Source organism: Agrobacterium sp. Ap1 (assembly GCF_017313375.1).
Classification (GTDB): Bacteria; Pseudomonadota; Alphaproteobacteria; order Rhizobiales; family Rhizobiaceae; genus Neorhizobium; species Neorhizobium cellulosilyticum.
The window spans coordinates 280993-393492 of the sequence record NZ_JAFLMY010000003.1 but is presented as its reverse complement, the minus strand read 5'-3'; the positions used below and the strand labels follow the sequence as shown (position 1 = coordinate 393492).

The window sequence follows — 112500 nt, the reverse complement described above, 5'->3', positions numbered from 1 at the left end:
GCCGACACGTTTGCGGGTGCGATTGCCGGTGCGCTGCATGCAACCCGCCTGCTCTTCCTGACCGACGTTCCCGGTGTGCTCGACAAGGACAAGAACCTGATCAAGGAACTGACCGTCGCGCAGGCACAGGCGCTGATCAAGGACGGCACCATTTCGGGTGGGATGATCCCGAAGGTCGAGACCTGCATCGACGCGATCCGCTCCGGCGTACAGGGCGTCGTCATCCTCAACGGCAAGACCGCCCATTCGGTGCTGCTCGAGATCTTCACCGAACGCGGCGCGGGCACACTGATCGTGCCCTGATCTCTCCACGACATCGAATGATGAAGGCGCCGCAAGGCGCCTTTTTTCGTTTCAGCCTGCCAGAAGCCCGAGAATGCCCGCCACGATCAGCAGGCAACCGATCACTTCCATACGGTTGATCCGCTCGTGGAAGAGGAAATACGAGGCCATGAAGGTGAAGACGAGTTCGATCTGGCCGAGCGCACGGACATAGGCCACCTGCTGCAGTGTCATGGCGGTGAACCAGCAGGCCGAACCAAAGACGCTGGCAAGGCCGACCAGCGAGGACGAACGCCAAGTCTTCAGCACCGTGACGATCTCGCCCTTGTCCTTCCATGCCATCCAGACCAGCATGAAGATCGTCTGGAAGGTCGTGACGCAGGCAAGCGTCATGGCCGCCTGCATGATCGAATTGGGGCCATCGAGCGACAGGGACGCGCTGCGATAGGCGACGGCAGAAATGCCGAAGACGGCACCGGAAGCGATGCCGACCAGTGCCGTACGGCTGGCCAGCGCCGTGACGGTATTTTTCCATGACAGGGGCATGCGCGCCATCGAGATCAGCATCACGCCGATGACGCCGGTGATGATTGCGCCGATTGCGCCAACCGTCAGCTTTTCGCCGAGCAGGATGAAGCCGAAGATCGCCGCCTGAACGGGCTCCGTCTTCGAATAGGCGGTGCCGACGGCGAAATTTCTGAGCGAGAAAAGATGGACCAGCATGATGGTGGCAAAGATCTGCGCCAAGCCGCCGATCACCACCCAGATTGCAAAGGTCCAGTTGATCTGAGGGACCGCAAAACCTGCGAGCTGGTGGAGCAGCACGACATAGAGGATCGCTACCGGAAAACCGTAGCCGAAACGGACGAAGCTCGCGCCACGGGTGCCGAGCCTGCCCTGAAGATGCTTCTGCAATGCCGATCGCAGGTTCTGCAGGAAGGCGGCAGCAATGGTGATGGGGATCCAGAGTTCCATGTTTCAGCCGGTATCATGCAGGCGGATTTGTCGCCAAGCCGCAAGCGGCGGCGAGCCGTCGCCTTTTCGATTTTCTTTATCAGCAAGGCAGTGCATAAGCGGGATATGGACAAGAAACCCAAGATCTCAGCCGACGCCACAGATTTTTCAAAGATCCGCGATTGGGTCTTCGATCTCGACAACACGCTCTACCCGCATGACATCAATCTCTTCGCCCAGATCGATGTGAACATGACGGCCTATGTGCAGGAACTGCTGCAGCTTGAGCGAGACGAAGCACGCGCATTGCAAAAGCGCTATTACCACGAGCACGGCACGACGCTTCAGGGCCTGATGCTGAACCATAGCATTGATCCGGACGGATTTCTGGAAAGGGCGCATGCGATCGATTATTCGATACTGGTCCCGAACCCGGATCTGGGAGATGCGATCAAGGCGCTGCCCGGCCGAAAGTTCATCTTCACCAACGGCAGTGTTCCGCATGCCGAAGCGACAGCCCGCGCGCTCGGCATCCTCGACAATTTCGACGATATTTTCGATATCGTCGCGGCGGGTTACGTCCCAAAGCCGGCGGGTGAGACCTATGACAAGTTCGCCAGCCTTCATCGGGTCGATACGGCCAATGCCGCCATGTTCGAAGATCTGCCGCGTAACCTCACCGTTCCGAAAGCGCTCGGCATGCGGACCGTTCTGCTCACGCCGCGCAATCTCGACGACGTGCTGATCGAGCGCTGGGAGACGTTTTCCGACGAGGACGATCACATCGATTACGTGACCGATGATCTCGCCACATTCCTGAAGGGGATCGTGCAGGGCTGAGGCTTGAAGTCCTGGCCCAGCATTACAAAGAATTCATCCACATTACGGGAGTTTAAGTGGTCGCCGGGGCTTGGCGGCCATAGCTTGAGGTCATCGAAATAAAAGGGAAGGAAACTCTCGATGACCGCCAAGAAGATCGTTATTGCGACGCTCGGAGCCGTATTGGTCGCAGGAGCCGCAATCCCGGCATTCGCCGCACCCGAACGGCCTGACCGCGGACCAGGCGGCCGGCATGGCTCTCACGCCATGATGCGTGGCGCGATGATGAAGGACGTGACCTTCGTTCGCCTTTTGAAGAGCGCCGATACCAACAAGGACGGCAAGATCTCCAAGGAGGAAATGGCCGCCAGCCAGGAGGCCCTGTTCAACCAGATCGACGCCAACAAGGATGGCAACATCACGCGCGGCGAGCTTGTCGACTATCGCATCGCCAAACGGGAAGAGTTCGCCAAGAACAATCCGCGCCCCGAAATGGCTGAAAATACCGAGCGCAAGGACGGCGATGGTCCACGGCATGAACATGCCGACCGCGACGATCGACGCCATGACGGCCGACACGGTGAATTCCGAAAGGCCCGCTTCGAGCACCATGGCGGCATGGGCGGCGGTCGCTTCTTCCGGATGATCGACGAAGACCGTGACAACCAGATCACCAAGACCGAGGCTTCAGCTGCCAGCGACAAGCTGTTTGCCCGCATGGACACCAACAAGGACGGCGTAATTTCCATCGACGACCTGCCGGACCGCCCCCTCTAGTTCCCCGCCCCCCGCATAACGGAACTAGCCGTCAGTTGTCGACAAAGGCCCGCCTCTCCCCCGAGGGGCGGGTCTTCTATTTTTATTTCTCGTAGAAATCCTGGATAACTTTCCAGGCTTCGTCGGCGGTCTCGACGAAATTGATCAGCTCGATATCTTCCGGCGCGATCGTGCCGAAATCGGCCAGCGCTTCGAAATTGATGATGCTGCGCCAGAATTTTTCAGCAAACAGGATGAGCGGAATGCGCTCCATGCGCTTGGTCTGGATCAGCGTCAGGGCCTCGAACATTTCGTCTAGCGTGCCGAAGCCGCCGGGGAAGACCGCAACCGCTTTTGCCCGCATCATGAAATGCATCTTGCGAATGGCGAAATAGTGGAAGTTGAAGGAGAGTTCAGGCGTCACATATGGGTTCGGCGCCTGCTCGTGCGGCAGCATGATATTGAGACCGATCGTCGGCGCGCCGGCTTCCGTCGCACCGCGGTTGCCCGCCTCCATGACGCCGGGACCGCCACCGGTGACGACGACGAATTCCTTGTGGTCGAACTTCGCCGAATATTCTCCACAAAGCGCGGCAAATTTTCGCGCCTCATCATAATAGACGGAAGCCGCCTGGAGATTGTTGTGCTGGGTCTCGTTATGGGCGGCCCAGGGCTTTTGGCCAGGCGCCGGAATACGCGCGCCGCCAAACAGGACGACGGTCGATGCGATGCCCTTTTCGCTGAGGATCATTTCCGCCTTGGCGAGTTCAAGCTGCAGCCGCACAGGACGCAGCTCCTTGCTGCAAAGGAACTCTTCGTCGGCAAAAGCAAGACGATAGGAGGGCGACTGCGTCTGCGGCGTCTTGGGCTGGGCGGCGGCGGCATGCTTGTCGGCCGTGCTGTCCTTCAGCGGTTCCCATACCTTGTCTTCACTTCCCCGCGCTTCCGACCTTCTCTTTGCCATGCTCTCGCTTCCTTCCCGCGCCAACCGTGGTTGACGCCAATTCACATTGACGCTTGAGTGGCGGTCGCTTAGAGCAAATGGGACCAAATGACCACCTTCCCAGCCATCACGATACCGCGTGACGTTTAAGGATCTTCCATGAGCAGCTTTGACTTCGCCGCCCTCGAAAAGACAATCGAGACCGCTTTCGACAACCGCGACAGCGTCACCGTCTCGACCAAAGGCGAAGTGCGCGATGCCGTAGAAACCTCGCTCAACCTGCTCGACGCCGGCCAGGCCCGCGTCGCTGTTCGCGGCGAAGATGGCACCTGGACCGTCAACCAGTGGCTCAAGAAGGCCGTTCTCCTCTCCTTCCGCCTGAACGATATGGAAGTCGTCAAGGGCGGCCCAGGCGCTTCCACCTGGTGGGACAAGGTTCCGTCCAAGTTCGAAGGCTGGGGTGAAAACCAGTTCCGTTCCGCCGGTTTCCGCGCCGTGCCGAATGCAGTGGTACGCCGTTCGGCCTATATCGCCAAGAACGTCGTGCTGATGCCGTCCTTCGTCAATCTCGGCGCTTTCGTCGATGAAGGCACGATGGTCGATACCTGGGCAACCGTCGGCTCCTGCGCGCAGATCGGCAAGCATGTGCATCTTTCGGGCGGCGTCGGTATCGGCGGCGTGCTCGAGCCGATGCAGGCCGGTCCGACGATCATCGAAGACAATTGCTTCATCGGCGCCCGTTCGGAAGTCGTCGAAGGCTGCATCATCCGCGAGGGCTCGGTTCTCGGAATGGGCGTCTACATCGGCAAGTCGACCAAGATCGTCAATCGCGCCACCGGCGAAGTGACCTATGGCGAAGTCCCGCCCTATTCCGTCGTCGTCGCCGGCTCGATGCCGTCGGGCAATGCAACGATGCCCAACGGCCTCGCGGCTCCGCATCTCTACTGTGCCGTCATCGTCAAGACCGTCGATGAGAAGACCCGTTCCAAGACGGGTATCAACGAGCTGCTGCGCGACTAATAGAGACCCATCCGATGTCTGTTTCCGATCCGATTGCAAACCTGCAAACGCTGATCCGTTGCCCTTCCGTCACCCCGGCGGAAGGCGGCGCGCTTTCGGCACTCGAAGCGATGCTTGCGCCTCTCGGCTTTACCGTTGAGCGGATGATCGCGACTGAGCCGGGTCTTCCCGACGTCGAAAACCTCTATGCCCGGCTCGGAACAGACGGGCCGCACCTGATGTTCGCCGGTCATACGGATGTCGTGCCGGTCGGCGACGAAGCCTCCTGGAGCCATCCTCCCTTTGGGGCCGAGATCGCCGATGGCGAGATGTTCGGCCGCGGAGCGGTCGACATGAAGGGCGGCATCGCCTGCTTCATCGCAGCTGTCGCCCGTCATATCGAGAAGCATGGCGCACCAAAAGGATCGATCTCCTTCCTGATTACCGGCGACGAGGAAGGTCCTTCCGTCAATGGCACGGAAAAACTGCTGAAATGGACTGCCGAAAAAGGCGAGCGCTGGGATGCCTGTCTCGTCGGCGAGCCGACCAATCCGGACGTGCTCGGCGACATGATCAAGATCGGTCGGCGCGGCTCCGTTTCCGGCAAGGTCATGGTGTTCGGCGTGCAGGGCCATGCGGCCTATCCGCATCTGGCAGACAATGCCGTTCGCGGTCTTCTGCCGCTTGCTTCGGCGCTGATGGACCCGCCCTTCGACGCCGGCACGCCAGAGTTCCCGGCTTCCAATCTGGAAGTCACGACGGTCGATGTCGGCAATCCTGCCACCAATGTCGTGCCGGCCAAGGCAAGCTTCGCCTTCAACATTCGCTTCAACGACACCTGGACTGCCGACACGGTGAAGGCCGAAATCCTGCGCCGGCTGGACGAGGCTGCCTCCGACCAGACGCTGCGTCCGAATCGCCAGCCGACCAGATACGAGATCGTCTGGGCCGAACGCCCGAGCCATGTGTTCCTGACCCGCAACAATGCGCTGATCGGCTCGCTTTCGGCTGCGGTCGAAGCCGTAACCGGCAAGCAGCCGGCGCTATCGACCACCGGCGGCACTTCGGATGCGCGGTTCATCAAGGATTATTGCCCGGTCGTCGAATTCGGCCTTGTCGGACAGACCATGCATATGGTGGACGAACGCGTCGCCCTTGCCGATCTCGAGACGCTGACCCAGATCTACGGAACCTTCCTCTCCCGCTGGTTCGGCGATGCCTCCATTTCCTGAAGTCAAATTCTACATCAGCGGCCTCTGGCTGCTTTTCAAAGGTGATGCGCAGGGCCTGAAGCGGCTCGACATGACCGATCGCGGCATGATGCGGTCGTTCTGGGCCTTCGTCTGGTGCCTGCCGGCCATGTTCGTCTATTGGACTGGGATGCGGTTCGCCTTCCTCTCTGCGAGCACGGAAGGAACCAAGGCAGGTCTCGGTTTTTATCTGAGGCTCTTTATGGTCGAGGCGATCAACTGGATCCTGCCGCTTACGCTGCTCGGCATTCTTTGCCTGCTGCTGAAGACCGAACGCAAGTTCATCGCCATCGTGGTGGCGACCAACTGGCTTTCGGTTCCGATATCCTATGCCTATGCGGTGCTGACGCTGCTGCTGTTTCTCGTGCCGTTTGCAGCTGGCCTCATCGCACTCGTGCAACTCGCCTTGCTGATCGCGACGATCTTCGCCATTTCCCGCTTCGTGCGGCAGATTTGTGGACCGGAGCCGCTTGTGGTCGCAACAACCATGCTTGTGCTGCTGGTGCCGGGCCTCATCGTCGCCGACCTGCTGCAATCCTATCTCGGCGTCTCGCCCTACTGATTTATGCCAACGCAATTCCGGACGAAACCAGTTCCCACTTTTGCTGGAATTGCTTCAAGTGTCGCCGGGATAATCGACCTTCATGAAATAGAGGCCTTCTGGTGGCGCAACCGGGCCGCATTCCTTGCGATCGCGCGCTTCAAGCGCTCTTCGCACATCGTCGGGTGACATCTTCGCCTCGCCGGCGAGCTTCAGCGTCCCGGCGAAGGAGCGGATCTGATTGTGCAGAAAGCTCTGGGCACTCGCGCGGATCTCGATCAGATCGCCTGAGCGCGTCACATCTAGCCGGTCCAGCGTCCTCACCGGGCTTTTCGCCTGGCAATGGGCAGACCGGAAGGTGGTGAAGTCATGATGGCCGACGAGCATCTGGGCGGCGGCGTGCATCGCCTCGTGGTCGAGTTCCTTCGGGACCCACCAGGCCTGGCCAGCCTCGATTGCGAGCGGCGAAGGGCGGGTGATGATGCGGTAGAGATAATGCCGCTTCACCGCCGAAAATCGCGCATCGAAGTCATCAGAGACCTGCTGCACGTCGATGATCGAGACACGCTCGCTCGCCATCATCAGATGGGCGTTGAGCGCATTGCGCAGCTTGAATGGTTTCCACTCGCGAGAAAGGTCGGCATGGACAACCTGCCCCCTCGCATGAACCCCCGAATCCGTGCGTCCTGCACCGCGAACAGAGACGGTTTCGCCGGTCAGCGACAGGATGCCGTTCTGCAGGGCAGCCTGTACGGAATGGCCGTTTTCCTGCATCTGCCAGCCGACATAGGATGTGCCGTCATATTCGACGGTCATGCGGAACCGCGGCATCAGGCAGCCCCAACCGGAAGCGTAGTGCCCTTGGGCAAATGCGTGCCGCGCAGAAAATCATCCGCATCCAGCGGCTTGCCGCCTGCCTTCTGCAGGCGCGTCAGCCGGACGGCGTCTTCGCCGCAGGCAACGGTCAGCGCGTCGTCAAGAATCTGACCGGCGGCACCGCTTCCTTCTCCGATGGCGGACGCGATCACCTTGATGCGCTCCGGCTTGCCGTTGATTTCGGCTTGGAACCATGCACCCGGGAACGGCGAAAGACCGCGAATATGGTTATGCACGTCGCGCGCCGATCTGGAAAAATCGATACGGGTCTCGCCCTTGTCGATCTTGGCGGCGTAAAGCACGCCCTCTTCCGGCTGCGGCGTCAGCGGCAGGTCGTCGGCTTCCAGTTTCGCCATCGCCTCGACCATGGCGCGGGCACCGACGAGCATGAGCTTGTCATGCAGTTCGCCGGCCGTCATCGCTTGCGTGATCTCGACTTCTCTCGTCAGCGCCATCGGGCCGGTATCAAGTCCCTTTTCCATCTTCATCACGATCATGCCGGTCTTCTCGTCGCCGGCCATGATGGCGCGCTGTATCGGCGCTGCACCGCGCCAGCGCGGCAGGAGCGAAGCGTGGCCATTGTAGCAACCGAGCTTCGTGCCTTCGAGGATCGCCACCGGCAGAAGCAGGCCATAGGCCACAACGACCGCGACATCCGCGTCGAAATCGCGAAATGTCTGGCGATCTTCTTCCGTCTTGAAATTCAACGGTGTGAGAACCGGAATACCGAGCAGTTCGGCGGCCTGATGCACCGGCGATTTGGTCAGATCAAGCCCGCGGCGACCGGCCGGCCGAGGCGGCTGGGTGTAGACCGCGACGATCTCGTGGCCGGCCTGCTTGAGGTTCTGCAATGTCGGCACGGAAAAATCCGGCGTGCCCATGAAGATGATGCGAAGTGACATGGGACTTCTCGCGCCTCGCGGACGCGCCTTCCGTTTTCAGTCAGGTAGACCGAGACCTAAACAGCCTTGCCCTTGGCAAGCTTGGTGAACCTCTTGATTACCATGTCACGCTTCAGCCGCGAGATGTGGTCGATGAAAAGCACGCCGTTCAGATGGTCAATCTCATGCTGCAGGCAGGTGGCAAGCAAGCCGTCCGCTTCGAGCATATGTTCCTTGCCGTCGCGCCCGACATATTTCACGCCGATCGTAGCCGGTCGCTCGACCTCGGCATAATAATCCGGGATCGAAAGGCAGCCTTCTTCGTAAACCGAGAGCTCATCCGAAGATTTGACGATCTGCGGGTTGATGAAGACCTGCGGGTTCTTCTCTTCGTCCTCGCGCGACACGTCGATGACGAGCATTTGCTTCGGCACGCCGATCTGGATCGCGGCAAGACCGATGCCCGGCGCGTCATACATGGTTTCGAGCATGTCATCGGCGAGCTTGAGAAGCTCGGCGTTAACGGTTTCGATGGGCGCCGAAACCTGCCTAAGAAGCGGATCGGGAAGGATGATGAGCGGCTTGATTGTCATGCCGCCCCCATAGCGCATCTTTTGCGCCGATGGAACAGGTATGCAGCATGCTTCTTGGCATATGTTCACGTTTTGATCTTTCGTTGCTAATGCAATCTGCTAGAGTGGCGCCATGAGAGAGATCCTTGCCCATATCCTGCCGCCTGATTCTGCACTACCAATCCTACTCATAGGAGCAGTTCTCGCCGTTCTGGCGGTCATCATCGCGCTTTTCGCCGTCCTTCGCGGCGGTCGCCAGCGCGAAGAGATGACGCAGCGGACAGTTGATGCGGAGGCGCGGCTGGCCGAACTGGTGCGGATGCAAGGCGAGATGCACGGGCGTCTCGCCGCCATGGCCGAGACGATCACCAGCCGTCAGGCCGAACTCAATCATGCGGTCAACCAGCGGCTCGATGGCATGACCCACAGGCTGGGCTCGACGATTACCGAACAGACCAAATCGACGCATGAAAACCTGCGTAAGCTGCAGGAGCGGCTGGCCGTCATCGATACGGCACAGAACAATATCCAGACGCTGGCCAAGGATGTCGTTGGTCTGCAGGCGATCCTTTCCAACAAGCAGACGCGCGGGGCATTCGGCCAGGGCCGGATGGAGACGATCGTGGCCGACGGCCTGCCGCACGGGGCTTATTCCTTCCAGTCGCCGCTTTCCAACGGAACGCGACCGGATTGCGTGATCCGCATGCCGAACGGCGCACCACCGCTGGTGATCGACGCCAAATTCCCGCTCGAAGCGTGGACTGCGTTTCGCGAGGCCGCCTCGCCCGACGCACGGCGTGCTGCGGCCCAGCAGTTCCGGCGAGATATGGACGTTCATATCAGGGACGTCTCGGAAAAATACCTGATTGCCGGCGAAACACAGGATACCGTGCTTCTTTTCGTGCCGTCGGAATCGATCTTTGCCGAGATCCACGAGCATTTCGATGCGGTGGTGCAGAAGGCTCAGCGCTCCCGCGTGGTGATCGTCTCGCCCTCCCTGCTGCTTCTGTCGATCCAGGTCATCCAGGCGGTGCTGAGAGACCAGCGGATGCGCGAGCAGGCGCATCTGATTCAGGGCGAAGTCGGCCTGCTGATGGAGGATTTGACGCGGCTAGATGACAGGACGCGCAAGCTGCAGTCGCATTTCCTTGCCGCGGAAAAGGATGTCGAGCAGATCCTCACCTCCACCGAGAAGCTGACCCGCCGCGGCAACCGGATTACTTCGCTGGAGCTGGAAGCGCCCGCGAAAGCCGAGCAATCGGCAGATGCACCGCCGCCGAAATCGGTCGAGAGCCGTACAGGTCTTCTGCGGCTTCGGGTAGTTGACGAGGACTAGTGCCGTCGGGCAGTGTCCGCGCATATCAACACGCATGGCAGGGCACTTCATGATCACCGTCTTCGGCTCCATCAATATGGATCTTATCGCCACAACGGCAGAATTGCCCAAGCCGGGCGAGACGGTTCCAGGTCAGACATTCTCGACGGCCGCTGGTGGCAAAGGCGCCAATCAGGCACTCGCGGCACGGCGGGCTGGCAGCCGCGTAAAAATGTCGGGTGCAGTCGGGAGCGATACATTCGCAGACCCGGCACTGGAACTTCTGAAGGCTGCCGGTACGGACCTTTCTTCAGTTCTGAAGGCTCATGAACCGACGGGAACGGCACTCGTCCTTGTCGGCGGCGATGGCGAGAACATGATTGTCGTCGTTCCCGGTGCCAACGGCACGATCACCGCTGATGAAGCCGTCAAGACGGTCGATGCAATGACCGCGGGCGACATCCTGATGCTGCAGCTCGAAATTCCGCCAGCTGCCGTCGAGGCCGTGTTCAAGGCCGCGCGGGAAAAAGGCGTTACCACTATCCTTAATACCGCACCATTCACGAAAGATGCGATCCGGCTGTCCTCTTTGGCCGATATCGTCGTCGCCAACGAAACGGAATTCGATCTGGTATCAGGCGAACCTGCGGCCAGTGCCGAAGCCCGCATAGCGGCCCTGAATAAGCTGCATTCGGAAAGCGGTCAGACATTCGTCGTGACGCTCGGTGGCGATGGTGTGATCGCCATTCGCGATGGCGAGATCCTGACGGCCAAGGGACTTGTCATCGAGCCCGTCGACACGGTGGGAGCCGGCGATACGTTCTGCGGCTACCTTGCTGCCAGCCTCGACCAAGGCCTGACCTTCGCGCAGGCCCTTCGTCGGGCAGCGGTCGCCGGGTCGCTCGCCTGCCTTTCGCGTGGCGCCCAGCCTTCGATCCCGCTTGCCGAAGCTGTGGATCAGAAGCTGTAAAAACCTCTCATCGGCCTGGAAAACCGGGTCGATGCCTTGTTGCAATTTCAGTCAAATTTAACAGATGCCAGGTAGCGTCGCTGCGGCATCTTCTTCTTAAGGCGTCAGCCGAGCAGAACGCCCCATGACGGGGCCTTTCACTTGCCATGTCAGCGATCTCCGCCCCACGGATCCACGAGGCAAGTCATGTCCTTCCTGCGCCTGAATTCCCTTTCGAAAAAACTGATCGTCGTCACCAGCATTGCCATCGCGCTACTGCTCGTCGTCTCGAACTTCTTCATGATCTCCCAGACAAGCGACAGGGTGACCACGCTTACGCTGGAGCAGGCCAATGCCGAAGCGCGTTCCATCGGCAACGAAGTTGCGGCCGAAATCGGCCAGCTTGCGGGTGCGGCGCGCGCGATGGCCGGCGTTGTCGGCCGCGGCCACGAGGCCGGCTATCTCGATCGCAAGAATGTCATCGATGCGCTGAAGGCCAATCTCGAACAGAACACCTTTGCCTATGGCAGCTGGTTTGCCGAAGTGCCCGGCGCGTTCGACGGCCGGAACGCCGAGTTCATCGGCAATGGGGAGTTCGGCGGCAACAAGAAGGGCGAACTTGCTCCCTACTGGACCAAAAACAAGGCCGGCAACATCGCCTATAGCGTCTTCGAGGTCGACACCCAGGCGGAATGGTATGCCCTGCCGGCAGCATCAAAAAAAGGCGCGCTGACCCAGCCCTATATCGAAAGCTCGACCGGCGACAAGACCGCCATGAGCTCGATCGCCTACCCCGTCATGTCCGGCGACAAGCTCATCGGCATTGCCGGCGTCGATGTCTCGATGGCAACGCTTTCGAAGACCCTGCAGGCGATGCGCCCCTTCGGTTCCGGCCGGGTTTTGCTCGTCTCTCAGGGCGGCAAGTGGATCGTTCCGGATATCGCCGACAATCTGATGAAGCCGGTCGAGGGCCAGGGCACGGACGTCCTGCTTTCGACGCTAAAATCCGGCAAGCCGGCAACGATCGACAATCTGGCCGGTCCTGATGGTGAACTTTACGAGCGGGTCGTCTATCCCTTCACCGTTCCCGACCTTAACACCAGCTGGGCTGTCGTCGTCGATGTGCCGATGAGCGTGATCATGGCGCCGGTCACCGACCAGACCTTCATGATGATCGTCAGTGGCATCCTCCTGCTCGGCGCCGTCATCATCACCCTCTCGGTTGCCAGCGGCTCGCTGCTACGCCGCCCGCTGAACGCCCTGCTTGCCAGCGTCGGCCAGCTTGGCGAAGGCAGGTACAACGAGGCCGTACAGGGTCAGGACCGAAATGACGAAGTCGGCGCGCTGGCGAGATCGCTGGAAGGTTTCCGCCACACGCTGGCCGATGGCAAGCGGCTCGCTTCGGAAGCAGAAACTCAGCGCAGTGCCGCCGAAGACCTGCGTCATCGCTCGGCGGCCGAGCGTGAAGCCACTGCCCGTCAGCAGGCGCATGTGGTGGAGCTTCTCGCTTCAGGCCTTGCGGAACTTTCCAACGGCAACCTGCAGCATCGCCTGACGGGTGAATTCCCAGGTGACTACGAGAAGCTGAAGCACGACTTCAACAGCGCTGTCGAGAGCATCGAAAACACCGTGATCTCGGTCGCCTCATCGGTGCAGAATATCGGTAACGGCACACGTGAAATCACGGCCAGCTCGGGTGACCTCTCTCACCGCACCGAGCAGCAGGCGGCAAGCCTTGAACAGACCGCCGCAGCGCTGAACGAGTTGACCGAACAGGTCAACTCCAGTGCCGAAAACGCCGGCACGGCGGCCTCAACGGTCAATCTTGCCTGTGAAGATGCCGAAAAGTCCGGCGAAGTGGTACAGAAGGCCGTCGCTTCCATGCAGGCCATCGCGCATTCCTCGCAGGAAATTTCTCGCATCATCAGCGTTATCGACGAGATCGCCTTCCAGACCAATCTTCTGGCGCTGAATGCCGGCGTCGAGGCGGCCCGCGCTGGTGAAGCCGGCAAGGGATTTGCCGTCGTCGCGCAGGAAGTGCGGGAGCTGGCGCAGCGTTCTGCGACCGCGGCAAAGGAAATCAAGACCCTTATCAATGCCTCTACGACGCAGGTCAACGAGGGTGTGGACCTTGTCGGCAAGGCTGGCGATGCGCTGCAGAAGATCGCAATCCAGGTCATGCAGATCAACGGACTGATCCGCCAGATTTCCTCTTCCGCCGGCGAGCAAGCGGTGGGGCTGAAGGAGATCAACTCGGCCGTCAACCAGATGGATCAGGTGACGCAGCAGAACGCCGCCATGGTGGAAGAGACGACCGCTGCCAGCGCCGTGCTGAATGGCGAGGCGGAAACGCTGCGGGATCTCGTCCAACGCTTCCGCACCTCGGCTCCAAGCGTCGGTTCAGCGCAGCCGCTTCGTCAGATGGCGCAGAGAATGCAGTCTGCGGCTCCGCGCCGAACTGAGGCGCCCGTCTATGCACCGCGTAAGGTCGCAGGCGTTTCCCATGGCTCGGCAGCCGTTGCGGAAAGCTGGGAAGAGTTCTGAGAAACACGATGGGGTGCCGCCCGTGAAGGGCGGCACCTTGAACTTCAGAGGCGCGCGACGCGTTCGGTCAGCAGCGCGAAGAAACCGCCGGCATCGACATTGCGCATGAAGGTCGCGTTGCGCCTGCGGTCGGTCACATGCCACCAGTCGACCACGGTCATACCGACCGTCAGTTCTGACTCGACCTCGATCTCCACATTGCAAAGACGACCAGAGAAGAGTTCCGGCGTCAGCAGATAGGCAATCACGCTCGGATCATGCAGCGGCCCGCCATCGGAACCGTATTTCTCGATGTCGAAGCGCTCGAAAAACGCCAGCCATTCGACCAGAACCTGAGCCGGACGCGTGCCGATAGCTGCGATCTTGGCAACACGGTCCCTGGTCGTCAGAAGCTGATGCGTCACATCCAGCGGCATGATAACGGTCGGGATGCCGGCTTCGAAAACGATCTTGGCCGCTTCGGGATCGACATAGATGTTGAATTCGGCCGCCGGCGTGATGTTGCCGCCTTCGAAGCAGCCACCGCCCATCATAACCAGTTCCTGGATACGGCTGGCAATGTCCGGTGCCTTCTGCAGTGCCAGCGCGAGGTTGGTCAGCGGGCCGAGCGTGCAGATTGTTACCGTTCCGGAAGGCTCGCGACGCAGCGTCTCGATGATGAAATCGATGGCATTCTGAGCCTGCGCCTGCATGGTCGGTTCAGGCAAATCAGCTCCGTCAAGCCCGGTCTTGCCATGCACATGCTCGGCGGTCACCTGTGGCCGATTGAGCGGCTTCAATGCCCCCTCGTACACCTTGGCATCCGGCTTGCCGCAGAGTTCGCAGACGATGCGCAGGTTACGGCTGGTAAACGAGAGGGGAACATTTCCGGCGACGGCACAGAGGCCGAGAATTTCAAGCTCCTCCGGGCTTGCGAAAGCCAGCATCAGCGCTGCGGCATCGTCCTGGCCCGGGTCGGTATCGATAATGATCTTACGTGGCGACATTGTTCATCCCCTGAATTCGAGGGGGATTGGTGGAGGCCTGCGCAGGCTTTGTCAAGCACGGCAGGAGCAGCTTTCGCGCGGCAGATCATCTGCCGCAACTTGCGCTTCGGATGTCGGCAACCCATATGAATCACAGCTCCGGCGTGCCTTCTGAGCGTCGGCATGGTCGCTTGATGCAAGGACTGAACGATGACCCGGATGACACCCTTCGCAAGCCCGCTGCTACTGGGCTTCGATGCGATGGAAAAAACACTCGAACGCCTCGCCAAGGCGAATGAAGGCTACCCGCCATACAATATCGAGCGAATCAGGTCGGGCATTGCCGATGGCCATGAAAAACTGCGCATCACGCTTGCCGTCGCCGGCTTTTCGGAAGAAGAACTCGACGTTACAACCGAAGAAAATCAGCTGGTGATCCGCGGTCGCCAGATCGAGCAGCCCGAGCGCGATTACCTCCACAGAGGCATTGCCGCACGCCAGTTTCAAAGGGTTTTCATGCTGGCGGACGGGATGGAAGTCTCCTCCGCCCTCTTGAAGAACGGCCTTCTCTCGGTCGATCTGGTGCGCCCGGAACCGCAACGCGTAGTGAGAAAAATTAACATTTCCGTCTCAGACTAGAACGTGTCGGCATCAAGGCCGACGCCCTCAAGCGGAGGCTGGAATGCTTTTGAAAGAAGCGAACACGCATTTGTCGCAATCCGAACTCGCCCATCTCGGTGCCGGTGAAGTCGGGTACATTCGCAGGATGCGGTCTGAAGAAGTCTCCCGCTGCTTTCCCGAAGCTCCCGATATGGATCCAAGCTTGGACCTCTGGGCTTTGTTCGGCGCGGACGGCACGCCGATCCTGTTGACCGACAACCGGTCCAGCACCTTTTTCAAGGCAGCAGAAGACGACCTGAAGACGGTCAGCCTGCACTGACCGCCTTTCTCTTAAAGGCCGTTCTCAGACCCTGATAAAGGTCAGATAGGCTGAGGAGCGCCCTTCCCTGCGGGCCTTGTTCTCGTAGCGCGTTCCCGGCCAGCCGGCATAAGGCGTCAGCCAGTCGGAAGACTGCTCCGCCTGCCAGGCAAAACCGCCGTGGTCACGGCAATGCATCAGCGTATGATTGATATAGGTATCGATATCCGACGCGAAGCAGAACGTGCCGCCGGGTTTCAGCACGCGATGGAAACGCTCTAGATTCACCTGTGAGACGAAGCGACGCTTCCAGTGCTTCCGCTTCGGCCAGGGATCGGCATAGAGAAGATCGATCTGATCGATCGAGCCTGTCGGCAGCCAGTCCAGCACCTGCGTTGCATCATCGTCATAGACGCGCACGTTCTTCAGATCATGGATCTCGACCTGCGACAGCAGCTTCGCCATCGAGTTGACGAAGGGCTCGACACCGATGAAACCGGTCGGTTCGTTTTCCCGGGCGCGATGAACCAGATGTTCGCCGCCGCCGAAGCCGATTTCAAGCCGCATACGCTCGACCGGAGCCGGATAAAGCGTGCGCAGGTCGTCCGGGGCCGGTGATGCGAGATCGAGCTTGAGGGCAGGCAACAACGTCGCCATGCCTTCGGCCTGACGCTCGCGGAGAGGCTTGCCCTTCCGGCGGCCGTAAAACGCTTCCGTTGCCCGCGTCGGGTGCTGCTGCTCGTCAGTCATGATCTCATCGTCCAAAAACAAAGAAGCGGATGCCCGCAGAAGGCACCCGCTTTAACGTGTGATTACCAGATCGGTAAAGCCCCGATCGGAAAAGCCTTATTCGGCCGCGACCAGAAGATCTTCCTTCAGAGCATCCTTGAGCGGCTTCACGAGATCGGTCTTCTCCCAGGAGAAGGAGCCGTCACGGCCAGACTTGCGGCCGAAGTGGCCATAAGCAGAGGTCTTGGCATAGATCGGCTTGTTGAGGTCGAGATGGCGGCGGATGCCGGTCGGCGACAGGTCCATCACCTTGCGGATCGCGTTTTCGATCTGGTCTTCGGTGACGTTCTTGCCGGTCTGGTGCAGGTCGACATAGATCGACAACGGCTGGGCAATACCGATCGCGTAGGAGATCTGGATCGTGCAGCGATCGGCAAAGCCTGCTGCGACAACGTTCTTGGCGAGGTAACGGGCGGCATAAGCTGCCGAACGGTCGACCTTGGTCGTGTCCTTGCCGGAGAATGCGCCGCCTCCGTGAGGGGCCGCGCCGCCATAGGTGTCGACGATGATCTTGCGACCGGTCAGGCCTGCATCACCATCCGGACCGCCGATGACGAACTTGCCGGTGGGGTTGATGTACCACTTGCAATCGGCAGCGATCGGGAGATCGCCGAGCGCTTCGCGGATATAGGGCTCTACGACCTGGCGAACCTTCTTCGAATCCCAGCTGGCATCGATATGCTGCGTGGAGAGAACAATCGAGTCGACTTCTGTCGGCTTGCCGTTTTCGTAACGTACCGTCACCTGGCTCTTGGCATCGGGACCGAGCTTGCCTGCATCGCCTTCGCCCTTCTTGCGGGCAGTCGCGAGCAGCTGCAGGATCTTGTGCGAATAATAGATCGGGGCCGGCATGAGATCCGGCGTTTCCTTGCAGGCGTAACCGAACATGATGCCCTGGTCGCCGGCACCTTCGTCGCCCTGCTTGTCGGCTGCGCTATCGACGCCCTGCGCGATATCGGCAGACTGGGAATGCAGGAGAACGTCGATCTTCGCCGTCTTCCAGTGGAAACCGTCCTGTTCGTAGCCGATGTCGCGGATGGCCTTGCGGGCTGCCGACTTGAACTTCGACGGGTTGATGACGTCGTTGCCGTTCTTGTCCTTCTTCATCAGGCTTGGCGGCAGGCGCACTTCACCGGCAATTATTACGCGGTTCGTAGTGGCGAGCGTTTCGCAGGCAATGCGAACCTTCCACGGATCAACACCCGTCTTTGCAGCTTCGCGGTACACGAGGTCCACGATTTCATCGGAAATGCGGTCACAAACCTTGTCCGGGTGGCCTTCTGCCACGGACTCGCTGGTGAACAGATAATTGGCGTGCATGCGGGGAACCCCTCAAAGAATGGACAGTAAAATGTTTAGTGAGTTCAACTGATAAAAACAAGAACACAACGACATAAATATATCTTTATGCCTAAAATTGCCTCTTAACTGAAATGAGGACAAAAAAAAGCGGCTGTAAAAGCCGCTTTCTCCTCCCCGTCTCTTGAAGAGAGACTATTCCTCCGCCTCCGCTGCGAGAGCCTTGACGAGATCGACGAGCCTGCGGCGAACCTTGGGATCGGCAATCTTCACGAACGCACGGTTGAGCTGGAGACCTTCCGAGGACGACAGAAAGTCAACGACGTAGTTGGAGCTGGATGCTTCGGCCATGCCGGTTGCACCGCCGGACTGCTCGCCCGGCGCGTCTTCGAAGAAGAAGGACACCGGAACATTGAGAATGCTCGAGATGTTCTGCAGACGGCTCGCGCCGACGCGGTTCGTCCCTTTTTCGTATTTCTGGATCTGCTGAAAAGTAATGCCAAGGCTTTCGCCCAGCTTTTCCTGACTCATGCCCAGCATCGTTCTGCGCAGGCGGATCCGGCTCCCGACGTGAATGTCGATCGGGTTCGGCTTTTTCTTGTTTTCAATCATAATGGGGGTCCTGGTGAAGTTGCAGTTAGGTTTTCAACCCGGTCCGCGTATGGAGAATACACCTCACGATTGGGACGACAGAACCAATGCGCGAAGCATATGACGAGACGGTAGGCATTCTCACTATGCAATTTTGGGGGTTTTTGGTCAATTCGCGCGGGAATTAAAACTTAGACGCGAGGACACTGCAATCAAAGACATCAATGCCACAACCAACCAGAAGTACCATCGCCGACTGCTATTACTCCAATATAGGATATATTTACCACCTATAGATGCGTCAATCACACCCTTTTGATTGTATCCAAGACCCTGCACTACACGGCCAAATGGATCCACGACCGCCGAAATGCCGGTATTTGCTCCGCGAATCAGGAACATACCGTTCTCGACGGCCCTCAGACGGGCCTGCTGGAAATGCTGGTAAGGACCGGGCGTTGCACCAAACCAGCCATCATTCGTCACGTTCAATATGGCCGACGTCCGCTCGACATCCGGACCGATCTCTCCAGGGAAGATCGCCTCGTAGCAGATCAACGGATAGAGAAGCGCACCGCCTGGCAAGGTGAGAAGGCTGCGGGAGGACGCGGCCGTAAAGCCGCCCGGCATGGCGATCGCTTCGGTAATCCCAAGCGACGCGAGGATGCTTTCGTAGGGCACATATTCGCCATAGGGAACAAGATGCACCTTGTCTGCCGCTGATGTTATTTGCCCATCACCATCAATAACATAGATGGAATTATAATATCGCGGCGCGACGCCGGCGCCGGCGTTTTCGGAGCGTACGGCGCCGGTGACGAGCACCTGTCCGTCTTCAAGAACCTCGGCGATCCGAGCCAGCGCGTCCGGATTTTCGGTCAGGATGAACGGCACCGAAGTCTCAGGCCAGACCACGATATCCGGGCGGGTTTCACCGTCCTTTAGCGGCGCTGCCGTGAGGCGCAAATGCTCCTCGAAGATCTCCGTGCGGTTCGTATCGTCCAGTTTCTGGGCCTGATCAATCATCGGCTGAACAATACGTATGGTTGTTTTTTTGCCGTCTCCCGAGGCGAGTTTTTCGTCTGCGACATTTAGTCGCCACGCACCAAAGCCTACATGCGCCGCCGCCAGAAGGACAGCAACGGCAAGACCGATAATCTTGCCCTTCCCCGTGCCGAACAGCGCAGGAGCCGAGAAAACGAAGACCGCAAGTACCGTGACGCCGAAAATCCCAAGAACCGCGTTCGACTGCATCATCAGCGGAACCGGCATGGCGCCATAAGCGATGGCATTCCAAGGAAAGCCGGTCAGCACAAAGCTGCGCAACCATTCCGCCACCCCGAAGGCTGCGGCGAGTGCTGCCAGACGCCCGATGCCATCGGACCAGAAGGCACGGGCAAGCGCCGTCGCCAAGCCGTAGAAGATTGCGAGATAGGCGGGCAGCCCGAAGACGGCGAGAGGCAGCGCCCAGGCAAATTCCTCGGCATCGACCAGCAGGGCGTTGCCGAGCCACCAGAGGTTAGCAACGAAATAGCCGAATCCGAACAGCCAGCCGATCACGAAGGCCGCGCGCAAGCGGCTGGCTGCCCCGCCGCCGGGATTGCCCGTCGATCCGTCGATGAGCCAGACGAGAAGCGTGAACGATATGAAAAGCGTGGCAAAGATACCGAAGGGGGGAAGTGCCAGCGCACCAATGGCACCCGCAAATACTGCGAGTGCAATCCGGGACCACCCCGAAAGAAGCATGACCTTGCCCGCCAGCCGCTCCATACAAGTCCCCTTTTCGCGAATCAGGGGCGCAGTGTTTCAAAAAAACTGCGCCCTGTCGCGGGTCGGACGGTGGATCAGGCTTCGGGACGCGCGGCGCCGTTTTCGGCGGGAGCCGGCAGCAGCGCGGCCGGTTGCGGCGGCGCGGTAATCAGCGCCTCGCTCTCGCCTTTCACCTGTCGGCGACGGGCAAGAGCGCGCTTGCGCAGGATCTTGACGCGCTTGATGCGACGCGGATCGGCATCGAGGATCTGGAATTCAAAGCCGGGAACGGCCTGAACGACCTCGCCGCGAACCGGAATACGGCCAAGCGCCGAGAAGATCAGGCCACCAAGCGTATCGACATCCTCGATGCGGTCGCGGACATCGAAATCGGGACCGATGGCCTTAGAAATCTCTTCAAGCTCGATACGGGCATCGGCGATGAAGACATCCTCACCGGCCTTGGAGAGCATGACTTCCTGATCGTCATGTTCGTCCTCGACATCACCGATGACCATTTCGACGATATCCTCATGACTGACGAGGCCGTCGGTGCCGCCATATTCGTCGATGACCAGAGCCATCTGTGTGCGGGCAGCCTGCATCGAGCGCAACAGGTCGGAAGCCAGCATAGAGGGTGGTACGAAAAGCAGTTTGCGGACAAGGCCTGCCTCGGCAACAGTCTGTTCGAGGTTGACGCGGCCGAGATCGAAGGCAGCCTTGGGTGCCGCGCGGGTCGGCTTTTCGGTGCCATTGACTGCTGCGGAGATCTGCACCGTCGAGGCCTTCGAGCTGACGCGGCGCTTATTGCGCGCCTGCTTGGCCAGATAGGAGAGGAGATCGCGAATGTGGACGAAGCCGCGGGCATCGTCGAGATTGTCGCTATAGACCGGCATGCGAGAGCGGCCGGTTTCCTCGAAATGGATCATCAGCTCGCCGATGGTCATGTTCATATCCACCGCCTCGATATCGGCGCGCGGCACCATGATGTCCTCGACGCGGACTTCGCGGAAACGGAGGATGTTGTGCAGCATCGCCCGCTCGTCAGGCGAAAAGGCGTTGCTGACATTCGTATCCGTCATCAACGCGTCGGCGAGATCCTCGCGGAGCTGTTCGCCCTGCGATGGCCGAAGCAGGCGCACGGCCCTCGACCAGAAGGAATTGTGGGATTTGGGATGATGTTCGGACCTCGCCGAACTACTGCCCTCGTCCGACGAGGCAGAGTCCGAACTGTCCTTGCCCTCTCGGGCGACATTGCTCGAATAATCGTTCATTGTTCCAAACTTATATCAACGGGTCCTGCCCCGCATAGGGGTCAGATAGGCCGAGACCGGCCAAAATGCGAGTCTCCACTGCTTCCATCTCTTCCGCTTCGTCCTTTTCCATGTGGTCGTAACCGAACAAATGGAGGAAACCGTGGACGAGCAGATGGGTCAGATGATCGTCGAAAGTCTTGTCGAGATCAACCGCCTCGCGCTCGACAGTTTCCCTCGCAACCACGATATCGCCCAGCATGGGGCCGGGCATGCCGCCCGGTTCGAGCGGAAAAGCCGGGAAAGACAAGACGTTGGTCGGTTTGTCCTGATCCCGCCACTCGGCGTTAATTTCCTGGATGGAATCGTCATTGGTGAAGACCAGAGACAGTTCCGGCGCCATTTTTGGGAAGGGCTGGTCTTCTTCGCGGACAAGATAATCCGCGGCAGCGCCAAGCACGCGGCTTGCCAGAGACGCCAAAACGGCCTCGTCCGGCCAGCCGCCATCTTCCACGCTGATCTGTATGTCTAGTTCGGGCATGAATGGTGAGCCCGACCGGTATTACCGGTCGAGAGCTTCCTCGCTTTCCTCGTGGACTGCGTATTGCGCGTCATAGGCCCTGACGATGCGACCGACCAGCGGATGGCGGACGACATCGGTATCCTTGAAGCGGACGACCGAGATGCCCTCGACCCCTTTGAGGATCTGCAGCGCCTCGACAAGACCGGATTTGACGCCACGCGGCAGGTCCACCTGGCTCGGGTCGCCGGTGATGATCATGCGCCCGTTTTCGCCAAGGCGGGTCAGGAACATCTTCATCTGCATCGATGTCGTGTTCTGTGCCTCGTCGAGGATGATCGCGGCATTCTGCAGCGTGCGCCCGCGCATGAAGGCGAGCGGCGCGATTTCGATGACGCCGGCGGTGATGGCGCGGTCGACCTTGTCGGCCGGGATCATGTCGTAAAGCGCATCATAAAGCGGGCGCAGATAGGGATCGACCTTTTCCTTCATGTCACCCGGCAAGAAGCCCAGGCGCTCGCCCGCCTCTACGGCCGGTCGTGTCAGGATGATCTTGTCGACGGCGCCGCGTTCCAGAAGCTGGGCTGCGTGGGCGCAGGCGAGATAAGTCTTGCCGGTACCGGCCGGACCGACACCGAAGACGAGCTCGGCGCGTTCCAGCGCCCGCATATAGGCGTCCTGGGTAGGCGTGCGGGCCTGAATGGTCTTCTTGCGGGTGGAAATCTGCGCCATGGAGAGCTTTGCCTTGCGTTCCAGCGTCGGCAGGCTCAACTGGTCATCGGCGGCCTGCGCCATGCGGATCGCACCTTCGACATCTGACGCTTCCACGGAGCCGCCTTTCTGCAGACGTTCATAGAGGGAATCGAGGGCTCGGCGCGCCTGATTCGTGGCAACGACATCTCCTGAAATGGAGACCGAATTGCCACGCGGTCGGGCATCGATATTGAGACGCTGTTCGAGAAGCTTGAGGTTCTGGTCGAACTGACCGAAAAGTTCGCTTGCTAATCGGTTATTCTCGAACGTCAGGACGAAGTGGTTGGCGTCGGTCGCTGCGGATCGGGGCTGGCGCGCTGTCGAAGAAACCAATTCTGATGCGTTCAAGTAAGCAAGCTCCTCAACTTGAATTAGACCTCAATTAAACTCTCAACCGGCTCGGCAAACAAGCTGTTCGGACCGGTGCCGATGATTCGTACACTGATAATCTCACCGATTTGCGATGTTTTTGCATCAACATTCACAGACTGCAGCCAAGGCGAACGTCCGATGACCTGGCCCGGCATGCGGCCCGGCTTTTCCAGCAGCAAATCGATGGTCTTTCCGACACAGAATGTGGCGAAGTCAGCCTGCTGTTTCAAGAGCAGCGCCTGCAGCCGCTCCAGCCGCTCGGTCTTTACATCCTCGGCCACATGGTCGGGCAGATCCGCGCCGGGCGTGCCGGGACGGCTCGAATATTTGAAAGAGAAGGCCGAGGCGTAATTGACCTCTTCGACCATTCTCAGCGTGTCCTCGAAATCCTGATCCGTTTCGCCGGGGAACCCGACAATGAAATCGCCCGACATGGCGATATCGGGACGGGCGGCGCGGATACGCTCGATCAGTGCCAAATATTCCGCACCCGTGTGGCGGCGGTTCATCGCTTTCAGGATACGGTCGGAGCCTGCCTGAACCGGAAGATGCAGATAGGGCATAAGGATGCTCAGGTCGCGGTGCGCCTCGATCAGGCGGTCGTCCATGTCGCGCGGATGGCTTGTCGTATAGCGCAGGCGGGCAAGGCCCGGAACATCGGCCAGCCGATAGAGAAGATCGGCAAGGCCGATTGCATTCCCCTTGCCGTCTTCTGAAGCCCAGGCGTTGACGTTCTGGCCGAGCAGCGTGATTTCGCGCACCCCGGCATCCACCAGCCGCTTTGCCTCGTCGATGATCTGGCCGATGGGACGGGAAACCTCGGAGCCACGCGTGTAAGGCACGACGCAGAAGGTGCAGAACTTGTCGCAACCTTCCTGCACGGTGAGGAAGGAGGTAACACCGCGCGAGCGAATAACCTTCTTCTCGGTTGCCGGCAGGTGCTCGAACTTGTCCTCGACGGCATATTCCGTATCGACGACACGCTCGCCACCGCGAGCCTTTCTCAAGGCATCCGGCAGGCGGTGATAGGTCTGCGGGCCGATGACCACATCGACGGCCGGCGCGCGGCGGATGATCTCCTCGCCTTCCGCCTGGGCGACGCAACCGGCAACGCCGATCATGAATTCGCGGCCTTCGGCGGCACGTTCCTTTTTCATGTCACGCAGGCGACCGAGAGCGGAATAAACCTTTTCCGCCGCCTTCTCGCGGATGTGACAGGTATTGAGGAGAACGAGATCCGCCTCCCCCATGTCTTCCGTCGTCACATATCCCTCGCCCGCCAGCGCATCGCCCATGCGGGTGGAATCGTAAACATTCATCTGACAGCCGTAGGTCTTGATGAAGACCTTGCGGGTGTTGGGACGGCTGTCCGGACAGTGAGCAGCCTCATCGGCCGGCGCGGGAATGGAGACATGTTCGTTCATGCCGCTTCCATACCGCAAGAAAGGGCGGAATTGAAGCGGCACATAAACCGTCCGCTCAATCCGCATCATACTCCCTTTGCCGCAGATGCCTTATCAACATGCGACGGAGCTGGGCGGTGATGTTCTGGCTCAGGTGCTTGCGATTGTCACCGGTGCGAAAATCGACCGTATCGCCGAAAGCGACCTCCACATCGAGCGCGCCTTCCTTCAGCACGCCGATCAGATGCGGCATCAGCTCTATATCGCCCGGCCAGGCGGCAAGCGGGCGATGGAAACGCCCCATCGCCATGCCGTGAACGCGGGTATAGGCGATCGCGACCGGCTGGACGTGCACGACACCATCGGGGGTGTGAGGCACTGCTGCTGCAGCAGCTCCGAAAAGCGAGGATTTCACCTCCAGCAGACGGTTGCCGTCCGAGGTGGTGCCTTCGGGAAAAAGCACGACGATCTCGCCGGCATTCATGCGCGCGGCAATCTCGTTGACCTGCTCGCCGGTGCGGCGTTTTTCTTCGCGCACGACAAAGATCGTCTTCTGCAGCTTTGCGAGAATGCCGAAGACCGGCCAGTTGGCTACTTCCGACTTGGCAATATAGACGACATCGGCAACCGCGCCGAGAACGAGGATGTCCTTCCACGAGGCATGATTTGCCGCGAGCATCAGCGGCCGGCGGCGTTCGATGTGGCCATGGACCCGGATACGGATACCCAAAAGCCAACAGGCGGAACGATGCCAAAGACGCGGAACGTAACGGCGGATCTTCAAGTCAAAGGCGAGGCCGAAAAGCTGAAACGGCAGGAGCGCCAGTGTCACGATCACGAGACAGACGACAACAAGGCCGATCCGGATGGATGTGATCACTTGTCTTGTCCCTACCGGTTCCGCTCAATCATCGTTCTTGTCGAGGGGAATGCCGTAAAGCTCGAGCCGGTGGCCGACCAGCCGAAAGCCGAGCTCACGGGCGATGCGCTCCTGCAGCGCTTCGATCTCGGCCGACTGAAACTCGATGACGTTGCCGGTATTGAGGTCGATCATGTGATCGTGATGTTCTTCCGGCACGGTCTCGTAACGGGAGCGGCCGTCGAGAAAGTCATGTTTCTCGATAATCCCCTCGTCCTCGAACAGTTTCACTGTCCGATAGACCGTCGAAATCGAGATGCGCGGATCAACCTTGGACGAGCGGCGATAAAGCTCCTCGACATCCGGATGATCGTCGGAATCCTGCAAAATCCGGGCGATGACCCGGCGCTGATCGGTCATGCGCATGCCCTTTTCGGCACACAACTCTTCCAGGGTCTTGGAAAGGTCTGTCATGACGTTCTGGCCTTCGAAATATTCACGTATGCAGGGACTAGCGAAGATCACGGCTCATGACAAGCGCTGCGGTCCGTCGACCATCCGCTCCCAGATAATAAGCCGGTCTCTCGGCCACCTTGGCAAAACCGAGTTTGCCGTAAAGCCCGACGGCAGGCCTGTTTTCGGCCTCGACTTCAAGAAACATGCTGTCGGCGCCGCGGGAGATTGCCTCACGCACCGCTGCCTGCATCAGGCGCCAGCCGAGCCCCTGGCGACCGAACTTTTCGGCGACCGCAACCGTCAGGATTTCCGCCTCGCCGCCGGCCTCGCGACTGAGCACGAAGCCGCCGAGCGGCTTTGAAAAGAATGCATTCGTCTGGCGTGCAATGAAGCCGAAGACATTTTTCTGCGAAAGAAGGTCCTGAAACTCAGCTTCGCTCCACTGGCGCGGAAAACGCAGGCCGTGCAGTTCGGAAATCTCGTGGCAATCGACATCCTCGATCGGCACGACTTCGAAAAACGGCTTCCAGGTCAGATAGTCGTCAAACATGGGCTACACCCGCGCCAGAGCAAAACCCGTCTGGGGTTTTGCATCGGGTCCACGCAAATAAAGCGGCTTCGGCCGTGCTCCGGTGGCATCCTTTGCAGCACCTATACGCGCGACAGTTCCGATATCGAAGCGATCACCCGTCTTGGAAATCCACGAGCCGGTAGGCTCGGCAGAGAGGGATTTGACAAGATTGTCGACGTCTTCTGCCGAAAGCGCTGCCGGTTCGTTCAGCGCAGCGCCATCGACGGCGAAAGCCTGCGCATAGATTTCCTCGCGCTTGGCATCCATGGCGACGAGAACCGGCATGTCGGAACCGCTGGTTGCCCGATACGATGCCGCGAGCGTTTCCAGCGTCGAGACGCCGACACAATCGATCCCGAGAGAGAGAGCCAGACCGCGAGCAGCCGCGACGCCGACACGAATGCCGGTGAAGGAACCTGGGCCGATGACGACGGCGATGCGGCCGACCGCATGGAGATCGACTTGGGCTTCATCCAGAGCCTGATCGATGACCGCCATCAGGCGTTCCGCATGCCCCTTGCCGATTTCTTCCGAGACGGCAGACAAAAGCCTGCTGGCGGAACTGTCAAATACCGCCGCAGAACAATCGATGCCTGCAGTGTCTATAGCGAGAACGATCATGAACAGGTCTTGCGGGTATCAGAGGGCCTCAACCGCCTGCACTTCGGGAACGAAGTGCTTGAGCAGGTTCTGCACACCATGCTTGAGCGTTGCAGTGGAAGACGGGCAGCCGGAGCATGCGCCCTTCATGTTGAGATAGACGGTGCCGTCCTTGAAACCCTTGAAGGTGATGTCGCCGCCATCCTGCGCAACTGCCGGGCGGACACGCGTCTCGAGCAGTTCCTTGATCGTGGCAACCAGCGTCTCGTCGCCTTCATCGAAAAACTCGCCTTCCTCGTCGGAAGCCTCGGCAAGGGACGAACCGCCGCCCATGACCGGCTGGCCGGACATGAAATGCTCCATGATCGAGCCGAGAATGGCGGGCTTCAGGTGCTGCCATTCGGAATCAGACTTGGTAACGGTGATGAAATCGTAGCCGAAATAAACGCCCGTGACGCCGGGAACGTTAAAAAGGCGCAGGGCCAGCGGAGAGGCTGCAGCTTCTGCTTCATTGCGAAACTCGGCCGTGCCTTTTTCCATGACAACCTTGCCGGGAAGAAACTTCAGGGTCGCCGGGTTCGGCGTGGCTTCGGTCTGGATGAACATGGGCTTGCTCCTGGCCGCGAGCGGCACTCAGTTTAGAACTCTTCCAAATAAGATAACCGTTCTCATCTTTGGGTTCAAGTGCGCCTTTGTCCGCTCATGGTCAATAGTGAGATCACGCCAGCGAGTCGATTTCCTCGTCCGAGAGCGTATCGGGAAGAACCGTGACCGGAATCGGGAAGGCTGCACCGCGACCGGCGACTGCGGAGACCAGCGGTCCCGGGCCTTCCTTCGCCGAACCTGCTGCGAGCACGAGGATCGCGATATCGCGGTCTTCCTCGACCAGTCCGTTGATCTGTTCGGGAGCGCTGCCCTCGCGGATGACGATTTCCGGGTCGATGCCGATTGTTTCACGCACCCGGTGGGCGGCCTTCGCCATTACCGCTTCGGCCTCTTCCATCGCTTCGGCGCGCATGATCTGCTCGACACCCAGCCATTGCTGGAAATCGCCTTCGGGAATGACATAGAGGAGAACCAGACCGCCATTGGTATTCTTGGCGCGGCGGCCGGCATAATGGACCGCTTTTTCGCATTCCGGCGTGCCGTCGATGACCGCCATGAACTTGCGCCTGTGGCCTTCAAGCCGCGAAAGTCTCTTGGAAACCATAACGCCCCCTGTGTTGCCGAAGCAGTCTCGCCGCGGACCTTATACCAACGTGTAAAAATGAAAACCCGCCGCTTCACGCGACGGGTTTGCCTGTTCATGCCGCCTCAAAAATCAGCGCAGGAAGCCGATGATGTCGAAGACTTCGTCCATGACCTTTTGTGCACGTGCCCCGGCGCGCTCGCCGCCATCCTTGAGGATTGCGTCGATATGCGTGGCGTCGTCGAGCAGGCGGCGCATCTCGGCGCCGATCGGAGCCAGAACCTCGACCGCCAGTTCGGCAAGCGCCGGTTTGAAGACGGAGAACTGTTGGCCGCCGAATTCGACCAAGACGTCAGCCTTGGTGCGATCGGCAAGGGCAGCATAGATGCCGACGAGATTGTCGGCTTCCGGGCGGCCGGCCAGGCCTTCAATTTCGCTCGGCAGGCCTTCCGGGTCGGTCTTGGCCTTGCGGATCTTCTTGGCGATATCGTCGGCATCGTCCATCAGGTTGATGCGCGACAGATCCGACGGATCGGACTTCGACATCTTCTTGGTGCCGTCACGCAGCGACATGACGCGCGGGGCCGGACCATCGATCAGCGGCTCTACCAACGGGAAATAACCATGGATGGGCTCTTCGCCGACGACCATGTCGACGCCGGTTCCCGTCGCACGGATCTTGTCCTGGAAGTCGATGTTGAACTTCTGGGCAATATCGCGGGCGAGTTCCAGGTGCTGCTTCTGGTCGTCGCCGACCGGAACATGGGTGGCGCGGTAAACGAGAATGTCGGCCGCCATCAGGCTCGGATAGGCGAGCAGGCCGAGCGAGGCGTTTTCGCGGTCCTTGCCGGCCTTGTCCTTGAACTGCGTCATGCGGTTCATCCAGCCGATACGCGCAACGCAGTTGAACACCCAGGCTAACTCTGCATGCTGCGGCACGGCCGACTGGTTGAAGACGATGTGCTTCACCGGATCGATACCGGAAGCGATGAAGGCTGCGGCGATCGAGCGGATCTGGCCGCGCAGGTCGTCATGCACAAGTTGCGCAGTGATCGCATGCAGGTCGACGACACAATAGATGCAGTCGTTGTTTTCCTGCAGCGCCACGAATTTGCGGATCGCGCCGAGATAATTGCCGAGATGGAGATTGCCGGTCGGCTGAACGCCGGAGAAAACGAGCGGCTTGAAGGTGTTCATGATGTCCTCGAATAGGCGGTTGGAAGGCCTCAGGCCTCAAGGTTACGCGCTCCCGGCAGGTTTGAACGTCTCCGGCAATCGCGCCCCGCGGGCCATGTAGCTAACGCCGCGCTCTAAGCACGTCGGGCGGGGCAAAATCAAGGCCTCAGCGCGGGGCATGCTCAATCAAATCCCAGGTGTTGCCATAGGGATCGGCAAACACGGCTACCGTGCCGTAAACCTCACGGCGCGGTTCCTCCATGAATTTGACGCCGCGGGCACGCATTGCCGCGTGGTCGCGGGCAAAGTCATCGGTTTTCAGGAAGAAGCCGACCCGCCCTCCGGCCTGGTTGCCGATCGCGGCCAGTTGCCTGTCATCCGCGGCCTGAGCGAGAAGGAGAGCCGCACCTTCATCGCCCTTCGGCTTTACCACAAGCCAGCGCTTACCATCGGCAAGGGACGTATCCTCCACGCAGTCAAAGCCAAGGTCATCACAGTAGAAAGACCTCGCCCGATCGAAGTCATCGACCACCAAGGTCACGAGAAAAAGTGATCTGACTGGCATACGCGGCTCCTGAGTTTCGCGTAGTGATCTGGCTAAAATCATGGGCCTTGGCAACCATTAAGGGAATTTTTCGCAATTTTACGCCTCAGACCCCAATTTTTTTGGGGGTTTTGACAATCAACTTCGAGGACGTTGCTACAGAAGCTCGGAGCGCCGCTATGTAACAGTTTTATAACGAAGTTTTGGCGCTCCCCGACCAACTATAACCAGCATCAAGACTGCAATTGATTAACGAATATTAAGATTCATGACCTATTAATCTCAATTCGAGGTAAATCCCACCTTATTCACGTCACTTTTCAGAATGAAATACCCCGCTACGACGAAGTCGATCGTCATGACGACTGGTCTTTTCTTAGGGGACAACCATGCGCATCTTTTCTCGCGTCGCGCTGGCCTGCCTATTGGCATTCAGTATGAACGTAAACGCCGAGGCAGCAGGCAAGAACGACAAACGCCGCAGCACAGCAATTCAGCACGATTACTCCGCTTTCTACACGGTACAACGTGTCAGTGTCCGTACCGGCTGTTTTCCCGACAAGCTGGAAGCGATCCTTGCCCATATCGCCAAGCAGACCGGCAAGAAGCCGATGGTCACGTCAGGTCATCGCCCGCGTTCGGGCAAGTCGCAACATAGCCGCTGTTTCGCCGCTGACATCCGCGTCCCGGGTATCTCTGAAAAGCGCATCCTTGCAGCGGCCCGCACTGCGCCGGGCATTGGTGGCATCGGTCGCTACTGCAATGGCATCGTGCATGTCGATATCGGCCCAAGCCGTACTTGGGCGCACTGTGGCAAGAAAGGCAAGGGCAGCCTTGCCAACCTGAAGCCGAAGTCGAAGAGCCGCGATACCTGATCGCGGCATTCTTTTAAGACGACGCCTTTGGCTTGCGCTTCAAGTTCCGGCGGATCATGCCGAGGTCGGCACCGCCGATGAGGAAGGCGACGCCGAAATAGACGACCATTGCCAGCGCAATCAAAGCGCCAAGGGCCGTGACCTGGCTTAGCAGATGAGCGCCCGGCGCCAACCATGATCCGGCATAGGGCAAGGCGTAGATAAGCGCTGCCGCCATCACGCCTGCCGAGACGATCAACAGAACCGTGCGCCTGGCGAGCTGCCATTCCCAGACGAGATCGCCGCGCCAGACCAGGATCGTGAACAACAGCACGGTGTTAAGCCAGCCGGCTGCCGCTTCCGCTGTGGCGATGCCGCGCTCGGCAAGGATCGGGAAAAGCGAAATCGCCAGCGCTGAATTCACCACGACGGCAAGCATAGTGATGCGCATCGGCGTCTTGGTATCCTCGCGTGCATAAAAGCCGGGCTGCAGCGCCTTGATGAGCACGAAACCCGGAAGGCCGAGGCCATAGATCGCCAGAATGCCGGCAACGACCGAAGTATTTTCGGTGGAGAAGGCCCCGCGTTCGTAGAGTACGCGGATGATCGCATCCGACAGGACCCAGAGACCGACGGCAGCGGGGAGCGTCAAGAAGAGGACGAATTCGATGGAGCGGTTCTGGATGCCGGCCGCTTCCTTCATCTTGCCGCCTTTGAGCGCTCGCGACAGTTCCGGCAAAAGAACGACACCAACAGCTACGCCCACCACGCCGAGTGGCAGTTGGTAGATACGGTCGGCATATTGAAGAGCCGCGATCGCGCCTTCCTTGCCGGAGGCGATCGCCTGACCAATGATCTGGTTGATCTGGGTAACGCCACCGGTAATCGCAGCCGGAACCGCCAGCCATAAAAGCCGCTTGACGTTCGGCGTCATGCGCGGGCGGCGAAAGCCGATATTGATGCCCGCATGGCGCACACCGATATAAACCACAGCAAGCTGCAGAACGCCCGCAACCAGCACGCTCCAGGAGAGATACCAGGCGATCAGCTGGGGCTCGGCACCGATCCACAGGCCGTAGACCAGAGCGGCGATCATCACCACGTTCAGAAAAACGGGCGCAATTGCCGCTGCGAAGAAATGATGCAGCGAATTCAGCATGCCGCTCATCATCGCCGTCAGCGACATGCACATCAGATAGGGGAACATGACCGCCGCCATGCGGATGGTCAGCGACATCTTTTCGGCGTCGTCGGCAAAACCCGGCGCGATGATGAAACGCACCAGCCATGGCATGGCGAGTTCCATGACAATGGTGATGAGGAGGAGCGCCGAAAAGAGCACCCCGAAGACCTCTTCCGAAAAGCGCTTGGCGCCCTCGACACCGTTGGCCTCGATTTCTTTCGAAAACAGCGGCACGAAGGCGGCGTTGAAGGCGCCTTCGGCAAACAGCCGGCGAAACAGGTTCGGAAAACGGAAGGCGGCATAGAAGACGTCCGCCATCGGCCCTGTGCCGAGCGCTGCCGCCATCGCCGTCTCACGGGCGAAGCCGAAGATGCGGCTGCCGAGCGTCGCGCCGCCGACGGTTGCGAATTTCTTGACGAGGCTCATGGTCGAATATCCGTCACGCGCGCGCCTTGCTCTTGCGCGGCGGCTGTTCTTCTGTGGCCGGTGCCGGTGTCGGGTTCTTCTTCGCCTCTTCTTCCTGGTCGGTCATGACCGACTTCAGCCGCGCGGAAATGGTATTCTGGCGGTTATCATTGGTGACTTTCTGACCGACCAGATCGGTGACGTAGAAGGTATCGATGACCTTTTCGCCGAATGTGGTGATGCGGGCCGACTGGATGTCCAGCGACAGGTCGGCAAGGCCGGCAGTGATATCCGCCAGAAGACCTGTACGGTCGAGGCACTCGATCTCGATGACGGTGAACTTGTTAGAGAGGCCGTTCGAAATGGTGACCGAAGGCGGGATGTCGAAGGCCTTGGTCTTCTTGCGGGTCTTGGCGCGGGTGGCGATGACTTCCGGCAGGCGGCGTTTGCCCGAAAGCACATCCTCGATCATCCGGCCGATCGTGCCAGCACGGCGGAGTTCATCCTCGTCCACCGCGAATTCGCGGTTGATCATGATCGTATCGAGGGCACGCCCGTCCGTCGTTGTGAAGATCTGCGCGTCGACGATATTGGCGCCGGCAGCAGCACAAGCGCCTGCAATGATCGACAGAAGGCGCGGATGGTCGGGCGCGAGTACGGTGATCTCGGTGATCGCCCGGAAGGCATCGGTGCGGACCATGGTTGCAAGCGCATGGCCGGCGCGATCGGTATCGCGGATGAAGGTCGCGTGGCGAACCTGATCGTTCAGCGAAACGGCCAAGAGATAGGGCTGATAATGGAGCGACGAATAGGTCTTCCGCTCCTTCCCGTCCCAGGACGACAGCGCATCGAAAAGCGCCTCTTCGGCGACAGTCGCGCGCTCGCGGCGCGGCAGGTCGGAAAAGCCGCCGGAGAGCAGGATCTCGGTTTCGTAATAAAGGGTGCGCAGAAGCTGGCCCTTCCAGCCGTTCCATACGCCGGGACCAACGGCGCGCGTGTCGCAGATCGTCAGGACGAGCAGCAGTTTAAGCCGGTCCATGGACTGCACGACAGCGGCAAAATCGCTGATCGTCTTGCGGTCATGCAGGTCGCGGGTCTGAGCGGTCATCGACATGACCAAGTGCTGCTCGATCAGCCAGACGACGATTTCGGTCTGCTTGTGGTTCAGGCCGAGTCTCGGGCAAAGTTTGCGGGCCATGCGGGCACCGGCGATCGAATGATCCTCCTGGCGGCCCTTGGCGACATCATGGAAAAGCACGGCAACATAAAGGGCCTCGCGCTCTTCGATGCCGGGCATGATCTTGGTGGCAAGCGGATGCGCTTCCTGCATCTCGCCCTTGTCAATCTCCGAGAGAGCTTCAACAGAACGGATCAGATGCTCATCAACCGTATAGTGGTGATACATGTTGAACTGCATCATCGCCACGACCTTGCCGAATTCGGGGATGAAGCGGCCGAGTACACCGGCCTCGTTCATGCGGCGCAGCATCAACGCCGGATCGCGGCGCGAGGTCAGGATCGAGAGAAACAGCCGGTTGGCTTCCTCGTTTTCACGCAGGCTGTTGTCGATCAGCGTCAGCGAACGGGTCATGCGCTTCAGCGCATCCGGATGCAGTTCGAGCTGATGGATATCCGCAACATGGAAGAAGCGGATGATGTTGACCGGATCGCGGGTGAAGACATCCGGCGAAGCGAGCGTGATGCGGCCACGGTCGGTGACGAAATCCGTGGTGCCGGGGATCTTGTGCAAACGATGGGTGAAACGCGAGATGACGCGATTGGCAAGCCCCGGTGCTGCCTTGGCCTGCTGTTCTTCCAGTGCCGCGCAGAAGATGCGTGTAAGATCGCCGACATCCTTGGCGACCAGAAAATAGTGCTTCATGAAACGCTCGACGGCGGAAAGGCCGGGACGCGTATGATAACCGAGGGCCGAGGCGATATCGCGCTGGATATCGAAGGACAGGCGCTCCTCCGATTTTCCGGTCAGGAAGTGCATGTGGCAGCGAACCGCCCAGAGAAAATCGTCCGCTTTTTCGAACAGCCGGAATTCGCCACGAGAGAACACGCCGAGCTTGACCAGTTCGGCGGCATCCTTGACGCGGTAGTAATATTTGGCGATCCAGAATAGCGTATGGAGGTCGCGCAGGCCGCCCTTGCCTTCCTTGACGTTCGGTTCAACCAGATAACGGGTGTCGCCGGACTTCTGGTGGCGCTGGTCGCGCTCGGCAAGCTTGGCGCTGACGAATTCGGCACCGGTATCAGCCACGACCTCATGGTCGAAACGGGTCTCCAGATCTGCAAACAGGGTTGCGCAACCGCAGATCAGGCGGCTTTCGAGGATTGCGGTGCGGATGGTCATGTCGGTCTTGGAAAGGCGGATGCACTCCTCGACCGTGCGGGTCGCGTGGCCGACCTTGAAGCCCATGTCCCAGAGAATATAGAGCAGGAATTCGACGGCCTTGCGCATCTCCTCGGAGTTCTTCGTCGGCAGAAGGAACAGAAGATCGATATCCGATCCAGGTGCAAGCGTTCCTCGGCCATAACCGCCGACTGCCGCAATCGTGATGTCCTTGCCTTCCGGATGTACGGCGGCGGCGACGATGTCATGCAGGACGCAGATGATTTGATCCTGAACCCAGGAAATACGCTCGGCGCAATTGAGCCCGCTGCCGTCTTTTTCGAGCAGTTCACGCGCCTTCTGGCGGCCCTCGTTGCTGGCACGGCGCATGATAGGCAGAAGCGCCGACCTCAGCTCCAGAAGCGGACGATCCGTCTTCATCACCGCGCAGCATTCGGCCTTCAAGGCATCTACATCGAGAAGTTCGGAGAAATTGATTTCTTGTCTGGCCATATCATTCCTGCCGATGCCAGTTTGCCGGTCGGCTCCAGAGCATTTCCGGGCGCAAAACCGGTTCCCAATTTTGCTGGAGTTGCTCTAACGAATTCTGGTCACCTTGACCACCAATTATGGCAGCAGGTCGTTTCCAAGTTGTTGCCTTGCAGCATGAAGTTCAACAGCCGGTGGTTTCGGCTTTCGACCTCGACCGCCACTGGCGCGGGCTCATGCCCGTTGCGCGACGAAACTCCCGGTTAAAGTTCGATTTTGTCGAGAATCCGACGTCGAGCATGATTGCCGTCGCCGATTGTTTTGTTTCATCCAGAAGGCGGCAGGCTTCGCCGACACGACGGTTGTTGACGAACTGGGAGACGTTGAGACCTGTGGCACGGTTAATGGCGGAAGACAGGTCGCGCGCCGGAATTTTCGCCTTGCGGGAGATTTTCGCGAGGCTGAGATTTTCATCCCTGTAGAGTTCGCCTTCGCCAAGAGCCGCTGTGACGCGCTCGACGATTGCTGCATCTGCCGGATCGGGCAAAGCCGATGCTTTGGGAGAAACCGCGGTGCGGTCCGGATCGGGCAGGAGGTAATAAATACCTGTTGCCGCAAGCGCGACGATGTTCATGATCGCCACCGCAAACGGAACTCCTTCTGCACCGGCGACACCCGCATAGATGGCCACGGCGACATCGCTCAGGGCGAAGAAGAACATCAGGATCGCGGTCAGACGCGCGGCGCGCAAAGCCGGACGCATGCGCTGAAGGCTCGCCTCCGCCATCACCTCGTCATCGCTGGTTCGCGTCAGACGCCAGATGGCAGTGCCGTAAACGAGGAAGATCACAAGCAGCAGCGGATCGACCAGCACCTGCAGAAAGGCGACCGAAAGCGCGATTGAAGCCGGTGCCCATAGATGGATCCAGGGTTTGGGTATCGTCTCATCCGTCAGGCCGCGAAATGCCAGGAAGGCGAGTGGCGGCATCACGGAGGCGGTAATCGGCTGGATCGGCGCAAGCGCCTTGACGCCGTAGCCGAAATGCAGGCCGACGACCACGCCCTGCAACGCATAAAGGATCAGGAAAGCCACGAAATACCGGCGACTTCCAGGCGCTTCCACGCCCTTGAGGCTGTGATGAAGAACCAGCGCGAAGATCAATCCGGCAATGAAGGGTAACGGTATGGCGAGCAATGGACGATCCCGATGGCGCTCAGAAAAGCCTGAAGAAAATTCTACGACAACCTATATCATCTTCGGACCCGAAAGGGAGATCGCGCTACCCGCACTAGCAGGCAGCCCGAACCCGGCTTCGCCAGTCTTGGCGGTTCAGGCCGATGCCAAGGCTTCCTTTACGGCAATCTCCGCCATGGCAAGGGCTGCCTCGCGGCTGGTGGCTGCTGCGATGAAGCGACCGTTATGGCAGAAAGTGGCGCCCTTGACGCCGGAAGCGGCTTCGAGATCACCGTTCGTCAGGCCCGCCCAGGATTTCGGCAGATCGGCGCGCAGTTCGAACCCGTCATCCGCCTTGCGGATGCCGGTAACGCACCAGTCCTTGCCGTCGCGCGGATGGACGACGAAAAGAAGGTGATCGGCACCGGCCTTCACGATTGCCGGGCGGAAGGGCATGCCCATGGGAAGCTCGAGCACGCGGCCCTCGCCAGCCTCGGCGATCGCTTCAAGAACGAGCGTTTCGGCGCGCAACTTGGCGGCGCGCTTGCCGATACCCGCCTCGACAAAGGCACGGGCGATGGCGAGCGCTGCATGAAAAGCGCGATCATCTGCACCCTGCTCCTTATCGTCGAAGTTGGGTTTGAGCGTTTCGAGCAGGCTCGACAGGGTGAGGCCGGCAAGAGGACCGGCGCTGGACGGGCTGAGCGCACCATTGTCCATCAGGTCTATCGGCAGGACGAAACTCTTGTCGAAGGAGGCGTGCAGGGCATCGATATGGGCGGTCGGGATATTCACGGCGGCAAGATAGTCGCGACCATAATGCTTCCAGATCAGGCCGAAGGAGCTGTAGGGCGCCTCGTCCTCGCGCAGCGGCGCGCCGCGCTGGTGGTGATCGAAGATCTGTTTTTCGGCATCATAAGCGCCGCCGACATCATAGATGATGCGATCGCTGCCGGGCGTGATCCACTCCGGCGCGCGGCTGCGGACGATTTTTGCCTCGGGAAAAAGCCGGGTCAGGATGACGCTGGAGAGGAGTTCATCGGCATGGAAGCCACCGGAATGGGTGACGAGATAATCTGGTTTCATGCCGGAATGCGCCTTTGTTGGTTTGTTTCATCGCAATTCCGGACGCAAAACCGGTTCCCATTTCTGCTGGAATTGCTCTAGGAGACGCACCAGATAGCCGCAGTCGCAGGTCTTCACAAGCACGGCAGCGCCATGATTGGCAAAGCTGATTACGAAATCGCGATGATTTCGAGTTCCTGATGACCGACCGTCACCAGATCGCCTAAGGACTTGCCGTTGAGCGCGCGTGCGACCGGCGACACATAGGAGATCGTTCCAGCCTTGGGATCGGCCTCGTCTTCGCCGACGATGCGGTAGGTCTGCTCGCGGCCATCATCGCGGCTGAATGTGACCGTGCTGCCGAAAGAGACTGTAGCATTCGATGCAGACGCCGGGACGAGTTGGGCCGTGTGGACCCGTTCGGCGAAATACCGGATGTCGCGCGCCGGACCCGCCGCCTGGCGTCGCCGCTCATTGATGTCATCCAACCCGTTCGTCGCCTCATAGGCATCGCGGGCGGCCTGCAGCTGATGCTCAAGTGCCTTCAGCCCGGTTTCCGTGACGAGGTTCGTATGGGTTGATATCGGCCGGTCAGGCAGCACCGTTTCGGCGGCCGTCTCGGCACTTTCTTCCTTCATGAAGGCAACGCTCACGCGTGAACTCCTCTGCACCCGTATCAGCCACCGCCTGACAGTGGCTTCAGCGTTTTTCACAGCCACTACACAATAGATGAGAGTATCTGCAAGTACCATCTCATTCGGAAAAACCCACTCGTCGGCGAGACCTCATCTCATGAGGGGGCAAACCGGACGATTGACAGCAGCGCGGAAAAGCAGGTTTCGTCGTCACAGGGCATGCTCGCCGGGACATTTATGTCCTTTGCTGTCGACAGAAGCGAATGAATGAGAACCTCCCTGATCGCGAGTTTGGTCAAAGGCCTACCTTCCACGAACAGAAGCATTCGCCAGGCGCTCCGACCGACGATAACGACAGTCAGTTCAACGTTGACATCCTTCAACTTCGGCTCAATGCCGGTGACGCGTGCTGCATCGAAACCATTCAGCTTGAACGGTTCCCATTTGCCGTTGACGGAAATGTCTTCGGCAATCACGCTTTGCAGCGCCTCACCGTAAGCAACCGCATCGACCGATGGCTGATCCATCGGCTCATAACCAAACAGAATTTCGGACGTCAGTTTGTCAGATGTGAAGTGATAGAGCTTGCCGCTGTCGGCTTTGATTTCTCCAAAGACCCAAGTGGACCAGAGATCCGCCTTTTTGCCCGTGGCGGGATTTTCCCAATACCGATAACTGGAGGCCATGCGCTCTTCTGCGCGCAGCATGTTCATGTAGCCGATCGCCATTACGGTCAGCATGAATGTGACTGCAGCAGTTGCGGCTGCGGCAGCAGAGCGAGAGAGCCTGCCTTTTCCTCGGACAATGGCTGCGCCTTCGTCATACCAGGCAGGTCTTCCCTTGGCGACGCGACGGTATTGCAGGATGCAGGGAATGATTGAAAGATAAGGAACGCCGACGGTGTTGACAAAGAACCAGATCCTGAATTCCCGCGTCATATAGAACTGCCAATCCGGCATGCCGGATCTGTTTTCCACCCTGAGCCCCGCAACCAGTTTGCCGGGGGTAGTGCCAAACAATGTCATCGCCCCCCACAAAACGATGCTGGTGATGGCAGCAAGCATCACGATGGTTAGAAGGTTGTCGGCTGCCGGGAAATTTACGCCAATCTCAGGCAGGTGTGGCCGGATTAAATAGCCGAAAGGCAATCCTACTACCGCCCCGATTATCATTTCGTCCGCAAGGCGCGCCCAAAAGCGCGGCCATGGCCCTGCAATCGTCGGATCGGGCAAGGGATCTGATTCCTTGTCCGACATGTCGCTCTCAAAACAAAGGCTCAGTTCGGAGGCTTCCGAGGCATTGACCCAATCTGCAAGACCGGGGTGCCAGAGTAGTGTTTCCGGCTTTATCGTGCCTTTGCGGGCGAGCACGCCGAGGTCTTCGGCGGAAACAGGACCACCCTGTTTCCGGCCAAGCTTATAATGCCAATAGGTCATTTAAATCAGTCATATCCCGTTTCCCCGCGGGCGAGGCTACAGGAGCAGATGAACACGATGCAAATGCCAAGTTGTATCAGGGGTGACCGAACAAACGCTTTTTGCCATCCTGCAGCGGTGCGAAAACCAAATCAGGTTTTCGCACCGGCTTGCTTCTTGAGCGCATAAAGCGCTTCGAGCGCCTCACGCGGGCTCATGTCATCCGGGTTGATGGCCTTCAATGCTTCCTCGACCTTGGAAGATCCACCGCGCTTTTCTTCCTTGCGCACCGCGACCTGGAAAAGCGGCAGATCGTCGATCAGCTGGCTTGCCGGGTTCTTGCGGTCGGAATCTTCCAGCTTAGTCAGCACGTCCCGGGCGCGGCTCACCACGCTATCGGGAAGGCCGGCAAGGCGGGCGACCTGGATGCCGTAGGAACGATCGGCAGCACCTGGGCCGACCTCGTGCAGGAAGATTACCTCGCCATCCCATTCCTTCACCTTCATCGTGGCGTTGGACAGGCGGCCAAGCTTTTCCGACAGAACGGTCAGTTCGTGGAAATGGGTGGCGAACAGGCCGCGGCAGCGATTGCCTTCGTGCAGGTGCTCAACCGATGCCCACGCGATCGACAGACCGTCGAACGTCGCGGTACCGCGGCCGATCTCATCGAGGATGACCAGCGAGCGATCGGTCGCTTGGTTGAGGATGGCCGCCGTCTCCACCATCTCGACCATGAAGGTGGAGCGGCCGCGGGCAAGATCATCAGACGCGCCGACGCGCGAGAACAACCGGTCGACCACGCCTATATGGGCGGCGGAAGCCGGGACGAAGGAACCCATCTGGGCAAGAATGGCGATCAGCGCATTCTGGCGGAGGAAGGTCGATTTACCCCCCATGTTTGGGCCGGTGAGCAGCCAGAGCGCGCCAAATTCGCCACCATTTTTCGGTGACAGATCGCATTCGTTGGCGATGAACGGGCCCGACGACTGGCGGCGGAGCGCCTGTTCGACAACCGGATGGCGGCCCCCCTCGATCGCAAACATTCGGCTGTCATCAACGATCGGGCGGCGGTAATTCCATTCCTCGGCGAGCATGGCAAGACCGCCGGCGACATCGATGATCGACAGCGCGCGGGCACCGGCCTTGATCGCGTCTGCTTCCGTGGTAACGGCGGCGACCATGCGGTCGAAGGCTTCGAGTTCGATCGTCAGCGCCTTGTCGGCGGCGTTGGCAATGCGGCTTTCGAGATCGGCAAGCTCGGTCGTGGTGAAACGCATCGCATTCGCCATGGTCTGGCGATGGATGAAACGGGCCTTTGCTTCCGGCGTATCGGTCATCGGGCCGGCATTGCCGGCAGTGACCTCGATGAAATAACCGAGCACGTTGTTGTGCTTGATCTTCAGCGACTTGATACCGGTTTCATCGGCATATTGCAGCTGCAGGCCGGCAATCACCTTGCGAGACTGGTCGCGCAGGGCACGAACCTCATCCAGTTCGGCATTGGCGCCATCAGCCAGGAATCCCCCGTCACGCTTCAGAAGCGGCAGGTCTTCGGCCAGCATATTGCCGAGCAGGGATTGAACCGTAACCGGCAACGCCTTCAGATCGACGAGCGCATCGGACAGTTCTTCCGGAAGCATTGATCCATCAAGGAAGGCCGCCACACCGCGCGCGGCTTCCAGACCGGTCAGGATTGCGCCGAGATCACGCGGGCCGCCACGGTCGAGCGCAAGACGCGAGAGCGCGCGGGGCATATCCGGCACGTGCTTCAGCGATGTGCGCAGGTCGGAGCAGAGCGACGGCTCTTCCAGCAGAAAGGAGATGGAATCGAGCCGGAGATTGATGCGCTCCGGATCGGTCAGCGGCGACATCAGCCGCTCGGCAAGAAGCCGGGCTCCGCCGCCGGTAACGGTGCGGTCGATAGCCTTGAGCAGGGTTCCCTCGCGCTCACCCGAAAGCGTCTTCGTCAGCTCGAGATTGCCGCGGGTGGCGGGATCGATGAACAGCGTCGATGCGCCGCTTTCGCGTTCCGGCCGCCCGAGCGGCGGGCGCTCGGAAATCTGGGTCTTTTCGACATAAGCGATGGCGGCGGCGGCGGCGGCGAATTCGGTACGGGAAAAAGTGCCAAAACCATCGAGCGTCGTGACACCGAAATAACGGGCGATGCGGCCTTCGGACGTGGCGCTGTCGAACAGAACCGAAGGCTGCGGCACGGCGACGCGGCCGAGCACATCAAAGACCGGCTTCAGCTCCGGATCGTGAAACATCGTATCCGGCATGATCAGTTCGCGCGGCTCGATGCGCAGGATATCGGCAAGCAGGCGCGACGGCTCTGTTTCCGCAATGCGGAAGACACCGGTGGAGATGTCGATCCAGGCGAGTGCCATCGCCGGCTCGGCGCCGCCCTTGATACGGGCAAGCGTCATCAGATAGTTCGATTCCGAGGCGACAAGCAGCTTTTCTTCCGTGATCGTGCCCGGCGTGACGAGGCGCACGACATCGCGTTTTACAACCGATTTCGAGCCGCGCTTCTTCGCCTCCGCCGGATCTTCCACCTGCTCGCAGACGGCGACGCGGAAACCGAGCGAAATCAGTTTCTGCAGATAGTCATCGGCCGCATGGACCGGCACACCGCACATGGGGATATCCTGGCCCATGTGCTGGCCACGCCTGGTAAGCGTGATGCCGAGCGCACGGGATGCGTCAATCGCATCCTGGAAAAACAGTTCGTAGAAATCGCCCATGCGATAGAAGAGCAGCGAACCGGGATTGTTCGCCTTGATCTCGATGAACTGCTCCATCATCGGGGTGGCCGTGGCACGGCTTTCCTCCGAGGCGAGCTGGTCGGTGGTCAGGGCGTCGATGGACAAACGTTCAAACTGGGTCACTGGGCCGATTTTCATTGCGCATGGAAAGTCGCGACACTATCGGTGAAGCCCCTTGGAAGACAACATTTGCAGCAGCTTCAGGCGAAGCTGCCCACAGGAAGCTGGAGGATATGGTCGTGAACGAGAAGACAGCAAGCACGCGAACATCGGTAACCGAGCAGGAAGCACTCGATTTTCACTCTGATGGCCGCCCCGGCAAGCTCGAAATCACACCGACCAAGCCGATGGCCACGCAACGCGACCTGTCACTCGCCTACTCGCCGGGTGTCGCGGTTCCGGTATTGGCGATCGCTGCCGATCCTGCCAAGGCCTATGACTACACGACCCGCGGCAACATGGTGGCCGTCATCTCCAATGGCACGGCAATCCTCGGCCTCGGCAATCTAGGTGCGCTGGCATCCAAGCCGGTCATGGAAGGCAAGTCGGTTCTGTTCAAGCGCTTTGCCGATGTCGATTCCATCGATCTTGAGGTGGACACCGAGAATGTCGACGAGTTCATCAACTGCGTGCGTTATCTCGGCCCGTCCTTCGGCGGCATCAATCTCGAAGACATCAAGGCGCCAGAATGTTTCATCATCGAAAGCCGGTTGCGCGAGCTGATGGATATCCCGGTTTTCCATGACGACCAGCACGGCACGGCAATAATCGCCGCCGCAGGCCTGATCAACGCGCTGGAGCTGACCGGTCGTGATCTAAAGACCACCAAACTCGTCTGCAACGGCGCGGGCGCAGCCGCAATCGCCTGTATCGAGCTTATCAAGGCGATGGGGTTTGCGCCGGAAAACATCATTCTATGCGACACCAAGGGCGTGATCTACCAGGGTCGCACCGAGGGCATGAACCAGTGGAAATCGGCGCATGCGGCCAAGACGGACCGCCGCAGCCTGGAAGAAGCGATGAACGGTGCCGACGTGGTCTTCGGCCTGTCGCAGAAGGGAGCCTTCACCGAAGAGATGATCCGCTCGATGGCGCCTAAGCCGATCATCTTCGCCATGGCCAATCCGGATCCGGAAATCACGCCTGAGGAAGTGGCGCGCATCCGTGACGACGCGATCATGGCGACCGGCCGCTCGGACTATCCGAACCAGGTCAACAATGTGCTTGGCTTCCCCTATATCTTCCGCGGCGCGCTCGATGTTCGCGCCCGCCAGATCAACGACGCGATGAAGATCGCCGCAGCGCAGGCGCTTGCGAATCTCGCTCGCGAAGCCGTGCCGGACGATGTGGCCGCTGCCTATCAGGGCGTGCGTCCGCGTTTCGGCGCACAGTATATCATTCCCGTCCCGTTCGACCCGCGCCTGATCTCGGCCATTCCGATGGCGGTTGCGCAAGCTGCGATGGAGAGCGGCGTGGCGCGTCGCGAGATAACCGACATTGCTGCTTATGGGCGCGAGCTTGCTGCGCGGCGCGATCCGATAGCGGCCACGACACAGAGCATCTATGACCGGGTACGGCGCTTCCCGAAGCGGGTCGTCTTTGCCGAAGCGGAAGAAGAGCAGGTGATGCGGGCGGCGATTTCCTTCTGCAACCAGGAGCTTGGCACGGCCATCCTGCTCGGACGAGATGACGTGATCCGCGCCACGGCGGAGAAGGCGGGGATCGATCTCGACCAACCCGGCATCGAAATCGTCAACGCCCGTATTTCGAAGCGGACCGAAGCCTATACCGATCACCTCTATGCCAAGCTTCAGCGTCAGGGCTACCTGCTGCGTGACGTGCAGCGCCTGATCAACAATGACCGCAATCATTTTGCGGCAACGATGGTCGCCGTCGGCGATGCGGATGCAATGGTGACGGGCACGACCCGCAACTATGCCTCTGCACTTGCCGACGTGCGGCGCTGCATCGCCACCAAGCCCGGCCACCGGGTGATCGGCGTCTCGCTCGTTGTTGCGCGTGGACGGACGATCTTCGTTGCCGACACGGCAGTTCATGACCAACCGAATGCGGAGGATCTTGCCGATATCGCCACCGAGGCCGCACGGGTTGCCCGGCGCATGGGGTACGAACCACGGGTGGCGATGCTTGCCTATTCCAACTTCGGCCAGTCGGTGGGTGAACGCTCCGAGCGTGTGCGCGAGGCTATAAAAATCCTCGATAGCCGCCGGGTCGATTTCGAATATGACGGCGAGATTGCTGCGGATGTGGCGCTCAATGCAACGCGCATGGAGCAGTACCCGTTCTGCAGGCTTTCAGGCACGGCAAATGTGCTGGTCATGCCGGCGATCCATTCGGCTTCGATTGCAACGCGCATGCTGCAGGAACTGGGTGGATCAACCCTGATCGGACCGCTTCTCGTCGGTCTCGACAAGTCGGTGCAGATCACCCAAATGGGTGCCAAGGACAGCGAGATCGTCAACATGGCGGCGATCGCCGCCTACAACGCAGGGTCGTAAGCATTTCTTGGTACGCCCGTTCGAGCGGACTAAGTTCAGTGAACTAAGTCCGCTCGAGGCACCCGCCATGAAAACGATCAATATTCACGAAGCAAAGACACACCTTTCGCGCCTGGTCGAAGAGGCTGCGAATGGTGAAGGGTTCGTCATCGCCAAGGCAGGCAAGCCGATGGTGAAGGTCGTTCCACTGGAGGACGCTCCCGCAGGCGCCTCAAATAAGAAACGCCGCATAGGCTTTCTCAATGGCCAGTTTTCCGTGCCGGATGATTTCGACACCCTGTTCGCCAAAGACATTGAAGACATGTTCTGCGGCGAAGATAAATGAAACTGTTGCTGGAATCTCATATTCTGGTCTGGCTTGCGGCGATGAGTGCGAAACTTGCCGCACAGGCCAGACCCTTTGTCGAAAATACCGACAACACGCTTTTTTCAGTGCAGCCAGCATATGGGAACTAACCATTAAGCATGCACTCGGCCGGGAAAATATTCCGGTTCATCCACGTGTACTGCATAGCGCTTTGTTAGATAACGGTTTTCAAGAATTGCCGGTAAACGGTGACCACGCCTTCGGGCTTGAAACGCTTCCGCACCTCCACAAGGATCCGTTCGATCGGATCCTGATCGCGCAAGCCAAATGCGAAGGCGTGCTTCTGCTCACCTCCGACGAGACGATCGCCCGTTACAACGGGCCGATACGGCTCGTTGTATAACACTCAGCTGGCGAAGCGGCCGGCGTCGGCGCCGAAATGGTTGATATAGCGGCCGGAAATGACGGCGATCGGCAGGACGATCAGGACGTCGGTCGTGTTGAAGGCCTGGTCGACCACTGCACCGTCACCGATCATTGCGCCGAGACGCAGATAACCCTTGACCAGCGGTGGCATGGCCGACAGGGCCTGGCGCGGATTGATCTCGTCGGCGGGGATCATGTCCATCTTGCGATAGAGATCCGATTTGGCCGACACCATCCATTCATCCTTCACCAGTGAGTTCTGGTGCAGGAAGGAAAGAGCGAGTGCATGTTCCTGCGGATCGACACCGGGGAAGGATGCGCAGCCGAACATGGCACCCATGCCGTGCCTCAGTGCGTAAGCCCAGTTGCCCTGCCAGAGCAGTTCCACGGTCCGCTTCGTGCGGTAATCGGGCAGGACGCAAGAACGGCCGAGCTCCATGAACTGCTTGTCGGGATGGCGCTTCAGGAGCGGCTCGATATCGAATTCCGAGGCGGAATAGAAACCACCATTGGCCATTGCGACTTCCTGGCGCAACAGGCGGTAGGTGCCAACGATCTGATCTTCGATTTCGCCATCAATCGCATTATCGACCACTAGAAGATGATCGCAGATATCGTCATAGCTATCGAAATCGCGCCTGAGATGCATCGCCTCGGGAGGCAGCATCGCATTCATCTCTTCAACGAAAACGCGATAGCGAACCGACTGTGCCGCATCGATCTCCCGGCTGTTGCGCGCAAGCCGTGTTTCCAACGAGCCTATGCGGCCGAATACATCGCTCTTCTCGATGGAAGGCGCCGGTGTCGAGGGATGATCGAGGGTCAATTCGCGGTTCAGGAGTTCGATTGCCATGGTGAGTCACCCGTACCGGTTGGATCACCGCCATTAATCACGTCTCTGCAACAGGAACGTGACATCGATTGTCACAATAGGCTGCGGCTAAGAATCCGTCAACGGAGACGCTGACGCGCACTATTCTCCGAGAGAAGATGACCAATGTCAGCGAGTAAACGGGCTGGCTCTACGGGCTTTTGCAGGACCCTTTGTGCACCTGCAGTCAACGCGTTTTGCAGAGCCTCGTCGCGATCTTCGCCGGTCAAGACGATCACCGGAACTGCGAGACTATTCATTGTTTTTTCGGCCTCGCGCAGATCGGTGACAACATCCAACGGATCCCCACCCGGCATGTTCAGGTCGGTGATGATCAGGTCAGGCGGCGCGCCGGGGGCGCGAACAAGATTGTAGAAACTTGGGACATCCGTGACCCATCGAACCTTGTGCCCATTCTTCTGCAGCATGGTACGCAGCAGCATGGCACTGACCGGATCATCTTCGGCAAGAACGATATCCAACTCGCTTTGGATATCGAAAGGCACAAATGCTTCGATCCCATCCGTATGGGACGGCACGCTCTGCGACTGATTGTCGATACGGCTGAAACCACGCATGCGGCCACTCAACACGTCGACCAGCGACCGCTCTCGCAGGGGGCGGATCAGCCAGGCATCGAACAGATCCTGCGGCTGCGAGGCCCGCTCCTCCGGATTGACGAGGAGAATGCGATGCAGAGGTTTGTGAAGCGGCTCGCAGGCATAATCCGATGCCAGCCGGTGATCGACGATCAGATCCGTGAAAGACGCCTGCCCTTCCGACGCCCGGTCGATCAGCATCGACACGTCCTGCGTTCTGGAAAGGTGGCGGCAACGGCCGCCAAGCGCCTCGATCGTTGCAACGGTAGCCTGAGCCGTTGGCCCTTGCGGTGCAAGCAAGATCACCCGAGACCGCGCCAGCATGCCGCTTCTATCGGTTTCGCCCGCGGCCACATCTTCGGCAAGGCGAACAGGGAATCGAATTGTGAAGGTACTGCCCTCACCCTTACGGCTCTTGACCGAAAGAGAACCGTCGAACTCCGCCAGAATGCGCGACGCGATGCCGAGGCCTAGGCCTGTCCCTCCACTGCGAGCCTCCACCGATCCGACCTGTTCGAACTCACCGAAGATTCTCGCCTGCTCTTGGGGTGTCATTCCCGGACCGGTATCGATGACAGCGATTTCGACGTTAGCCTCAGCAAGGGTCACTCGAACGAGCACACCACCGCTGGAGGTGAATTTTACCGCGTTGCCCATCACATTGAATAGAACCTGGCGAAGGCGGGCGGGATCGAAATCCAGCAATTCGGGAAGATCGGCGGCAAAGGTCGCGGCGATCTCGATGCGTTTTTCGTGGGCGCGTGGGGAGAGCATTTCCACTACGCTTTCCAGCAACTGGCGGAGATTTTCCGCCCTCGTGTTCAGCCGGAAACGGCCTGCCTCCATGGTGGAGAGATCGAGGATATCATCGACCAGCTGGGCCAGGAGATGGCCGGACTGGCGAATGCCGCTGAGATAGTTCTGCTGTTCCGCGGTCAGCTTCGTCTGGCTGAGCAGATGTGTCATGCCGAGAATGCCATTCAGTGGCGTTCGGATCTCATGCACGACAGTCGAAAGGCGGCGCGATTTTGCCTCGCTAGCGGCTTCGGATTCTTTCAGGCGGTTCTTCAGCGAGTGCCGGCCGGGCGACAAACGTTTCAACTGGAAAATAAGGTTCTGCAGTGGGCTCAGGTGCCGCGGGGTTACAGCAGCGAAGAAATCCATTTCTGCGGGCGGCTCGACGATGAGTTCAGACAATTGCTCCGCCTGCCCTTCAGCAGAATGGGGCTGGGAGAAGGCCTTGGTCAATCTGTCTTGCAACTCGGCGAGGGTGCGCATGGATTAAGCCTACACGGGCTTTCCTTCGCAATCCTTAGGCCGACGGCTTAACAGGGACTTAATCGCCCGATTTCGATCCGATAAGCTCATCCAGAATAACCAAGCCGGCTCCGATAGTTATGAAGCTGTCGGCCAGATTGAAGACGGCAAACGACCACGTCTCTGTATGAAACAGGATGTAATCTATGACGTGACCATAGACCAAACCGTCGATCAGATTACCGACGGCGCCGGCGATAATCAGGGTGAAACCTGCATGCGCAAATGTTCTCGAAACCGGGGTGCGGCGCCAAAGCCAGAGAACGACACCAACGATGACAATGCGCATGCCAATAATGAATTCGCGCTCCATGCCGGATAGAAGCGAGAAGGCAACACCGAGATTATACGTTCGGAAGAGCGCCAGGAACGGGATGACCGGCACTGCTTCGTGCATAGGCAGCCAAGCTTCCACCGCAAGCTTAATGGCCTGATCGAGAATGACCGCAATTACGATGACGATGCCTGCAATCAGTGGCCGAGACAGAGGTGTTACGCCTTGCGTCATGTTCTGTCTTCCAACGTCAAGAGGTGGCGGCGCGCTTCGAAAAGCATGACGGCGGTTGCGACGGCCAGATTGAGGCTATCGGCAAGGCCCTGCTGCGGTATGCGCACGGTACGATTGGCGGCCTTGGCAAGATTATCCGGCAGGCCGGACTGCTCATTGCCCATCAGGATGACGACCGGTTTGCTCTTGTAGTCGGCCGTACGATAATCGACGGCACCGGCAAGATGGGTTGCGACGACATTGACGCCTGAACGCTTATGCCAGCCAAGAAACTCGTCCACCGAGCATTTCACCACGGGAAGTGCGAAGACCGAGCCCATCGTGGCACGGACGGTTTCAAGCGAGAACGGATCAGTGCAATCGCCAACGAGGATGACGGCGGAAGCACCGGCAGCATCTGCCGTGCGTATGATCGTGCCGAGATTGCCGGGATCGCGGACGCGATCGAGCGCCACCAAGGTTTCATCCCTGCCAGGTGCAAGGTCTTCCAGACGCTTCCAGCGTTGTTCGAAAATGCCGACAACCATTTGCGGATTGTCCCGGCGGGTAACCGACGAAAGGACCTTTTCGGAAACTTCCAGAACAAGGCCACCATTTGCCACCGTGCGGGTGGCGGCCTGCTCGACCAGTGGCTTGCCCTTGGCGGCCTTGGCATAAATGAGAGTGCGGATTTCCCAGCCGAGTTCCAGCGCGTCTATGACGAGCTTCAGGCCTTCGGCCATGAAGATCCCGGCCGCTTCGCGGTCCTTCTTGTTGGAAAGCGCCTTGATATCCTTGATAATCGGGTTGGCGAGCGAGGTAACTTCCTTCACCTGCCCGACCTTGCGGGCACCCGGCTTTCTGAATTCGTCTGTCATTGGGAAACCCAGCGGCTGAAGAGTGAGGTGGATAGGGCACGGCCACGGGCCTTGCCGTCGATACCCGTCTCACGAATGACGAGTTCACCCGATTCCACCGTGCCACCGGCACCGCGCATTGTCTCGCGCATCAGCTCGTGGATGGAATAGAAGCTTGCCCGGATGGAATAGGCAGTGAGGACCAGCCCGACGGAATTCTTCGACAGAAGTTCACGGCAGACGTCCAGCATGACGGGTAGGTGCTCGAAAAGCTCCCAGACCTCGCCGTTCGGGCCACGGCCGAATTTCGGCGGGTCGGTGAGAATGATATCGTAAGTGCTGCCCCGGCGCTCCTCGCGCAGGATAAATTTCATCGCATCCTCGCAGATCCAGCGGATCGGAGCCTTGTCGAGACGCGAAAGAGCCTGGTTTTCTCGCGCCCAGCCGATGGCCTTTTTAGAGGCGTCGACATGGGTCACCTCTGCGCCGGCAGCAGCTGCCACCAGCGACGCCACTCCGGTATAACCAAATAGGTTGAGCACCTTGAGCGTGCGGCCCTTTGCCTTCGCCTCTTCGACCCGATCCCGGACCCAGGTCCAGTGGACGATCTGCTCGGGGAAAAAGCCCATATGGCGGAATGCGGTAAAGCGGCCTTGAAAATCGATGTCCAGCAGCGAAAGTGGCCAGGTCTCGCCGAGCGCTTCACGCGGAAACTTCCAGCGGCCCATGCCGTCTTCATCGGTGTTGCCGGTGAAGACGGCATCGGCCCTGTTCCAGACGTCCGCTGACAGAGATGGCTGCCAGAGCGCCTGCGCCTCGGGCCTGACGACAAAATACGGACCGTATTTTTCGAGCTTGAGACCCTTGCCGCTGTCGACCAGATGGAAATCGCCGGCATTCTGCGACTCAAGAATAATCGGAACATTTTCTCTCGGCAGATCGCCCTCGCGTACCATAAGCGGTCGCGTTTGCGCTGCAGACTGGCTGATGACGGGCTTGACCTCGCTCGCCTTGTCGCTTGCTTTCGGACGCGATGCGGCAACGGGAGACTTCGGCTTGCCGGTGACGCTATGCCGGTCCTGCGCATTGCCGCCCCGAGAAGGAGCCTTCTGCCCCATCCGCTTGTCTCTGCTCTTCAACGGTTGATCCTTCGCTTTCATTTTCGTGCAGATAGCATCTGCAGCGCATTCGGCAAAGCCCATGCGATCATACGCGACGAAAGCAAATGCGGGGAGCAGGATGGGGCTATTTCAGGTCTGCGGGCCGAAAAAATAGCCCTCGATGTCAGGAGGATTTCATCACAGCGGTTACGCGAGACTGGGAAGGAACCGGGGCCGGTTCGCCATCTGTCAGCCCCGTCGAGCGGCGATCGCCTTATGCTCTTTCTGCCATTTCACCGCTTCCTTGGCTTCGACGCGAGCCTGGCGGCGATAGTGGCCTTGTTTCCACCACGTCACAGAAGCGCCGATCACCATGCCCACCAAGAGCGCCAGGAAAACGAAAACAAAGAACGGCGCCGAAACGGACAATATGCTGTCTTGTGGACGGAACGGGTTTAGCGCCAGTGTGACCACCTGCCTGTTCGCCACCGCCAAGACAATCAGGACGATGCCAATCGGCACGAAAACGACAAGCGAAACAATACGCTTAAGCTTCGTCATAGGTCACTCCGGCAATTTCTCATTCAGCCATAGCAGATTGGCCCGGACGCCACAGTTTCAAGACCCTGCGGCGATATCCGCGCTCAATCGTCCTCGTCGGCCATGCCCGGGTTGAGGCGCTCACGCAACTCTTTACCGGTTTTGAAAAACGGCACCCATTTTTCCTCGACAAAGACGCTCTCACCCGTACGCGGGTTGCGCCCGGAACGCGACGGACGGTTCTTTACCGAGAAAGCGCCGAAACCACGCAGCTCAACCCGGTTACCGCCAGCAAGCGCATCCGTGATTTCATCGAGCACGGCATTGACGATGTTCTCGACGTCGCGATGGTAGAGATGCGGATTGCGTGCCGCAACGATCTGTACCAATTCAGACTTAATCACGGTTGCCCCCTGAAAAAATTAGATTTTCAACCTTTGCCAACCTGCCAAACCGAGACAAGACCGTCAAGGAACAACTTGCCGGAACCCCAACCATCGATCGCATCCGGCGTGATCGGCAGAGTGACACCGAGATAACGGAAAAGCCCCGTCAGCGCATGGGCAAACCAGAAGGACGACGAGGAATCGCTCTTTTTCCACTCGACAATCGGCAGATCGCGGGAAACGTCGCGCGTATCAAGATAATCCAGAATGTCGTCGTCGCCGCCGAGCTTGTCGATGAGCTTGACGTTCAAAGCCTGCCTTCCGGTGAAGATCGTGCCGTCAGCAAGTTTCAAAACCTCGTCGCGCGGTAGCTTTCTGCGTTCGGCCACAAGGTCCACAAACCAGCCATAGCTATCCATGATCATGTTGCGGATCATGCCCTTGGCTTCCTCGCTGGCCGGATGGAAAGGCGACGGCTCGGCCTTAAGCGGTGAGGACTTTATTTCCTCGAGCGATACACCGATCTTCTTCATCAGCTCATCGGCCTGCGGATACTGGAAAATGACGCCGATCGACCCGGTGATCGAGCTTTCGCCGGCAATAATCGTGTCTCCGGCCGTAGCGATCATGTAACCGGCAGATGCCGCCAAGGTGCGAATGTCGGAAACGACCGGCTTCTTTTCGGCCACCTTGCGGATGGCCTGATAGAGGCGCTCGCCACCATAGGTGGTTCCGCCGGGTGAGGAAATAGAGACGATCAAGGCCTTGGCCTGGCTACTTTCCGCAACACGATCAAGACGCTCGATCAGCTCACGGTCATCCGTGATCATTCCGGAGATATTCACGCGAGCGATATGGGGGACGGCAGAACCGGATTGCTCACCGGCGATTGCCCAATAGGATACGAAGCCAATGGCCGCCAAAAAGATCAATGCCGCGACGCGCCAGAAGCTGAGCTTGCGGCGCAACTGGCGCCGATCCGCGATTGCCATTTGGTCCATAAAATTTCCCTTAATGCCTAAAGCGCTTTACATAGGTCCCAATTTGCCCGATTGCAGCGGTTCGTATCACGTTTTTATGTTCTCCATTATTGTTTGTTGAAGAATAAAAACCATATTGGCGGTCGACGATTGATCGCCCTGCCCTATCGGCTAGCGAAGAGATCGCCGGAAACGACGAAATGGAGCTTCATGCTGCAGCATATACGAAAGACAGGAAGCATACTCGCATCGATACAGGCGCCGACAAGCGCTTACGATGCTGCGCTGTCCCATTCTTCGCGCGTCAGCCGGCTGAAAATTCTCCTACCTGTGGCTGCGGGCCTAATTTCGCTTGGCTTTATTGGCGTTGCCATTGTCCGGACCTATCTGCCAGAAAATCTGTCAATCGAGAGCGCCAAGATAGAAGACGGAAAGATTGTCATGGAGCGGCCCGCCATATCCGGCCGCAACAGTGACGGGATCAGCTACTCTATGCTGGCCAACAAAGCTCTTCAGGACATCCAAAACCCTAATAAAATCACGCTCAAGGACGTCAAAGCGGCAGTGCCGATCAATGACGACCTGATCGCGCGCGTAACCGCAACAAGTGCAGATTTCGACCGTGGTGCCGACATCCTGGATCTGACTGCACCATTCGACGTCAATCTGAGCAACGGGATCACCGCCCACTTCCAATCTGCTCATCTCGATATTCCCGGCGGGACGATGAACACGCCCGATGCGGTTAATATCTCGATGAGCCAAGGCTCTATTGTTGCAGATTCCATGAAGATCACCGATAAGGGGCATACCCTCAACTTCACCGGTAAGGTTCGGGTCCATCTCGATCCCGCAGCCATCCGCAACAAAGGCAAATAGAGCCCGGCCGCCATGATGCATCGTTGTTTTTCACTCAGCATTCCTGCCGCGACCGCGGTGGCCATGTTTTCCTGCCTCAGTGTTTCCGCCTTTGCTCAGTCTACAACGAGCAACATGAGCGGTCTCAAGCTGTCGAACGATCAGCCTATCCAGATCCAGAGCGACCAGCTGGAGATCAAGGATCAGGAAAAAAAGGCTTATTTCACCGGTAATGTGAATGTTGTGCAGGGCACAACCACACTGAAGGCCGGCAAGATGACCGTTCAGTACAAAGAGAAAGCCAATGGCGACGGCGGTGCGGCGTCGATTTCCAGCGGCAACGCCGACATCGACAAGATTTTTCTCGATGATACGGTTTTCCTGAGTTCGGGTACACAGCAAGCGACAGCCGAAGCTGGCCAGTTCGACATGGCGAGCCAGACGTTTGTGCTAACCGGCAAGCAGGTTGTGCTTTCCGATGGACCGAATGTGTTCAAAGGCTGCAAGCTGACTGTGCAGATGGCGAGCGGCCAAGCCAAGCTCGACAGCTGCGGTGGTCGCGTTGAAATCATGCTCGACCCAAAGTCGCGGCCTAAACAATAGACTCATAACGTGAAACTTCCTTTTCTCCCCCAGTTGACGGCAAGGAAAACGCCTTCGCCCGAACCCTTTATCGCACGCGACAAGGCGCGCTATGAGGGGACCCTCGTCGCGCATGGACTTTCCAAGACCTATGACACAAGACGCGTTGTGAACGGCGTATCGCTGGTCGTGCGCCGTGGGGAGGCCGTTGGCCTGCTCGGGCCGAATGGCGCGGGCAAAACAACCTGCTTCTACATGATCACCGGCCTTGTTCCGGTCGATGAGGGAATGATCGCGATCAACGGCAATGAAGTAACGCGCATGCCGATGTATCGCCGGGCGCGGCTTGGTGTCGGCTACCTGCCGCAAGAGGCTTCGATCTTTCGCGGGCTGTCGGTGGAAGACAATATCCGTGCCGTGCTCGAGGTCCACGAACCCAACCGGGACAAGCGAGAAGCGAAGCTCGACGAATTGCTGGAAGAATTTCACATCAGCCAGCTCCGCAAGTCTGCAGCCGTGGCCTTATCGGGCGGCGAACGACGCCGCCTGGAAATTGCCCGGGCACTGGCAACAGACCCGTCGTTCATGCTGCTCGACGAACCTTTTGCAGGTGTCGATCCAATTTCCGTATCGGATATCCAGAATCTTGTCCGACACTTGACGGCACGCGGCATTGGCGTACTGATAACCGATCACAACGTGCGTGAGACGCTCGGCCTTATCGATAGAGCCTATATCATCCATGCGGGTGAAGTGCTGACCCACGGCCGGGCTTCTGACATCGTTAATAACCAGGATGTCCGTCGACTTTACCTTGGCGACAAGTTCAGCCTTTAAAATAGCGTCACAATTCCGCCACCTCGGCGCTTGACCAAATCTCTCAAAAAAGCAATTCTTGTGCCAGATGCGCATGACGGCCACGCAATGAGTGCGCGGCCGGGTGTTTTGGGAGTTTAGCGTCCACCATGGGTTTAACCGCCAGCCTTTTCCTGCGACAGACCCAATCGCTTGTGATGACTCCGCAGCTGATGCAGTCGATTCAGCTGCTGCAGATGACGCATTTCGAACTGAACCAGTTCATCGCGCAGGAAATAGAAAAGAACCCACTGCTCGAAATTTCGCCATCGGACGGCGAAAGTGGCGCAGAATTGGGCTATGGCGACACAACGGATCACATTGCCGCAGAAGCCGATGTCGATGCGGGAGCATGGCGGGACGAGCAGGGTATCGTCATTACAGAAACGTTTGGCGAAGGCCTGGACGGCGGCACTGAAAACGTCTTTCCCGACGACCCGCCCGAGCGGCGAGGAGATGCGCCCGAGCTAATGGGCCAATGGAAATCGATGCCAGCGGGTGATGCCGGCGATGATTACGATATCAACGATTTCATTGCCAGCGAAGTCGGCCTACGGGAGCACATCAGCCAGCAAATCCCGCTGCTGCTCAAACAGTCGCAGGATCGCCTTATTGCCCAGCAGCTAAATGAAGAACTGGACGATGCAGGATATCTTCAGGCCGACCTCGACGAGATCGCTGCCAGGCTCGGCATAACGACCGAGTACGCCGAGCAAGTACTGGTGCGCCTGCAGACACTTGATCCACCCGGCATATTTGCCCGTTCACTCGGCGAATGCCTGGCGATCCAGCTTAAACAAAGGGATCGGCTCGATCCCGCCATGGATACCCTGGTCCGCCACCTGGACCTCTTGGCGAAGCGTGATTTCGCAAATCTCAGAAAGTTATGCGGCGTCGATGACGAGGACCTCATCGACATGTTTGCTGAAATTCGCCAACTGAACCCGAAGCCGGGTGCAGATTTCGCAACTCAGGTCGCTGATGTTATTTCGCCGGACATCGTCGTCCGTCCTGCCAATATCGGCGGCTGGGCGGTGGAACTTAATCCGGAAACCCTGCCACGCGTTCTGGTCAACCAGACCTATTTTCAACAGGTATCGAAGAACTGCCCGAAAAACAGCGGAGATTACGCATTTCTTTCCGATTGCCTGCAGAACGGCAACTGGCTGACCCGCAGCCTGGACCAGCGCGCCAAGACGATCATGAAGGTCGCAACAGAGATCGTCCGCCAGCAGGACGCTTTTCTCATGCACGGTGTCGATCACCTGCGCCCGCTCAATTTGAAGACCGTCGCAGAAGCCATCAAGATGCACGAGTCCACGGTAAGCCGCGTTACTTCGAACAAATACATGCTGACGCCGCGGGGCATGTTCGAGCTCAAATACTTCTTCACGGTTTCGATCGGATCGGCCGATGAAGGTGGCGACAGCCACTCCGCCGAGGCCGTTCGCCACAAAATCAAGATGCTGATAACACAGGAAGCTGCTGACGCCGTTCTTTCCGATGACGACATCGTGACCAGCCTCAAGCAGGCAGGAGTAGACCTAGCCCGCCGCACGGTCGCCAAGTATCGGGAAGCCATGAACATTCCCTCGTCGGTTCAGCGCCGGCGAGAGAAGCGCGCTGCGGCCAGAGTAGCCACGTTGTGACCAGCGTGCGATGCATCCATAGGTCGAGACGTTGACTTCCTTTCCAACGAAGGCTAGAAGCGCCGCCGCCAGCGGGGCTTCCCCACAATTCCGCGCAAGGCAGGACAGGTAGCGCTATTTTGCTGCAATCGGTTCGGACGGCTTGGATGAGAGAGCGGCTTGGCGTAGACTGGAACACGCAAGTCACGACAAGAAGGAATAATTCCATGAGTGTGCGTGTTTCCGGTAAGCATATGGAAATCGGTGATTCTTTCCGCCAAAAGATCGAGGACCATATCGGGGAGGCCATAACCAAATACTTCGATGGAGGCTATTCAAGCCAGGTTATCGTAGAGAAATCCGGCCCACGTTTTTCTGCCGATTGCAAAGTGCATCTCGATACGGGGATCGTGCTTCACGCCGCAGGCGAAGCCAATGATCCGCAGGGCAGTTTCGATGCTGCCGCCGAGCGTATAGAGAAGCGTCTGCGTCGCTATAAGCGCCGTCTAAAGGATCATCACGCTGGCACCAACCAGCAGAACGGCTTTGCCGAAGTGGCTTACACGGTCATGGACCGGGTGCCTGAAGAGGCAGACGATGTGCCGGACGATTTTGCTCCGACGATCGTTGCCGAAACTACCAAGCAGCTGAGAACGATGTCAGTTGCGACGGCCGTCATGGCATTGGATATGACGGATGAACCCGTGCTTCTTTTCCGTAGCCCCGGTGACGAGAAGCTGAACATCGTTTACAGGCGCCACGACGGCAATATTGGCTGGATCGACTCCACCAATATCAAGAACTAACGAAACTCGGGAGGCGTCGGCAACGACGCTTCCCCTGCCTTCGCGGCACAAAGGAAGAAACGAATGGCATTGGCAGATCTGCTGCATCAAGATGCGATTATCCCTGCCTTAAAAGCGACCTCCAAGAAACAGCTCCTGCAGGAATTGGCGACTAAGGCCGCCAAGCTGACGGGCGTTTCCGAACGGGAAATCTTTGACGTCATCCTGCAGCGCGAGCGGCTGGGATCGACGGGTGTGGGACATGGCATCGCCATTCCGCATGGGAAGCTTAACGGTATTTCATCGATCAGCGGCATTTTTGCGCGGTTGGAGAGCCCTGTCGATTTCGAGGCACTGGATGACGAACCGGTGGATCTCGTATTCCTTCTTCTTGCTCCGGAAGGCGCTGGCGCCGACCATCTCAAGGCGCTTTCGCGCATTGCACGCGTGCTGCGTGACCAGGATCTTGCCGCGAAACTGAGGCAGACCGATTCCGCCTCCGCGATCTATGCCTTCCTCAATGAAGAGCAGACTAATAACGCGGCTTGAATGCCGCTTTCCTTTTCATGAAAATCGATTGATCAGATCATTTCCGCGTTTCTTCGAAACGCGAAACAGGCCTGTCTATTTTTACCGCGATTCCTGACGGAAAACCGGTTTCCACTCTTGCCGATATTGCTTTTAGCAGGCGAGATCAGCAACGACCGCGTCTAGGATAAGCATCCCCTTTGGCGTGCAGCGCAGACGCGAATTGCCGAGACGCTCGATAAACCCGTGTTCCAGTAAAGTCTGCTCCCGGACAGGATCCGGATCGCGGCCGGAGAGTTCCTGCCAGCGGGCGAGATCGACGCCTTCGGTGAGGCGCAGCCCCATCAGCAGCAGTTCGTCTGCCTGCTCATCGTAGCCGAGAACTTCCTGATCGTTCATCCCGTGGCCTTCGGCTTCTACACGCTCAAGCCAGGTTTCGGGACGGCGCTCGGTGGCGGTGGCAATCTTGTTACGGCCACGGGTAAGACGACCATGTGCACCCGGCCCGATACCGGCATAATCGCCGTAACGCCAATAGGTCAGGTTATGGCGGCTCTCGGCGCCGGGCTTTGCGTGATTGGACACTTCATAAGCCGGCATGCCGTGACGTGCGGTGATTTCCTGCGTTGCCTCGTAAAGCAAGGCGGATTGATCGTCGTCCGGCACGATGAGCTTGCCTGCCTTGTGCAATCCGTAAAAGGGCGTGCCTTCCTCGATCGTCAGCTGGTAGAGGGACAAATGGTCAACCGCATAGGAAATTGCCTGCTTAAGCTCGGCTTCCCACGCTTCAACCGTCTGCCTAGGCCGGGCATAGATAAGGTCGAAGGACATGCGCGGAAAAATCTCACGCGCCAGCCGTATCGCTTTCAAAGCATCCGCCACATCATGCAGCCGGCCGAGAAATTTGAGATCGGCATCGTTGAGGGCCTGCACGCCCATGGATACACGATTGACACCGGCTGCCCGATAACCACGAAATCGCTCCGCCTCGACACTGGAGGGGTTGGCTTCCATGGTAATCTCGATGCCATCCGGAACGTTCCAGTGACGGGCAATGCCGTTGAGGATCGCCTCGACGGTTGAAGGATCCATCAGCGACGGCGTACCGCCGCCAAGAAAAATGCTGGTCACGACTTTCGGGCCGCTCATCTTCCGCATCGTTTCCATCTCCTTGAGGAAAGCGGCGGTGAAACGGGCCTGATCCACCGGCTGATGGCGGACATGGCTGTTGAAGTCGCAATAGGGACACTTGGCAGCACAAAACGGCCAATGGACGTATACGCCGAAGCCCGGCTCACCCGTGTCGGGAAGCAGCGTATTGGGCAGGTTGGAGGCTACGGCGTTCACGAAGGATCAGGCCCCAGGCAGGTTTCGACGAAGAGTTTGAAAGCGCGGGCACGGTGCGACAGGGCATGCTCGTCGCCCGGCTTCCAGCCATGCTTTTCTTCACTGGTCATCTCGCCGAAGGTCGTTTCAAAGCCTTCAGGCTGGAAAAGCGGATCGTAACCGAAGCCCGCGGTGCCACGCGGCGGCCAAGCGACCACACCTTCGACCTCGCCGCGGAACAGCTCGGTATGGCCATCCGGCCAGGCGAGGCAGAGCACGCTGACGAAACGGCAGGTGCGCTTGTCGGGCGTATCAGCGCCCTTTTCCTGCAGCGCTTTCTCGACCTTTTCCATCGCCATCTGAAAATCGCGGCTGCCATCCTCGCGCTCGGCCCAGTTGGCCGTATAGACGCCCGGTGCGCCGCCGAGAGCATCAATCACGATGCCGCTGTCATCCGACAACGCCGGAAGGCCCGAAGCCTTGGCCGATGCGAGCGCCTTGATCGTGGCGTTTTCCTCGAATGTCGTGCCGGTTTCGTCCGGCTCCTCGAACTTCAGTTCCGCGGCAGACTTTGCCGAAAAACCGAATGGTCCGATCAACTCGGCGATCTCCCTGATCTTGCCGGCGTTGTGGCTTGCGACAACGATCGTCTTGGTCTCGAGCTTACGCATGAAAATTCCTACTTCAGGTTCCAGAGCATGGGCTCTGCACATTCCAGGCTGTTGCCGGCGGGATCACGGAAATAGATCGAGCGGGCGCCGTTGGGCCAGCGGAAATCGCTTTCGATCACAATGCCTGCCTTGTTGAGCTTTTCGACCATCCTGTCAATCGCCTCCGCACGCATACGGAAACAGAGGTGACCGGGGCCGGTTGCGCCGTGCGGCGGAACAGGGAGCGCGTCAGAAGACGGCGGCTTTACCGTCTCCTTCGGATCAAAGATCAGCAGGATCATCTCTCCGCAGCGAAAGAAGAGGTGGCGGTTGCCGGCGCGCAGGACTTTTTCAAGCCCCAGCACACCGCCATAAAAAGCCTCCGCCGCGTCGAGATCGTCGGTGTAAAGTGCGGTTTCGAGTATGCCTTCGATCACCGCTCCACCTTTCAGGCGCCGATGGCGGCCTTCTGCATGGCAACCAGTTCCTGCGTGCCGGCTTCGGCGAGCGTCAGAAGCTGCAGGAATTCCTCGCGGCTGAACGGCTTGCCTTCGGCTGTGCCCTGCACTTCGACGATGCCGCCCGCGCCGGTCATGACGAAGTTCGCATCGGTCTCCGCAGCGGAGTCTTCGAGGTAATCCAAGTCGATCACCGGCTGGTTGGCGAAGATACCGCAGGAGATTGCCGCGACGTGACCCTTCAGGACCTTGTCGAGCTTGATCATCGAGCGGGTTTCCATCCACTTGAGGCAATCGTGAAGCGCGATCCAGCCGCCGGTGATGGACGCCGTACGGGTACCGCCATCGGCCTGGATGACGTCGCAGTCGATGGTGATCTGCTTTTCACCGAGCGCCTCGAGATCGACGACCGCACGCAGCGAACGGCCGATCAGACGCTGGATCTCGAGCGTGCGACCGCCCTGCTTACCGGACGTGGCTTCCCGCTTCATGCGGTCGCCGGTGGCGCGCGGCAGCATGCCGTATTCGGCGGTTACCCAACCCTTGCCAGTGTTGCGCAGCCACGGCGGGGTCTTTTCTTCAAGGCTTGCGGTGCACAGCACATGCGTGTCGCCGAACTTCACCAGACAGGAGCCTTCGGCATGTTTGGAGAAGTTGCGCTCGAAAGACACTTTGCGCATCTGGTTTACTGGTCTGCCTGAAGGCCGCATTGATCACTCCCTATATCAGCGCATCGCATCTTCAGGCGAGACGCCCAAGCATGCGATGATCCTTTGATTTTCCGCATTGGATGACAGGCGAATTGTTGCCGTTTTCATCTGTTGCAGCGTTTCCCGCCTTCTAAGGTGCGCGGGCTTCATTTGCAAAGAAAAAGCCTTGGCCGCGCCTTATCGTGACAATTGGCACGACATCTGCGATTTCCCTTTTGAGGCCTCCGCTGCAATAACTATATTTCGGAGGCGAACAAATCGAGGTTACTTAAGGATATGAGCTTTTCTGCGGGTAGAGGCATGGATGTCGGATCGATGCTCGACGAGCGCTCACGCGAGATCTTTCGTCGTATCGTGGAGAGCTATCTGGAAAATGGCGAGCCTCTCGGCTCCCGCAATTTGTCGCGCCTGCTACCTATGTCGCTGTCGCCGGCATCGGTACGCAATGTGATGAGCGATCTCGAACAGTTGGGCCTGATCTATTCACCGCATATCAGCGCAGGTCGGCTGCCGACGCAGAGCGGGCTGCGCTTCTTTGTCGACGCCTTCATGCAGACTGGCAACCTTTCCGATGAGGAACGCGCCAGTATCGATCGACAGGTGCGTCCCAACGACAGGGACCAGACGCTGGAAAACCTGATGACGGATGCGAGCCTGATGCTGTCAGGCGTCTCGCGCGGAGCCGGCATCGTCATCACGACGAAAAGCGACCCGATCCTCAAGCATGTGGAATTCATCCGGCTGGAGCCGACAAAGGCCCTGGCTGTGCTTGTCGGCGATCACAATCAGATCGAAAACCGCATCATCGATTTGCCGGCAGGGGTGACCTCTTCACAGCTTACTGAAGCTGCCAATTTTCTCAACGCACACCTGACCGGCCAGACGCTTCCCGAATTCCGGGGGCAGATCAAGAAGTTGAAGCAGGAGGTGCAGACGGAAGTCGATGCTCTGGCGCAAGATCTGATCGAGAAAGGCCTAGCGGTCTGGTCAGGCGACAGCGAGGAAGGCAAGCCGACCCAGCTCATCGTTCGCGGCCGCGCCAATCTTCTGGAGGGATTGGGAGAGGCTTCGGATCTGGACCGGCTGCGGCTGCTGTTCGACGATCTGGAGAAGAAGGACAGCCTGATCGAAATACTGGAGCTTGCCGAAGCCGGGTCCGGGGTTCGGATTTTCATCGGATCGGAAAACAAGCTGTTTTCGCTATCCGGTTCATCGCTGATCGTCGCACCCTATCGCGATGGCGAGGACCGGATCGTCGGGGCCGTCGGCGTGATTGGACCAACCCGCCTCAACTATTCGCGTGTTGTACCGATGGTCGATTATACGGCCCAGTTGATCGCTCGCCTGTCGCGCGGCTCGATGTAAGTCAGCTCCTTCGTCCTCCAAGCCTTGATTTTTTGCCCGCAAACCTCGATATCGAGCGCAAATTCAAGATACAGATCAATCGGAGAACGTCATGACCGACGAAACCAAGAAAACCGGACCTGAAGCAGCTTTCGCGGATAACGAGGTCGAAGCTGCAGCAGCCGATTTTGACGGTGCCGCCGAAGAGAAAGCTGCTGAGGTTGCAGCCGAGCCGGATCCGCTGGATGTGCTTAAGGCCGAGAATTCCGAACTGCGCGACCGCTTCCTCCGGCTTGCTGCCGAAATGGACAATCTGCGCCGCCGAACCGAGCGCGATGTGAAGGACGCCAAGTCATATGCCGTTTCCGGCTTTGCACGTGACATGCTGGCCGTTTCGGACAACCTTCGCCGTGCTCTCGATGCAGTTCCGGCTGACCAGCGCTCTGGCGCGGACGCCACGCTGACGACCCTTCTTGAAGGCGTCGAAATGACCGAACGCGCCATGCTTTCGGCTCTTGAGCGTCACGGCGTGAAAAAGATCGATGCAGAGGGCGAAAAGTTCGACCCGAACTTCCATCAGGCGATGTTCGAAATTCCGAACCCGGCCGTTCCGAACAACACGGTCGTGCAGGTCGTGCAGGCAGGCTTCACGATCGGCGACCGCGTTCTGCGCCCGGCCATGGTCGGTGTTGCCAAGGGCGGCCCGAAGACCGAAGCCGCTACGTCCGGCGGCGACGCCTGATATCAAGCATCGTCACTGAGGCGTGCGAACGGCTCTTCAGTGGGTCGTCTCCAGAGCGGAGCTTGCCAGATTACGGATAAGCTCCAGCTCCTGCTTCAGATGGATCCGCGTTCTGCGATCCGTTTCGGCCAAAGCGCTGCCTTCTTCATCGGCAAGCGCGAAGATGATGTCGAGTTCGTCCAGCAGGTCTGGATCCTTGATGGCAAGCAGGGTGATGACGGCTTTCAACAACTTGTCGTTCGCCGCAATGCGGGCGCGCGCTTCTTCATTCATTGCCTTCCTCCAGAGATACGATCAAACATGTAGCGCCTTTCTCTAAAACAAAGGGGGAGGATTAGATGTCTCGAAAGAATTACTGCAACCGAACGCGCTAAGCTTCACTAAGTTCGCCCTGCATCAAGACTTGACGGCAGTTACGTGGAGCCATTCGGTTGGCTTGCGATCGTAAGCACTGCCCGACTGCTCTTCCATTGTTATCGATTTCCAAGGCAGGGCTTCGTATTTCAACTGAAGCCAATCCCTTGACGGATAATTGAAAAATCGGCCAAAGGTATCATGCCCCTCGGTTTCGCCTGCCTTGAAACTGGCGTAGAACACTCCGCCCGGGCGCAGGGCCGTATGGATCTTCCGCAGAATGCCGCCAAGCTCGCTACGTGGGACGTGCAACAGGCAGGCATTGGCCCAGATACCGTCGAAGGCCGATACCTTATCGATATCCTCAAAACGCAGGACCGGAACGGGGATCGAAAGACGCGATGAAGCTTCGCTTGCCATCTCCAGGATGCCATCGGTGGGCAGGACATCAAAACCGCGGGCAATCATGACGGCGCTGTCGCGGCCACTGCCGCAGCCGAGTTCCAGAATGGTTGCTCCTGCAGAAAGCCCCGCAAGAAAGGCATCCAGCCGTTTCAGGCTCGCATCCGAAAGTGCCGCCGCATATGTTGCCGCGTTGTGGGAGTAGAAGAGCGATGTCGGATCGTCCTTACCATGCATTGTCGCTCACCGCTGCGACAGGAGAAGCTTCGTGCCGAAACCGACAAACACCGTTGCGACGCCGAGATCGATCTTCCGTTTTGCCTTGAGGTAAGCCGCCGCCACTCGTGGATGGGTAATCAATGCTACGAGGCAGCTATAATAAAGCGCCGAGACGGTCACCATTACCCCGATCGCAGCAACACCGTAAAGAAATGGCGTGCCGGCCGGCATGGTGACGGCGAAGAGCGAGGCGACGAAAAGCGCGGATTTCGGATTGGCGAGATTGGTCGCCAATCCCATGCGGTAAGCAGTCTTCAGCGAAAAATCGGCCTTTTCTGGGATGGCCTCTGGTGCTCTGCGCGCCTTTCTAACGTCAACAAACACACGAATGCCGAGCCAGATCAGATAAAGACCGCCGGCAATTTTCAAAGCCAGATAGGCAAAGGGTGCCGCCTGAAAAAGAGCATTGATGCCGAGCCATCCGGCGATGCCCCAGAACAGGGTTCCGGTAATAGTCCCCATGACCGCAGAGATCGCCACTTTGCGCGGTGCCGTCAGGCAGTAGCGGATTACCAGAAGCGTATTCGGTCCCGGCGTGATGCAGGCAACGCCCCAGATCATAGCGACAGATAACAGGAACATGCAGAGCCTCTTGGTCGATTACCGGCATTTTCCGAGAAGTTCGACTTGCGGGCTCGACTCGTCAAGAGCCGATCGTCGAGAGCACCCATTATGGATCGTGAAAAAATGGGCCGCTCCTTGCGGAACGACCCATCCGGTCTTCAAATTTGGCTCAGCAGCCGATCATGCATTGTTCTCATTGATCAGGCGCTTCAGGAGCTCGACCTCATGGCCAAGCTTGCTGTCGTCGCCGATCAATTCCTCGATCTTGCGCACCGCGTGAAGAACGGTCGTATGATCGCGTCCGCCGAAGCGACGGCCAATTTCCGGGAAGGAACGCGGCGTCATGGTCTTCGCCAGGTACATGGCAATCTGGCGCGGCTTGACGATGACGCGGGTGCGACGGTTCGAAACGAGTTCCTGCCGCGACACGTTATAGTGACGGGCAACGACGCGTTGGATATCCTCGATACGGACGCGCTTTGCCTCGCCGGCACCAACCAGATGCGCCAGAAGCTCATCAACACGCTCGATGGAAAGCGAGGGCTCGAACGAACGACGGAACAGAAGCTGGTTGAAGGCACCTTCCAGTTCGCGGCCGCTGCTGGCGACGTTGCGGGCAACGTGGCTGAGAATTTCGGCCGGAATATCGAGCGACGGATCGTCCTGCTTGGCCGTCTGCAGGCGGCCCTTGAGCATTTCCAGACGCATTTCGTATTCCGGGGATTCCAGCTCGATGGCAACGCCACCCTGAAGACGCGAGCGGACGCGCGGATCGAGCGATTCCAGCTCCCACGGTGCACGGTCTGCTGCCACCACAACCTGCTTTGCGCTGTCGAGCAGCATGTTGAGGAGGTGGCAGAATTCGTTCTGGATCATCTTGCCCTGCAGAAACTGCATGTCGTCGATGATCAGAAGATCGATATTGCGCAAGCTGTCCTTGAGCGTCAGGGCATCATTGTCACGGATCGCAGTAGCGAAACGCCACATGAAATATTCAGCCGTCAGGTAGACGACACGCGGGTTACGGTTGCTGCCGACGGCAGCGTTGGCAATCGCCTGAAGAAGATGTGTCTTGCCGAGACCGACATTCGAATGAATGAATAGCGGATTGAAGCGGACAGCGCCTGCACCGGCTTCGGCAATCGTCTTTGCGGCGGCAAGCGCCACGCGGTTGGAAGAACCTTCGATATAGGTCTCGAACGTATAACGGCTATCAAGAGGAGAGCCGAACAACGGTCCGGAGTGCGCATTGCGCGTCGCAGTCGAGGCTGCAGCCAGCGGCGCCGGAAAGGCTGCGATCTTGCCGATTTCACGCGGCTGCGAAGCGCGATTGAAACTGGTTGTAGCGCTGTTCTCGACCGGTGCCGGCCGCTGTTCGACAGCACCGGGAGCCTTGATCGCGCGGCTTGCGCTGCGGACCAGGATTTCCACCTTGAGAATTTCCTTATCCTCTTCCTTGAAGAGGCCTTCGATCAGCTCGAGATACCGGTTGTTGATCCAGGATTTCAGGAAGGTCGTCGGAACGGTGAGCCGCACAACGCTTTTTGATACAGAATGAAGCTTAAGACGCGCAAACCAACTTGCATAAACATCCTGACCGACCTGCGCCTTCAATCGCGCACTGAACCGCTCGAAAAGAGCATCATGCTGCATTTCCGCTGTTTCCCCTGCCGCTTGGGAGCAAACTGTATCGAATCCCTGTCGAGCACGGTCGCTGTCACCAAGTGCCCGTGTCGATACGGTATTGATCTGCATTATTTGCCGCCTTCTGAATGGAAGCCCGGCGAACTGATTTCGCCAGACATAGTCGTAAATTTCACCGAACCCTTCCCGCTAAGGAAAGGCTTTAAATCGTCCCCTTAATTTTCCCAGCTTCATCCGCCAGAACGAAGCTCATCTTCCGGTCCGCCTCGTTCAGGCCGGTCGATACGGGTCACTCCAATGTCTCATCCTCGTACGAGACATCATGAGTGCGGAATGCCCACAAACCGCCGAGGCGGGCTGCGGACACAAAAGGAATGCGGCCGAAAAGTATGCACTTTCCGGTTTGCAACCCTAAGTTTATGGAAAACGGGAGTTCTTATCCCGCAGCAAAGAACATGAAACGTCCGCGACCTTCTCTTGATTGAGACTGTCAGCGAAAGCTCCTGAAGTTGTCCCCGAGCCCCTTGCTGGAAGCCATTTAGGCAGGATCACCTGGCAAGATCAACAGTGTTTTTTACCCAAAATTAAGCGCCGGGCGTTGACTCTTGCTGCGTGTTTAGAATGCCGCAGGGGCTGTCATAAAGAATCGCAGTTGAATCAATGGGATTCAAATTTGGCCAGCCACAACCATCGCGATTCACAGGAAAAATAAAAAATCGCTTGACTCTATTTTGACCCTCGAAGGTCCGGGTCAAATGAAGGCAAAAGCCAAACTAATGCCCGTAAGTCTCTAATAAACCTGCATTTTCCTTGTCACGCATATGACACGAAACCGTTATTGAGCCGAGCAACGACCGGTTGAAAAGGCAGAATCAAAGAAAGCCCGGTCGTTAGACCAGGCTTTCCTAAAACTTTGAAATTGATAGCCGGCTTAGGCGGAAAGTGCCTTCACGCGGGCAGCAAGACGGGACACCTTGCGGGATGCCGTGTTGCTGTGAAGAACGCCCTTGGTAGCGGCGCGAGCGATCTCAGGCTGAGCAGCCTTGAGTGCTTCTGCAGCAACGGAAACGTCACCGGTTGCGATGGCTTCTTCAACCTTACGGATGAAGCCGCGAACGCGCGAACGGCGAGCCTTGTTGACTGCGGTGCGGCGAGCGATCTTGCGGGTCGCTTTTTTCGCCGAAGTTGTATTGGCCATTTCATGCCTCTCTACGAATTCGAACCAACACTCCACCATTGCCGCCGGTCCTGCGACCCATCATCCAGCAATTCGGGAGCAATAGAGGAAGCCGCATAAAAGGCTTTCCCAACTGTGGGCGGGCATATAGCGGGAATACCCGCCCCAGTCAACGCGCTTTTTAAGCCTCTACCGGTTGGAAAAGGCGGGTTTGCGCTTTTCGACGAAGGCAGCCATGCCTTCCTTCTGGTCGGCAGTGGCAAACAGCGACTGGAATACACGGCGTTCGAAACGCAATCCTTCGACCAGTGTGGCCTCAAAGGATCGGTTGACGGCCTCCTTGGCCATCAATGTGGCGGCTCGCGGGAAACCCGCGAGCCTGTCGGCGGCGGCCAGGGCCTCATCCATCAGTACGCCCGCCTCCACCACACGCGATACGAGTCCCGCACGCTCAGCTTCCGCCGCATCCATCATCCGGCCAGTCAGGATCATGTCCATCGCCTTGGCCTTGCCGACGGCACGCGTGAGGCGCTGCGAGCCTCCCATGCCCGGAATGACGCCAAGGGTGATCTCAGGCTGGCCGAACTTTGCCGTATCCGATGCGATGATGAAGTCGCACATCATTGCAAGCTCGCAGCCGCCCCCAAGAGCAAAGCCCGAGACGGCAGCAATCAGCGGCTTGCGGAAAGAAGCAACTGCATCCCAGCCAGAAATGAAATCGCCGAGATAGGCATCAACGAAGTCGAGCGACTGCATTTCCTTGATGTCGGCACCGGCTGCGAATGCCTTCTCAGAGCCGGTGAGGACGACAACCGCAACGCTCTCATCCTTATCATAGGCGCTCAGTGCCGTAGTCAGCTCGGTCATGACAACCGAATTCAGCGCATTGAGCGCCTTGGGGCGGTTCAGCGTGATGATCGCCACCGCGCCGCGGGTTTCGGTCAAGATCGTCTCAAAGTCTGCTTCTAGGGTCATAGAGGTATCCTCCCGTGTCTGCAGCGGCTTATTTCTGGCAGGCCTGACAATAAAAGGTTGATCGGCCGGATTGCGCGATGCGCTCAACGGTACCGTTGCATCCAAGCATGCGGCAAGCCCCACCCTCGCGATCATAGACAGAGAAGGAATGCTGGAAATAACCCAGCGATCCGTCCGTCTGGATATGGTCGCGCAAGGACGATCCGCCGGCGGCAATCGCATCGGCGATGACGGCGCGGATCGCCTCGGTCAGAGCCAGCAGCTCTTTCTTCGGCTTTCCTTTCGGCGTTACCAGCGTGCCCGACTGGCGTTTCGGCGACAGGTGCGAGCGCCAGAGGGCTTCGCAGACATAGATATTGCCGAGACCGGCGATGACCGTCTGATCGAGAAGCGCGCCCTTCAGCGGCTGACTCTTGCCGCTCAGGCGACCGGCCAGATAATCCGCATCGAGCGCATTGCCGGTCGGTTCCGGGCCGAGTTCGGCAAAGGCCGGGTAAAGATCGAGTTCGCTGCGCTTCCACAGATGCATGAAGCCGAAGCGGCGCGGATCATTATAGATGACCTTCTGCTCTCTTCCGTCGCGCTCGACATGAAAGATGATGTGGTCGTGTTTGCTGTCTTTCGAGCGGGCATGGTGAAAATCGCCCTGAACGGCATCCTCAATGCGGAACGAACCCGACATGCCGAGATGGCTGATCAAGGTCAGGTCGTCTTCCAGATCGATCAGCAGATATTTCGCACGGCGGCCGAGGGAGATTATGCGGCGGCCGGATACCCTTTCGGCAAAGGCCTGCGGCAACGGAAAACGCAGATCCGGGCGGTTCTGCTGAAGCTGCGTCACGAGCGCGCCTTCCATGACCGGGGCAAGCCCGCGTCTGACGGTTTCGACCTCTGGCAATTCGGGCATGGATACCTAACTTCCTGTTTCAACAACCGCGCCGGTGATCTATAGACCGGACGGACAATTGATTTACCGACCGGGCCATCCACCACATAGCGATCCATAATCGGTTTCGCTACCATCGGAGGCCCAAGGACAAGACCTTAAGGAGTAACCCGATGACCGAAGCCCGAACCGGCGCCCATGGCGGAATGGAAACCTCCTATGGCTTCCGCCAGGTGGCCGACGGAGAAAAGCAGGGTCTGGTCAACGACGTCTTCCACAAGGTCGCCAAACGCTACGACATCATGAATGACGTGATGTCGGCTGGCATGCACCGCGTCTGGAAGGATGCGATGATCGCCTCCCTCTCCCCACGCAAGGAAGAAGGCTACAAGACACTCGACGTTGCCGGCGGCACCGGCGATATCGCCTTCCGCATCGTGGAGGCGTCCGGCCGCAAGGCGCATACGACGGTGCTCGACATCAACGGCTCGATGCTTGCCGTCGGCGCTGAACGTGCCGCTAAGAAGAAGCTCTCCGACAATCTCGATTTCGTCGAGGCCAATGCGGAATCGCTTCCTTTCGAAAACAATTCCTTCGATGCCTATACGGTCGCCTTCGGCATCCGCAACGTGCCGCGCATCGATGTGGCGCTGTCCGAAGCCTATCGCGTCCTGAAGCGTGGCGGGCGTCTGCTGGTTCTGGAATTCTCCGAGGTCGAAATGCCGTTGCTCGACAAGTTTTATGAAGAGTGGTCGTTCAAGGCGATCCCGCAATTCGGCAAGATGATTACCGGCGATGCCGAACCCTATCAGTATCTGGTGGAATCGATCCGCAAGTTCCCCAACCAGGAAAATTTCGCCGCGATGATCCGCACCGCCGGCTTTTCCCGCGTGAGCTACACCAATTACACCGGCGGCATCGCTGCGCTGCATTCCGGCTGGAAGCTTTGAGCGCATGAGCACGATCGGCGCCTATTTCCGGCTCGCCCGTGTCGGCTGGGTCCTTGTCCGCGAAGGCGTGGTTTCCGCGCTTCCGACCGAAGACATGCCGCCAGCTGTCGGCTTCGCCAAATCGATGCTGGAGCCGCTGGCACGTTTTCGCGCCAAGAAGCAGGCGCGCAGCGAAAGGCTGACGCGTGCCGTCGACCGGCTCGGGCCGTCCTATGTGAAGATCGGGCAGTTCCTCGCCACCCGCCCGGACGTCGTCGGCGTCGACTGGGCCGTCGATCTTGCCATGCTGCAGGACAGGATGGCGTTTTTCCCGACGGATGCCGCCAAGAACGCGATCCAGACCTCGCTCGGCCGCCCGATCGAAGACCTCTACACGTCGTTTGAAGAGCCGATTGCGGCCGCGTCCATCGCGCAGGTTCATCCGGCGACCGTCAACGGTAAAAAGGTTGCAGTGAAGGTCGTGCGCCCCGGCGTGCGCCAGCGTTTTGCCCATGACATCGAAGGCATGTATGTGGTTGCCCGCATGCAGGAGCGGCTTTTGCCCTCCAGCCGACGCCTTCGCCCGATCGAGGTGACGCGGACGCTGGAACAGACGACCAAGATGGAAATGGACCTGCGCCTCGAGGCTGCTGCCCTTTCCGAGATTGCCGAAAACACCAAGGATGATCCGGGTTTTCGCGTACCGACCGTAGACTGGGAACGGACGGGGCGCGACGTGATCACCATGGAGTGGATCGACGGCGTCAAGATGAACGATGTCGAGGCGCTGCGCGCCGCCGGTCATAATCTGGAAAAACTTGCCGAAGTGCTGATCCAGTCCTTCCTGCGACACACGCTGCGCGACGGCTTCTTCCATGCCGACATGCACCCGGGCAACCTGTTCGTGGAAGCTAACGGCACGATCGTTGCGGTCGACATGGGCATTACCGGGCGGCTCGGCAAGAAGGAGCGACGCTTCCTCGCGGAGATCCTGTTCGGCTTCATCACCCGCGACTACATGCGCGTTGCCGAAGTGCATTTCGAAGCCGGCTACGTGCCCGGCCACCACGACGTGGCCGCATTTGCGCAGGCGATCCGGGCGATCGGCGAGCCGATCCACGGACAGCCGGCCGAAACGATCTCGATGGCGCGTCTTCTGGCGCTGCTGTTCGAAGTGACCGATCTTTTCGAGATGCAGACTCGGCCGGAACTGATCCTGTTGCAGAAGACGATGGTGGTGGTCGAGGGCGTGTCGCGCATGCTCAACCCGCGCTTCAACATGTGGAAGGCGTCGGAGCCGGTCGTCGGCGACTGGATCCGCGACAATCTCGGCCCGAAACGGGTGGTCTCCGACGTCAAGGATGGTTTGAAGGCGATCGTCAAGCTTGCCGAGGCGGCACCCGAAATCGCGGCACAGACGGGCAAGTTCCACCAGGAACTGGTCCATATGAGCGAAAACGGCCTGCGCTTCGATCCCGAGACGGCAGAGGCGATCGGAAAAGCGGAGGCACGGCACAGCCGTTACGGCCGGTGGGCGCTCTGGGTGATTGCTGCTACGCTCGTCTATATCGCCGTGACGCTCTGAGGGTTTTCGCGCGACATATCCGTTCGCATTTCGGGATATCCCGCGGCCGCCGATCTCCATTAGGGTAAGAGCATGGCAAAGCAGATGTCCGAAGCGAAATTCCCCCTCCAGCTAACCGGGCAGCCGCTCGGCTTTGCCGAACTTCTGGTGATCGGCGATGGACGTGCCTCAGTCAGCGCCGACCCGGACGGCATGGCGCGCGTTCGGGCCGCAAGGGCCGTGCTCGAACAGGCAATCGCCGACGGCATGCCGGTCTACGGGGCGACGACCGGCGTCGGCGCGATGAAGGATATCGAATGGTCGAGCGACGAACTGGACCAGTTCAATCTCGGCCTGGTGCGCGCCCACCATTTCGGAACCGGCGATCCATTTCCGACAGAGGTGGTGCGCAACGCTATTGCAATGCGGGTCAACACGGCGCTGACCGGCTATGTCGGCTGCACGACGGAGCTGGTGGAGAGCTATCTGGCACTCCTGGAAGCAGACGTCATTCCCATCGTTCGCCGAACTGGTTCGATCGGTTGCGCCGATATCGGGTTGATGGGGCAGATAGGCGCCGTTCTGACTGGTGTCGGGGAAGCCGTCTATCGGGGCAGAAGGATGCCGGCGGAAGAGGCTTTCAAGGCAGCGGGCCTGAGCTCCCAGCGGATGGCACCCCGCGACGGTCTCGCCTCGCTGAGCGTCAATTCGGTCAGTTTCGCCGCAGCTGCCCGGATCATGCGTGGAGCCGCCGGCGCCTTGCGCGTGCTGCTGGCTACAGGCCTCACCGCAGCCGGCGCCATGGGTGCGTCCCGCGATCCCTGGCTCGCCGTCACCCATGTGGGCACGCCGCGCGAGGCGATGATCGGCTCCTGGCTGCTGAATGCCTCTCAGGGCTGGGCGTGGCCAAGCGGCACCCATGTGCAGGACCCGCTCAGTCTTCGAATGATCCCGCAGGTTTTCGGCGCAGTGTTCGAAAGCGTGCTGACGTCCGGCCACAAGATCCTCGCGGCGACCGGACGCTCCGACGACAATCCGGTGATCGCCGACGGTCGGGTGCTGACGTCCGGTGGATCGCTGCCGCTCGATGTGACCGTGCTGATGGAATCGGCTGTGTTGTGCATGGCGCATGCGGCGCGTAATTCCTTCAACCGCTGCGTCCTTCTGGGCAACGGCCAGCGGCGCGGTCTGCCGGTCAATCTGGTGCCACCCGGTGCGATCGCCACCGGCTTCGGGCCGATCATCAAGCTTGCCGGCGATATCTATTCGCGGGTTCTTTCGATGAGCAATCCGGTTTCGGCACAGTCGATCGTCGTTGCCGGCGGCATGGAGGACGAGGCAGCCTTCCTGCCGCTTGTGGTAGAACGCTTCGAGCGACAGGTCCGGGCTGTGAGACGTCTCGCGGGACTGGAGGCGCTGCTGGCTGCACAGGCGATGGATTTGCATGGCGACGAGCCGGGCGGCGCGGTGGGGCTTATATACGAGGTGGTGCGCAGACACGCGGCATTCTACAGCATCGATCGCGCCCTCTCCGCCGAGGTGGAAGCGGTGGAGGAGGAACTTGCTTCCGACGCATTCCTGGCACGACTGATCGCGATTTCCCCCATCCATGCGATCGATGATTTCTTCGCACTCGGCGGTCTCGGCATGCAAGGAATAGAGACTTGAACCGGATTTGATGAAAAAGCCTCTGTTTGCGGGCTTTTCGTCATTGCCGCACCACAGCGCCGTCTTGATTCCGCCGGTTTCTTCATACCTCTTTAAGGAATACATTCCTCTTCCCGGAGATTGCCGATGGCCTTGGGTCCTACGCAACGCCTGAAGGACGGTGTCGCGGCCGTCGAAACCATGACTCGTTTCGCGCTTGCCGTTCTGGCGCTGGCGTCGGGCGTCTACACCTATCTCGGCGTCCGCTCGATCCTCGACGGATCGCCGACCGGCGTGTTCTTTGCCGCGATCATCTATTCGGTTTCGGTCTCGGTCGGCATCTATGCCTTCTGGTCCTACATGGCGCGGTTTTATCCGCATATCACCAGCCGGACCGGCAAGACCGCGATGCTGTTCGTGATGGCGGCCGGTGCGGCCATGATCCTTGCCATGTCGAGCTGGTTGAATGCGGCGGCGCTTGCCGGCTCGGCCGCCGTCGAGCAGCATCTCTCGGAAACGGTCGAAGGTTACGCTGGAGACTTGGACCGTGCCCACCAGAACGTGCTTGCCGTGCAGGGCCTGCTGCCGGATATCCAGCGCGCCTCGGAACGGTTTACCCAGCTTGCCGCCGTCGAGCGGCAGTCGGGATCGCTGACGGGCACTACGGGATCAGGCAGTGTCGTGCAGCTTCTGACTCAAATGTCCGGGCAAATGAAATCGCTCGAAGCCAATATCAACGGCTCGCGCGAACAGGTGGCCGAGCTTTTCGAGCAGGGGCAGAAGCGGCTTGAAACGATGCGTTCGCTGATCTCGGCACCCGGCCTGATCGCGCCGCGCGCCGACCAGTTTTCGACCGAAGCGGTGGCGCTGACCGGCGTCATCAGTTCGCTCGCCCAGACATCGATTGCCCCATCGATCCGCCGCGCGGCAGATGATCTCTCGCTCGGCTTCATTGCGCCTGTCGCCGATGGCAGCGATGCCAATCTGGTCAACCGGCAGGATCAGGTGATGGCGACGGTCAGAGCCTCTGTTGCCGCACAGTCGAAGGCACTTGCCAAGGCCGCAGACGAAATCCTTTCGCGCGCGCCGGTGACCGAGCGCCGCTTCGTGCCTTTGTCTTCGGCTGAAGCCGTGCTGCATTATGCCGAAGACTTCATTCCCGCCTGGGCCGGAGCGATCTCTATCGATCTTCTGCCGGGCGTGATGGTGTTCATTCTCGCCGTCGCACACGCTTCGATCCGCCAACAGGAAGAGAAACTGCCCTATGCCGAGCGTATTACCGCGGCAGAACTGATGCGGGCGCTGGAAATCCAGCGCGCGCTTTCGGCCAATGGCGTCGATCTGGAGGCTGCGGTCGCGAGGGCTGAGGAGGAGAGCAAGGCGGAGGGCGAAGGCACAACCGAAGAGCCGAACAATATCACCAATCTCGATCCGCGCTCGCGCGGCAGGGACAGGCTGCATGACGATCGGTGAAGCCATCCGCCGGATCGACGACGGCGTATTGATGCGCTGCGTATTCTATGTGCTGCTCGCAGCCTCCGCGACCTTTCTGGTGATCGATGTCCGCGAAATCGCAACTGCGAGCGCGGAATTGCCGGGTTTCGACCCGATGCATGACGATCAGCCCGTGTTGCCGCCTGCCTTGACCGACGGGCGTCCTGCCGCTCCACCGGTCGAGCCAGCAAGCCCGAGCGAGGTTTTGCGCAAGGCGATGACCTTCGACCTCAAACCTGGCGGCGTACTGATGGCGGAAGGGACGATCGATCCGGGCGCGGCAGGACGGTTTGCGCAGGAAATCGAGGCACGCGGGGAATATGTAAAGACCGTGCAGCTGAACTCGCCGGGCGGTTCGGTGGATGACGCGATTGCGATGTCAAAACTCATCCGCGAGAAGAAGCTGCAGACCCGGATCGCTTCACGCGGGCTTTGCGCCTCGTCCTGCCCGATCGCCTTTTCAGGCGGCACCGAGCGTATCGCGGAAAAGGATGCGGTCATCGGCGTACATCAGGTGTTCAACGGCAGCCGCGAGCGGCCTTCAGCGGAACAGGCGATGTCGAGCGCGCAATCGACGACCGCGCGAGTTGCCCGGCATTTGGAAGAGATGGGCATCGGCTCCGGCCTGTGGCTGCATGCGCTGGAGACGCCGCCCGACCGGCTCTATTATCTGACGGAAAAGGAAATGGCGGATTTCAAGCTGGTCACCCAGCCGATCCGAGCTGTCCGGACCAGCGGATAGCAATGGCTTTTATCTAGCCTTGCGGCAGCTCAGGAAGTAGGCCGTCTGTCCGGCAACCAGCGCTAGCGCCAGCATGATGCCGGTAAAGGTGATGACCGCCGACCAGCCGCCGGCGCTCCAGAATTTTCCGCCGATCGAACCGGCAATGCTGGAGCCCAGATAATAGGCCAGAAGATAAAGCGAGGAGGCATGCCCCTTGTTGGCTCCGGCCAGACGCCCGATGAGAGCGCTTGCGACCGCATGGGCCATGAAGAAACCCGCCGTCAGCATGGCGATGCCGAGAATGATGAGGATGAGCGGTGACGCCAGAGTGGTCATCAGCCCGGCAAACATCAGGATGATACCTGCCATCATCACCTGAAACTGGCCGAAACGGTCGCTCAGCGTGCCGCCCACCCATGAAGAGCCGACACCGCAGAGATAGGCGGTGAAGATCAGGCCAAGTTCGGTCTGGTTGAGATGATAGGGTTCGACCACCAGCCGGAAGCCGGAATAATTATAGATGGTGACGAAGGAGCCCATCAGCAGAAAGCCGATGAAAAAGAGCAGTGCCAGCGGGCCTTTCCTGACGTGGCCGAGCCAGGCCGAGACGTGGTGGCTGGCATTGGACCGGCGCGGCTTGAAGTTACGCGACGGCGGCAGCATGGTGAAGAAACCGATGGCGGCAGCAATGCCGAAAGCGCCGATGACGGCGAGCGCCACCCGCCAGGACAGATACTCGGCAAGAATGCCGGTAAAGACACGGCCCGACATACCGCCCAGCGCGTTGCCGGCGATATAGAGGCCCATCGCGGCGCCGATGCCCTTGGGATCGATCTCTTCCGACAGATAGGCCATGGCAACGGCCGGAACGCCACCGAGCAGCAAGCCCTCCAGCGCGCGGATCACGAGGATGAGGTTCCAGCTCGGCATGATGGCGCAGGCAAGCGTGCAGAGCGACGCGCCCATCAGCGAACAGAACATCAGGCTGCGGCGACCGAAACGTTCGGAGATCGCGGCGGCACAGAAGATGGCCAGCGCAAGCAGGCCCGTCGACAGTGACAGCGACAGCGAACTCATGGCCGGGCTGACTTTGAACTCGTCGGCAAAGATCGGCATCAGCGGCTGTACGCAATAGAGCAGCGCAAAGGTCGAGTAACCGGACATGAAAAGTGCCAGGCTAGCCTTTCGGTAGCCTGGCGTACCGCGCGTCAGATATTGTTTGGGAGGATCTGACTGAGGCGGGGCAATCGTGGGTTCTAGAATATCGATTTCGGAAGCTAAAGGACGGCTGGCGGCGGCGGACGGCATGATAAAAAAGACCTTCTGGAATACCCCGAATCTAGCCAGCATGCGTTCATGTGTCCAATATATGGAGGACGCGTTCGTGATAGGTTTTGGATATGGAGCTTCGACATCTTCGTTATTTCGTCGCCGTCGCGGAAGAATTGAATTTCACCCGGGCCGCGGCAAAACTCGGCATTGGCCAACCGCCGCTCAGCCAGCAGATCCGTGACCTCGAAACGGAGATCGGCTCGCAGCTGTTTCACCGGGTGGCGCATGGCGCAGAACTGACGGCGGCCGGTGTCGCCTTTCTTGCAGAGGCCAGGATTTCGCTTGCGGCGGCGGATCACGCAAAACTTGCGGCGCAAAGAGCCGCGCGTGGCGAAACGGGGCGTCTGACGCTCGGTTTTACGGCTTCGGCGACGTTCAACCCGGCCGTGACGACCATCATCCGGCAGTTTCGGGCGCGATGGCCGGAGGTCGCCCTGTCGCTGATCGAGATGAACAGCAACTGGCTGATGGAAAAGCTCAATCGAGGCGAGCTCGACGTCGCCTTCATCCGGCCGGGGCTGGAGGATCCGAAGGGTGTGCGGCTGAAACGCATGGCGGACGAACAGATGCTGGTGGCGCTTCCCGTCGGTCATCCGCTTGCGGCACAAAGCCGCGTGAAGCTCGCAAGCCTTGCCGGCGAGCCTTTCATCATCTTTCCGCGCAATATGGGCCTCAGCCTCTATACAGACATCCTGCAGGCCTGCAAGGAAGCCGGTTTCGAGCTGACGGTGACACAGGAAGCCCCGCAGATCCCTTCGGTCGTCAATCTGGTCGCGGCGGGACTTGGCGTGTCGATCGTGCCCAAATCACTTGCCAAGATCGAAATCGACGGCGTCGTGTTTCGACCGATAGAAGGACCGCCACTGGTGGCGCGACTGGGGATCGCCGTGATGAAGGAACAACGATCCCCGATCGCCCTCAATCTTTTCGGGCTTGTTCAGGCAAACTAAGCAATTCCAGCAAAAGTGGGAACCGGTTTTGCGTCCGGAATTGCGTTAAGGATGGTTCAGCCCTTTGTCTCGCGCTCGCAAAAAGTGATGCGATTGCTGAATGGGTCGATGACGGTGACCTCCAGCCCCCAGTCCGCCTGCTCCAGCCCCGGCCGCATATAGGGATAGTTTTTGCCGATCAACTCCTTCTGGAAGGCGGCCGCTCCAGACATGGGCACGAAGACGCGCGCGCCGGGCGAGGCGTCACCGGCATGTTCGGAGAGATGGATCAGCATGCCGCTGCGCGACATCTGGCAATAGAGCGGGGCGGTGGGAGCGAAGCGATGTTCCCAGTCCACGGTAAAACCGAGAAAATCCCGATAGAATTCCATCGCCTTCGTCACATCGAAAATGCGGAAGATCGGGATGGCGGGCTGGATGGAGATCGAATCTTTTCGCTCCGTCGGTACTGCCGCATCGATCTTTGCGGCAAGAATGTTCCAGTCGTCATAGCCGAACTGGGCCGAGACCAGTTCCAGTGCCTTGCTGTGGGAGAGTTCGACATTCTGTTCGGCAAGCGCCTCGCGCAGGCTTTTTGCCATCAGTTTTGCATCGCGGAAATCGCGCATGACATCATCCTTTCAACGGACGAACGGCCAAATCAGTGCCCGCATTGCTGATCCGTTCGTCATCATTGACCGGATGGTCGAGGATGATGGTCGGTGGATGCATTCACCATGGCTGGAAGCCGCGGGCGGCGGGCCGCACCCGGCCATAAGAACTGGTAACGCAGCGGATTGTCGCAGGCAAGTGGATCCGCAGCCGTTCCCGACGCGCCGTTCACCACTTGATGGAAAGGCGATTGCAACTTTGAGGACAAGGTCTTAGCTTCCTGGCACTTCAATGGCAGGCAAGACTATGGAACTCTCCGGCAAGCGCATTCTCCTCATCATCTCGGGCGGCATCGCGGCCTATAAGAGCCTCGACCTGATCCGCCGGCTGCGCGAGCGCGGCGCGGAAGTCCGGCCGCTGATGACGAAATCGGCGCAGGAATTCGTCACGCCGCTTGCCGTCGGCGCGCTGTCTTCAGGCCATGTCTATACCGAACTGTTTTCGCGCGAAGACGAGCAGGATGTCGGGCACATAAGGCTGGCGCGCGATTGTGATCTCGTTCTGATCGCACCCGCCACGGCCAACCTGATGGCGAAGATGGCGCATGGCCTGGCCGACGATCTGGCGAGCACCGTTCTGCTTGCGACCGACCGGCCGGTTCTCGTCGCACCTGCGATGAACCCGAAGATGTGGAATGCGGCTCCAACCCGCCGCAATGTCGATGTTCTCAAGCGGGACGGCATTTCCTTCGTTGGCCCGATGGCAGGCGAAATGGCGGAAAGCAATGAGGCAGGTATCGGGCGAATGGCCGAACCGCTGCAGATTACGGCCGCGGTTATCGATCTTCTCGATAGTGGAGCGAAACCGCTTGAAGGCCGAACCGCGATCGTTACGTCCGGCCCGACCCATGAACCGATCGACCCGGTACGCTACATCGCCAACCGATCTTCCGGCCGCCAGGGGCATGCTATTGCCGCAGCGCTGGCAAAGCTCGGCGCAAAAGTTACGCTGGTTTCCGGCCCGGTGACGATCCCCGATCCAGCCGGCGTGACGACCGTTCATGTGGAGACGGCAAGCGAGATGCTGGATGCCGTCACCTCGCAATTGCCCGCGGATATCGCGGTGATGGTGGCGGCCGTTGCAGACTGGCGCGTGGTTTCTTCCGCCGACCAGAAGATAAAGAAGCAGCCGGGCGAGGCCCCTTCCCCGCTGCAGCTGGCGGAAAATCCGGATATCCTGAAAACCGTCGGCCACCATGCGAAGCGCCCGAAGCTCGTTGTCGGCTTTGCGGCCGAAACGCAGAATGTCGAGGCAAACGGCCGCGCCAAGCTGGAGCGCAAGGGCGCCGACATGATCGTCGCCAACGACGTTTCGCCGGAAACCGGCGTGATGGGCGGCGATAGAAACCGCGTGAAGATCATTTCAGCTCAGGGCATCGATGAATGGCCCGATCTTGCAAAAGATGAGGTTGCCGGACGGCTGGCGGCACTGATCGCTTCCAAGCTGCAGAGCTAAGGAGGAGCGAAAACCATGAACCGGTTCACCCGCAGAGGCTTCGACGCCTTCGTGAAGACATTGCCGGGAACGACATTCGTCGACCAGTGGGACAGTCATGTCGCCAAGGTGGGCGACAAGGTGTTCACGCTTCTGAGCGAGGGCGACGAGGCTCGCATCGTGGTGAAATGTTCAGAGGAAAGTTTCGAGATCCTGACGGCGCTCGACGGGATCGGCCAGGCACCCTATTTCGCCAAGCGCAAATGGGTGGAGATCAAGGCGAGTGCGCCACTTTCCGAGGATGAACTCGTGCACTACGTGACCCGCTCCTACGAACTGGTGGCTGCCGGACTGACGAAGAAACTGCGGCTGGAACTTGGGATCACGCTACCCGTGGCGTGAAGATCAGGCGGCCTCTGCGAGCAGCTTCGGCTGAAACAGCAGCGCCTGCATACCATCCGGGCAGACCTTGACGGCGCTGCCATCCGGGATTTCCACCCAGGTATCGGCCTCGTCGTTCAACGGTTCGGAGACGAGGCAATAACCGCTTTTGGCTCCTGCCGGGCCGGCCATAGGTGCTGCATAAAGCGTCGGCGGCTTGTGATCGGTGGCGTAACGCACGGCGTAAAGCTGCTTGCCGTTAGAGAAACAAGCGGTAAAGCGCACCAGCGCCTCGCCGGATTTTTCCATCGACAGCGCCTCGACCGTGGCCACGGCCTTTTCCATTGCGCCCAGCGGATCGGCATCGAGGCCGAACTGCAGCGCGAGAAGGAAGATCATTTCGCTATCGGTCGTGCCGGTTCGTGCACTGAACAGATCATCGGAGAGCATGCTTTCCAGGCGGCGGCGAATGCGATCGAAATTGGCGATCTGGCCGTTATGCATGAACGACCAATGGCCGTGAACGAAGGGATGACAGTTGTCGCGCCGGGTTGCGCCCGTTGTTGCTGCGCGGACATGAGCGAGGAAAAGCGATGATCGGATCTGCCTTGCGAGGCTCCTCAGATTGCAGTCGGACCAGGCTGGCAGAACGTCGCGATAACGACCCGGCTCAGGCCTGTCGCCATACCAGGCGATGCCGAAACCATCTCCGTTTGTCGCCGTCTTGGCGCGGGTTGCACAATGGGATTGCTCTATGAGGGAATGGGCAGGTGATGAAACAAGCTCTTCCAGATAAAGCGGTTCGCCTCGATAGGCAGCCCAGCGGCACATGGATTTCTAACTCCGATAGAGATCGCGGCCAAACGCGGCGCATTGGAAGGAGGGTCGGGTTATTCGCCTAATGAAAAGTTAAGCTAATAGTATTCGTGACGGAAATGCGACGGGAGAAACTTCACGTTTTGCAACGCACATTAAGACTGTTGTGTGCCTGCAACGCTTTTCGGCTTGCGTGCACGGTACCGTACAGACCGCCCCATTTGCGGCCATTCCGTGGCATCAAGGGTTGCCGATGTTCCACCTCGGCCTAGATAAGAACCCATGTCGCAACAAGCAAAGCCACGTGAAGCCCGGGATTCTTCCGGTTTCACACCATCCGGAGCAGTGGTTTCGGGTCTTCTCAGAGACTTCGACCGATGGGCACTGTTCCTCGATATTGACGGGACGCTGATCGATCTGGCAGCCACGCCCGACGGGATCGTCGTTCCACCGAATCTCCCCACCACTCTTCACACGATCTCTAAAAAACTCGGTGGCGCTCTGGCGCTGGTGACAGGTCGCGCCCTACCTTATGCCGACCGGCTTTTCGAACCCTACCGGTTTCCGATCGCGGGCCTTCATGGCGCTGAACGACGGATGTCGGATGGCCTCATTGAGCGTGTCACCGCGACACCGGAATTCGAAGTGCTGAAGGAACGCCTTGCGACAGAGGCCGCAGGACTGGACGGCGTGCTGATCGAGGACAAGGGGGCCGCAATCGGCGCGCATTACCGACAGGCCCCGCAGCTTCAGGCCCAGCTTGAAGCGCTGATGGAACGCGCCGCCATCGATGCAGGCAGCGACTTCATTTTGCAGCGCGGCAAGATGGTGATCGAACTTCGCCCGGCGCGAGCCAGCAAGGGTGAAGCCGTACGACACTTCCTCAGCGAACCCTGTTTTGAAGGCCGCTTACCGGTTGCGATCGGTGACGATCTGACCGACGAAGCCATGTTTGCGACCGCCAATGCGCTTGGCGGGCTGTCGATCAGAATCGGCGAGGCGACCCTGCCTGACGGAAAAACCACGCAGGCGGCGATGCTTATCTCTTCCGCAGCCGAGCTGCGCGATATTCTGGCTGGTCTTTCTCGATAATGCGCCGGCTGTACTTCATCATTGGAAGGAATTTAATTTGAGCCGCCTTGTGGTCGTTTCGAACCGTGTCACCGTTCCCAAAAAGGCTGGCGATGCGCCGGCCGGCGGTCTTGCCGTTGCCTTGCAGGCGGCGCTCGAAGAGCGCGGCGGCATTTGGATGGGCTGGTCCGGCAATTCGAGCGGCGAACGTGAGCCGGAAAAACTGGATATCCGCGAGCATGGCAACATCACCTATGCGCTGACGGATCTGACGGATACGGATGTCGAGGAATATTACCACGGTTTTGCCAACCGGGTGCTCTGGCCGATCTGCCATTACCGGCTGGACCTTGCGGAATATGGCCGCAAGGAAATGGCCGGTTATTTCCGCGTCAACCGTTTCTTCGCCCACAAGCTGGCGCCGCTTCTGAAGGAAGACGACATCATCTGGGTGCATGACTACCACCTGATCCCGCTTGCTTCCGAACTGCGGCAGATGGGCTTCAAGAACAAGATCGGGTTCTTCCTGCACATCCCCTGGCCGCCGGCAGATGTGCTTTTCGCCATGCCGGTGCACGAACAGATCATGCGCGGACTGTCGCAATATGATCTCGTCGGTTTCCACACGGATTTCGATCTCGACAACTTCGGCGGCGGACTGGTGCGCGAGGGAATTGGCGAACGTCTGGAGGGAGGCAATAAATTCTCCACCTATGGCCGGACCTTTAAGGGCGGCGCCTATCCGATTTCCATCGAGACCGAAGCCTTTTCCAAATATGCGGTGAAGGCATCGCGCAATACGATGGTGAAGAAAGCCAAGGAAAGCATCGAGGGCCGCGATCTCATCATCGGCGTGGACCGGCTGGATTATTCCAAGGGCATTACCCAGCGTATCGATGCGTTCGAACAGTTCGTGCGGCTGAACCCGGCCTACCAGAACAAGGTCACCTATCTGCAGGTCACGCCAAAATCGCGATCCGAGGTTCCGGAATACGAGCAGATGCAGCGCACGGTCGCCGAGCAGGCAGGTCGCGTCAACGGCGCTCTCGGCCAGGTGGACTGGACGCCGATCCGCTATGTGAACCGCTCCGTGCCGCGGCCGCTTCTCGCCGGCCTCTACCGCCTTGCGAAGATCGGCCTCGTCACGCCGCTGCGTGACGGCATGAACCTTGTCGCAAAGGAATATGTCGCGGCGCAGGACCCGGAAGATCCGGGCGTGCTGGTTCTCTCCCGTTTCGCCGGCGCCGCCCGCGAACTGACAGGCGCGCTGCTGGTCAATCCTTACGATATCGAAGGGACGGCGCATGCGATCGCACGTGGTCTCAGCATGTCGCTCGACGAGCGCAAGCAGCGGTGGGAAAAGATGATGAACCACCTGCTCGAATACGACATCAACCGCTGGTGCGACGATTTCCTCAAGGATCTGACAGCGGATTAAACGAGCCCGACCTGGCTAGGAAAGGCTGTCACTTTCCTTGCCAAGGGCGAGACGCTAAAGCTCTGGCATGTTCCAGCTAGAGCAAGCCGCCACATTCGAGCAGATCATCAAGAAAAGCCGGTTCCTCGCGATCGCGCTTCCCGTTGCGAACGAAGAGGAAGCGAAGGCAGCGCTCGCGACGCATTCCGATGCCGACGCCAACCATAATTGCTGGGCATGGCGGACCGGTGCGGCCTATCGGTTTTCCGATGACGGGGAGCCGAGCGGTACGGCGGGCAAACCTATACTGGCTGCAATCGACGGCCAGTCGCTGACCAATGTCGTGGTGATCGTCACCCGCTGGTTCGGCGGGATCTTGCTCGGTAGCGGAGGCCTTGTGCGCGCCTATGGCGGCACGGCGGCGGGTTGCCTGAGAAACGCGCCGATGATCGAGCTGAAACCTTCCGTCGAAGGGCTTGTACGTGTCGAGTTCTCTGATCTGGCGCGCGTGAAGGCGCGGCTTCAGGCGATCGCTGACCTTGCGATTGCCGAGGAGCAGTTTACCGCAACCGGAGCCGACCTGCATCTTCGGGTTCCGGAGACAGAGATCGAAACCGTATCACGGCTTGTCTCCGACCTGACAAGCGGCAGGTCGGAGCTGAAGATCGATTGATCGGGATCACGCCGCCTTGGCGACGTGATATTCCTTGATGGCGGCCATCTTGATCGAAGGATAACGCTCGGCCTCGTAACGCAGCGAAAACGCATCCTGCGCCAGGAAAACCGGATCGCCATCGAGGTCGCGGGCGATATCGCCGCGCTTGACGGTGATGAATTTTTCCATGTCGACCTTGTTGTCCGACGAAACCCAGCGGCAGACCGAGAAGCGCGACATTTCGAAACTGACCGGCAGGCTGTATTCCGCCGAAAGCCGTTCCTTCAAGACGTCGAGCTGCAGCGCGCCGACCACGCCGACAATAGCGGGCGAGCCGTCTTCCGGCTGGAAGAGCTGCACGACGCCCTCTTCCGCCATCTGCTGCAGGGCTTCCTTGAGCTTTTTCGCCTTCATCGCATCGCCTAGCCGCACGCGGCGGAGGATTTCCGGCGAGAAGTTAGGAACACCCTGGAAGACCAGCGATTCACCTTCGGTCAGCGTGTCACCGATACGCAGCGTGCCGTGGTTCGGAATGCCAACCACGTCACCGGCATAGGCCGTATCAGCGATATGGCGCTGGGAAGCAAAGAAGAACTGCGGTGCCGTGAGGCCCAACTGCTTGCCGGTGCGGGCAAGCCTGGCCTTCATGCCGCGTTCAAGCTTGCCGGAGCAGATACGGGCAAACGCGATACGGTCGCGATGGTTCGGGTCCATGTTGGCCTGGATCTTGAAGACGAAGGCCGTCATCTTGTCTTCGGCGGCATGAACGGTGCGGATATCAGCAACCTGGTCGCGCGGCGGCGGGGCGAAATCACCCAATGCGTTGATCAGATCGCGAACACCGAAATTGCGGAGCGCCGAACCGAAGAAGACCGGCGTCATGTGCCCTTCGAGAAAGGCTTGACGATCAAACGGGCGGCAGGCTTCGAGCGCGAGTTCCACTTCTTCGACGAAGGCCGCGCGCTCGTTTTCCGGCAGACGGTCGGCGACCGCCTGCGGACCGTTGACGGAGATGGAATCTTCGCTGTCGGGACCGCGAACCTTGTTTTCGGCAAGATGATAGGAGCCGCAGAAGCTTTTGGAGCGGCCGATCGGCCAGGTGATCGGGGCGGTATCCAGCGCCAGCTTTTCCTCGACTTCATCGAGGACTTCGAAAATGTCGCGACTTTCACGATCCATCTTGTTGACGAAGGTGATGATCGGGATATCGCGCATGCGGCAGACTTCGAAAAGTTTCAGCGTCCGCGGCTCGATACCCTTGGCGGCATCGATGACCATGATGGCGGCATCCACCGCCGTCAGCGTGCGATAAGTGTCGTCGGCGAAGTCTTCGTGACCCGGCGTATCGAGGATATTGAAGACCTTGTCGTTATATTCGAAGGTCATCACCGAGGTGACGACCGAGATGCCGCGCTCGCGCTCGATCTTCATCCAGTCGGACCGCGTCTGGATGCGATCCTTCTTCGCCTTGACCTCACCAGCGAGCTGGATGGCGCCGCCGAACAGAAGCAGCTTTTCGGTCAGCGTCGTCTTGCCCGCGTCCGGGTGGGCGATGATCGCAAATGTACGGCGGCGGGAAACCGCCTCTGCCAGAGTTTCGGCCATGTCAGCAACAATCCTTCGAGTTGCCGCGTATCTAGCGACTTAGTGGATAAGTTTCAATTCGTGTTTGACCCCGGCGACTATCACCGGGCTAATGAGGAGATGAACGCTCACACTTCTTCTTCGCCCAAGCTCAATCTCATCCGCCTGGAGAATGGCGATGGACTGGACCTGCCCTCCTATGAAACCGGCGGTGCGGCAGGCATGGATCTTCGTGCGGCGGTGGCCGACGCCGAGCCCATGACGCTTGCACCGGGAAAACGGGCACTCGTGCCGACCGGCTTCATTTTCGAGATCCCGGCCGGTTATGAGGCGCAGATTCGCCCCCGCTCCGGTCTAGCGTTCAAGAACGGCATCACCTGCCTCAATACGCCCGGTACGATCGACAGCGATTATCGTGGCGAAGTGAAGGTGCTGCTGATCAATCTCGGTGAGCAAGACTTCATCATTAGTCGCGGAATGCGGATTGCCCAGATGGTAATCGCGCCGGTAACGCAGGTGCGCGTCGCCGAGATCAGCGACGTGACCGAAACCGTGCGCGGTGCAGGCGGCTTCGGTTCGACCGGGGTCTGACGCCGCTTTCCGGCCGCGCCAGCATTGATAGCTGTCAAGATTGCCTCTTTTGCAGCATGCGATTGCGCCACGCCGCCTGTCGGGAGAAGGATATTTCGCCTTTTTTCGATGCGACAAGACAAATTCATCCTCGCCTCTTTCTCCATCGGACACTATTTTCGGTCACCTGTTCTAGTGGAGAAACGACAATGTCGGACAAGAAGCCGGGCCGCGGCCGGATCTATTCCTCGATCACCGAAACGATCGGCGACACGCCGCTCGTAAAGCTGGACAAGCTGGCGAAGGAAAAGGGCGTGAAGGCCACGATCCTCGCCAAGCTCGAATTCTTCAACCCGATTGCCTCCGTCAAGGACCGTATCGGCGTCGCGATGATCGAGAGCCTGGAAGCACAGGGCAAGATCGCGCCGGGCAAGACGACGCTTGTCGAGCCGACTTCGGGTAATACGGGTATTGCGCTTGCCTTTGCGGCAGCCGCCAAGGGTTACAAGCTGATCCTGACCATGCCGGAAACTATGTCGGTCGAGCGACGCAAGATGCTGGCGCTTCTCGGCGCCGAACTGGTGCTGACCGAAGGCCCGAAGGGCATGAAGGGCGCGATCGCCAAGGCGGAAGAGCTTGCCGCCACGCTGCCCGATGCGATCATTCCGCAGCAGTTCGAAAATGAGGCCAATCCGGAAATCCACCGCAAGACGACTGCCGAGGAAATCTGGAACGATACCGATGGCAAGGTCGATATCTTCATTGCCGGCATCGGCACCGGCGGCACAATCACCGGCGTCGGTCAGGTTCTGAAGAGCCGCAAGCCTGACGTCAAGGTGATTGCCGTCGAGCCGAAGGAATCTCCGGTCCTTTCCGGCGGCGAGCCAGGTCCGCACAAGATCCAAGGCATCGGTGCGGGCTTTGCGCCGAAAATCCTCGATACGAAAATCTATGACGAGATCGTCACGGTTGCGAGCAACGACGCATTGGAGACCGCCCGCCACGTGGCCGCCCTTGAAGGCGTGCCGGTCGGCATCTCTTCCGGTGCCGCGTTGAAGGCTGCCATCCAAGTCGGCAGCCGTGCGGAAAACGCCGGCAAGACAATTGTCGTCATCATCCCTTCCTTCGCCGAGCGTTATCTCTCGACCGCGCTGTTCGACGGGCTGGGCGGCTAAGTCGCCTTACTCAAGCCGCCGCGATGGCCAGCCGCTCGCTGGCCATGCGGTAGGAAATCGCTTCCGCCAGATGCGGCCGGCCAACGGTCGGTTTGCCGTCAAGATCGGCGAGCGTGCGAGCCACTTTCAGCACCCGATGATATCCGCGGGCGGAGAATTTCAGTTTCTCCGCCGCATCCCTCAGCAATTGCAGGCCGGATGGATCAGGCTCGGCCACCTTCTCGATGAGTGCCGTGGAGCAGCGCGCATTGGTGAGCGGCCCAGACAGGCCTGCCGCCAGATAACGATCCTGCTGCAGTTCTCTCGCGGCATGAACGCGCTTGGCGACATCGGCACTGCTTTCCGCAGGTGCCGGCCTGATCAAGTCAGAAGCCGACACTGCCGGCACATCGATGCGGATATCGATACGATCCATCAGCGGGGCGGAGATACGCGCCTGATAATCGGCGGCACAGCGCGGACCTCTGGCGCAGGAATGGCCGGGCTCACCCGCCATGCCGCAGCGGCAGGGGTTCATCGCCGCGATAAGCTGGATGCTGGCCGGATAGGAAACACGGTGATTGGCGCGGGCGATGACACATTCGCCGGTTTCCAGCGGCTGGCGCAGGGCATCCAGCACCTGGGGCGAGAATTCCGGAAACTCATCGAGGAACAGGACGCCGTGATGGGCGAGCGATGCCTCGCCCGGTTTTGCCCGCAAGCCACCTCCGACGAGCGCCGCCATGGTCGCCGAATGATGAGGCGTGCGATAGGGTCGACGATCCGAAAGCTTTCCACCCGAAAGCTGGCCGGCAATCGAGTGAATCATCGAGACTTCCAGCAGTTCGGCTGCCGAAAGCGGCGGGAGGATAGAGGGAAGTCGTGCCGCCAGCATCGACTTGCCGGAACCAGGCGGACCAACAAAAAGTAGATTATGTCCGCCAGCCGCCGCGACTTCCAAGGCACGCTTGGCGCTTTCCTGTCCCTTGATCTCGGCCAGATCCGGCAGGTTGGCCGGCAGAGCGCGGATTGCCGGTTGCGGACGCGATATGACCTGCGTGCCGCGAAAATGATTGGCGAGCGCGATCAGGCTGCGCGGCGCGATGATGTCCACATCTGGTCCGGCCCAAGCCGCTTCCGATCCGCTATCCGCCGGGCAGATCAAACCCTTACCGACGGCATTGGCGCTGATCGCCGCCGGGAGCGCACCGGCGACCGCAGCCAGCGTGCCGTCGAGATTCAATTCGCCGATGACGACATGATCGGAGACCGCATCCCCTGGAATAGCACCAAGTGCCGTCATCAGGCCGAGTGCGATGGCGAGATCGAAATGCGAGCCTTCCTTCGGCAGATCCGCCGGCGCGAGATTAACGGTAACCTTTTTAGACGGCATGGCGAGGCCGGAGGCGTGGAGTGCGGCCTGCACCCGCTCGCGGCTTTCTGCAACCGCCTTATCCGGCAGGCCAACGATATGCATGCCCATCTTGCCCGGGCCGACCATGACCTGTACGTCGACGGGAACACCTTCTATGCCCTGGAATGCAATGGTACTGACGCGTGAAACCATGCCAATCGCTCCCACAGATCATGTCCGGAACGACGGCCCTGCCCCCACGGCTTGCCTTCGCCCCAATACAACCATAAGCTGACACGGCGCGGAAATTTAAACAAGAACAAAAATCGAACAAACTAAACAAAAAAGGCGCCCGGTCAGGCGCCTCTCTGTCGAATCAAAGACTAAACTCAGTTGAGCTTGGCTTCGATCGCATCCCACATCAAGCTTGCGACATCGGCGCCGCCGAATTTCTTCACTTCGCGGATGCCTGTCGGCGAAGTTACGTTGATTTCGGTCATGTAGTCGCCGATCACGTCGATGCCGACGAAGATGAAGCCGCGCTCGCGCAGAGCCGGTCCGATACGGGCGCAGATTTCCTTTTCACGGGTCGCCAGTTCGGTAGGCTCGGCGCGGCCGCCGACATGCATGTTGGAGCGGCTGTCGGTTTCCGCTGGCACACGGTTGATCGCACCGACCGGCTCGCCATCGACGAGCAGGATACGCTTGTCGCCCTTGCGAACCTCCTTCAGATAGCCTTGCGCGATATAGGGCTCGCCGCGATACATCTGGCCGAACATTTCCAGAAGCGAGGTGAAGTTGCGATCGTCGCGGGCGGAATGGAAGACGCCGGCGCCGCCATTGCCGTAAAGCGGCTTCAGGATGATATCGCCCAACTCGTGACGGAAGGCGGCAATTTCTTCAGGATCACGCGAGATCAGCGTCGGCGGCATCAGGTCGGCGAATTCGGTGACGAAGATCTTTTCCGGCGAATTGCGCACCCAGGCCGGATCGTTGACGACAAGTGTCTTCGGGTGGATGCGCTCCAGAAGATGGGTCGAGGTGATATAGCCCATGTCGAATGGCGGATCCTGACGCAGAAGCACGACGTCCATCTGCGAGAGATCCACACGCTGCCTTTCGCCGAGGGTGAAATGATCGCCCTTGATGTCGCGCACCTGCAGTGGCTCGACGGCCGCAAAGATCTTGCCGTCGCGCATGGTCAGGCGGTCGGGCGTGTAATGGAAAAGCTCGTAGCCGCGCGATTGCGCCTCCAAGGTCATTGCGAAGGTGGAATCGCCAGCAATGTTGATGCTGGAAATATGGTCCATCTGGATTGCGACCTTGCGAACATGCGCCATTAGTTTCGTCCCCGATAAAGATGCCGCCTGAATTTGGGCTTGCCTGATTTAGGATGGCATAGGCTCGAAAGCAATGCGGCCGGGAACAATCCCGACCGCACAGATTAAACTCATCCGCATCCGGTCGTTCAGGCGACCGGTTCGGCCACTGCGGCAGGGGCCCTGGCGGGCACAGAAGCCTCCAGTCGCTTGCCTGTTTCGGCGTCAAAGAAATGCAGTTTGGACGGGTCGATTGCGATCCGCATGTTGTCGGAAATCTCGGCTTCGCCGGAGAGTGCGATTGTAACCGCCTGATCGCCGACCAGTCCATGGGCCAGCCGCTGCGAGCCGAGTTCCTCGACATATTCGACGGTAAACTGCATGCCTCCATCGGACGATACCACGCGAAGGTCCTCGGCGCGCAGGCCGACCGTGACGGCACCGGATGTGGGCGCATAACCGCCCAGCGAAATCTGCGACGGGCCGATGGCGAGCCTGTCGCCCTGCAGTTCCGCCTTGACGAGGTTCATGGCCGGAGAGCCGATGAAGCTTGCCACGAAGGTCGAGGCGGGGGTGTGATAGACGTCCAGCGGAGAGCCGACCTGTTCAATCTGTCCCCCGTTCAGCACAACGAGGCGATCCGCCAGCGTCATCGCTTCCAGCTGGTCGTGGGTGACGTAGATGGAGGTCGTGCCGAGGCGGCGTTGCAGGCGCTTGATTTCACCGCGCATGGAGACGCGCAGCTTGGCATCGAGGTTCGACAGCGGCTCGTCGAAGAGGAAGGCGGCCGGCTTGCGGACGATGGCGCGACCCATGGCGACGCGCTGACGCTGGCCACCGGAGAGCGCACGCGGCTTGCGATCGAGATACTGGGTGATTTCCAGCATGCGGGCAGCTTCATTGACGCGCGCGTCGATCTCGGTCTTCGGCGTCTTGCGGTTCTTCAACCCGTATTCGAGGTTCTGGCGCACCGTCATATGCGGGTAAAGCGCATAGTTCTGGAACACCATGGCGATATCGCGGTCGGCCGGTTCGATCTGGTTGACCACGCGGTCGCCGATCTTCACCGTGCCTTCGGAAATGGCCTCCAGGCCTGCGACCATGCGCAGAAGCGTGGACTTGCCACAGCCCGAAGGGCCGACCAGGACGATGAACTCACCGTCCTTTATGTCGAGATTGATGTCGGTGACGGCACGTACGCCGCCATTATAGATCTTGCCAACGCTGCTGATGTCGATCGCGGCCATTGTTATCGTTCCTTACTTGTCGCTTTCGGTCAGGCCCTTGATGAACCAGCTCTGGAAAATCACCACGATTGCTACGGGCGGAAGCATGGCGAGAACCGCCAGGGCAAATGCCTCGTTGTAATCGGGAATGTTCGAGCCGACCCAAACCTGCAGGATGGATTTGATGCCGCGCATCAGGGTGAAGAAGCTCTCGTCGGTCGTCATCATCATCGGCCAGAGATACTGGTTCCAGCCATAAACGAACATGATGATGAAGATGGCGGCGATCATGGTGCGAGAGATCGGCACCAGGATGTCGATGAAAAACTTGAATGGACCTGCGCCATCGATACGTGCCGCTTCCAGCAGTTCTTCCGGTACGGATTTGAAGAACTGGCGGAAATAGAAGGTGCCGGTGGCGGACGCCAGAAGCGGCACGATCAGGCCGGTGTAGCTGTTCAACAGGCCCAGGTTCGACATGACCTGATAGGAGGGCATGATGCGCACTTCGAGCGGTAGAAGCAGCGTGGTGAAGATCACCCAGAAGGAGAGCGTCGCCATGGGGAAGCGGAAATAGACGATGGCATAGGCGGCCAGCATCGACAGGACAATCTTGCCTGCGGCAAAACCGATGCCGAGGATGAGCGAGTTCATCACCATGCGGGCGCCGGTGATATCGCCGGTAAAGCCGCCCTTCTGTGTCAGGACCTTTTCGTAGGTGGCGATGAAATTGTCACCCCAGGCGAGCGACAGGCCATTCATGTGAATGTCGGCGGCCGTGTGGGTGGAGGTCATGAAGGCGACCACGACCGGCATGCAGAGAAACAGCGAGCCGAGAATGAGGACGAGGTGATCGGAAAACTTGGTGCGATACATGGCCTTATCCTCTCAATTGTAGTGAACGCGCCGCTCGATGAAGCGGAACTGGAAGATGGTGAGGACGAAGACGACGATCATCAGGATGACCGACTGCGCCGAGGAGCCGCCAATATCGTTGCCGCGGAAACCATCGGCATAGACCTTGTAGACCAGCGTCACCGGGTTGTTGGCAGGCTTGTCCTTGACCATAACGTCGATGATGCCAAACGTGTCGAACAGCGCGTAGGTGACGTTGATGGTCAGAAGGAAGAATGCAGTCGGTGCCAGAAGCGGCAGGATGACCGTCCAGAATCGGCGCAGGCCCGAGCGGCAGTCGATCATCGCCGCTTCGCGCACGGAGACGGGAACATTCTGCAGGCCCGACAGGAAGAAGATGAAATTGTAGGGGATCTGCTTCCAGACGGCGACCACGGTCATCGCGAAGGCCGTGTCGTAATAGTTCAGGCCCACCTGCATGTGCCAGCCGAAATAAGACATCATCTTCACGAAGGGGCCGACATGCTGGTCGAAGATCATCATGCCGATCAGGCCCGAGACGGGTGCTGCAATGGCGTAGACGGCGATCAGCAGCGTCTTGTAGGTCGAGGCCCCGCGGATTACACGGTCGGCCTTGACGGCGAGCAGCAATCCCAGCGAGAGCGACAGGAAGGTGACGAGCACAGTGAAGACGGCGGTAAACAGCGCGATCGACTGATATTCGGAGCTGAAGATCACGTCGGTGTAATTGCTTAAGCCCACGAATGTCGAGCCGAAGCCAAACGGGTCCTCGAGGTAAAAGGACGAGCTTACCGCCTGGACCGAGGGCCAGTAGAAAAAGATGAAGATTACCGCGAGCTGCGGAAACAGGAACAGATAGGGCAGAACGGGCGAGGTGAACTGCACACGCTTCATTTCTTCTGCTGCAACGGCAGGCTTCTTGCTGCGTGCGTTCCCCCGGTAGCCGAGGCGGGACAGGAAACCACCGGGTTGCGGTTGTGACGTCGTATAGGCCACGAATTCTCCCCTTTCTTGCAATTACAAAAGAGCCCGCCCGCCCTTGAAAAGAGCGGACGGACCATGATGGGAGATGGCTATCAGCCGGCGGTCTTGGCGAAACGGGTGAGGAGGTCGTTGCCTTCCTTCTCGATGGTTTCGAAGGCCTTCTGGACGGTCGTTTCACCCGAGAAGATCTTGTTGTATTCGCGTTCCATGATGGAACGGATCTGCGGGTAGAAGCCGAGGCGGTAGCCCTTGGACCATTCGCCCGACGGCAGCATCAGCTGCTTGATGCCGACTTCAGCAACCGGTTTTTTTTCGTAGTAGCCTTCCTTCTTGGCCAGTTCGTAAGCAGCCTTGGTGATGGCGACGTAACCGGTAGCCTGGTGGTAGAACTTCTGGATTTCCGGCGAGGTCAGGAACTGGAAGAAGTCAGCCGTGCACTTGTTTTCGGCTTCCGGCTTGCCGGCCATTGCAAAGAGAGCAGCACCACCGATGAAGGTGTTCGTGCCGGCGCCCTTGATGCTCGACCAGTAGGGCAGGAAGTCAGCCGAGAACGGCATGGAAGCGGTCTTCTGCAGGCCACCGAAGGAGCCGGAAGAACCGATCCACATGGCCACCTTGCCTTCTTCGAAAGGCTTCTGGTTGTCGTTCCAGCTTGCGCCGTAGAACTTGTAGAGACCTGCGTCAGACCAGGCCTTCAGCTTTTCGAACATCATGACAAGGTTCTTGTCGGTGAGGTTCATCTTGGTGTCGACAACACTGTCGTAACCGTTGTTGTTGTTGGCGAACTGGATGTTCTGGCGCGAGAAGAAATTCTCGGTGAACTGCCACGTGAGCTGCGAAGCGGTCATCGGGATGAAGCCGGCTTCCTTGAGCTTGGGAGCAACAGCTTCAAACTCTTCCCAGGTCTTCGGCACGGCAACGCCGGCCTTTTCGAAAGCCTGCGGGTTGACGTACATGATAGGCGCCGAAGAGTTGAACGGCATGCCGATGAACTTGCCCTTCGAGTCAGCGTAGAAATAGCGAACGCCCTCGATGAACGCATTTCGGTCGAACTTGTAACCTACGTTGTTGATCAGGTCTTCGGCGGCGACGGTTGCGCCCTTGGCGTTGATGATGGTGGCAGCACCGGCATCGAATACCTGAAGGATGTTCGGCTGTTCGCCCGAACGGAAAGCGGCGATGCCGGTTGCCAGAGCTTCTTCGTAGGTGCCCTTGGAGATCGGAGTCAGAGCGCAAGCGGTCTGCGAAGCGTTGAACTTCTGCGACACTTCGTTGATGACTTCACCGTTACGGCCGCCCATGCCGTGCCACCAGGTGATGTTGGTTGCTGCGAGCGAGGAGGTTGCAGACATTGCAACTGCCATCGCGGCCATCGAAAACTTCTTGATCATGGTCATGGTTTCGTCCTCTCCGCCTTGGTTGGATCGAGGACCGCAATAGGGCCTGGTCGTGACAGGCTCTTAACAATTCTGTTTCAGATTTGTGACGTTTGCACAGCTTTGCAAAAACTTCACAACACCGTCAAAAAGCATCCGGAAAATGCCGGGGCAAACGCCAGGGCAGGACGGCGATAATATCGTAACGGCAGGATAGAAGATGGGCGTCACAGCGGCGCGACAGCCAGATATCGCTTGCAGCCCTTATCCGCCTTTGGGCGCCGTAACCGACCGCATCGATCGCGTCAGCTTCTCGGGCGCGCGCCTTGACCTCGACAAACAGGATAAGAGTGTTTTTGCGGGCGACGATATCGATTTCGCCGAGCGGTGTCCGGTATCGGAACTTCAGGATTCGATACCCTTTAAAGAGAAGATAGAGAGCTGCGAGATATTCGGAGACGTGGCCGCGCCGTTCGGCGCGCCGGCGTTTATGCCGCCTGTCCTCGGCTCCTCGGCCCATCAGCCTTCATCCTTGTCCTTCATGGCGGCATCTTTCATGGTGACCAGCCGTTGATAGAGGTCTCGCTTCGAAAGGCCTGTCAGACGTGCTGCTTCCGCCGCGGCCTTTGCCGCGGGCATGGAAGACGACAACTCCTCCAGCAATACATCGACATCGACCGCCGCCGGCACATCATCATAGGCAGGCGGCCCGACGAGGAAGACGATCTCACCCTTGACGTTGCGACCGTCGAAGGCTTCAGCAAGCTCTCCGAGCGACGCGCGGCTGATCTCCTCGAAGGCCTTGGTCAGTTCGCGGCCAACACAAGCCGCGCGGCCCGGCCCCAGAACATCGGCGGCGGAGGCCAGCGTCGCGGTGATGCGATGCGGAGATTCAAAGAATATAAGCGTTGCTGGAATTTTCGACAGTTCCGCCAGTCGGTCGCGGCGTCCTTTTTCCTTCACCGGCAGAAACCCGGCAAACAGGAAAGCATCATTCGGAAGACCGGAAGCAACCAGCGCGGCGAGAGGCGCCGAAGCGCCGGGAATGGGGACTACCCGATGGCCCGCTTCGATGGCCAGTTGGCCGAGCCGATAACCCGGATCGGAGACAAGCGGCGTGCCGGCATCGGAGACCAGTGCCACGGACTTGCCCTGTTCCAGCGCCGCCAGCAGCCTGGGCCCCATCTCGTCGGCATTATGTTCGTGATAGGCATAGGGCTTGTTGGCGATGCCGTAACGGTCAAGAAGCACACGAGTGACGCGCGTGTCCTCGCAGGCCAGCACGTCGGCACCGGCGAGCGTTTCCAGCGCGCGTAGCGTGATGTCGCCGAGATTACCGATCGGCGTTGCAACCAGATACAGCGCCGGCTCCAGCGGGCGCGACGGCACGAAAGTGTTGGCAACACGGTAACCCCGGGTCGCTTCAGAGGGTCCAGCCACGAGCTTTTCAATTCAGTTGGATGATCATAAGCCCTTTATGGTCAAGGCGATGGCGGCCTGCAAGCGGCAGAAGGCCAAGTTTTCTGTGTGCAGCTCCGTCGCGAGTGCCGAAATGAAGCTGACACCCCGCTTATCCTCTTGCGTTGAAAGGTCGATCTCTGCCATTTTGCCCGTCCACATCGTCCGGCTTGCGAAAGCCGAAGAATATCAGGTGCCCCACCTCCCGGGACGCCCAGGTCGAAAGCGGTTGAGTCCATGCGTATTACTCTCGAGCGGTCCAATCTTCTGAAATCGTTGAGCCACGTGCACCGCGTGGTCGAGCGCCGCAACACAATCCCGATCCTTTCCAACGTGCTGATGCGCGCCTCCGACGCGAGCGTCGAACTGAAGGCAACCGATCTGGATCTGGAAATCACCGAAGCCGTTCCGGCGATGGTGGAGCAGGCCGGCGCCACCACGGTTCCCGCGCATCTTCTCTACGAAATCGTCCGCAAGCTGCCGGACGGTTCGGAAGTTCTGCTTGCCACCAATCCGGACGGCGGCTCGATGACGGTCCAATCCGGCCGTTCGAAATTCTCGCTGCAATGCCTGCCGGAAACGGATTTCCCGGATCTGACCGCCGGTTCGTTCAGCCACACGTTCAAGCTGAAGGCGACCGATCTCAAGATGCTGATCGACCGCACGCAGTTCGCTATCTCGACGGAAGAGACCCGTTATTACCTGAACGGCATCTTCTTCCACACGATCGAGGCCGGGGGCGACCTGAAGCTGCGTGCCGTTGCGACCGACGGTCACCGTCTGGCGCGCGCCGACGTGCAGGCACCTTCCGGTTCGGAAGGCATGCCGGGCATCATCATTCCGCGCAAGACCGTTGGCGAGCTGCAGAAGCTGGTCGACGATCCGGAAGCACAGGTCACCGTCGAGGTTTCCGACGCAAAGATCCGTCTATCGATCGCCGACATCATCATGACGTCGAAGCTGATCGACGGCACGTTCCCGGATTACCAGCGTGTCATCCCGACCGGCAACGACAAGGAAATGCGCGTCGATTGCCAGACCTTCACCAAGGCCGTCGATCGCGTTTCGACCATTTCGTCCGAGCGCGGCCGTGCGGTAAAGCTTGCCCTGACGGACGGCCAGCTGATGCTGACGGTCAACAATCCAGATTCGGGGAGCGCCACGGAAGAAGTCGCGGTCGGATATGAAAACGATCCGATGGAAATCGGCTTCAACGCAAAATATCTGCTCGACATCACGGCCCAGCTTTCGGGCGACGACGCCATCTTCATGCTTGCGGATGCGGGTTCGCCGACACTGGTCAGAGATACCGCGGGAGACGATGCTCTCTACGTGCTTATGCCAATGCGCGTTTAAGACAATCGAGGCGGCCGGAAATTTCGAGCCGCCTTTTTTATGCCGTTTTCTAATTGCGACATTCTTGCCTGCCTTTGCGTCATCGACCTTGACCCCTGCGGCCGGACGACCAAATAGGCTTGAAAACCGGGAGAGGTAACTAGATGGAATTACGCTTGAAGGAACGGCTCGGCCGTAAGTTCGACGAGGAAATCCGTTTCTTCAAGGGCTGGATGGATGGCCCGAAAAGCGTAGGCGCTATCTGCCCGACCTCTTCCGTCACCGCCAAGCGCATGGCGAGCGTCATCAACCCTTCATCGGGCCTGCCCGTGCTTGAACTCGGCCCGGGCACCGGCGTCATCACCAAGGCGATCCTGGAACGCGGCATTGCGCCGGAGAACTTGGTTTCGATCGAATATTCGACGGATTTCTACCAGAACCTGATCAAGACCTATGAAGGCGTTCACTTCATCAATGGTGACGCTTTCGAACTCGACAAGACGCTTGGCGAGATGAAGTCGGTCATCTTCGACAGTGTGATCTCCGCCATCCCGATGCTGAGCTTTCCGATGGAAAGCCGTATCGCGCTTCTGGAAGACCTGCTCGACCGCATGCCGGCAGGTAGGCCAGTGATGCAGATCACCTATGGCCCGGTCTCGCCGATCATCGCCAATCCGGATCGCTACAAGATCAAGCATTACGATTTCGTCGTGCGGAATATACCGCCGGCGCAGTTGTGGACCTACACCCGGACTTGATTCACACGCGCGTCAACTGGCCGAGGTAAGCGGGATCGATTTCGACCCGCTTTGGAGTTTTGACCGACATGACCTTCGGCCTTTATATCACTCACCCTCAGGTGCGCATCGATCCTGATGTACCGGTGCCGCAATGGAGCCTTTCGGATATCGGCCGGCAGCGCGCCGAGAAGGCTGCGCAGCAGCCTTGGGCGCAAAAGCTTGGCCGGATCGTTTCGAGCGACGAGACCAAGGCGATCGAAACGGCCGAGATCCTGGCGGCCGTTGCCGACGTCTCGATCATGCTTGCCCCGGACACGCATGAGAACGACCGGTCGGCGACCGGCTTTCTCGCACCGCCAGAATTCAAAGCGGCGGCAGACTGGTTCTTCGCCAATCCGACGGAAAGCTTCAAGGGCTGGGAAACGGCCGCGGATGCACAGGCCCGCATTGTTTCGGCTTTCGACCGCATCCTTTCCGACCACAATCCCGACATGCCGATCGCCTTTGTCGGCCATGGCGGCGTCGGCACACTTTTGAAGTGCCATCTGCTGCAGATCCCGATCACAAGAAGCCAAGATCAGCCGGGCGGCGGCGGAAATCTCTTCTGCTTCTCCCTTGCGGATCGGACCATCTCGTGCGACTGGACCCCGATAGAAACATGGCAAGGGGAATGACCAACATGCAAGCGCGTGACCGACTGATCGTGGGCCTCGATATCCCGACCGTTTCCGAAGCCGAAAAAATGGTCGCCACGCTCGGCGAGAGCGTCTCCTTCTACAAAATCGGCTACCAGCTGGTGTTTGCCGGCGGACTGGAATTTGCCCGTGACCTCGCCAAGGACGGCAAGAAGATCTTTCTCGACATGAAGCTTCTCGACATCGACAACACGGTGGCGAAGGGTGTCGAGAACATTGCGAAGATGGGCATGACCATGCTGACGCTGCACGCCTATCCCAAGGCAATGCGGGCCGCGGTGGAAGCTGCCAAAGGTTCGGATCTCTGCCTGCTCGGCGTCACCGTGCTGACCTCGATGGATGCTGCGGACGTGACCGAAGCCGGTTATGCGCAGACGCCGGAGCAGCTGGTTCGCACCCGTGCGGCGCAAGCACGCGACGCCGGCATGGGCGGCATCGTCTGCTCGGCCGAAGAATCCGCCGCCGTGCGCGAAATCGTCGGCGCCGACATGGCAATCGTTACGCCGGGTATTCGCCCGAAAGGCGCGGATGCAGGCGACCAGAAACGTGTCGTGACGCCATTCGACGCCCTGAAAGCAGGCTCGACGCATCTCGTCGTCGGCCGCCCTATCGTCAAGGCTGAAGACCCGAAAGCATCCGCCGAAGCAATTCTTGCCGAAATGCGCGAGGCTCTCTGGCCAGCAAACGACGCCTGATACGCGTAGCTAACTAGCGATTGTTAGCGACCCGATTGCGTGCACCGTCATCGACAATCAGGTTCGGAGAGCCGCCGATCAGGCGGTTATCCGTAACCGTATTGTTGTTAGCGCCGTCATCGTGATCCAGACCCCCGAGCAACATCTTGGGCTGGACGAGGCAATAGCTGTTGAACATGCTGAGTCCTTCCCGACTGCCGATCCACACGGCAGGACGTGCGACCGGCACCTGATACTGGAACGTGTTGCCGCGGATGGTATTGCCCTGCGGTGATTGATGGCGGAACGTGCCGCCCTCGCCGCAATTGCGGTAAAGATAAATACCGCCACTGAGCGGGTTCACGAATGTATTGTTCTCGATGCGATTGTTCGCCGATCCGTCGACGGCAATGACTTCCCGCCATTCGGGGCGGGCCGAAAACGTATTGCCGGTGATGACATTTCCGGCCGATTCCGCATCGAGATAAACGATGGTCGAGCTTGCCTTGCCGGTGAAGCGGGAATTCTGCAGCGTGACTCGTGTCACGCCGGGCGCGAGATAGAGCGGCACCCCGACACTGCCAGAGAATGTAATGTTGTCGAGCAGGACGCCGGTCGGCGCTGCCGCCTGCGCCCGCTGCGTATGTCCGTCCCGGTTCGAGGATGCCTTCACTTCCTTTGCCTGGCCGTTATTGCCCAGGCCCTGGATGCGCAGATCACCCTTGATCTGGCAATTGCGAATGGTGATGTCGGTCGGCACGTCCCATTTTCCGTCGCTTCCCTTGCGGGACTGGATCAGCACCGTCCTCGCCTTGGTTCCAGTGCCGTCAATCATCGCGCCGTTGCAATCGAAAACCACGCCAGAAGCACGACTGCCCGAAAACGTGATGCGCTGGGTGATCTTGTCTCCCTTGTTCAGGCTGACGTCGCATCGAATATCGACCGGTTTTGAATCCTTCTTGGCCGGCGCACGAAGCGCATCCATGACGTTTGCCGGGCAGGCATCGGCCCGCGCATCGGATGATCCGGTGAATATCAGCGAGCCGATCGCCAGAAATACACTCGCTGCCAAAGGGAATGCGTAGCGCACCATATTGACTTGCCTCCTGATTCGCCCGATCTCGAATATACCTAAACTGGAGAGGAGGATATTTGATGACCAAGGGATATTGGATCGCACGAATGGATGTGCATGATCCCGAGCGCTACAAGGATTATGTGGCAGCTGCAAAACCGGCATTCGAGAAATATGGCGCCCATTTTCTGGCGCGCGGCGGCGCAGCGGAAGAACTCGAAGGCTCGTCACGCCATCGCAATGTCGTGATCGAGTTTCCGTCGATGCAGGCCGCTATCGATTGCTACAACTCGCCGGAATACCAGATTGCCGCAAAAATCCGGCAGGAAGTCGCCGATGGCGAGATGGTGGTCGTGCAGGGGATCTGACACGCCTACGGCGCTTCATAACCTGCGCATCGTACTTTCCGAAACCGATTCCGGTTTTCGTGTCGATGCTCTAGGAGACTTGCGACATCTGGGGCGCGCAAGTCTCTTCCACCACGTTGAGGTTTAAGCTAAAGACCAATGAGTAAGAGACAGCTTTCGGGGCAGACCATGACCGTGAACAATCTTCCGCCGCTCGTTACCGTTTTCGGAGGATCGGGTTTCGTAGGTCGCCATGTGGTCCGGACGCTGGTAAAGCGCGGTTATCGCGTGCGGGTCGCTGTGCGCCGCCCGGATCTCGCGGGTTTCCTTCTGCCGGCCGGATATGTCGGCCAGATTTCGCTGGTTCAGGCCAATCTTCGCTATCGCCAGTCCATTGACCGCGCCGTGGAAGGCGCGGCCCATGTGGTCAACTGCGTCGGCATTCTGTTCGAGAGCGGTCGCAACACGTTTGATGCGATCCAGGACACCGGGGCGCGCTCGATTGCAGGAGCTGCCGCCAAGGCCGGCGCCAAGTTCACCCATATTTCGGCGATCGGTGCCGACGCCAATTCCGGCTCCTCCTATGCCCGCAGCAAGGGCCGCGCCGAAGCAAGCATCCTCTCCCTGATCCCCGACGCCGTGATCCTGCGGCCGTCGATCGTTTTCGGGCCGGAAGACAATTTCTTCAACAGGTTTGCCGCCATGGCTCGCCAGCTTCCGGCACTGCCGCTAATCGGCGGCGGCAAGACCAAGCTGCAGCCGGTCTATGTCGAGGATGTCGCCGAAGTCGTCGGCCGCTCAGTCGATGGCACGCTGACGCCCGGTACGACCTATGAACTGGGCGGCGCCGAAGTGATGACTTTCCGTGACTGTCTCGAGACCGTGCTGCGCGTGACCTGCCGCGATCGCGCGCTGGTTTCGCTGCCCTTCGGCATCGCTTCGATGATCGGAAGCATCGCATCCTTGATCCCGTTCGTAAAACCGCCAGTCACTGCGGACCAAGTGGAACTGCTGAAGAGCGACAACGTCGTCTCCGAAAGCGCGATCAAGGAAGGCCGCACGCTTTGCGGGCTTGGCATTCGTCCAGTCGTTCCCGGCTCAATCCTTGCATCTTACCTCGTGCACTTCCGCCCGCAGGGCCAGTTCACCGGCAGCGGCAAGGCGGCCTGAGCTTAGCTTTCATCATTTTTCATTCAGTGCGCTTCAGGTGCCTGCCTATCGGGCAGACACCTCTAAAGCCTTGGATTTATGCAAGTTGACATTTGTCGATGTGGCATAAAGTCCTCACACGCGAATGAGTGTGCGTTAACCGCAGGTTTAGCAAAAACCGTTATTGAATTCAGAAGCGGTGACCAATAAATCGGTCGCACGAAATTAGTTCACTGCAAATCACCTGTTTGAAAGGCGTCTTTCATGGGCAAGCCTATCGCCCTTTTCTTTGCATGCGCGGCACTTGTTATTCTCGCGGGCTCTTTCATGGCGCCCCAGACCGCCGCAAGCGGCAAGGAAGGTTGCGCTCCGGCTTACGGCGTCGACCCGTGCGCCACGGCATCAATTCCTCGCTAAGCGAGACACGAGAGCGGCGACAAGCCGCTCTTTCTTTAGCGCCGAACGCCATCCCGGATTAGCTCTCATATTTAATGGCGGCGTAGCCGAGAGCCCTACGAAAACCGGCCGCAAGCCCCGCAATTCGCACGTTTACCAGCAATTGCAATCGTTCTTAATTATTTGCTGACGAAATGCAGGCAGTTTGCGACTTGTCGCGAATTTATGCCGCTTGCTTGTGTTGGCCCTATCAAGTCCATATAGCTGACCTTAAGTCAGGCGGGCGCGATATAAGCCTACGCCACCCACACCCCGCACACGATAGCCGAAGCCCGATGCCCACCCTCTACCACCATCCCATGTCGTCCGCCTCGCGATTTGTTCGCCTGATCCTTGCCGAGTACGGATTTCAGGCTGATCTGGTAGAGGAGCAGCCATGGGAAAAGAGGCGGGAATTCCTGAGCATCAACCCGGCAGCGACGCTTCCCGTCTATGTCGATGACAGCATGCGTGTGCTCTGTGGTCCCTCGGTGCTGATGGAGTTTCTCGACGAAACCCATGGCGTGCTGAAGCGCGAGCGCCGTCTTTTGGCGGAAGATCCCTGGCACCGCGCTGAAATCCGCCGACTGACGGAATGGTTCCTGCAGAAGATGGAGCAGGACGTGACCCGGCCGTTGACCCGCGAACGGGTCTACAAGCTGCAGATGACAGCAGCGCAGGGCGGCGGCGCGCCGGATTCAAAGGCGCTGCGCACCTCGCGCGCCAATATCCGTCAGCACATGAAATATCTGTCCTGGCTTGCAGGCTCCCGCCAGTGGCTTGCCGGTGAACGGCTGAGCTATGCGGATCTGGCTGCTGCGGCCTCGATTTCCGTTCTCGACTATCTCGGCGAAATCGAATGGTCGGATTTCCCTATCGCCAAAGACTGGTACCAGCGATTGAAATCGCGCCCTTCCTTCCGCCCGATGCTTGCCGAGCGCATTCGCGGCCTGACCCCGGTCTCCCATTATGCGGACCTCGATTTCTAGCGCCGACAAAGCCGGAGACGATAAGGCGCTTCGCCGGCGGGAGAAGCTGACCGCCTTCATTCGCGAGGAAGCCATCGCTCAGGGCTTCGATCTCTGTCGCATCACCCTGCCGACAAGCATTCCGCGTGCACCGGAGAGGCTCTCCGTATTTCTCGACGATAGCCATCACGGCACGATGGACTGGATGGCGGAAACGAAAGAGCGCCGCGCAGATCCCAAGACACTTTGGAGCGAAGTGCGTTCGATTGTGATATTCGGGCTGAACTACGGCCCCGAGGAGGATCCGCGCTATCTCCAGTCCATGAAGGACAAGGCGGCGATCTCAGTCTATGCGCGCAATCGCGATTATCATGACGTTATCAAGGGGCGATTGAAGGAAATCGCCACTCGGTTTGCAGCGCGTGCGGGCGAAGACGTCAAGGTCTTCGTCGACACCGCGCCCGTGATGGAAAAGCCGCTGGCGGAGGCCGCAGGCCTCGGCTGGCAGGGCAAGCATACCAATCTCGTCAGCCGCAGCCATGGCTCCTGGCTGTTTCTCGGCAGCCTATTCACCACCGCCGAGCTTTTGATCGATAGCCCGGAAAAGGATCATTGCGGCTCCTGCCGAGCCTGTCTCGATGCCTGTCCGACAGCCGCATTCCCGGCCCCTTACCGGCTGGATGCGCGGCGCTGCATTTCCTATCTGACGATCGAGCACAAAGGGCCGATCGATGTGGAATTCCGGCCGCTGATCGGCAATCGCATCTATGGCTGCGATGACTGTCTCTCAGCCTGTCCGTGGAACAAGTTTGCAGCGAGCGCATCCGAGATGAAGCTCAAGGCGCGCGATGATCTGAAGGAGCCATCGATCGCCTTTCTGCTGACGCTGGACGATCCGGCGTTTCGCACCTTCTTCTCGGGTTCGCCGGTCAAACGTATCGGGCGCGACCGTTTTGTTCGCAATGTGCTGATCGCAGCCGGCAATTCCGGTGATCGCCAGTTCATCGCGCAATGTCACCTTCTTGCCGATGACGCTTCTCCTATCGTGCGCGGCATGGCGGTCTGGGCCTTGAGGCAGCTGATGGACGATGGCGCGTTTGCCGCATTCGCGAGAGGCCGCGCAGCAGATAATGATCCCGAGGTTCGCCGGGAATGGCAGATGGCAGGAGTGGATTGATGACGGTGATGATTTTCGGATGCGGTTATTCGGGCAAGGCGATTGCGAGAGCCTTTGCAGAAAAGGGCTTTTCCGTTGCCGGTACGGTCCGCACGCTTGAAGGCGCCGAAGCGCTCGCATCGCATCATATCAAGCCTTACATTTTCGACGGCACTGCATTCAGCCCGGAATTGCTGGCGGCACTACGGGATGTCACCCACCTCATCCAGTCGATCCCGCCCGGCAAGGAGCACGATCCGCTGCTGAAACTCGTTTCCGGACGGCTTACGGCGCTCTGCCCGAAGCTGAAATGGATTGGTTATCTATCGACAGTCGGCGTTTACGGCGATCATGGCGGCGGCTGGGTGACGGAAGAAACGCCGGGAAGCCCGATCCTCGGTCGGTCGATCGAACGGGTCGGCACCGAAGAGGCATGGGCCGAGCAGGGTCGCATTGCGGGCGTGCCGGTCGCGGCGCTGCGTCTTTCCGGCATTTATGGACCGGGGCGCAACGCCTTCGTCAATCTCGACCGTGGCACCGCACGCCGCATCATAAAGAAGGACCAGGTGTTCAACCGTATCCGCGTCGAGGATATCGGCAGCGCCACGCTGTTTCTCGCAGAGCGTAATCTTGCCGGCATATATAATGTGACCGACGACGAACCCTGTGCGCCCCAGGATGTGATCACGGAGGCCGCCCGCCTGATGGGTGTCGAGCCGCCAGCGGAAGTGGATTTCGACAGCGCCGACATGACGCCCATGGCACGCTCTTTCTATGGCGCCAACAAGCGTGTCTCGAATGAAAAAATCCGCTCGCTGGGTTTCCAGTTTGCATTCCCCAATTACCACATTTCCCTCGCCCAAATGTGGTCGGAGACCACCTGGCGCGGCTGAAAATCCCATTTTGAAACGGTTGAAATTTCCATCCTTAGGCATCTTTCGAGTTAATATTTCTTAATCCTTACGGCAAAGCGCCACATAATCTGTCCAATTTGGGCAGAAATCACTATGCGACAACAAATTTTTTTCGTGTCATTTTGTGATCGCGGCGCATCACGGAATCTTGCAGGAACGTGATTCCGTTTACCGACTGATTCCTAAGGTTTTATTCCAACATCAATTAGCCGGCTCGTTAAAAAGATCGATAGCAATGTAATCACAAATGTTACGGTCATTAACACTCCGTGATATAAAATCCCACGTTTTCGCCATTTTTCGCCTCGCCTAAGCCAATTGCACGCAACGTGCAGGGACTTAACGACGGGGACGACCGACTTGAAAATAGTTCGACGCCTAACTGCCGCCACGGCCGCCATTGCTGCTTTTGCACTACTCGGCCAGGCGCCAGCCAATGCGGCGCCCGGATGCGGACACGCATCCTGGTATGCTCTCACTTCCAAGACCGCATCCGGTGAACGGATGAATGCGGCCAAGCTCACCGCCGCGCATCGCTCGCTGCCTTTCGGCACCAAGGTACTGGTGACCAACAAGCGCAACGGCAAAAGCGTGATCGTGCGCATCAACGATCGCGGACCATTCATCCGCGGCCGGGTTATCGACGTATCCAAGGCTGCGGCCCAGAACATCGGCATGGTGTCATCCGGTACCGCGCAGGTCTGTTATCAGATTGTTGCCGACACCCAGAAGGTCGCAGGCAAGGGCATCAAGGGCGTCGACGGCTAAGCCATTCGGCAATTCAAACTCAAGGTACAGGCCTTGCTGCGGCAGGCCTCCCCCTTGCCCTTCTGCCCGATCGCGGTTACGACCGGCTCCATACGGGTTCAACCGATACGGAGTATCACATGCGACTGGGCGGGCGAGTAGCCGGAGCAATTGAAGTTCTGGCCGATATAGAAGCACGCAAACGCCCGGTGGCGGATGCACTGAAAGACTGGGGCCTTGCCCACCGTTTCGCCGGATCCGGCGACCGGGCAGCCATCGGCAACATCGTCTACGACGCGCTTCGAATGCGGCTTTCCCATGCCTGGCTAATGGATGACGAAAGCCCCGTTGCACTTGCCTATGCCGTTCTGCTGCGCCAGTGGGGTTTTACCACCGAGACGCTTGCAGCCGAATTTGCCGACGACAAGTTTGCACCGCCGGCACTGACCGACGCTCATATTGCCGCTTTCTCCAGCCGTAATCTTAGTGATGCGCCTTTGAATGTGCAGGGTGATATCCCGGACTGGGTACAGCCTTCATTCGAAACCAATTTTGGCGAGAACTGGCTCTCAGAAGCCAAAGCGCTTGCCGACCGCCCGACGCTCAATCTTCGCGCCAATACGCTGAAGGCCAACCGCGACAAGGTGGTGAAAGCGCTGGAGCGCTCCGGCGCAAAGGCAGCCGCAATCGCCCGCAACGGCATCCGCATCGCAGCCGGCGAAGGCGCATCGCGCCTGCCGAATGTTACGGCCGAGCTTTCCTTCCAGAAAGGCTGGTTCGAGGTTCAGGACGAAGGCTCACAGATCGTCGCCGATCTGGTTCAGCCCGGCGAACACGACCAAGTGCTGGATTATTGCGCCGGCGGCGGCGGCAAGACGCTCGCGATGTCGGCTGCGATGAACAACAAGGGCCAGGTTCACGCCTATGATGCCGACCGCAAGCGGCTGGCACCGATCATCGAGCGCTTGCGCCGTGCAGGCACCCGCAATGTTCAGGTTCATGACGACCCGCGCCAGCTCGATGCCCTGAAGGACAAGCTGGATGCCGTTCTCGTCGATGCGCCCTGCACCGGCACCGGCACATGGCGCCGTCGCCCGGACACCAAATGGCGGCTGACGCAGAAAAACCTCGACGAGCGGATCGCCCAGCAGCAGGACGCGCTTGGCGAGGCGGCAAAGTTCGTGAAGCCCGGCGGAGCACTGCTTTATGTCACCTGTTCGGTGCTGCCGGAAGAGAATGACCGTCAGGTCGAGCGCTTCTGCGCCGGGAACCCGGCCTTCGCGATCACCTCCGTCGCCGACGACTGGACGAAAATATTCGGCTCTCAGGCGCCCAGCCCTCGCGTTGCGGCTGCAGGCACGATCACGCTGTCACCCGCAAGTACCGATACGGACGGATTCTTTTTCTGCCGCATGCAACGCAAGGTGTAAATTTCGGCTGCGCTGATCAACCAAAGCTTCAAATCGTTCTAAACTAGAACATTTGACACCACTTTTAATTCGCGCCAAGAACTCTCATTGGCGACGTCGTGGGATCGACGCCGCGAAGGAGAGGGACATGACCCGTAAAACCTTGCTCGGCGCCGCTATGGCGCTTTTTGCCGCCTCGACAGTGTTCACGTCGATACCGGCCCGCGCAGAAACTACACCGGCCGCCGTGCTGAAGCACTATGCCGAATTGGCGCAGGCGAAATACGAGGACTCGCTGACGACGGCGCAGGCTCTCGACAAGGCGATCGACGCCCTGATCGCCAAGCCCAGCGACGCAACGCTGAAAGCCGCCAAGGCCGCATGGATTGCCGCCCGCGTACCTTACCAGCAGTCGGAAGTCTATCGCTTCGGCAATCCGATCGTCGACGAATGGGAAGGCAAGGTGAATGCCTGGCCGCTCGACGAAGGCCTGATCGACTATGTCGATTCATCCTACGGCACCGAAAGCGATGAAAACGCGCTTTACACCGCCAATGTGATCGCCAACCCGAAGCTCAAGATCAACGGCGAAGAGGTCGATCTTACCGCGATCACGCCGGAGACGATCCAGAGCCTGCACGAGGCGGGCGAGATCGAGGCGAATGTCGCGACGGGTTATCACGCCATCGAATTCCTGCTTTGGGGCCAGGATCTGAACGGTACCGAGGCGGGTGCGGGCAAGCGTCCCTATACCGACTATGACAAGGCCAATTGCACCGGCGGCAATTGCGACCGTCGTGCCGCCTACCTCAAGGCCGCATCGACCCTGCTTGTCGCGGATCTCGGCGACATGGTGAAAGCCTGGGCTCCGGATGGCGACGCCACCAAGAATGTCGAGGCCGATGGCAATGCGGGCCTCACCGCAATCCTGACCGGGATGGGTTCGCTTTCCTATGGCGAGCTTGCCGGCGAACGCATGAAGCTCGGCCTTTTGCTGCATGATCCGGAAGAAGAACATGATTGCTTCTCCGACAACACCTATGCATCGCATCTCAACGACGCGATCGGCATCAAGTCCGCCTATACGGGTGAATATACCCGTGTGGACGGCACGAAGATGAAGGGGCCGTCGCTTTCCGATCTCGTTGCCGCCAAGGACAAGGCGCTCGACAAGGAAATCAAGGGCAAACTCGATGCGACGCTTGCGGCGATGAACGTCATGAAGGATCGCGCCCAGAAGGTCGAAGCCTATGACCAGATGATCGGCGAGAACAATGCCAAGGGCAATGCGGTCGTGCAGAAGGCAATCGACGGCCTGATCGATCAGACCAAGAGCATCGAACGCGTCATTGCATCGCTGGATCTCGGCAAGATCGAGCTTGAAGGTTCCGACAGCCTCGATAATCCTGACGCTGTCTTTAAATGATCGAAGAAAAGGCGGGCCTCGCTTCCGGGTGAGGCCCGATCCACCCATGGGCGCATTCCGAGCCTTCCCATACTTGCTGCCTCTGCTTTCCGGCGCGCTCGTGCTGGTGCCGCTGATCGCCACCAGCAGCGACAGCCTGCTCCCTAAAGCGCGGACAGATCTCAATCCGAAGGATCTGAAACGCGTCACCGGCGTGACCAAGCCGACCACGGATTTTTCCAAGGCCGAACAGTTCGAGACCATGTCCGGCGGCGCTGCTACGACCAAAGCGATCGTCAATGGCGACGCGTTCTCGCATTTTTCGCCGAACATCACCTTCGAGGAAGAGCAGAATTTCAAGCTGGGGAACGCGCTGTTCACCAAGCTCTGGGTGTCGTCGCCCTCCTCCACCCAGGCCTCCGACGGTCTCGGGCCGCTGTTCAATGCGCGCGCCTGCCAGAGCTGTCACCTGAAGGATGGCCGCGGCCATCCGCCGGAAGGTGCGGCCGACGCAACCTCGATGTTCCTGCGGCTGGCGCGGCCTGCCCGCACCGACGAGGAGCGCGAGGCGATCGGCGATTACCGCAAGCTGAACTTTCCTGACGCCGTCTATGGCGAGCAGTTTCAGGATCTGGCCGTTCCGGGGCTTGCCTCAGAAGGGAAGATGGAGATTTCCTACGAGGAAGTTCCGGTCACGCTTGTTGACGGCGAAGTCGTCAGCCTGCGCAAGCCGACCTATTCGGTTTCCAATCTCGGTTACGGGCCGCTTGAAGGCGATGTAACGCTGTCGCCCCGTATTGCACCGCCGATGATCGGCATGGGGCTTATCCAAGCTATCCACGAGGCCGATATCCTGGCGAAGGCCGATCCAGACGATAAGGACGGCGACGGCATATCCGGCAAGGCGGCGCTGGTGCGCGACCACATGACCGGCGAGTTGAAACTCGGGCGGTTCGGCTTCAAGGCGCAGAATGCCTCGATCCGCGACCAATCCTCGGGTGCGTTTACCGGCGATATCGGCATTTCGACACCCGACACGCCGTTCTCGCATGGCGATTGCACCAAGGCGCAGGCCACCTGTCTTGCCATGCCGACCGGCGTGCAGGAGCGGCTCGGCCCGGTCGAAGCGCCCGATCCGGTGCTGTCGCTCGTCACCTTCTATTCGGAAAACCTTGCCGTGCCGGCGCGTCGCGATATCGACGATCCGATGGTACTGAAGGGCAAGGAAATGTTCTATTCGGCCGGCTGCACCGCCTGCCACACGCCGAAATTCGTGACCCGCCGCGATGCCGGCAACAAGGCACATGCTTTCCAGCTGATCTGGCCCTATTCCGATTTCCTGCTGCATGACATGGGCGAAGGGCTGGCGGACGGTCAGCAGGTGGGGATGGCGAACGGTCAGGAATGGCGCACCCAGCCGCTCTGGGGCATCGGGCTTACCAAGACCGTCAACAACCACACATTCTTCCTGCATGACGGGCGTGCCCGCAATCTTACCGAAGCGATCCTCTGGCATGGTGGCGAGGCGGAATCCGCGCGCAGCGCATTTGCAGCCATGGACAAAGAGGATCGCACCGCCCTTATTACCTTCCTGGAGTCGCTCTGATGCGCAAGACCTTGGCCACCAGCCTGATCGCACTGCTTCCCGCAGCATTCGCTTCCGCCGCGTTTTCCCAGGAGGCTGATACCGCGCCGACCGTCGAACTGCCGGTAGCAACCGTGACGAAGGTGATGATGGCCGCAGTGGATGGCTTCATACGGCCGGGGTATGACGCGTTCCAAAAATCCGCTGAAGACATGACGGCGACGATGAAGACACTCTGCGCAGCACCGTCTCAAACCAATTACGATGCGGCCAAGGCCGGCTTCGGCAAGCTCGCGGCCAGTTGGGCGCATATCGAGATCGTCCGCACCGGCCCCGTGATCGAGCAGAACAGGTTCGAGCGCATCCTGTTTTATCCTGACCGCAAGAGCACGGGCCTGAAACAGGTCCAGGCAGTTCTTTCCAAATCCGACGAGACGGCCACCGATGCCAAGACGCTCGCCACCAAGAGCGTCGCGACGCAAGGGCTGGGCGCACTGGAATATCTTCTGTTCGGTACGGGCTCAGATACGCTTATTTCCGGAAATGATTTCCGTTGCCGTTACAGCGCCGCAGTTGCCGAAAATATCGGGAATGTCGCCGCCGAGATATCCGGCATCTGGGATGCACCGGACGGTATTCAGAAGGCTTGGGAACAGCCGGGAGCAAACAATCCCATCTATCGGACCGGCGGCGAAGCGATCACTGGACTGCTCGGCATTCTCGTGCATGGTGCAGAAGCGGTGCGCGACCAGCGGATCGAGACTTTCTACAAGGGGGCGGACAAGGCGAAATTCCCCAAGCAGGCGCTGTTCTGGCGTTCGGAAAATACCTGGCCGATGGTGAGGGCCAATCTCGACGGGCTGTCGCAACTCCTGACGACTTCCGGCATGGTCGAGCTTCTGCCGGAAAAGGACCGAGCGATTGTATCCGCCACCGAAGAGAAGCTGAAATCCATGGCCGCGCTTGCGAGCGAGGTAATGCCGGACCTCGAAAAGGCAGTGGAGGACACGGGCGAGCGGAAAAAACTCGACACGCTGCTTGCCGATGGCAAGGATGTGATCGCCAAGCTCAATGACGGATATGGCGGCGCAATCGGCCTCTCATCCGGCTTCTCCTTCGCCGACGGGGACTGACATGGCCTGGTGTGGCGAGACGATCGACCGTCGCGCATTTCTCAAAGCTGCCGGGATAGGGTTTGCGGCCGCCCTCTCGCCGCGCTCGCTCCATGCACTGGAGCGCGCCGACGCGGTTTACGCCTCGGGCTTCCGGGCGCCGGACGGCTTTTTCGGCATCGCCACTATCTCCGAACGGGGCGAGATCATCGACCGGGTGGCCCTCCCTGCCCGCGCCCACGGCATGGCTTTCAGTTCCGTGACCGGCCGCTCTGTCGCCTTTGCGCGCAGGCCGGGTACGTTTGCGATGGTGTTTGATCCGTCACGCCAGGCCGAACCGATCGTCATCACCGCACCGGAGGGGCGGCATTTCTACGGTCACGGGCATTTCTCGCCGGATGGCGCCATTCTCTATGCCAGCGAGAACGATTTCGACGGCAATCGCGGCATGATCGGCCTCTATGATGGCCGCAATGCATTCCGGCGGATCGGCGAATTCGACGCCCATGGCATCGGAACGCATGACATGACCGTCTCGGATGACGGTGCGCTTCTGGTGATCGCCAATGGAGGCATCGAGACCCATCCGGATTTCGGCCGCACCAAGCTCAATCTCGACCGGATGGAGCCGTCACTGGTG

114 protein-coding genes (2 of these 114 cut by a window edge) are annotated in these 112500 nt (G+C 59.3%); 52 read left to right on the top strand and 62 right to left on the bottom strand.

Annotated features, from left to right (window positions below):
- On the top strand, positions 1-303 hold the final stretch of the coding sequence (gene argB / locus JZX87_RS08150) for an acetylglutamate kinase (RefSeq protein WP_148148346.1). Its footprint begins 585 nt before the window's first position; the window shows 303 of its 888 coding nt (coding positions 586-888); the start codon falls outside the window, past its left edge; the stop codon is at positions 301-303.
- 51 nt (positions 304-354) lie between these two features.
- On the opposite strand, the gene JZX87_RS08145 is transcribed toward argB, so the two are convergent.
- Positions 355-1257, bottom strand: coding sequence for an EamA family transporter (locus JZX87_RS08145; RefSeq protein ID WP_206825024.1), 903 nt, complete (start codon positions 1255-1257; stop codon positions 355-357).
- 105 nt (positions 1258-1362) lie between these two features.
- On the opposite strand from JZX87_RS08145, the gene JZX87_RS08140 reads away from it, so the two are divergent.
- Positions 1363-2076, top strand: coding sequence for a pyrimidine 5'-nucleotidase (locus JZX87_RS08140; protein ID WP_183823524.1), 714 nt, complete (start codon positions 1363-1365; stop codon positions 2074-2076).
- 120 nt (positions 2077-2196) lie between these two features.
- Positions 2197-2832: an EF-hand domain-containing protein gene (locus JZX87_RS08135; protein ID WP_206825023.1), complete on the top strand. Its 636-nt coding sequence runs from the start codon at positions 2197-2199 to the stop codon at positions 2830-2832.
- Between the two features lie 82 nt (positions 2833-2914).
- Here JZX87_RS08135 and JZX87_RS08130 read toward each other — a convergent pair whose 3' ends face one another.
- On the bottom strand, positions 2915-3775 hold the full coding sequence (locus JZX87_RS08130; RefSeq protein ID WP_206825022.1) for an LOG family protein: 861 nt from the start codon (positions 3773-3775) through the stop codon (positions 2915-2917).
- 138 nt (positions 3776-3913) lie between these two features.
- Between JZX87_RS08130 and dapD the strand changes: the two genes are divergently transcribed.
- Genes dapD through JZX87_RS08115 form a run of 3 tightly spaced genes read left to right on the top strand, consistent with a single transcriptional unit; the run spans position 3914 to position 6565 of the window.
- Entirely contained in the window at positions 3914-4774 is an 861-nt protein-coding gene (gene dapD / locus JZX87_RS08125; RefSeq protein ID WP_206825021.1) for a 2,3,4,5-tetrahydropyridine-2,6-dicarboxylate N-succinyltransferase, read from the top strand.
- 14 nt (positions 4775-4788) lie between these two features.
- A complete protein-coding gene (gene dapE / locus JZX87_RS08120; protein WP_206825020.1) occupies positions 4789-5985 on the top strand; it encodes a succinyl-diaminopimelate desuccinylase in 1197 nt (398 codons plus the stop codon).
- Positions 5969-6565 carry a hypothetical protein gene (locus JZX87_RS08115; RefSeq protein WP_206825019.1) on the top strand — a complete coding sequence of 199 codons (597 nt, stop codon included), beginning with the start codon at positions 5969-5971 and terminating at the stop codon, positions 6563-6565. The genes dapE and JZX87_RS08115 overlap by 17 nt, the downstream gene beginning before the upstream one ends.
- A 54-nt stretch (positions 6566-6619) precedes the next feature.
- Here JZX87_RS08115 and truA read toward each other — a convergent pair whose 3' ends face one another.
- The 3 genes from truA to def are packed head-to-tail and all read right to left on the bottom strand — an operon-like array spanning position 6620 to position 8894.
- On the bottom strand, positions 6620-7375 hold the full coding sequence (truA, locus tag JZX87_RS08110) for a tRNA pseudouridine(38-40) synthase TruA (RefSeq protein WP_148145959.1): 756 nt from the start codon (positions 7373-7375) through the stop codon (positions 6620-6622).
- Positions 7375-8322, bottom strand: coding sequence for a methionyl-tRNA formyltransferase (fmt, locus tag JZX87_RS08105; protein ID WP_206825018.1), 948 nt, complete (start codon positions 8320-8322; stop codon positions 7375-7377). The genes truA and fmt overlap by 1 nt, the downstream gene beginning before the upstream one ends.
- Positions 8323-8378: 56 nt before the next feature.
- Positions 8379-8894, bottom strand: a complete 516-nt coding sequence (gene def, locus JZX87_RS08100; RefSeq protein ID WP_148145961.1) for a peptide deformylase — start codon at positions 8892-8894, stop codon at positions 8379-8381.
- Positions 8895-9006: 112 nt separating this feature from the next.
- Here def and JZX87_RS08095 point away from each other — a divergent pair, with 112 nt between their 5' ends.
- The 3 genes from JZX87_RS08095 to JZX87_RS08085 all read left to right on the top strand — a co-directional run bounded on the left by JZX87_RS08095 (position 9007) and on the right by JZX87_RS08085 (position 13681).
- Positions 9007-10209 carry a DNA recombination protein RmuC gene (locus JZX87_RS08095; RefSeq protein ID WP_206825017.1) on the top strand — a complete coding sequence of 401 codons (1203 nt, stop codon included), beginning with the start codon at positions 9007-9009 and terminating at the stop codon, positions 10207-10209.
- A gap of 49 nt (positions 10210-10258) precedes the next feature.
- A complete protein-coding gene (locus tag JZX87_RS08090) occupies positions 10259-11158 on the top strand; it encodes a ribokinase (RefSeq protein ID WP_206825016.1) in 900 nt (299 codons plus the stop codon).
- Between the two features lie 186 nt (positions 11159-11344).
- Positions 11345-13681: a methyl-accepting chemotaxis protein gene (locus JZX87_RS08085; protein ID WP_206825015.1), complete on the top strand. Its 2337-nt coding sequence runs from the start codon at positions 11345-11347 to the stop codon at positions 13679-13681.
- Between the two features lie 44 nt (positions 13682-13725).
- On the opposite strand, the gene JZX87_RS08080 is transcribed toward JZX87_RS08085, so the two are convergent.
- The gene (locus tag JZX87_RS08080) at positions 13726-14667 is read right to left on the bottom strand and encodes a nucleoside hydrolase (protein ID WP_206825014.1); all 942 of its coding nucleotides are present in this window, start codon (positions 14665-14667) and stop codon (positions 13726-13728) included.
- Positions 14668-14856: 189 nt separating this feature from the next.
- On the opposite strand from JZX87_RS08080, the gene JZX87_RS08075 reads away from it, so the two are divergent.
- A complete protein-coding gene (locus JZX87_RS08075; RefSeq protein WP_206825013.1) occupies positions 14857-15285 on the top strand; it encodes an Hsp20 family protein in 429 nt (142 codons plus the stop codon).
- 43 nt (positions 15286-15328) lie between these two features.
- A complete protein-coding gene (locus tag JZX87_RS08070; RefSeq protein ID WP_148145967.1) occupies positions 15329-15586 on the top strand; it encodes a BQ00720 family protein in 258 nt (85 codons plus the stop codon).
- A 24-nt stretch (positions 15587-15610) separates the two neighbouring features.
- On the opposite strand, the gene trmB is transcribed toward JZX87_RS08070, so the two are convergent.
- The 16 genes from trmB to JZX87_RS07990 form a co-directional block, all read right to left on the bottom strand.
- Entirely contained in the window at positions 15611-16315 is a 705-nt protein-coding gene (trmB, locus tag JZX87_RS08065; RefSeq protein WP_206825012.1) for a tRNA (guanine(46)-N(7))-methyltransferase TrmB, read from the bottom strand.
- 96 nt (positions 16316-16411) lie between these two features.
- A complete protein-coding gene (metK, locus tag JZX87_RS08060; protein ID WP_148145969.1) occupies positions 16412-17674 on the bottom strand; it encodes a methionine adenosyltransferase in 1263 nt (420 codons plus the stop codon).
- Between the two features lie 174 nt (positions 17675-17848).
- A complete protein-coding gene (locus JZX87_RS08055) occupies positions 17849-18265 on the bottom strand; it encodes a helix-turn-helix domain-containing protein (RefSeq protein ID WP_148145970.1) in 417 nt (138 codons plus the stop codon).
- A 147-nt stretch (positions 18266-18412) separates the two neighbouring features.
- Positions 18413-20014 (bottom strand): apolipoprotein N-acyltransferase, encoded by a 1602-nt coding sequence (gene lnt / locus JZX87_RS08050; RefSeq protein ID WP_206825011.1) that lies wholly within the window; start codon positions 20012-20014, stop codon positions 18413-18415.
- A gap of 74 nt (positions 20015-20088) precedes the next feature.
- Complete coding sequence (locus JZX87_RS08045; protein WP_206825010.1) at positions 20089-21267, bottom strand: hemolysin family protein; 1179 nt, start codon at positions 21265-21267, stop codon at positions 20089-20091.
- Positions 21268-21277: 10 nt separating this feature from the next.
- A complete protein-coding gene (gene ybeY / locus JZX87_RS08040) occupies positions 21278-21787 on the bottom strand; it encodes an rRNA maturation RNase YbeY (RefSeq protein WP_206825009.1) in 510 nt (169 codons plus the stop codon).
- Between the two features lie 21 nt (positions 21788-21808).
- A complete protein-coding gene (locus JZX87_RS08035) occupies positions 21809-22867 on the bottom strand; it encodes a PhoH family protein (RefSeq protein ID WP_148145974.1) in 1059 nt (352 codons plus the stop codon).
- Positions 22868-22890: 23 nt separating this feature from the next.
- Complete coding sequence (gene miaB / locus JZX87_RS08030) at positions 22891-24315, bottom strand: tRNA (N6-isopentenyl adenosine(37)-C2)-methylthiotransferase MiaB (protein WP_206825008.1); 1425 nt, start codon at positions 24313-24315, stop codon at positions 22891-22893.
- Positions 24316-24370: 55 nt separating this feature from the next.
- Entirely contained in the window at positions 24371-25174 is an 804-nt protein-coding gene (olsA, locus tag JZX87_RS08025; protein ID WP_148145976.1) for a lyso-ornithine lipid O-acyltransferase, read from the bottom strand.
- 24 nt (positions 25175-25198) lie between these two features.
- Positions 25199-25627 (bottom strand): Fur family transcriptional regulator, encoded by a 429-nt coding sequence (locus JZX87_RS08020; RefSeq protein WP_148145977.1) that lies wholly within the window; start codon positions 25625-25627, stop codon positions 25199-25201.
- 37 nt (positions 25628-25664) lie between these two features.
- Positions 25665-26159 (bottom strand): GNAT family N-acetyltransferase, encoded by a 495-nt coding sequence (locus tag JZX87_RS08015; protein ID WP_183823559.1) that lies wholly within the window; start codon positions 26157-26159, stop codon positions 25665-25667.
- Positions 26160-26162: 3 nt separating this feature from the next.
- Entirely contained in the window at positions 26163-26801 is a 639-nt protein-coding gene (tsaB, locus tag JZX87_RS08010; protein ID WP_206825007.1) for a tRNA (adenosine(37)-N6)-threonylcarbamoyltransferase complex dimerization subunit type 1 TsaB, read from the bottom strand.
- Positions 26802-26819: 18 nt separating this feature from the next.
- Positions 26820-27386 (bottom strand): NifU family protein, encoded by a 567-nt coding sequence (locus JZX87_RS08005; RefSeq protein WP_148145980.1) that lies wholly within the window; start codon positions 27384-27386, stop codon positions 26820-26822.
- 112 nt (positions 27387-27498) lie between these two features.
- On the bottom strand, positions 27499-27990 hold the full coding sequence (locus JZX87_RS08000; RefSeq protein WP_148145981.1) for a universal stress protein: 492 nt from the start codon (positions 27988-27990) through the stop codon (positions 27499-27501).
- Between the two features lie 111 nt (positions 27991-28101).
- A complete protein-coding gene (gene trpS / locus JZX87_RS07995) occupies positions 28102-29166 on the bottom strand; it encodes a tryptophan--tRNA ligase (protein WP_206825006.1) in 1065 nt (354 codons plus the stop codon).
- A gap of 145 nt (positions 29167-29311) precedes the next feature.
- Complete coding sequence (locus tag JZX87_RS07990) at positions 29312-29710, bottom strand: VOC family protein (RefSeq protein WP_206825005.1); 399 nt, start codon at positions 29708-29710, stop codon at positions 29312-29314.
- A gap of 368 nt (positions 29711-30078) precedes the next feature.
- Between JZX87_RS07990 and JZX87_RS07985 the strand changes: the two genes are divergently transcribed.
- Positions 30079-30564 (top strand): YcbK family protein, encoded by a 486-nt coding sequence (locus JZX87_RS07985; RefSeq protein WP_206825004.1) that lies wholly within the window; start codon positions 30079-30081, stop codon positions 30562-30564.
- A 13-nt stretch (positions 30565-30577) separates the two neighbouring features.
- Here the strand turns inward: JZX87_RS07985 and murJ are convergent, their stop codons facing one another.
- From murJ to mutS, 7 genes are all read right to left on the bottom strand, one after another.
- A complete protein-coding gene (murJ, locus tag JZX87_RS07980) occupies positions 30578-32152 on the bottom strand; it encodes a murein biosynthesis integral membrane protein MurJ (protein WP_206825003.1) in 1575 nt (524 codons plus the stop codon).
- A gap of 13 nt (positions 32153-32165) precedes the next feature.
- Positions 32166-34982, bottom strand: a complete 2817-nt coding sequence (locus JZX87_RS07975; RefSeq protein ID WP_206825002.1) for a [protein-PII] uridylyltransferase — start codon at positions 34980-34982, stop codon at positions 32166-32168.
- A 160-nt stretch (positions 34983-35142) separates the two neighbouring features.
- Positions 35143-36153: a helix-turn-helix domain-containing protein gene (locus tag JZX87_RS07970; protein WP_206825001.1), complete on the bottom strand. Its 1011-nt coding sequence runs from the start codon at positions 36151-36153 to the stop codon at positions 35143-35145.
- A 135-nt stretch (positions 36154-36288) separates the two neighbouring features.
- The gene (locus tag JZX87_RS07965; RefSeq protein WP_206825000.1) at positions 36289-37218 is read right to left on the bottom strand and encodes an MYG1 family protein; all 930 of its coding nucleotides are present in this window, start codon (positions 37216-37218) and stop codon (positions 36289-36291) included.
- A gap of 149 nt (positions 37219-37367) precedes the next feature.
- Positions 37368-37850 carry a transcription elongation factor GreA gene (gene greA, locus JZX87_RS07960; protein ID WP_206824999.1) on the bottom strand — a complete coding sequence of 161 codons (483 nt, stop codon included), beginning with the start codon at positions 37848-37850 and terminating at the stop codon, positions 37368-37370.
- A gap of 137 nt (positions 37851-37987) precedes the next feature.
- On the bottom strand, positions 37988-39268 hold the full coding sequence (locus JZX87_RS07955) for an RDD family protein (protein WP_206824998.1): 1281 nt from the start codon (positions 39266-39268) through the stop codon (positions 37988-37990).
- Positions 39269-39399: 131 nt separating this feature from the next.
- Positions 39400-42051 (bottom strand): DNA mismatch repair protein MutS, encoded by a 2652-nt coding sequence (gene mutS, locus JZX87_RS07950; protein ID WP_502711307.1) that lies wholly within the window; start codon positions 42049-42051, stop codon positions 39400-39402.
- Positions 42052-42245: 194 nt separating this feature from the next.
- On the opposite strand from mutS, the gene JZX87_RS07945 reads away from it, so the two are divergent.
- The 4 genes from JZX87_RS07945 (at position 42246) to JZX87_RS07935 (ending at position 45241) form a co-directional block, all read left to right on the top strand.
- Positions 42246-44531 carry an NADP-dependent malic enzyme gene (locus JZX87_RS07945; protein WP_206824996.1) on the top strand — a complete coding sequence of 762 codons (2286 nt, stop codon included), beginning with the start codon at positions 42246-42248 and terminating at the stop codon, positions 44529-44531.
- 67 nt (positions 44532-44598) lie between these two features.
- Positions 44599-44856, top strand: a complete 258-nt coding sequence (locus tag JZX87_RS07940) for a type II toxin-antitoxin system Phd/YefM family antitoxin (RefSeq protein ID WP_206825129.1) — start codon at positions 44599-44601, stop codon at positions 44854-44856.
- The gene (locus JZX87_RS31755; RefSeq protein WP_353654173.1) at positions 44853-44987 is read left to right on the top strand and encodes a hypothetical protein; all 135 of its coding nucleotides are present in this window, start codon (positions 44853-44855) and stop codon (positions 44985-44987) included. Before JZX87_RS07940 ends, JZX87_RS31755 begins: the two co-directional genes overlap by 4 nt.
- Positions 44975-45241, top strand: coding sequence for a type II toxin-antitoxin system VapC family toxin (locus tag JZX87_RS07935; protein ID WP_353654172.1), 267 nt, complete (start codon positions 44975-44977; stop codon positions 45239-45241). Before JZX87_RS31755 ends, JZX87_RS07935 begins: the two co-directional genes overlap by 13 nt.
- A 3-nt stretch (positions 45242-45244) precedes the next feature.
- Here JZX87_RS07935 and olsB read toward each other — a convergent pair whose 3' ends face one another.
- From olsB to sppA, 8 genes are all read right to left on the bottom strand, one after another.
- Positions 45245-46117 (bottom strand): l-ornithine N(alpha)-acyltransferase, encoded by an 873-nt coding sequence (olsB, locus tag JZX87_RS07930; RefSeq protein WP_148145995.1) that lies wholly within the window; start codon positions 46115-46117, stop codon positions 45245-45247.
- Positions 46118-46215: 98 nt separating this feature from the next.
- Positions 46216-48012, bottom strand: coding sequence for a hybrid sensor histidine kinase/response regulator (locus JZX87_RS07925; RefSeq protein ID WP_206824995.1), 1797 nt, complete (start codon positions 48010-48012; stop codon positions 46216-46218).
- A gap of 58 nt (positions 48013-48070) precedes the next feature.
- Positions 48071-48559 carry a signal peptidase II gene (gene lspA / locus JZX87_RS07920; RefSeq protein ID WP_183823585.1) on the bottom strand — a complete coding sequence of 163 codons (489 nt, stop codon included), beginning with the start codon at positions 48557-48559 and terminating at the stop codon, positions 48071-48073.
- On the bottom strand, positions 48556-49416 hold the full coding sequence (locus JZX87_RS07915) for a TrmH family RNA methyltransferase (protein WP_206824994.1): 861 nt from the start codon (positions 49414-49416) through the stop codon (positions 48556-48558). The genes lspA and JZX87_RS07915 overlap by 4 nt, the downstream gene beginning before the upstream one ends.
- Positions 49413-50534, bottom strand: a complete 1122-nt coding sequence (locus JZX87_RS07910) for a class I SAM-dependent methyltransferase (RefSeq protein WP_502711302.1) — start codon at positions 50532-50534, stop codon at positions 49413-49415. The genes JZX87_RS07915 and JZX87_RS07910 overlap by 4 nt, the downstream gene beginning before the upstream one ends.
- Positions 50535-50744: 210 nt before the next feature.
- Positions 50745-51056 carry a lipopolysaccharide assembly protein LapA domain-containing protein gene (locus JZX87_RS07905; protein ID WP_148145999.1) on the bottom strand — a complete coding sequence of 104 codons (312 nt, stop codon included), beginning with the start codon at positions 51054-51056 and terminating at the stop codon, positions 50745-50747.
- Between the two features lie 83 nt (positions 51057-51139).
- The gene (locus JZX87_RS07900) at positions 51140-51439 is read right to left on the bottom strand and encodes an integration host factor subunit beta (protein ID WP_112454414.1); all 300 of its coding nucleotides are present in this window, start codon (positions 51437-51439) and stop codon (positions 51140-51142) included.
- 26 nt (positions 51440-51465) lie between these two features.
- Positions 51466-52422, bottom strand: a complete 957-nt coding sequence (gene sppA, locus JZX87_RS07895; RefSeq protein ID WP_148146000.1) for a signal peptide peptidase SppA — start codon at positions 52420-52422, stop codon at positions 51466-51468.
- A gap of 189 nt (positions 52423-52611) precedes the next feature.
- Between sppA and lptC the strand changes: the two genes are divergently transcribed.
- The 6 genes from lptC (at position 52612) to ptsN (ending at position 57658) form a co-directional block, all read left to right on the top strand.
- Positions 52612-53280: an LPS export ABC transporter periplasmic protein LptC gene (gene lptC, locus JZX87_RS07890; protein ID WP_148146279.1), complete on the top strand. Its 669-nt coding sequence runs from the start codon at positions 52612-52614 to the stop codon at positions 53278-53280.
- Between the two features lie 63 nt (positions 53281-53343).
- The gene (locus JZX87_RS07885; protein ID WP_246436069.1) at positions 53344-53862 is read left to right on the top strand and encodes an LptA/OstA family protein; all 519 of its coding nucleotides are present in this window, start codon (positions 53344-53346) and stop codon (positions 53860-53862) included.
- A 33-nt stretch (positions 53863-53895) separates the two neighbouring features.
- Positions 53896-54678 carry an LPS export ABC transporter ATP-binding protein gene (gene lptB / locus JZX87_RS07880; protein WP_148146280.1) on the top strand — a complete coding sequence of 261 codons (783 nt, stop codon included), beginning with the start codon at positions 53896-53898 and terminating at the stop codon, positions 54676-54678.
- A 128-nt stretch (positions 54679-54806) separates the two neighbouring features.
- Complete coding sequence (gene rpoN, locus JZX87_RS07875; RefSeq protein WP_183823593.1) at positions 54807-56345, top strand: RNA polymerase factor sigma-54; 1539 nt, start codon at positions 54807-54809, stop codon at positions 56343-56345.
- 206 nt (positions 56346-56551) lie between these two features.
- Positions 56552-57130, top strand: a complete 579-nt coding sequence (gene hpf, locus JZX87_RS07870; RefSeq protein WP_148146003.1) for a ribosome hibernation-promoting factor, HPF/YfiA family — start codon at positions 56552-56554, stop codon at positions 57128-57130.
- 63 nt (positions 57131-57193) lie between these two features.
- Positions 57194-57658: a PTS IIA-like nitrogen regulatory protein PtsN gene (gene ptsN / locus JZX87_RS07865; RefSeq protein WP_183823595.1), complete on the top strand. Its 465-nt coding sequence runs from the start codon at positions 57194-57196 to the stop codon at positions 57656-57658.
- Positions 57659-57790: 132 nt separating this feature from the next.
- Here ptsN and hemW read toward each other — a convergent pair whose 3' ends face one another.
- The 4 genes from hemW to rph are packed head-to-tail and all read right to left on the bottom strand — an operon-like array spanning position 57791 to position 60781.
- Positions 57791-58984 carry a radical SAM family heme chaperone HemW gene (gene hemW / locus JZX87_RS07860; RefSeq protein WP_183823597.1) on the bottom strand — a complete coding sequence of 398 codons (1194 nt, stop codon included), beginning with the start codon at positions 58982-58984 and terminating at the stop codon, positions 57791-57793.
- Positions 58981-59634 (bottom strand): RdgB/HAM1 family non-canonical purine NTP pyrophosphatase, encoded by a 654-nt coding sequence (rdgB, locus tag JZX87_RS07855; RefSeq protein ID WP_206824993.1) that lies wholly within the window; start codon positions 59632-59634, stop codon positions 58981-58983. The genes hemW and rdgB overlap by 4 nt, the downstream gene beginning before the upstream one ends.
- Before the next feature lie 8 nt (positions 59635-59642).
- Positions 59643-60050, bottom strand: a complete 408-nt coding sequence (locus tag JZX87_RS07850) for a VOC family protein (RefSeq protein ID WP_148146007.1) — start codon at positions 60048-60050, stop codon at positions 59643-59645.
- Between the two features lie 11 nt (positions 60051-60061).
- The gene (gene rph / locus JZX87_RS07845; protein WP_206824992.1) at positions 60062-60781 is read right to left on the bottom strand and encodes a ribonuclease PH; all 720 of its coding nucleotides are present in this window, start codon (positions 60779-60781) and stop codon (positions 60062-60064) included.
- A gap of 276 nt (positions 60782-61057) precedes the next feature.
- Between rph and hrcA the strand changes: the two genes are divergently transcribed.
- Together hrcA and grpE are read left to right on the top strand one after the other, a co-directional pair.
- The gene (hrcA, locus tag JZX87_RS07840; RefSeq protein ID WP_148146009.1) at positions 61058-62146 is read left to right on the top strand and encodes a heat-inducible transcriptional repressor HrcA; all 1089 of its coding nucleotides are present in this window, start codon (positions 61058-61060) and stop codon (positions 62144-62146) included.
- A 91-nt stretch (positions 62147-62237) separates the two neighbouring features.
- Positions 62238-62867 (top strand): nucleotide exchange factor GrpE, encoded by a 630-nt coding sequence (gene grpE, locus JZX87_RS07835; RefSeq protein WP_206824991.1) that lies wholly within the window; start codon positions 62238-62240, stop codon positions 62865-62867.
- Positions 62868-62903: 36 nt separating this feature from the next.
- On the opposite strand, the gene JZX87_RS07830 is transcribed toward grpE, so the two are convergent.
- The 7 genes from JZX87_RS07830 to mutM all read right to left on the bottom strand — a co-directional run bounded on the left by JZX87_RS07830 (position 62904) and on the right by mutM (position 69169).
- Positions 62904-63140 carry a hypothetical protein gene (locus tag JZX87_RS07830; RefSeq protein ID WP_148146011.1) on the bottom strand — a complete coding sequence of 79 codons (237 nt, stop codon included), beginning with the start codon at positions 63138-63140 and terminating at the stop codon, positions 62904-62906.
- A gap of 123 nt (positions 63141-63263) precedes the next feature.
- On the bottom strand, positions 63264-63860 hold the full coding sequence (locus JZX87_RS07825) for a class I SAM-dependent methyltransferase (protein WP_148146012.1): 597 nt from the start codon (positions 63858-63860) through the stop codon (positions 63264-63266).
- 6 nt (positions 63861-63866) lie between these two features.
- On the bottom strand, positions 63867-64484 hold the full coding sequence (locus JZX87_RS07820) for a LysE family translocator (RefSeq protein WP_206824990.1): 618 nt from the start codon (positions 64482-64484) through the stop codon (positions 63867-63869).
- Between the two features lie 162 nt (positions 64485-64646).
- Complete coding sequence (gene dnaA, locus JZX87_RS07815; RefSeq protein ID WP_148146014.1) at positions 64647-66221, bottom strand: chromosomal replication initiator protein DnaA; 1575 nt, start codon at positions 66219-66221, stop codon at positions 64647-64649.
- A gap of 820 nt (positions 66222-67041) precedes the next feature.
- Positions 67042-67308 (bottom strand): 30S ribosomal protein S20, encoded by a 267-nt coding sequence (rpsT, locus tag JZX87_RS07810; protein WP_112507133.1) that lies wholly within the window; start codon positions 67306-67308, stop codon positions 67042-67044.
- 168 nt (positions 67309-67476) lie between these two features.
- Complete coding sequence (locus tag JZX87_RS07805) at positions 67477-68262, bottom strand: enoyl-CoA hydratase (RefSeq protein ID WP_206824989.1); 786 nt, start codon at positions 68260-68262, stop codon at positions 67477-67479.
- A 28-nt stretch (positions 68263-68290) separates the two neighbouring features.
- Positions 68291-69169: a bifunctional DNA-formamidopyrimidine glycosylase/DNA-(apurinic or apyrimidinic site) lyase gene (mutM, locus tag JZX87_RS07800; protein WP_206824988.1), complete on the bottom strand. Its 879-nt coding sequence runs from the start codon at positions 69167-69169 to the stop codon at positions 68291-68293.
- 152 nt (positions 69170-69321) lie between these two features.
- On the opposite strand from mutM, the gene ubiE reads away from it, so the two are divergent.
- The 5 genes from ubiE to JZX87_RS07775 all read left to right on the top strand — a co-directional run bounded on the left by ubiE (position 69322) and on the right by JZX87_RS07775 (position 75524).
- The gene (gene ubiE, locus JZX87_RS07795; protein ID WP_206824987.1) at positions 69322-70098 is read left to right on the top strand and encodes a bifunctional demethylmenaquinone methyltransferase/2-methoxy-6-polyprenyl-1,4-benzoquinol methylase UbiE; all 777 of its coding nucleotides are present in this window, start codon (positions 69322-69324) and stop codon (positions 70096-70098) included.
- 4 nt (positions 70099-70102) lie between these two features.
- Positions 70103-71662, top strand: coding sequence for a 2-polyprenylphenol 6-hydroxylase (ubiB, locus tag JZX87_RS07790; RefSeq protein ID WP_206824986.1), 1560 nt, complete (start codon positions 70103-70105; stop codon positions 71660-71662).
- A gap of 72 nt (positions 71663-71734) precedes the next feature.
- On the top strand, positions 71735-73309 hold the full coding sequence (locus tag JZX87_RS07785; RefSeq protein ID WP_286194217.1) for an aromatic amino acid ammonia-lyase: 1575 nt from the start codon (positions 71735-71737) through the stop codon (positions 73307-73309).
- A 126-nt stretch (positions 73310-73435) separates the two neighbouring features.
- Positions 73436-74761 (top strand): hypothetical protein, encoded by a 1326-nt coding sequence (locus tag JZX87_RS07780; RefSeq protein WP_206824985.1) that lies wholly within the window; start codon positions 73436-73438, stop codon positions 74759-74761.
- Positions 74748-75524: a COG3904 family protein gene (locus JZX87_RS07775; protein WP_206824984.1), complete on the top strand. Its 777-nt coding sequence runs from the start codon at positions 74748-74750 to the stop codon at positions 75522-75524. The genes JZX87_RS07780 and JZX87_RS07775 overlap by 14 nt, the downstream gene beginning before the upstream one ends.
- 9 nt (positions 75525-75533) lie before the next feature.
- Here JZX87_RS07775 and JZX87_RS07770 read toward each other — a convergent pair whose 3' ends face one another.
- Positions 75534-76814, bottom strand: a complete 1281-nt coding sequence (locus JZX87_RS07770) for an MFS transporter (protein WP_206825126.1) — start codon at positions 76812-76814, stop codon at positions 75534-75536.
- Positions 76815-76906: 92 nt separating this feature from the next.
- On the opposite strand from JZX87_RS07770, the gene JZX87_RS07765 reads away from it, so the two are divergent.
- Positions 76907-77788 carry a LysR family transcriptional regulator gene (locus tag JZX87_RS07765; protein ID WP_206824983.1) on the top strand — a complete coding sequence of 294 codons (882 nt, stop codon included), beginning with the start codon at positions 76907-76909 and terminating at the stop codon, positions 77786-77788.
- Between the two features lie 56 nt (positions 77789-77844).
- Here the strand turns inward: JZX87_RS07765 and JZX87_RS07760 are convergent, their stop codons facing one another.
- Entirely contained in the window at positions 77845-78396 is a 552-nt protein-coding gene (locus tag JZX87_RS07760) for a glyoxalase superfamily protein (RefSeq protein WP_206824982.1), read from the bottom strand.
- A 289-nt stretch (positions 78397-78685) separates the two neighbouring features.
- On the opposite strand from JZX87_RS07760, the gene coaBC reads away from it, so the two are divergent.
- Both coaBC and JZX87_RS07750 read left to right on the top strand, forming a co-directional pair.
- Entirely contained in the window at positions 78686-79894 is a 1209-nt protein-coding gene (gene coaBC, locus JZX87_RS07755) for a bifunctional phosphopantothenoylcysteine decarboxylase/phosphopantothenate--cysteine ligase CoaBC (RefSeq protein WP_206825125.1), read from the top strand.
- Positions 79895-79909: 15 nt separating this feature from the next.
- Positions 79910-80275, top strand: coding sequence for an MmcQ/YjbR family DNA-binding protein (locus JZX87_RS07750; protein ID WP_148146023.1), 366 nt, complete (start codon positions 79910-79912; stop codon positions 80273-80275).
- A 3-nt stretch (positions 80276-80278) separates the two neighbouring features.
- On the opposite strand, the gene JZX87_RS07745 is transcribed toward JZX87_RS07750, so the two are convergent.
- Positions 80279-81085 (bottom strand): class II glutamine amidotransferase, encoded by an 807-nt coding sequence (locus JZX87_RS07745; protein WP_206824981.1) that lies wholly within the window; start codon positions 81083-81085, stop codon positions 80279-80281.
- A 267-nt stretch (positions 81086-81352) separates the two neighbouring features.
- On the opposite strand from JZX87_RS07745, the gene otsB reads away from it, so the two are divergent.
- From otsB to JZX87_RS07730, 3 genes are all read left to right on the top strand, one after another.
- Positions 81353-82162, top strand: coding sequence for a trehalose-phosphatase (otsB, locus tag JZX87_RS07740; protein ID WP_206824980.1), 810 nt, complete (start codon positions 81353-81355; stop codon positions 82160-82162).
- A 37-nt stretch (positions 82163-82199) separates the two neighbouring features.
- A complete protein-coding gene (gene otsA, locus JZX87_RS07735) occupies positions 82200-83579 on the top strand; it encodes an alpha,alpha-trehalose-phosphate synthase (UDP-forming) (RefSeq protein WP_148146026.1) in 1380 nt (459 codons plus the stop codon).
- Positions 83580-83646: 67 nt separating this feature from the next.
- On the top strand, positions 83647-84231 hold the full coding sequence (locus JZX87_RS07730) for an IMPACT family protein (protein ID WP_206824979.1): 585 nt from the start codon (positions 83647-83649) through the stop codon (positions 84229-84231).
- Positions 84232-84237: 6 nt separating this feature from the next.
- Here the strand turns inward: JZX87_RS07730 and JZX87_RS07725 are convergent, their stop codons facing one another.
- Positions 84238-85818 (bottom strand): peptide chain release factor 3, encoded by a 1581-nt coding sequence (locus JZX87_RS07725; RefSeq protein WP_148146028.1) that lies wholly within the window; start codon positions 85816-85818, stop codon positions 84238-84240.
- Between the two features lie 99 nt (positions 85819-85917).
- Here JZX87_RS07725 and dut point away from each other — a divergent pair, with 99 nt between their 5' ends.
- The gene (gene dut, locus JZX87_RS07720) at positions 85918-86388 is read left to right on the top strand and encodes a dUTP diphosphatase (protein WP_206824978.1); all 471 of its coding nucleotides are present in this window, start codon (positions 85918-85920) and stop codon (positions 86386-86388) included.
- A 188-nt stretch (positions 86389-86576) separates the two neighbouring features.
- Positions 86577-87542: a cysteine synthase A gene (gene cysK, locus JZX87_RS07715; protein WP_206824977.1), complete on the top strand. Its 966-nt coding sequence runs from the start codon at positions 86577-86579 to the stop codon at positions 87540-87542.
- A gap of 10 nt (positions 87543-87552) precedes the next feature.
- On the opposite strand, the gene JZX87_RS07710 is transcribed toward cysK, so the two are convergent.
- From JZX87_RS07710 to JZX87_RS07670, 9 genes are all read right to left on the bottom strand, one after another.
- Complete coding sequence (locus JZX87_RS07710; RefSeq protein ID WP_206824976.1) at positions 87553-89088, bottom strand: YifB family Mg chelatase-like AAA ATPase; 1536 nt, start codon at positions 89086-89088, stop codon at positions 87553-87555.
- A gap of 176 nt (positions 89089-89264) precedes the next feature.
- Positions 89265-90215: a glutathione synthase gene (gshB, locus tag JZX87_RS07705; protein WP_206824975.1), complete on the bottom strand. Its 951-nt coding sequence runs from the start codon at positions 90213-90215 to the stop codon at positions 89265-89267.
- A 128-nt stretch (positions 90216-90343) separates the two neighbouring features.
- On the bottom strand, positions 90344-91441 hold the full coding sequence (locus JZX87_RS07700; RefSeq protein WP_206824974.1) for a sn-glycerol-3-phosphate import ATP-binding protein UgpC: 1098 nt from the start codon (positions 91439-91441) through the stop codon (positions 90344-90346).
- Positions 91442-91453: 12 nt separating this feature from the next.
- On the bottom strand, positions 91454-92296 hold the full coding sequence (locus JZX87_RS07695) for an ABC transporter permease subunit (protein WP_206824973.1): 843 nt from the start codon (positions 92294-92296) through the stop codon (positions 91454-91456).
- 12 nt (positions 92297-92308) lie between these two features.
- The gene (locus tag JZX87_RS07690; protein ID WP_343062424.1) at positions 92309-93292 is read right to left on the bottom strand and encodes an ABC transporter permease subunit; all 984 of its coding nucleotides are present in this window, start codon (positions 93290-93292) and stop codon (positions 92309-92311) included.
- Between the two features lie 80 nt (positions 93293-93372).
- Positions 93373-94671 (bottom strand): extracellular solute-binding protein, encoded by a 1299-nt coding sequence (locus JZX87_RS07685; protein ID WP_206825124.1) that lies wholly within the window; start codon positions 94669-94671, stop codon positions 93373-93375.
- 130 nt (positions 94672-94801) lie between these two features.
- Entirely contained in the window at positions 94802-95176 is a 375-nt protein-coding gene (locus JZX87_RS07680) for a YraN family protein (protein WP_206824972.1), read from the bottom strand.
- Positions 95176-96096: a 16S rRNA (cytidine(1402)-2'-O)-methyltransferase gene (gene rsmI, locus JZX87_RS07675; protein WP_206824971.1), complete on the bottom strand. Its 921-nt coding sequence runs from the start codon at positions 96094-96096 to the stop codon at positions 95176-95178. The genes JZX87_RS07680 and rsmI overlap by 1 nt, the downstream gene beginning before the upstream one ends.
- A 24-nt stretch (positions 96097-96120) precedes the next feature.
- A complete protein-coding gene (locus JZX87_RS07670) occupies positions 96121-96261 on the bottom strand; it encodes a hypothetical protein (protein WP_206824970.1) in 141 nt (46 codons plus the stop codon).
- A 90-nt stretch (positions 96262-96351) separates the two neighbouring features.
- Between JZX87_RS07670 and dnaN the strand changes: the two genes are divergently transcribed.
- The 4 genes from dnaN (at position 96352) to pyrF (ending at position 99579) form a co-directional block, all read left to right on the top strand.
- Positions 96352-97470: a DNA polymerase III subunit beta gene (gene dnaN, locus JZX87_RS07665; protein WP_206824969.1), complete on the top strand. Its 1119-nt coding sequence runs from the start codon at positions 96352-96354 to the stop codon at positions 97468-97470.
- A gap of 143 nt (positions 97471-97613) precedes the next feature.
- A complete protein-coding gene (gene pmtA, locus JZX87_RS07660) occupies positions 97614-98207 on the top strand; it encodes a phospholipid N-methyltransferase PmtA (RefSeq protein WP_148146038.1) in 594 nt (197 codons plus the stop codon).
- A gap of 68 nt (positions 98208-98275) precedes the next feature.
- Positions 98276-98863, top strand: a complete 588-nt coding sequence (locus JZX87_RS07655) for a histidine phosphatase family protein (RefSeq protein WP_206824968.1) — start codon at positions 98276-98278, stop codon at positions 98861-98863.
- Between the two features lie 5 nt (positions 98864-98868).
- A complete protein-coding gene (gene pyrF / locus JZX87_RS07650) occupies positions 98869-99579 on the top strand; it encodes an orotidine-5'-phosphate decarboxylase (protein WP_206825123.1) in 711 nt (236 codons plus the stop codon).
- Positions 99580-99592: 13 nt separating this feature from the next.
- Here pyrF and JZX87_RS07645 read toward each other — a convergent pair whose 3' ends face one another.
- Positions 99593-100651 (bottom strand): right-handed parallel beta-helix repeat-containing protein, encoded by a 1059-nt coding sequence (locus JZX87_RS07645; protein WP_206824967.1) that lies wholly within the window; start codon positions 100649-100651, stop codon positions 99593-99595.
- A 62-nt stretch (positions 100652-100713) separates the two neighbouring features.
- On the opposite strand from JZX87_RS07645, the gene JZX87_RS07640 reads away from it, so the two are divergent.
- From JZX87_RS07640 to JZX87_RS07590, 11 genes are all read left to right on the top strand, one after another.
- Positions 100714-101001, top strand: a complete 288-nt coding sequence (locus JZX87_RS07640) for a DUF1330 domain-containing protein (protein ID WP_148146041.1) — start codon at positions 100714-100716, stop codon at positions 100999-101001.
- 168 nt (positions 101002-101169) lie between these two features.
- Positions 101170-102150, top strand: a complete 981-nt coding sequence (locus tag JZX87_RS07635) for a complex I NDUFA9 subunit family protein (RefSeq protein WP_206824966.1) — start codon at positions 101170-101172, stop codon at positions 102148-102150.
- A 710-nt stretch (positions 102151-102860) separates the two neighbouring features.
- Positions 102861-103553: a glutathione S-transferase family protein gene (locus JZX87_RS07630; RefSeq protein ID WP_148146043.1), complete on the top strand. Its 693-nt coding sequence runs from the start codon at positions 102861-102863 to the stop codon at positions 103551-103553.
- Positions 103534-104709, top strand: a complete 1176-nt coding sequence (gene queG / locus JZX87_RS07625) for a tRNA epoxyqueuosine(34) reductase QueG (RefSeq protein WP_206824965.1) — start codon at positions 103534-103536, stop codon at positions 104707-104709. Before JZX87_RS07630 ends, queG begins: the two co-directional genes overlap by 20 nt.
- Positions 104709-105581, top strand: coding sequence for an SDR family oxidoreductase (locus JZX87_RS07620; protein WP_206824964.1), 873 nt, complete (start codon positions 104709-104711; stop codon positions 105579-105581). The genes queG and JZX87_RS07620 overlap by 1 nt, the downstream gene beginning before the upstream one ends.
- Positions 105582-105962: 381 nt before the next feature.
- Positions 105963-106370, top strand: coding sequence for a septal ring lytic transglycosylase RlpA family protein (locus JZX87_RS07615; protein ID WP_148146046.1), 408 nt, complete (start codon positions 105963-105965; stop codon positions 106368-106370).
- A 119-nt stretch (positions 106371-106489) separates the two neighbouring features.
- Positions 106490-107779 carry an RsmB/NOP family class I SAM-dependent RNA methyltransferase gene (locus tag JZX87_RS07610; protein WP_206824963.1) on the top strand — a complete coding sequence of 430 codons (1290 nt, stop codon included), beginning with the start codon at positions 106490-106492 and terminating at the stop codon, positions 107777-107779.
- Between the two features lie 127 nt (positions 107780-107906).
- Positions 107907-109184 (top strand): imelysin family protein, encoded by a 1278-nt coding sequence (locus JZX87_RS07605; RefSeq protein ID WP_206824962.1) that lies wholly within the window; start codon positions 107907-107909, stop codon positions 109182-109184.
- 46 nt (positions 109185-109230) lie between these two features.
- A complete protein-coding gene (locus JZX87_RS07600) occupies positions 109231-110769 on the top strand; it encodes a di-heme oxidoreductase family protein (protein ID WP_206824961.1) in 1539 nt (512 codons plus the stop codon).
- A complete protein-coding gene (locus tag JZX87_RS07595; RefSeq protein ID WP_206824960.1) occupies positions 110769-111881 on the top strand; it encodes an imelysin family protein in 1113 nt (370 codons plus the stop codon). Before JZX87_RS07600 ends, JZX87_RS07595 begins: the two co-directional genes overlap by 1 nt.
- Position 111882: 1 nt before the next feature.
- A protein-coding gene (locus JZX87_RS07590; protein WP_286194215.1) for a DUF1513 domain-containing protein crosses the window boundary here: on the top strand, positions 111883-112500 show its 5' portion. 468 nt of this gene lie beyond the right edge of the window; only the first 618 of its 1086 coding nucleotides appear in the window; its start codon is at positions 111883-111885; its stop codon lies off the right edge, out of view.

What these genes read in the sequence shown, in the direction of transcription:
- JZX87_RS08145 (WP_206825024.1), bottom strand. Translation starts at nt 1,257, where the DNA reads ATGGAACTCTGGATCCCCATCACCATTGCTGCCGCCTTCCTGCAGAAC.
- JZX87_RS08140 (WP_183823524.1), top strand. Translation starts at nt 1,363, where the DNA reads ATGGACAAGAAACCCAAGATCTCAGCCGACGCCACAGATTTTTCAAAG.
- JZX87_RS08135 (WP_206825023.1), top strand. Translation starts at nt 2,197, where the DNA reads ATGACCGCCAAGAAGATCGTTATTGCGACGCTCGGAGCCGTATTGGTC.
- JZX87_RS08130 (WP_206825022.1), bottom strand. Translation starts at nt 3,775, where the DNA reads ATGGCAAAGAGAAGGTCGGAAGCGCGGGGAAGTGAAGACAAGGTATGG.
- dapD (WP_206825021.1), top strand. Translation starts at nt 3,914, where the DNA reads ATGAGCAGCTTTGACTTCGCCGCCCTCGAAAAGACAATCGAGACCGCT.
- dapE (WP_206825020.1), top strand. Translation starts at nt 4,789, where the DNA reads ATGTCTGTTTCCGATCCGATTGCAAACCTGCAAACGCTGATCCGTTGC.
- JZX87_RS08115 (WP_206825019.1), top strand. Translation starts at nt 5,969, where the DNA reads ATGCCTCCATTTCCTGAAGTCAAATTCTACATCAGCGGCCTCTGGCTG.
- truA (WP_148145959.1), bottom strand. Translation starts at nt 7,375, where the DNA reads ATGCCGCGGTTCCGCATGACCGTCGAATATGACGGCACATCCTATGTC.
- fmt (WP_206825018.1), bottom strand. Translation starts at nt 8,322, where the DNA reads ATGTCACTTCGCATCATCTTCATGGGCACGCCGGATTTTTCCGTGCCG.
- def (WP_148145961.1), bottom strand. Translation starts at nt 8,894, where the DNA reads ATGACAATCAAGCCGCTCATCATCCTTCCCGATCCGCTTCTTAGGCAG.
- JZX87_RS08095 (WP_206825017.1), top strand. Translation starts at nt 9,007, where the DNA reads ATGAGAGAGATCCTTGCCCATATCCTGCCGCCTGATTCTGCACTACCA.
- JZX87_RS08090 (WP_206825016.1), top strand. Translation starts at nt 10,259, where the DNA reads ATGATCACCGTCTTCGGCTCCATCAATATGGATCTTATCGCCACAACG.
- JZX87_RS08085 (WP_206825015.1), top strand. Translation starts at nt 11,345, where the DNA reads ATGTCCTTCCTGCGCCTGAATTCCCTTTCGAAAAAACTGATCGTCGTC.
- JZX87_RS08080 (WP_206825014.1), bottom strand. Translation starts at nt 14,667, where the DNA reads ATGTCGCCACGTAAGATCATTATCGATACCGACCCGGGCCAGGACGAT.
- JZX87_RS08075 (WP_206825013.1), top strand. Translation starts at nt 14,857, where the DNA reads ATGACCCGGATGACACCCTTCGCAAGCCCGCTGCTACTGGGCTTCGAT.
- JZX87_RS08070 (WP_148145967.1), top strand. Translation starts at nt 15,329, where the DNA reads ATGCTTTTGAAAGAAGCGAACACGCATTTGTCGCAATCCGAACTCGCC.
- trmB (WP_206825012.1), bottom strand. Translation starts at nt 16,315, where the DNA reads ATGACTGACGAGCAGCAGCACCCGACGCGGGCAACGGAAGCGTTTTAC.
- metK (WP_148145969.1), bottom strand. Translation starts at nt 17,674, where the DNA reads ATGCACGCCAATTATCTGTTCACCAGCGAGTCCGTGGCAGAAGGCCAC.
- JZX87_RS08055 (WP_148145970.1), bottom strand. Translation starts at nt 18,265, where the DNA reads ATGATTGAAAACAAGAAAAAGCCGAACCCGATCGACATTCACGTCGGG.
- lnt (WP_206825011.1), bottom strand. Translation starts at nt 20,014, where the DNA reads ATGGAGCGGCTGGCGGGCAAGGTCATGCTTCTTTCGGGGTGGTCCCGG.
- JZX87_RS08045 (WP_206825010.1), bottom strand. Translation starts at nt 21,267, where the DNA reads ATGAACGATTATTCGAGCAATGTCGCCCGAGAGGGCAAGGACAGTTCG.
- ybeY (WP_206825009.1), bottom strand. Translation starts at nt 21,787, where the DNA reads ATGCCCGAACTAGACATACAGATCAGCGTGGAAGATGGCGGCTGGCCG.
- miaB (WP_206825008.1), bottom strand. Translation starts at nt 24,315, where the DNA reads ATGAACGAACATGTCTCCATTCCCGCGCCGGCCGATGAGGCTGCTCAC.
- JZX87_RS08020 (WP_148145977.1), bottom strand. Translation starts at nt 25,627, where the DNA reads ATGACAGACCTTTCCAAGACCCTGGAAGAGTTGTGTGCCGAAAAGGGC.
- JZX87_RS08015 (WP_183823559.1), bottom strand. Translation starts at nt 26,159, where the DNA reads ATGTTTGACGACTATCTGACCTGGAAGCCGTTTTTCGAAGTCGTGCCG.
- tsaB (WP_206825007.1), bottom strand. Translation starts at nt 26,801, where the DNA reads ATGATCGTTCTCGCTATAGACACTGCAGGCATCGATTGTTCTGCGGCG.
- JZX87_RS08005 (WP_148145980.1), bottom strand. Translation starts at nt 27,386, where the DNA reads ATGTTCATCCAGACCGAAGCCACGCCGAACCCGGCGACCCTGAAGTTT.
- JZX87_RS08000 (WP_148145981.1), bottom strand. Translation starts at nt 27,990, where the DNA reads ATGGTTTCCAAGAGACTTTCGCGGCTTGAAGGCCACAGGCGCAAGTTC.
- trpS (WP_206825006.1), bottom strand. Translation starts at nt 29,166, where the DNA reads ATGAACACCTTCAAGCCGCTCGTTTTCTCCGGCGTTCAGCCGACCGGC.
- JZX87_RS07990 (WP_206825005.1), bottom strand. Translation starts at nt 29,710, where the DNA reads ATGCCAGTCAGATCACTTTTTCTCGTGACCTTGGTGGTCGATGACTTC.
- JZX87_RS07985 (WP_206825004.1), top strand. Translation starts at nt 30,079, where the DNA reads ATGCGCATCTTTTCTCGCGTCGCGCTGGCCTGCCTATTGGCATTCAGT.
- murJ (WP_206825003.1), bottom strand. Translation starts at nt 32,152, where the DNA reads ATGAGCCTCGTCAAGAAATTCGCAACCGTCGGCGGCGCGACGCTCGGC.
- JZX87_RS07975 (WP_206825002.1), bottom strand. Translation starts at nt 34,982, where the DNA reads ATGGCCAGACAAGAAATCAATTTCTCCGAACTTCTCGATGTAGATGCC.
- JZX87_RS07965 (WP_206825000.1), bottom strand. Translation starts at nt 37,218, where the DNA reads ATGAAACCAGATTATCTCGTCACCCATTCCGGTGGCTTCCATGCCGAT.
- JZX87_RS07955 (WP_206824998.1), bottom strand. Translation starts at nt 39,268, where the DNA reads ATGACCTATTGGCATTATAAGCTTGGCCGGAAACAGGGTGGTCCTGTT.
- mutS (WP_502711307.1), bottom strand. Translation starts at nt 42,051, where the DNA reads ATGATGGAGCAGTTCATCGAGATCAAGGCGAACAATCCCGGTTCGCTG.
- JZX87_RS07945 (WP_206824996.1), top strand. Translation starts at nt 42,246, where the DNA reads ATGGTCGTGAACGAGAAGACAGCAAGCACGCGAACATCGGTAACCGAG.
- JZX87_RS07940 (WP_206825129.1), top strand. Translation starts at nt 44,599, where the DNA reads ATGAAAACGATCAATATTCACGAAGCAAAGACACACCTTTCGCGCCTG.
- JZX87_RS31755 (WP_353654173.1), top strand. Translation starts at nt 44,853, where the DNA reads ATGAAACTGTTGCTGGAATCTCATATTCTGGTCTGGCTTGCGGCGATG.
- olsB (WP_148145995.1), bottom strand. Translation starts at nt 46,117, where the DNA reads ATGGCAATCGAACTCCTGAACCGCGAATTGACCCTCGATCATCCCTCG.
- JZX87_RS07925 (WP_206824995.1), bottom strand. Translation starts at nt 48,012, where the DNA reads ATGCGCACCCTCGCCGAGTTGCAAGACAGATTGACCAAGGCCTTCTCC.
- lspA (WP_183823585.1), bottom strand. Translation starts at nt 48,559, where the DNA reads ATGACGCAAGGCGTAACACCTCTGTCTCGGCCACTGATTGCAGGCATC.
- JZX87_RS07915 (WP_206824994.1), bottom strand. Translation starts at nt 49,416, where the DNA reads ATGACAGACGAATTCAGAAAGCCGGGTGCCCGCAAGGTCGGGCAGGTG.
- JZX87_RS07905 (WP_148145999.1), bottom strand. Translation starts at nt 51,056, where the DNA reads ATGACGAAGCTTAAGCGTATTGTTTCGCTTGTCGTTTTCGTGCCGATT.
- sppA (WP_148146000.1), bottom strand. Translation starts at nt 52,422, where the DNA reads ATGGACCAAATGGCAATCGCGGATCGGCGCCAGTTGCGCCGCAAGCTC.
- lptC (WP_148146279.1), top strand. Translation starts at nt 52,612, where the DNA reads ATGCTGCAGCATATACGAAAGACAGGAAGCATACTCGCATCGATACAG.
- JZX87_RS07885 (WP_246436069.1), top strand. Translation starts at nt 53,344, where the DNA reads ATGTTTTCCTGCCTCAGTGTTTCCGCCTTTGCTCAGTCTACAACGAGC.
- rpoN (WP_183823593.1), top strand. Translation starts at nt 54,807, where the DNA reads ATGGGTTTAACCGCCAGCCTTTTCCTGCGACAGACCCAATCGCTTGTG.
- hpf (WP_148146003.1), top strand. Translation starts at nt 56,552, where the DNA reads ATGAGTGTGCGTGTTTCCGGTAAGCATATGGAAATCGGTGATTCTTTC.
- ptsN (WP_183823595.1), top strand. Translation starts at nt 57,194, where the DNA reads ATGGCATTGGCAGATCTGCTGCATCAAGATGCGATTATCCCTGCCTTA.
- rdgB (WP_206824993.1), bottom strand. Translation starts at nt 59,634, where the DNA reads ATGCGTAAGCTCGAGACCAAGACGATCGTTGTCGCAAGCCACAACGCC.
- rph (WP_206824992.1), bottom strand. Translation starts at nt 60,781, where the DNA reads ATGCGGCCTTCAGGCAGACCAGTAAACCAGATGCGCAAAGTGTCTTTC.
- hrcA (WP_148146009.1), top strand. Translation starts at nt 61,058, where the DNA reads ATGAGCTTTTCTGCGGGTAGAGGCATGGATGTCGGATCGATGCTCGAC.
- grpE (WP_206824991.1), top strand. Translation starts at nt 62,238, where the DNA reads ATGACCGACGAAACCAAGAAAACCGGACCTGAAGCAGCTTTCGCGGAT.
- JZX87_RS07830 (WP_148146011.1), bottom strand. Translation starts at nt 63,140, where the DNA reads ATGAATGAAGAAGCGCGCGCCCGCATTGCGGCGAACGACAAGTTGTTG.
- JZX87_RS07825 (WP_148146012.1), bottom strand. Translation starts at nt 63,860, where the DNA reads ATGCATGGTAAGGACGATCCGACATCGCTCTTCTACTCCCACAACGCG.
- JZX87_RS07820 (WP_206824990.1), bottom strand. Translation starts at nt 64,484, where the DNA reads ATGTTCCTGTTATCTGTCGCTATGATCTGGGGCGTTGCCTGCATCACG.
- dnaA (WP_148146014.1), bottom strand. Translation starts at nt 66,221, where the DNA reads ATGCAGATCAATACCGTATCGACACGGGCACTTGGTGACAGCGACCGT.
- rpsT (WP_112507133.1), bottom strand. Translation starts at nt 67,308, where the DNA reads ATGGCCAATACAACTTCGGCGAAAAAAGCGACCCGCAAGATCGCTCGC.
- JZX87_RS07805 (WP_206824989.1), bottom strand. Translation starts at nt 68,262, where the DNA reads ATGACCCTAGAAGCAGACTTTGAGACGATCTTGACCGAAACCCGCGGC.
- mutM (WP_206824988.1), bottom strand. Translation starts at nt 69,169, where the DNA reads ATGCCCGAATTGCCAGAGGTCGAAACCGTCAGACGCGGGCTTGCCCCG.
- ubiE (WP_206824987.1), top strand. Translation starts at nt 69,322, where the DNA reads ATGACCGAAGCCCGAACCGGCGCCCATGGCGGAATGGAAACCTCCTAT.
- ubiB (WP_206824986.1), top strand. Translation starts at nt 70,103, where the DNA reads ATGAGCACGATCGGCGCCTATTTCCGGCTCGCCCGTGTCGGCTGGGTC.
- JZX87_RS07785 (WP_286194217.1), top strand. Translation starts at nt 71,735, where the DNA reads ATGGCAAAGCAGATGTCCGAAGCGAAATTCCCCCTCCAGCTAACCGGG.
- JZX87_RS07780 (WP_206824985.1), top strand. Translation starts at nt 73,436, where the DNA reads ATGGCCTTGGGTCCTACGCAACGCCTGAAGGACGGTGTCGCGGCCGTC.
- JZX87_RS07775 (WP_206824984.1), top strand. Translation starts at nt 74,748, where the DNA reads ATGACGATCGGTGAAGCCATCCGCCGGATCGACGACGGCGTATTGATG.
- JZX87_RS07770 (WP_206825126.1), bottom strand. Translation starts at nt 76,814, where the DNA reads ATGCCGTCCGCCGCCGCCAGCCGTCCTTTAGCTTCCGAAATCGATATT.
- JZX87_RS07765 (WP_206824983.1), top strand. Translation starts at nt 76,907, where the DNA reads ATGGAGCTTCGACATCTTCGTTATTTCGTCGCCGTCGCGGAAGAATTG.
- JZX87_RS07760 (WP_206824982.1), bottom strand. Translation starts at nt 78,396, where the DNA reads ATGCGCGATTTCCGCGATGCAAAACTGATGGCAAAAAGCCTGCGCGAG.
- coaBC (WP_206825125.1), top strand. Translation starts at nt 78,686, where the DNA reads ATGGAACTCTCCGGCAAGCGCATTCTCCTCATCATCTCGGGCGGCATC.
- JZX87_RS07750 (WP_148146023.1), top strand. Translation starts at nt 79,910, where the DNA reads ATGAACCGGTTCACCCGCAGAGGCTTCGACGCCTTCGTGAAGACATTG.
- JZX87_RS07745 (WP_206824981.1), bottom strand. Translation starts at nt 81,085, where the DNA reads ATGTGCCGCTGGGCTGCCTATCGAGGCGAACCGCTTTATCTGGAAGAG.
- otsB (WP_206824980.1), top strand. Translation starts at nt 81,353, where the DNA reads ATGTCGCAACAAGCAAAGCCACGTGAAGCCCGGGATTCTTCCGGTTTC.
- JZX87_RS07730 (WP_206824979.1), top strand. Translation starts at nt 83,647, where the DNA reads ATGTTCCAGCTAGAGCAAGCCGCCACATTCGAGCAGATCATCAAGAAA.
- JZX87_RS07725 (WP_148146028.1), bottom strand. Translation starts at nt 85,818, where the DNA reads ATGGCCGAAACTCTGGCAGAGGCGGTTTCCCGCCGCCGTACATTTGCG.
- dut (WP_206824978.1), top strand. Translation starts at nt 85,918, where the DNA reads ATGAACGCTCACACTTCTTCTTCGCCCAAGCTCAATCTCATCCGCCTG.
- cysK (WP_206824977.1), top strand. Translation starts at nt 86,577, where the DNA reads ATGTCGGACAAGAAGCCGGGCCGCGGCCGGATCTATTCCTCGATCACC.
- JZX87_RS07710 (WP_206824976.1), bottom strand. Translation starts at nt 89,088, where the DNA reads ATGGTTTCACGCGTCAGTACCATTGCATTCCAGGGCATAGAAGGTGTT.
- gshB (WP_206824975.1), bottom strand. Translation starts at nt 90,215, where the DNA reads ATGGCGCATGTTCGCAAGGTCGCAATCCAGATGGACCATATTTCCAGC.
- JZX87_RS07700 (WP_206824974.1), bottom strand. Translation starts at nt 91,441, where the DNA reads ATGGCCGCGATCGACATCAGCAGCGTTGGCAAGATCTATAATGGCGGC.
- JZX87_RS07695 (WP_206824973.1), bottom strand. Translation starts at nt 92,296, where the DNA reads ATGTATCGCACCAAGTTTTCCGATCACCTCGTCCTCATTCTCGGCTCG.
- JZX87_RS07685 (WP_206825124.1), bottom strand. Translation starts at nt 94,671, where the DNA reads ATGATCAAGAAGTTTTCGATGGCCGCGATGGCAGTTGCAATGTCTGCA.
- JZX87_RS07680 (WP_206824972.1), bottom strand. Translation starts at nt 95,176, where the DNA reads ATGGGCCGAGGAGCCGAGGACAGGCGGCATAAACGCCGGCGCGCCGAA.
- JZX87_RS07670 (WP_206824970.1), bottom strand. Translation starts at nt 96,261, where the DNA reads ATGGCAGAGATCGACCTTTCAACGCAAGAGGATAAGCGGGGTGTCAGC.
- dnaN (WP_206824969.1), top strand. Translation starts at nt 96,352, where the DNA reads ATGCGTATTACTCTCGAGCGGTCCAATCTTCTGAAATCGTTGAGCCAC.
- pmtA (WP_148146038.1), top strand. Translation starts at nt 97,614, where the DNA reads ATGGAATTACGCTTGAAGGAACGGCTCGGCCGTAAGTTCGACGAGGAA.
- JZX87_RS07655 (WP_206824968.1), top strand. Translation starts at nt 98,276, where the DNA reads ATGACCTTCGGCCTTTATATCACTCACCCTCAGGTGCGCATCGATCCT.
- pyrF (WP_206825123.1), top strand. Translation starts at nt 98,869, where the DNA reads ATGCAAGCGCGTGACCGACTGATCGTGGGCCTCGATATCCCGACCGTT.
- JZX87_RS07645 (WP_206824967.1), bottom strand. Translation starts at nt 100,651, where the DNA reads ATGGTGCGCTACGCATTCCCTTTGGCAGCGAGTGTATTTCTGGCGATC.
- JZX87_RS07640 (WP_148146041.1), top strand. Translation starts at nt 100,714, where the DNA reads ATGACCAAGGGATATTGGATCGCACGAATGGATGTGCATGATCCCGAG.
- JZX87_RS07635 (WP_206824966.1), top strand. Translation starts at nt 101,170, where the DNA reads ATGACCGTGAACAATCTTCCGCCGCTCGTTACCGTTTTCGGAGGATCG.
- JZX87_RS07630 (WP_148146043.1), top strand. Translation starts at nt 102,861, where the DNA reads ATGCCCACCCTCTACCACCATCCCATGTCGTCCGCCTCGCGATTTGTT.
- queG (WP_206824965.1), top strand. Translation starts at nt 103,534, where the DNA reads ATGCGGACCTCGATTTCTAGCGCCGACAAAGCCGGAGACGATAAGGCG.
- JZX87_RS07620 (WP_206824964.1), top strand. Translation starts at nt 104,709, where the DNA reads ATGACGGTGATGATTTTCGGATGCGGTTATTCGGGCAAGGCGATTGCG.
- JZX87_RS07610 (WP_206824963.1), top strand. Translation starts at nt 106,490, where the DNA reads ATGCGACTGGGCGGGCGAGTAGCCGGAGCAATTGAAGTTCTGGCCGAT.
- JZX87_RS07605 (WP_206824962.1), top strand. Translation starts at nt 107,907, where the DNA reads ATGACCCGTAAAACCTTGCTCGGCGCCGCTATGGCGCTTTTTGCCGCC.
- JZX87_RS07600 (WP_206824961.1), top strand. Translation starts at nt 109,231, where the DNA reads ATGGGCGCATTCCGAGCCTTCCCATACTTGCTGCCTCTGCTTTCCGGC.
- JZX87_RS07595 (WP_206824960.1), top strand. Translation starts at nt 110,769, where the DNA reads ATGCGCAAGACCTTGGCCACCAGCCTGATCGCACTGCTTCCCGCAGCA.